This window comes from Streptomyces chlorus (assembly GCF_042655885.1).
GTDB classification, from domain to species: domain Bacteria; phylum Actinomycetota; class Actinomycetes; order Streptomycetales; family Streptomycetaceae; genus Streptomyces; species Streptomyces chlorus.
In genome coordinates, this window is record NZ_JBHSOA010000009.1 from 396,905 (window position 1) to 512,247 (window position 115,343).

98 protein-coding genes and 2 pseudogenes (2 of these 100 running past the window's edge) are annotated in these 115,343 nt (G+C 71.3%); 67 read left to right on the forward strand and 33 right to left on the reverse strand.

Translation table 11 applies throughout. The annotated features are described in order from the left end of the window. Together ACFPZI_RS06220 and ACFPZI_RS06225 are read left to right on the forward strand one after the other, a co-directional pair. Nucleotides 1–800, forward strand: partial view of a hypothetical protein gene (locus ACFPZI_RS06220; protein ID WP_381359214.1) — the 3' portion only. The gene continues 481 nt to the left of window position 1, outside the view; 800 of the gene's 1,281 nt are visible here — the last part of the coding sequence; its start codon lies beyond the left edge, outside the window; it ends in the stop codon at nt 798–800. Nucleotides 801–941: 141 nt separating this feature from the next. Beyond that, entirely contained in the window at nt 942–1,472 is a 531-nt protein-coding gene (locus ACFPZI_RS06225) for a DoxX family protein (RefSeq protein WP_381359217.1), read from the forward strand. A gap of 199 nt (nt 1,473–1,671) precedes the next feature. On the opposite strand, the gene ACFPZI_RS06230 is transcribed toward ACFPZI_RS06225, so the two are convergent. After that, the gene (locus ACFPZI_RS06230; RefSeq protein ID WP_381359220.1) at nt 1,672–1,905 is read right to left on the reverse strand and encodes a hypothetical protein; all 234 of its coding nucleotides are present in this window, start codon (nt 1,903–1,905) and stop codon (nt 1,672–1,674) included. Continuing rightward, nucleotides 1,892–3,337 (reverse strand): PspC domain-containing protein, encoded by a 1,446-nt coding sequence (locus ACFPZI_RS06235; RefSeq protein WP_381359223.1) that lies wholly within the window; start codon nt 3,335–3,337, stop codon nt 1,892–1,894. Before ACFPZI_RS06235 ends, ACFPZI_RS06230 begins: the two co-directional genes overlap by 14 nt. 179 nt (nt 3,338–3,516) lie before the next feature. Here ACFPZI_RS06235 and ACFPZI_RS06240 point away from each other — a divergent pair, with 179 nt between their 5' ends. From ACFPZI_RS06240 to ACFPZI_RS06250, 3 genes are read left to right on the forward strand one after another with little or no spacing between them, the layout of a single operon-like run. Further along, nucleotides 3,517–4,809 (forward strand): ATP-binding protein, encoded by a 1,293-nt coding sequence (locus ACFPZI_RS06240; protein WP_381359225.1) that lies wholly within the window; start codon nt 3,517–3,519, stop codon nt 4,807–4,809. A gap of 32 nt (nt 4,810–4,841) precedes the next feature. After that, on the forward strand, nt 4,842–5,558 hold the full coding sequence (locus ACFPZI_RS06245) for a LuxR C-terminal-related transcriptional regulator (protein ID WP_381359538.1): 717 nt from the start codon (nt 4,842–4,844) through the stop codon (nt 5,556–5,558). Continuing rightward, on the forward strand, nt 5,559–5,693 hold the full coding sequence (locus tag ACFPZI_RS06250; RefSeq protein WP_381359541.1) for a DUF397 domain-containing protein: 135 nt from the start codon (nt 5,559–5,561) through the stop codon (nt 5,691–5,693). Between the two features lie 65 nt (nt 5,694–5,758). Here the strand turns inward: ACFPZI_RS06250 and ACFPZI_RS06255 are convergent, their stop codons facing one another. After that, the gene (locus ACFPZI_RS06255; protein WP_381359228.1) at nt 5,759–6,808 is read right to left on the reverse strand and encodes a C40 family peptidase; all 1,050 of its coding nucleotides are present in this window, start codon (nt 6,806–6,808) and stop codon (nt 5,759–5,761) included. 385 nt (nt 6,809–7,193) lie between these two features. Between ACFPZI_RS06255 and ACFPZI_RS06260 the strand changes: the two genes are divergently transcribed. Further along, nucleotides 7,194–7,547: a hypothetical protein gene (locus tag ACFPZI_RS06260; RefSeq protein ID WP_381359230.1), complete on the forward strand. Its 354-nt coding sequence runs from the start codon at nt 7,194–7,196 to the stop codon at nt 7,545–7,547. Here the strand turns inward: ACFPZI_RS06260 and ACFPZI_RS06265 are convergent. Next, nucleotides 7,525–8,544 carry a tellurite resistance/C4-dicarboxylate transporter family protein gene (locus ACFPZI_RS06265; RefSeq protein ID WP_381359233.1) on the reverse strand — a complete coding sequence of 340 codons (1,020 nt, stop codon included), beginning with the start codon at nt 8,542–8,544 and terminating at the stop codon, nt 7,525–7,527. The genes ACFPZI_RS06260 and ACFPZI_RS06265 overlap by 23 nt on opposite strands. 182 nt (nt 8,545–8,726) lie before the next feature. Then, entirely contained in the window at nt 8,727–9,932 is a 1,206-nt protein-coding gene (locus ACFPZI_RS06270) for a C40 family peptidase (protein WP_381359236.1), read from the reverse strand. Nucleotides 9,933–10,411: 479 nt separating this feature from the next. Here ACFPZI_RS06270 and pcrA point away from each other — a divergent pair, with 479 nt between their 5' ends. Beyond that, nucleotides 10,412–12,931, forward strand: coding sequence for a DNA helicase PcrA (gene pcrA, locus ACFPZI_RS06275; RefSeq protein WP_381359238.1), 2,520 nt, complete (start codon nt 10,412–10,414; stop codon nt 12,929–12,931). 202 nt (nt 12,932–13,133) lie between these two features. On the opposite strand, the gene ACFPZI_RS06280 is transcribed toward pcrA, so the two are convergent. Continuing rightward, nucleotides 13,134–14,987 carry a peptidoglycan DD-metalloendopeptidase family protein gene (locus ACFPZI_RS06280; protein WP_381359241.1) on the reverse strand — a complete coding sequence of 618 codons (1,854 nt, stop codon included), beginning with the start codon at nt 14,985–14,987 and terminating at the stop codon, nt 13,134–13,136. 186 nt (nt 14,988–15,173) lie between these two features. Next, nucleotides 15,174–16,042: pseudogene (locus ACFPZI_RS06285) on the reverse strand (esterase/lipase family protein). A gap of 458 nt (nt 16,043–16,500) precedes the next feature. Between ACFPZI_RS06285 and ACFPZI_RS06290 the strand changes: the two are divergent. Then, the gene (locus ACFPZI_RS06290; protein WP_055592933.1) at nt 16,501–16,917 is read left to right on the forward strand and encodes a cobalamin B12-binding domain-containing protein; all 417 of its coding nucleotides are present in this window, start codon (nt 16,501–16,503) and stop codon (nt 16,915–16,917) included. A gap of 131 nt (nt 16,918–17,048) precedes the next feature. Here ACFPZI_RS06290 and ACFPZI_RS06295 read toward each other — a convergent pair whose 3' ends face one another. Together ACFPZI_RS06295 and ACFPZI_RS06300 are read right to left on the reverse strand one after the other, a co-directional pair. Further along, nucleotides 17,049–18,623 carry a DUF5691 domain-containing protein gene (locus tag ACFPZI_RS06295; RefSeq protein ID WP_381359544.1) on the reverse strand — a complete coding sequence of 525 codons (1,575 nt, stop codon included), beginning with the start codon at nt 18,621–18,623 and terminating at the stop codon, nt 17,049–17,051. Between the two features lie 259 nt (nt 18,624–18,882). Next, the gene (locus tag ACFPZI_RS06300; protein WP_381359244.1) at nt 18,883–20,241 is read right to left on the reverse strand and encodes an SWIM zinc finger family protein; all 1,359 of its coding nucleotides are present in this window, start codon (nt 20,239–20,241) and stop codon (nt 18,883–18,885) included. A 132-nt stretch (nt 20,242–20,373) separates the two neighbouring features. Here ACFPZI_RS06300 and ACFPZI_RS06305 point away from each other — a divergent pair, with 132 nt between their 5' ends. From ACFPZI_RS06305 to sucD, 5 genes are all read left to right on the forward strand, one after another. After that, nucleotides 20,374–21,519, forward strand: coding sequence for an ATP-binding protein (locus tag ACFPZI_RS06305; protein ID WP_381359247.1), 1,146 nt, complete (start codon nt 20,374–20,376; stop codon nt 21,517–21,519). Between the two features lie 79 nt (nt 21,520–21,598). Continuing rightward, a complete protein-coding gene (locus ACFPZI_RS06310) occupies nt 21,599–24,070 on the forward strand; it encodes a DUF5682 family protein (RefSeq protein WP_381359547.1) in 2,472 nt (823 codons plus the stop codon). A 151-nt stretch (nt 24,071–24,221) separates the two neighbouring features. Further along, complete coding sequence (locus ACFPZI_RS06315) at nt 24,222–25,403, forward strand: VWA domain-containing protein (RefSeq protein ID WP_381359250.1); 1,182 nt, start codon at nt 24,222–24,224, stop codon at nt 25,401–25,403. Nucleotides 25,404–26,492: 1,089 nt separating this feature from the next. Next, on the forward strand, nt 26,493–27,671 hold the full coding sequence (sucC, locus tag ACFPZI_RS06320) for an ADP-forming succinate--CoA ligase subunit beta (protein WP_381359252.1): 1,179 nt from the start codon (nt 26,493–26,495) through the stop codon (nt 27,669–27,671). A 21-nt stretch (nt 27,672–27,692) separates the two neighbouring features. Next, nucleotides 27,693–28,577 (forward strand): succinate--CoA ligase subunit alpha, encoded by an 885-nt coding sequence (sucD, locus tag ACFPZI_RS06325; protein ID WP_381359255.1) that lies wholly within the window; start codon nt 27,693–27,695, stop codon nt 28,575–28,577. A gap of 98 nt (nt 28,578–28,675) precedes the next feature. Here sucD and ACFPZI_RS06330 read toward each other — a convergent pair whose 3' ends face one another. Continuing rightward, on the reverse strand, nt 28,676–29,857 hold the full coding sequence (locus ACFPZI_RS06330; protein ID WP_381359257.1) for a helix-turn-helix domain-containing protein: 1,182 nt from the start codon (nt 29,855–29,857) through the stop codon (nt 28,676–28,678). Nucleotides 29,858–29,962: 105 nt separating this feature from the next. On the opposite strand from ACFPZI_RS06330, the gene ACFPZI_RS06335 reads away from it, so the two are divergent. After that, complete coding sequence (locus tag ACFPZI_RS06335) at nt 29,963–31,417, forward strand: cell division protein PerM (protein WP_381359259.1); 1,455 nt, start codon at nt 29,963–29,965, stop codon at nt 31,415–31,417. A gap of 260 nt (nt 31,418–31,677) precedes the next feature. Here the strand turns inward: ACFPZI_RS06335 and ACFPZI_RS06340 are convergent, their stop codons facing one another. Beyond that, the gene (locus tag ACFPZI_RS06340; RefSeq protein ID WP_381359261.1) at nt 31,678–32,490 is read right to left on the reverse strand and encodes an MFS transporter; all 813 of its coding nucleotides are present in this window, start codon (nt 32,488–32,490) and stop codon (nt 31,678–31,680) included. 410 nt (nt 32,491–32,900) lie between these two features. Here ACFPZI_RS06340 and purN point away from each other — a divergent pair, with 410 nt between their 5' ends. Continuing rightward, the gene (gene purN / locus ACFPZI_RS06345; RefSeq protein WP_381359264.1) at nt 32,901–33,539 is read left to right on the forward strand and encodes a phosphoribosylglycinamide formyltransferase; all 639 of its coding nucleotides are present in this window, start codon (nt 32,901–32,903) and stop codon (nt 33,537–33,539) included. Further along, the gene (purH, locus tag ACFPZI_RS06350; protein ID WP_381359267.1) at nt 33,536–35,122 is read left to right on the forward strand and encodes a bifunctional phosphoribosylaminoimidazolecarboxamide formyltransferase/IMP cyclohydrolase; all 1,587 of its coding nucleotides are present in this window, start codon (nt 33,536–33,538) and stop codon (nt 35,120–35,122) included. The genes purN and purH overlap by 4 nt, the downstream gene beginning before the upstream one ends. Nucleotides 35,123–35,338: 216 nt before the next feature. Here the strand turns inward: purH and ACFPZI_RS06355 are convergent. Together ACFPZI_RS06355 and ACFPZI_RS06360 are read right to left on the reverse strand one after the other, a co-directional pair. Continuing rightward, nucleotides 35,339–35,803, reverse strand: a pseudogene (locus ACFPZI_RS06355) (FHA domain-containing protein); the annotation flags it as partial. 213 nt (nt 35,804–36,016) lie between these two features. Continuing rightward, on the reverse strand, nt 36,017–36,622 hold the full coding sequence (locus tag ACFPZI_RS06360; protein WP_381359269.1) for a hypothetical protein: 606 nt from the start codon (nt 36,620–36,622) through the stop codon (nt 36,017–36,019). Between the two features lie 399 nt (nt 36,623–37,021). On the opposite strand from ACFPZI_RS06360, the gene ACFPZI_RS06365 reads away from it, so the two are divergent. The 15 genes from ACFPZI_RS06365 (at nt 37,022) to ACFPZI_RS06435 (ending at nt 56,616) form a co-directional block, all read left to right on the forward strand. Continuing rightward, nucleotides 37,022–37,876: a bifunctional methylenetetrahydrofolate dehydrogenase/methenyltetrahydrofolate cyclohydrolase gene (locus ACFPZI_RS06365; protein ID WP_381359272.1), complete on the forward strand. Its 855-nt coding sequence runs from the start codon at nt 37,022–37,024 to the stop codon at nt 37,874–37,876. Beyond that, nucleotides 37,866–38,492 carry a DUF3017 domain-containing protein gene (locus tag ACFPZI_RS06370; protein ID WP_381359273.1) on the forward strand — a complete coding sequence of 209 codons (627 nt, stop codon included), beginning with the start codon at nt 37,866–37,868 and terminating at the stop codon, nt 38,490–38,492. The genes ACFPZI_RS06365 and ACFPZI_RS06370 overlap by 11 nt, the downstream gene beginning before the upstream one ends. 475 nt (nt 38,493–38,967) lie before the next feature. Beyond that, a complete protein-coding gene (locus ACFPZI_RS06375; RefSeq protein WP_381359275.1) occupies nt 38,968–40,128 on the forward strand; it encodes a helix-turn-helix domain-containing protein in 1,161 nt (386 codons plus the stop codon). 517 nt (nt 40,129–40,645) lie between these two features. Next, on the forward strand, nt 40,646–41,635 hold the full coding sequence (locus ACFPZI_RS06380) for a malate dehydrogenase (protein ID WP_381359277.1): 990 nt from the start codon (nt 40,646–40,648) through the stop codon (nt 41,633–41,635). Between the two features lie 241 nt (nt 41,636–41,876). Continuing rightward, entirely contained in the window at nt 41,877–43,628 is a 1,752-nt protein-coding gene (locus tag ACFPZI_RS06385) for a hypothetical protein (protein WP_381359280.1), read from the forward strand. Further along, nucleotides 43,615–43,971 carry a hypothetical protein gene (locus ACFPZI_RS06390; protein ID WP_381359282.1) on the forward strand — a complete coding sequence of 119 codons (357 nt, stop codon included), beginning with the start codon at nt 43,615–43,617 and terminating at the stop codon, nt 43,969–43,971. The genes ACFPZI_RS06385 and ACFPZI_RS06390 overlap by 14 nt, the downstream gene beginning before the upstream one ends. Before the next feature lie 47 nt (nt 43,972–44,018). Then, the gene (locus tag ACFPZI_RS06395; protein ID WP_381359285.1) at nt 44,019–45,080 is read left to right on the forward strand and encodes a hypothetical protein; all 1,062 of its coding nucleotides are present in this window, start codon (nt 44,019–44,021) and stop codon (nt 45,078–45,080) included. 212 nt (nt 45,081–45,292) lie between these two features. Beyond that, complete coding sequence (locus ACFPZI_RS06400) at nt 45,293–46,813, forward strand: aldehyde dehydrogenase family protein (RefSeq protein WP_381359287.1); 1,521 nt, start codon at nt 45,293–45,295, stop codon at nt 46,811–46,813. Nucleotides 46,814–47,148: 335 nt separating this feature from the next. Next, nucleotides 47,149–48,792 (forward strand): GMC family oxidoreductase, encoded by a 1,644-nt coding sequence (locus tag ACFPZI_RS06405; RefSeq protein WP_381359290.1) that lies wholly within the window; start codon nt 47,149–47,151, stop codon nt 48,790–48,792. Then, nucleotides 48,792–49,967, forward strand: coding sequence for a quaternary amine ABC transporter ATP-binding protein (locus tag ACFPZI_RS06410; protein WP_381359293.1), 1,176 nt, complete (start codon nt 48,792–48,794; stop codon nt 49,965–49,967). The genes ACFPZI_RS06405 and ACFPZI_RS06410 overlap by 1 nt, the downstream gene beginning before the upstream one ends. Then, entirely contained in the window at nt 49,967–51,913 is a 1,947-nt protein-coding gene (locus ACFPZI_RS06415; protein ID WP_381359295.1) for an ABC transporter permease, read from the forward strand. Before ACFPZI_RS06410 ends, ACFPZI_RS06415 begins: the two co-directional genes overlap by 1 nt. Nucleotide 51,914: 1 nt before the next feature. Further along, entirely contained in the window at nt 51,915–52,871 is a 957-nt protein-coding gene (locus tag ACFPZI_RS06420; protein WP_381359297.1) for an ABC transporter substrate-binding protein, read from the forward strand. Nucleotides 52,872–53,301: 430 nt separating this feature from the next. After that, a complete protein-coding gene (locus ACFPZI_RS06425) occupies nt 53,302–53,601 on the forward strand; it encodes a hypothetical protein (RefSeq protein ID WP_381359549.1) in 300 nt (99 codons plus the stop codon). Between the two features lie 35 nt (nt 53,602–53,636). Further along, nucleotides 53,637–54,860 (forward strand): glutathionylspermidine synthase family protein, encoded by a 1,224-nt coding sequence (locus ACFPZI_RS06430; RefSeq protein WP_381359300.1) that lies wholly within the window; start codon nt 53,637–53,639, stop codon nt 54,858–54,860. A gap of 307 nt (nt 54,861–55,167) precedes the next feature. Then, nucleotides 55,168–56,616: a glycine hydroxymethyltransferase gene (locus tag ACFPZI_RS06435; RefSeq protein WP_381359302.1), complete on the forward strand. Its 1,449-nt coding sequence runs from the start codon at nt 55,168–55,170 to the stop codon at nt 56,614–56,616. A 63-nt stretch (nt 56,617–56,679) separates the two neighbouring features. Here ACFPZI_RS06435 and ACFPZI_RS06440 read toward each other — a convergent pair whose 3' ends face one another. The 3 genes from ACFPZI_RS06440 to ACFPZI_RS06450 all read right to left on the reverse strand — a co-directional run bounded on the left by ACFPZI_RS06440 (nt 56,680) and on the right by ACFPZI_RS06450 (nt 59,063). Then, complete coding sequence (locus tag ACFPZI_RS06440; RefSeq protein ID WP_381359550.1) at nt 56,680–57,393, reverse strand: hypothetical protein; 714 nt, start codon at nt 57,391–57,393, stop codon at nt 56,680–56,682. Between the two features lie 210 nt (nt 57,394–57,603). Further along, nucleotides 57,604–58,509 carry a hypothetical protein gene (locus tag ACFPZI_RS06445; protein ID WP_381359304.1) on the reverse strand — a complete coding sequence of 302 codons (906 nt, stop codon included), beginning with the start codon at nt 58,507–58,509 and terminating at the stop codon, nt 57,604–57,606. Beyond that, nucleotides 58,506–59,063: an RNA polymerase sigma factor gene (locus ACFPZI_RS06450; protein WP_381359306.1), complete on the reverse strand. Its 558-nt coding sequence runs from the start codon at nt 59,061–59,063 to the stop codon at nt 58,506–58,508. Before ACFPZI_RS06450 ends, ACFPZI_RS06445 begins: the two co-directional genes overlap by 4 nt. Before the next feature lie 131 nt (nt 59,064–59,194). On the opposite strand from ACFPZI_RS06450, the gene trpS reads away from it, so the two are divergent. Together trpS and ACFPZI_RS06460 are read left to right on the forward strand one after the other, a co-directional pair. Further along, nucleotides 59,195–60,208, forward strand: a complete 1,014-nt coding sequence (trpS, locus tag ACFPZI_RS06455; RefSeq protein WP_381359309.1) for a tryptophan--tRNA ligase — start codon at nt 59,195–59,197, stop codon at nt 60,206–60,208. A 222-nt stretch (nt 60,209–60,430) separates the two neighbouring features. Then, on the forward strand, nt 60,431–61,009 hold the full coding sequence (locus tag ACFPZI_RS06460; protein WP_381359311.1) for a 2'-5' RNA ligase family protein: 579 nt from the start codon (nt 60,431–60,433) through the stop codon (nt 61,007–61,009). 46 nt (nt 61,010–61,055) lie between these two features. On the opposite strand, the gene ACFPZI_RS06465 is transcribed toward ACFPZI_RS06460, so the two are convergent. Continuing rightward, on the reverse strand, nt 61,056–61,853 hold the full coding sequence (locus tag ACFPZI_RS06465; RefSeq protein WP_381359314.1) for a decaprenylphospho-beta-D-erythro-pentofuranosid-2-ulose 2-reductase: 798 nt from the start codon (nt 61,851–61,853) through the stop codon (nt 61,056–61,058). Nucleotides 61,854–61,978: 125 nt separating this feature from the next. On the opposite strand from ACFPZI_RS06465, the gene ACFPZI_RS06470 reads away from it, so the two are divergent. Beyond that, a complete protein-coding gene (locus tag ACFPZI_RS06470) occupies nt 61,979–62,890 on the forward strand; it encodes a YihY/virulence factor BrkB family protein (RefSeq protein WP_381359317.1) in 912 nt (303 codons plus the stop codon). Here the strand turns inward: ACFPZI_RS06470 and ACFPZI_RS06475 are convergent. Then, nucleotides 62,838–64,220: a D-alanyl-D-alanine carboxypeptidase family protein gene (locus ACFPZI_RS06475; RefSeq protein ID WP_381359320.1), complete on the reverse strand. Its 1,383-nt coding sequence runs from the start codon at nt 64,218–64,220 to the stop codon at nt 62,838–62,840. The genes ACFPZI_RS06470 and ACFPZI_RS06475 overlap by 53 nt on opposite strands. A 172-nt stretch (nt 64,221–64,392) precedes the next feature. Here ACFPZI_RS06475 and ACFPZI_RS06480 point away from each other — a divergent pair, with 172 nt between their 5' ends. Further along, entirely contained in the window at nt 64,393–64,641 is a 249-nt protein-coding gene (locus ACFPZI_RS06480) for an SCO4848 family membrane protein (RefSeq protein WP_065002176.1), read from the forward strand. Nucleotides 64,642–64,665: 24 nt separating this feature from the next. Beyond that, nucleotides 64,666–66,009, forward strand: coding sequence for a metallophosphoesterase (locus tag ACFPZI_RS06485; RefSeq protein WP_381359323.1), 1,344 nt, complete (start codon nt 64,666–64,668; stop codon nt 66,007–66,009). Between the two features lie 95 nt (nt 66,010–66,104). Here ACFPZI_RS06485 and ACFPZI_RS06490 read toward each other — a convergent pair whose 3' ends face one another. Further along, nucleotides 66,105–66,911 (reverse strand): TetR/AcrR family transcriptional regulator, encoded by an 807-nt coding sequence (locus tag ACFPZI_RS06490; protein WP_381359324.1) that lies wholly within the window; start codon nt 66,909–66,911, stop codon nt 66,105–66,107. A 322-nt stretch (nt 66,912–67,233) separates the two neighbouring features. Further along, entirely contained in the window at nt 67,234–67,644 is a 411-nt protein-coding gene (locus ACFPZI_RS06495) for a VOC family protein (RefSeq protein ID WP_381359327.1), read from the reverse strand. Nucleotides 67,645–67,810: 166 nt separating this feature from the next. Between ACFPZI_RS06495 and ACFPZI_RS06500 the strand changes: the two genes are divergently transcribed. The 3 genes from ACFPZI_RS06500 to ACFPZI_RS06510 all read left to right on the forward strand — a co-directional run bounded on the left by ACFPZI_RS06500 (nt 67,811) and on the right by ACFPZI_RS06510 (nt 69,231). Continuing rightward, nucleotides 67,811–68,326: a TM2 domain-containing protein gene (locus tag ACFPZI_RS06500; RefSeq protein WP_381359330.1), complete on the forward strand. Its 516-nt coding sequence runs from the start codon at nt 67,811–67,813 to the stop codon at nt 68,324–68,326. Beyond that, nucleotides 68,319–68,735, forward strand: coding sequence for a DUF2752 domain-containing protein (locus ACFPZI_RS06505; protein WP_381359332.1), 417 nt, complete (start codon nt 68,319–68,321; stop codon nt 68,733–68,735). Before ACFPZI_RS06500 ends, ACFPZI_RS06505 begins: the two co-directional genes overlap by 8 nt. A 229-nt stretch (nt 68,736–68,964) precedes the next feature. Next, nucleotides 68,965–69,231 (forward strand): TM2 domain-containing protein, encoded by a 267-nt coding sequence (locus ACFPZI_RS06510; protein WP_381359335.1) that lies wholly within the window; start codon nt 68,965–68,967, stop codon nt 69,229–69,231. A 136-nt stretch (nt 69,232–69,367) separates the two neighbouring features. On the opposite strand, the gene ACFPZI_RS06515 is transcribed toward ACFPZI_RS06510, so the two are convergent. From ACFPZI_RS06515 to ACFPZI_RS06535, 5 genes are all read right to left on the reverse strand, one after another. Continuing rightward, on the reverse strand, nt 69,368–70,147 hold the full coding sequence (locus ACFPZI_RS06515) for a succinate dehydrogenase iron-sulfur subunit (protein ID WP_381359337.1): 780 nt from the start codon (nt 70,145–70,147) through the stop codon (nt 69,368–69,370). Then, the gene (gene sdhA, locus ACFPZI_RS06520) at nt 70,147–71,901 is read right to left on the reverse strand and encodes a succinate dehydrogenase flavoprotein subunit (protein WP_381359339.1); all 1,755 of its coding nucleotides are present in this window, start codon (nt 71,899–71,901) and stop codon (nt 70,147–70,149) included. Before sdhA ends, ACFPZI_RS06515 begins: the two co-directional genes overlap by 1 nt. A 19-nt stretch (nt 71,902–71,920) precedes the next feature. After that, complete coding sequence (locus ACFPZI_RS06525; RefSeq protein ID WP_381359342.1) at nt 71,921–72,403, reverse strand: succinate dehydrogenase hydrophobic membrane anchor subunit; 483 nt, start codon at nt 72,401–72,403, stop codon at nt 71,921–71,923. A 5-nt stretch (nt 72,404–72,408) separates the two neighbouring features. Next, nucleotides 72,409–72,789 carry a succinate dehydrogenase, cytochrome b556 subunit gene (gene sdhC / locus ACFPZI_RS06530; protein ID WP_381359344.1) on the reverse strand — a complete coding sequence of 127 codons (381 nt, stop codon included), beginning with the start codon at nt 72,787–72,789 and terminating at the stop codon, nt 72,409–72,411. A 284-nt stretch (nt 72,790–73,073) separates the two neighbouring features. Next, complete coding sequence (locus tag ACFPZI_RS06535) at nt 73,074–73,787, reverse strand: 2-oxo-4-hydroxy-4-carboxy-5-ureidoimidazoline decarboxylase (RefSeq protein WP_381359347.1); 714 nt, start codon at nt 73,785–73,787, stop codon at nt 73,074–73,076. A 155-nt stretch (nt 73,788–73,942) separates the two neighbouring features. On the opposite strand from ACFPZI_RS06535, the gene ACFPZI_RS06540 reads away from it, so the two are divergent. The 3 genes from ACFPZI_RS06540 (at nt 73,943) to ACFPZI_RS06550 (ending at nt 76,969) form a co-directional block, all read left to right on the forward strand. Further along, on the forward strand, nt 73,943–75,544 hold the full coding sequence (locus ACFPZI_RS06540) for a beta-N-acetylhexosaminidase (protein ID WP_381359553.1): 1,602 nt from the start codon (nt 73,943–73,945) through the stop codon (nt 75,542–75,544). A gap of 149 nt (nt 75,545–75,693) precedes the next feature. Continuing rightward, a complete protein-coding gene (locus tag ACFPZI_RS06545) occupies nt 75,694–76,287 on the forward strand; it encodes a hypothetical protein (protein ID WP_381359350.1) in 594 nt (197 codons plus the stop codon). Nucleotides 76,288–76,393: 106 nt separating this feature from the next. Then, entirely contained in the window at nt 76,394–76,969 is a 576-nt protein-coding gene (locus ACFPZI_RS06550; protein WP_381359353.1) for a hypothetical protein, read from the forward strand. Nucleotides 76,970–76,994: 25 nt separating this feature from the next. On the opposite strand, the gene ACFPZI_RS06555 is transcribed toward ACFPZI_RS06550, so the two are convergent. Next, complete coding sequence (locus ACFPZI_RS06555; protein WP_381359356.1) at nt 76,995–77,489, reverse strand: DUF1877 family protein; 495 nt, start codon at nt 77,487–77,489, stop codon at nt 76,995–76,997. Between the two features lie 212 nt (nt 77,490–77,701). On the opposite strand from ACFPZI_RS06555, the gene ACFPZI_RS06560 reads away from it, so the two are divergent. From ACFPZI_RS06560 to ACFPZI_RS06580, 5 genes are all read left to right on the forward strand, one after another. Beyond that, nucleotides 77,702–78,091: a hypothetical protein gene (locus ACFPZI_RS06560; RefSeq protein ID WP_381359359.1), complete on the forward strand. Its 390-nt coding sequence runs from the start codon at nt 77,702–77,704 to the stop codon at nt 78,089–78,091. A gap of 164 nt (nt 78,092–78,255) precedes the next feature. Next, entirely contained in the window at nt 78,256–78,897 is a 642-nt protein-coding gene (locus ACFPZI_RS06565; protein ID WP_381359362.1) for an RNA polymerase sigma factor, read from the forward strand. Nucleotides 78,898–79,060: 163 nt separating this feature from the next. Then, nucleotides 79,061–79,957: a hypothetical protein gene (locus ACFPZI_RS06570; protein ID WP_381359365.1), complete on the forward strand. Its 897-nt coding sequence runs from the start codon at nt 79,061–79,063 to the stop codon at nt 79,955–79,957. 334 nt (nt 79,958–80,291) lie between these two features. After that, on the forward strand, nt 80,292–80,966 hold the full coding sequence (locus ACFPZI_RS06575; protein ID WP_381359368.1) for an RNA polymerase sigma factor: 675 nt from the start codon (nt 80,292–80,294) through the stop codon (nt 80,964–80,966). Continuing rightward, the gene (locus ACFPZI_RS06580; RefSeq protein WP_381359371.1) at nt 80,966–82,183 is read left to right on the forward strand and encodes a hypothetical protein; all 1,218 of its coding nucleotides are present in this window, start codon (nt 80,966–80,968) and stop codon (nt 82,181–82,183) included. Before ACFPZI_RS06575 ends, ACFPZI_RS06580 begins: the two co-directional genes overlap by 1 nt. Nucleotides 82,184–82,400: 217 nt before the next feature. Here ACFPZI_RS06580 and ACFPZI_RS06585 read toward each other — a convergent pair whose 3' ends face one another. Next, on the reverse strand, nt 82,401–83,438 hold the full coding sequence (locus tag ACFPZI_RS06585; RefSeq protein WP_381359374.1) for a L,D-transpeptidase family protein: 1,038 nt from the start codon (nt 83,436–83,438) through the stop codon (nt 82,401–82,403). A 361-nt stretch (nt 83,439–83,799) separates the two neighbouring features. On the opposite strand from ACFPZI_RS06585, the gene ACFPZI_RS06590 reads away from it, so the two are divergent. From ACFPZI_RS06590 to leuE, 3 genes are all read left to right on the forward strand, one after another. Continuing rightward, the gene (locus tag ACFPZI_RS06590; RefSeq protein WP_381359376.1) at nt 83,800–85,398 is read left to right on the forward strand and encodes an acyl-CoA mutase large subunit family protein; all 1,599 of its coding nucleotides are present in this window, start codon (nt 83,800–83,802) and stop codon (nt 85,396–85,398) included. A gap of 99 nt (nt 85,399–85,497) precedes the next feature. Then, entirely contained in the window at nt 85,498–86,070 is a 573-nt protein-coding gene (locus ACFPZI_RS06595; protein WP_381359556.1) for a Uma2 family endonuclease, read from the forward strand. 55 nt (nt 86,071–86,125) lie between these two features. Continuing rightward, a complete protein-coding gene (leuE, locus tag ACFPZI_RS06600) occupies nt 86,126–86,779 on the forward strand; it encodes a leucine efflux protein LeuE (protein ID WP_381359379.1) in 654 nt (217 codons plus the stop codon). Nucleotides 86,780–86,794: 15 nt separating this feature from the next. Here leuE and ACFPZI_RS06605 read toward each other — a convergent pair whose 3' ends face one another. Continuing rightward, a complete protein-coding gene (locus ACFPZI_RS06605; RefSeq protein ID WP_461111214.1) occupies nt 86,795–88,210 on the reverse strand; it encodes an FAD-dependent monooxygenase in 1,416 nt (471 codons plus the stop codon). Nucleotides 88,211–88,281: 71 nt separating this feature from the next. Here ACFPZI_RS06605 and ACFPZI_RS06610 point away from each other — a divergent pair, with 71 nt between their 5' ends. Next, a complete protein-coding gene (locus ACFPZI_RS06610; protein ID WP_381359382.1) occupies nt 88,282–88,932 on the forward strand; it encodes a TetR/AcrR family transcriptional regulator C-terminal domain-containing protein in 651 nt (216 codons plus the stop codon). 7 nt (nt 88,933–88,939) lie between these two features. Here the strand turns inward: ACFPZI_RS06610 and ACFPZI_RS06615 are convergent, their stop codons facing one another. Further along, the gene (locus ACFPZI_RS06615) at nt 88,940–90,061 is read right to left on the reverse strand and encodes an acyltransferase family protein (RefSeq protein ID WP_381359384.1); all 1,122 of its coding nucleotides are present in this window, start codon (nt 90,059–90,061) and stop codon (nt 88,940–88,942) included. Between the two features lie 240 nt (nt 90,062–90,301). On the opposite strand from ACFPZI_RS06615, the gene ACFPZI_RS06620 reads away from it, so the two are divergent. Then, a complete protein-coding gene (locus tag ACFPZI_RS06620) occupies nt 90,302–91,768 on the forward strand; it encodes a glycosyltransferase family 29 protein (RefSeq protein WP_381359386.1) in 1,467 nt (488 codons plus the stop codon). Next, complete coding sequence (locus ACFPZI_RS06625) at nt 91,765–94,098, forward strand: glycosyltransferase (protein ID WP_381359389.1); 2,334 nt, start codon at nt 91,765–91,767, stop codon at nt 94,096–94,098. Before ACFPZI_RS06620 ends, ACFPZI_RS06625 begins: the two co-directional genes overlap by 4 nt. Nucleotides 94,099–94,403: 305 nt before the next feature. Here ACFPZI_RS06625 and ACFPZI_RS06630 read toward each other — a convergent pair whose 3' ends face one another. Both ACFPZI_RS06630 and ACFPZI_RS06635 read right to left on the reverse strand, forming a co-directional pair. Next, nucleotides 94,404–95,741 (reverse strand): alpha-2,8-polysialyltransferase family protein, encoded by a 1,338-nt coding sequence (locus tag ACFPZI_RS06630; RefSeq protein ID WP_381359392.1) that lies wholly within the window; start codon nt 95,739–95,741, stop codon nt 94,404–94,406. Then, entirely contained in the window at nt 95,738–96,718 is a 981-nt protein-coding gene (locus ACFPZI_RS06635) for a glycosyltransferase family 2 protein (RefSeq protein ID WP_381359395.1), read from the reverse strand. The genes ACFPZI_RS06630 and ACFPZI_RS06635 overlap by 4 nt, the downstream gene beginning before the upstream one ends. A 198-nt stretch (nt 96,719–96,916) precedes the next feature. On the opposite strand from ACFPZI_RS06635, the gene ACFPZI_RS06640 reads away from it, so the two are divergent. The 4 genes from ACFPZI_RS06640 (at nt 96,917) to ACFPZI_RS06655 (ending at nt 101,664) form a co-directional block, all read left to right on the forward strand. Next, nucleotides 96,917–98,260, forward strand: coding sequence for a DUF6716 putative glycosyltransferase (locus tag ACFPZI_RS06640; protein ID WP_381359398.1), 1,344 nt, complete (start codon nt 96,917–96,919; stop codon nt 98,258–98,260). Nucleotides 98,261–98,322: 62 nt separating this feature from the next. Beyond that, the gene (locus ACFPZI_RS06645) at nt 98,323–99,582 is read left to right on the forward strand and encodes a cytidylyltransferase domain-containing protein (protein WP_381359401.1); all 1,260 of its coding nucleotides are present in this window, start codon (nt 98,323–98,325) and stop codon (nt 99,580–99,582) included. A 22-nt stretch (nt 99,583–99,604) separates the two neighbouring features. Continuing rightward, a complete protein-coding gene (locus tag ACFPZI_RS06650; RefSeq protein ID WP_381359561.1) occupies nt 99,605–100,543 on the forward strand; it encodes an N-acetylneuraminate synthase family protein in 939 nt (312 codons plus the stop codon). 50 nt (nt 100,544–100,593) lie between these two features. Then, the gene (locus tag ACFPZI_RS06655) at nt 100,594–101,664 is read left to right on the forward strand and encodes a hypothetical protein (protein WP_381359403.1); all 1,071 of its coding nucleotides are present in this window, start codon (nt 100,594–100,596) and stop codon (nt 101,662–101,664) included. A 95-nt stretch (nt 101,665–101,759) separates the two neighbouring features. Here ACFPZI_RS06655 and ACFPZI_RS06660 read toward each other — a convergent pair whose 3' ends face one another. Continuing rightward, entirely contained in the window at nt 101,760–103,040 is a 1,281-nt protein-coding gene (locus ACFPZI_RS06660; protein ID WP_381359406.1) for a helix-turn-helix transcriptional regulator, read from the reverse strand. 186 nt (nt 103,041–103,226) lie between these two features. On the opposite strand from ACFPZI_RS06660, the gene ACFPZI_RS06665 reads away from it, so the two are divergent. Then, nucleotides 103,227–104,312 (forward strand): S-(hydroxymethyl)mycothiol dehydrogenase, encoded by a 1,086-nt coding sequence (locus ACFPZI_RS06665; RefSeq protein ID WP_381359408.1) that lies wholly within the window; start codon nt 103,227–103,229, stop codon nt 104,310–104,312. Nucleotides 104,313–104,391: 79 nt separating this feature from the next. On the opposite strand, the gene ACFPZI_RS06670 is transcribed toward ACFPZI_RS06665, so the two are convergent. Continuing rightward, nucleotides 104,392–105,081: a class I SAM-dependent DNA methyltransferase gene (locus tag ACFPZI_RS06670; RefSeq protein ID WP_381359411.1), complete on the reverse strand. Its 690-nt coding sequence runs from the start codon at nt 105,079–105,081 to the stop codon at nt 104,392–104,394. A gap of 375 nt (nt 105,082–105,456) precedes the next feature. Between ACFPZI_RS06670 and ACFPZI_RS06675 the strand changes: the two genes are divergently transcribed. The 9 genes from ACFPZI_RS06675 to ACFPZI_RS06715 form a co-directional block, all read left to right on the forward strand. Then, a complete protein-coding gene (locus ACFPZI_RS06675) occupies nt 105,457–106,707 on the forward strand; it encodes an amidohydrolase (protein ID WP_381359564.1) in 1,251 nt (416 codons plus the stop codon). Between the two features lie 304 nt (nt 106,708–107,011). Continuing rightward, nucleotides 107,012–108,067 (forward strand): BMP family lipoprotein, encoded by a 1,056-nt coding sequence (locus ACFPZI_RS06680; RefSeq protein ID WP_381359414.1) that lies wholly within the window; start codon nt 107,012–107,014, stop codon nt 108,065–108,067. A gap of 166 nt (nt 108,068–108,233) precedes the next feature. After that, complete coding sequence (locus tag ACFPZI_RS06685; protein WP_381359417.1) at nt 108,234–108,914, forward strand: class I SAM-dependent methyltransferase; 681 nt, start codon at nt 108,234–108,236, stop codon at nt 108,912–108,914. Nucleotides 108,915–109,210: 296 nt separating this feature from the next. After that, a complete protein-coding gene (locus tag ACFPZI_RS06690) occupies nt 109,211–110,260 on the forward strand; it encodes a BMP family lipoprotein (RefSeq protein ID WP_381359420.1) in 1,050 nt (349 codons plus the stop codon). A 270-nt stretch (nt 110,261–110,530) separates the two neighbouring features. Next, nucleotides 110,531–112,141, forward strand: a complete 1,611-nt coding sequence (locus tag ACFPZI_RS06695) for an ABC transporter ATP-binding protein (protein WP_381359423.1) — start codon at nt 110,531–110,533, stop codon at nt 112,139–112,141. Next, nucleotides 112,141–113,265 carry an ABC transporter permease gene (locus ACFPZI_RS06700; protein ID WP_381359426.1) on the forward strand — a complete coding sequence of 375 codons (1,125 nt, stop codon included), beginning with the start codon at nt 112,141–112,143 and terminating at the stop codon, nt 113,263–113,265. The genes ACFPZI_RS06695 and ACFPZI_RS06700 overlap by 1 nt, the downstream gene beginning before the upstream one ends. Further along, nucleotides 113,262–114,536, forward strand: a complete 1,275-nt coding sequence (locus tag ACFPZI_RS06705; protein ID WP_381359428.1) for an ABC transporter permease — start codon at nt 113,262–113,264, stop codon at nt 114,534–114,536. Before ACFPZI_RS06700 ends, ACFPZI_RS06705 begins: the two co-directional genes overlap by 4 nt. Then, the gene (locus tag ACFPZI_RS06710; RefSeq protein ID WP_381359429.1) at nt 114,533–114,946 is read left to right on the forward strand and encodes a cytidine deaminase; all 414 of its coding nucleotides are present in this window, start codon (nt 114,533–114,535) and stop codon (nt 114,944–114,946) included. The genes ACFPZI_RS06705 and ACFPZI_RS06710 overlap by 4 nt, the downstream gene beginning before the upstream one ends. A 148-nt stretch (nt 114,947–115,094) precedes the next feature. Continuing rightward, nucleotides 115,095–115,343, forward strand: partial view of a thymidine phosphorylase gene (locus ACFPZI_RS06715; RefSeq protein ID WP_381359567.1) — the start only. The gene runs 1,029 nt beyond the window's last position; 249 of the gene's 1,278 nt are visible here — the first part of the coding sequence; the start codon lies at nt 115,095–115,097; its stop codon lies off the right edge, out of view.

The following is a 115,343-nucleotide window of genomic DNA, read 5'->3' on the forward strand; positions in this document are numbered from 1 at the left end:
ACAACCGCCTCTCCACGTCCCGCGCGGTGGCGGCCGCCTGGGTGCTCTTCCTGGCGTACGCGGTCCTGGTCCTGGTCGGACAACTGGCCGTCGCCTCCGATCACAGGGAGCGTGACGCGTTGATCGCGGGGCTGGAACTCGCCCGCGGTGCGGGTGTGGTGACCGTCCTCGCCGTGGTGTGCGGGATCGCCGTGGTGGTGCGGCGGGTGGTCGGGCTTCGGGTGCAGGGGCAGCAGCTGCAGAAGGTACGTGCGGACCGGCCCCGGGCGGCCGATCTGCTGACCGACGACGCGGGCCGGGGCGGCTTCGCCGACATCCAGTACGTCGTGATCAGCGGCGTCGCGCTGGCGTTCGCGGCGGTGCGGCTGGCGCGGCGGCCGGACCAGCTGCCGGACCTGCCCTGGGGACTCGCCGTGGTGGTGCTGGTGTCGGCGGCGACCTATCTCGCCGGGAAGTACGCGGAAGGCGGCCGGCCGGTGATCCTTTCGGTGGTGCGGGCGCGGGAGGCCGGTGACCTGGACGCGCCGATCCGGACCGGCGACGACATCGAGATCCGCGGGACCGGCTTCGTGCCGCTGGGCGCGCAGGGAGCCGATCGGCTGGCCCGGATGGTCGTCCGGGTGGGGGCCGTGCACGTCCATGTGCCGCTGGTGCCGGTGGCGGGCGGCTTCGACAACCCGACGGACGCCCTGCTGACGGTTCCGGTCCCGGCGGACGTGGAACCGGGGCGGGTTGAGGTGCAGGTCGTCACGGCAGCCGGGGTGGAGACGAACCGGTATGCGATCGACGTAACGGACTAACGGAGTAGAGGCATCCTCTCGTCGCTGTCCGGCGAACGTCCGAAAAAATCCGAGCGGTCTTGGATTGATCCGGTGTCGATTGCCGTACGTATGGTCTGTTGAGGGGGGTCTCGGTACGGCGGCGAGAGGCGGCAGACGGCAATGACTCACGGTACGCGAGCGGATACCATCAGCCCTCACCTTGATGGCGACAGAGACTGGCGGGACACTGCCACCCGGTACGCCCTCCTTCCTCTGCGGATCTTTCTGGGCGTCACCTTCATCTATGCGGGAATCGACAAACTCACCGACAGCGCGTTCATGAAGGGCGCCGGGGCCGGGTCGATCGGCGACATGATGCGGGCCGTCCGCGATTCCTCGGCCATTCCCGCCCTGGTCGACATGTCCCTGAAGAATCCGGTCGCCTTCGGCTACGCCATTGCCTTCGGTGAGTTGGCCGTCGGGATCGGAATCCTGATCGGTCTGCTCACCCGGCTGGCCGCCCTCGGCGGGGCGCTGATCTCCCTCAGCCTGTGGCTGACCGTGAGCTGGGCCGCCGAGCCCTACTACTACGGCAACGACCTCCCTTACCTCGTGGCCTGGACTCCGCTGCTGCTGGCAGGTGCTCCCCTCCTCTCCGTGGACGCCGCCCTAAGGTCGCGACGGCGCCGGCGGGCGGGGCACTACCGGTAGGACCACGCTCCTCGGACGGGCGGGTCCGCCCCTTCGCCCCCGCGGGTCCACAGCCCGCCCCGGCGGGTCCGTCTGCCCCGGTGGGGCAGGCCACCCGCATCGAGCCCGGCCCGCCTTCCCGCCCGACCCGTTGGCCAGGTCGCCTCGCCGGCCGGCCTCGCCAGGTCACCCCATCGAGTCACCCTGCCAAGTCGGGTCCTCAGGTGGGCGACTTGGTACGGGTCTCCCGAGCGTCGGAGCGTTTGTGCCGGCGTATCAGTCCCGTCACCGCGGACACCGATCCGGCCAGGCACAGGCCGCCCGTGGCGACGGGGATCACGACGAACCACGGTGTCTCCCAGGCACCGCCCGCGTCGCCTGCGTAGAGCACGGCGGCGAGGGTCAGGAAGAGGCCGGTGATCAGCCTGCCGGGCTGGAACTCATGACGTAGCACGGCTCACCTCCGCCTGTCCCGCACCGACCTGGAGGTCCAGGTCGAGCGTTCCCGTCTTCTTGACGCCCGCGGGAGGCTGCAGGGTCACCTCCTTGTGCTTGCCCGGTGCCACGTCCACGTCCTTCTGCTTGTCGCCGGGCAGCTGGATGTCGCCCACTCCTACGTCGATGCTGAGCTTCACGGTCACGCCCTCGGGCACGATCACATGGATACGGCCCACACCGACGTTTGCCCGCGTCGACACGGTCTCTCCCGCCGGCACCCGCACCTTGGACAGATCCAGGGTGCCGGTGCCGGAGCCCAAGTCGTAGACCGGGCGTATCTGGGCGACCGAGGCGGGCTCCCAGGTGGTGCGCATCCACTCGGTGCCGATGTCCTTGGGCACGGCGGAGGAGGCGGCGAGCAGCCCCGCGGTGATGACCGCCAGGAGGATCGACCCCGCTCCGGTGCGGCCCAGGAAAGCACTGACCGCCAGGCCGATTCCGAAGACGGCGAGCGCACACGCGAGACCGGTCTGCAGGCTGGTGCCGAGCGGCTGCTCCTGCCAGGTCAGGCCTGTGCCCAGGCCGGCCGCGAGCAGGGCGAGCAGGAAGATCCAGCCGCCGATCCAGCGGGGGCCGCGCGGCTTCGTCGCCCGGTGCTGGGCGTGCGAGTCGTCGCGGGCGGAGGAGTGGGGGTCGAGTCTGACGTTGATCACGGAGGCGATGTCCGGATCCCGGGAGCCCCGGGGGCCCCATAGATAGCCCGTGCCGCCGATGTGCGTACCGTCCTTGACGATGGGATCGCGCCACCACGAGGAGAAGGCGGCGGGAACCGGCGGTGCCTGGGGCTCCGGCGGGGCGTCGGCGGCGGCCTGGGCGGCGAGGGGGTCGGGGCTGGGGGTACCGCGCTGCCGCGACCAGTACCCGGCACCGGCGAGCAACAGGGAGAGCATCACGGCGAAGCTCAGCACCCCGCCGTTGTTCAGCATGGTGAGGAAGACACCGCAGCCGACCAGCGCGAAGAGTATGGCTGCCAGCGTGTGGCCGTCGACCCGGCCGGTCAGCAGTCTGCGGATCTCGTTCTCCTCCTCGCCCTCGTACGGGACGAGGAGCCAGGCGAAGCCGTAGAAGATGAGGCCGACGCCGCCGGTGGCGGAGAGCACCGCCAGCGTGATGCGGAAGATCACCGGGTCCATGTCGCACTGCCGGCCGAGCCCGGAGCACACTCCGCCGAGCATCTGGTGCCGGCGGTCGCGCCGGAAGCGGTGCGGCGGCTCGGACACGGGTGCCTCGCCGGGAGGGTGCGGAGCTCCGGCGGAGGCGGTCTCCCCGGCCGCCGTACCGCCTGCCGCGCCTGCGGCAGGCGCGCCCTCCCGCGCCCCGGCGCCCTCGGGAGGGCGCGGGCCGGAGCCGGGTCCCGGCCCCGTCGCGGCGTGCTGGTGATCTGTCATGAGTCCATGGTGACGGGCGAGCCGCCGCGGCGGCAGTCGGGACGACCCTGGTCGGACCCTGATATCGGCCCTGAGGGGTGGCCGGGGAGCGTTCGGGAGGCCGGGCTCCCGGAGATCAGGGGAGTCTCCGGGGCCGACCCTGATGCCTCGGAACCAGGGGCCGTGTGACCATCAGTGGCATGTCGGAAGCCGCAGCAGCGCCACTCACCGAGCCGCGGCCGCCGCGCAAGCTCTACCGCAGCAGTGACGGACGCTGGCTCGGTGGTGTGGCGCGGGGGCTCGCCGGACACCTCGGGCTGCCCGTGATCTGGGTACGGCTCGTCTTCGTCGGCCTGTTCATGGCCGACGGTCTGGGCGCACTGCTGTACGCCGCCTTCTGGTTCTTCGTACCGCTCGGGGTCGGCGGCGTGGACGCGCAGAAGCCGCCCACGCTGGTCGCGACCGAGAGCTCGCCGGACGGCCGGCGCAGACTCGTCACCCGCAGACCGGACAAGGGCCAGATCGTCGCCCTGCTCCTCATGGTCGTCGTGGCCATGGTTTTCGTCGGCAATGTGAACCTGTCCAACGGCGCCAGGGCCTACCTCTGGCCGACCGTGCTCGTCGGCGCGGGCGTCGCCCTGGTCTGGCGGCAGGCGGACAACGCGCGCCGGGCTCGCTGGGTCGAGGTCGGCAGCCGCCGCCGCACGGTCACCCTGCTGCGGGCCGGCGCCGGCGTACTGCTGGTGACGACCGGTGTGTCGGGCATCTTCGTCCTCCGGGGCTCCGGGGCCCACCTGGGATCGGTGCTCCAGGCGGCCCTCGCGGTCCTCGTCGGGGTCACGCTCCTCGCCGGTCCCTACCTCGTGCGCATGACCCAGGACCTCTCCGAGGAACGGCTGATGCGCATCCGTGCGCAGGAGCGCGCCGAGGTCGCCGCCCACGTCCACGACTCGGTGCTGCACACCCTCACCCTGATCCAGCGCAACGCCGACAGTCCGGGAGAGGTGCGCAGGCTCGCCCGCGCCCAGGAGCGCGACCTGCGCAACTGGCTCTACAAGCCCGAGGGCACCGGCAAGGACGAGGCCGACGAGCCCACCACCCTCGCCGACGCCGTACGGCGCAACGCCGCGGAGGTGGAGGACAAGCACGGCGTCCCCATCGAGGTCGTCGTCGTAGGCGACTGCCCGCTCGACGAGAAGATCGGCCCGCAGATGCAGGCCGCGCGCGAAGCGATGGTGAACGCGGCCAAGTACGGTGGCGAGGGGGGTGCCGTACAGGTCTACGCCGAAGTCGAGGGAAGGACGGTCTTCGTGTCCGTCCGGGACCGCGGTCCCGGCTTCGACCTCGACTCGATACCCGCCGACCGCATGGGTGTCAGAGAATCGATCATCGGCCGCATGGAGCGCAACGGCGGCACGGCGCGGCTGCGCGCGGTGCCGGACGGCGGCACGGAGGTCGAGCTGGAGATGGAGAGGGCGGAGAACACGTCATGAGCGAGCCGAACGAGCCGACCGAGTCGAACGGAATGGAGGGACCGGCTGCCCAGGCCGCCGAGTCCGCGCAGCCCACCAGCGGCGCCGGACGCCATGTGCGTGTCGTCCTCGTCGACGACCACCGCATGTTCCGCACGGGTGTCCAGGCCGAGATCGGACAGACCGAACAGACCGGCGTCGAGGTGGTCGGCGAGGCTGCGGACGTCGACCAGGCGGTCACGGTCATCACCGCGACCCGCCCCGAAGTCGTCCTCCTCGACGTGCACCTGCCCGGTGGCGGCGGCGTGGAAGTGCTCCGCCGCTGCGCCCCGTTGATGGGCAACACCGAGCAGCCGGTCCGTTTCCTCGCGCTGTCCGTCTCGGACGCGGCGGAGGACGTGATCGGCGTGATCAGGGGCGGCGCCCGCGGATACGTGACCAAGACGATCACCGGGACCGACCTGGTCGACTCGGTCTTCCGGGTCCAGGAGGGCGACGCCGTCTTCTCCCCCCGCCTGGCCGGCTTCGTCCTCGACGCCTTCGCCTCGACCGACGCCCCGCCGGTCGACGAGGACCTCGACCGCCTCACCCAGCGCGAGCGCGAGGTGCTGCGGCTGATCGCCCGGGGATACGCGTACAAGGAGATCGCCAAGCAGCTCTTCATCTCGGTGAAGACGGTCGAGTCCCATGTCTCGGCGGTGCTGCGGAAGCTCCAGCTCTCCAACCGGCACGAACTGACCCGCTGGGCGACGGCTCGCCGTCTGGTGTGACTGGTCGTCGAAGTTGCCCCCTGCTCCCGCACCCTCCACGTCCGAGACTCGAAGCTCGGCCCTCAGAGCCCTCGGTTCGCCGTTGCTGGGGGCGCCTGGACCGCGTTCATCGCGTACGCCTGTACCGGAGCTTGAGCTTCGAAAGGGGAGCCCCGAGGCCGGAGCGGGAGTGAAACACCGGTCCCGATCCCAGCCGGCCGTCAGGCCACCCGAGTGGCTCCCGCGAAGGGCATTTCGGTGATCGGGGCGATGCGGACCGTCGATCCGGAGTTCGGGGCGTGGATCATTTGGCCGTTGCCGATGTAGAGGCCGACGTGGGTGATGCCGGAGTAGAAGAAGACCAGGTCGCCGGGGCGGAGCTCGGACCGTGGGACGCGGCGGCCGGTGTTGATCTGCGTGTAGGTCGTGCGGGGCAGGGACACGCCCGCCGAGCGGTACGCGGCCTGGACGAGGCCCGAGCAGTCGAAGGCGTTCGGGCCGGTGGCGCCCCAGACATAGGGGCTGCCGAGCTTCTGGTAGGCGTAGGAGACGGCGTCGGCGGCTCGGGGGCCGGGTGCCTGGGAAGTGACCGAGTCCGGGGCGGAGCCGGGGGCGGCCGGGCCGGTGCGGTCCGTGCTGCCGTCGGTGCGTTCCGTGCGCTGTTCGGGTGTCAGCCGGGACAGCAGACGGCGTGCGGCGTCCAGCTTGCCGGTAACCGTCTTCTTGTGCCGCTTCAGCTCCGCCTGGCGGGACGTCAGTGAGCTGAGTTCGAGACGGGCGGCACCGCGCAGCTGCTCGATCTCGCGGAGTTGCGTGCGTACCCGTCCCACGGCCGCGCTCTGGCGGCTGCCCGCCCGTTCGGCGAACGCGGCACCGTCCAGGTAGCCGTCGGGGTCGTCGGAGAGGACGAGTTGCAGGGCGGGGTCGAGGCCGCCACTGCGGTACTGCGCCGCCGCGACCGACCCCAGCGTCGCCCGTGCGGAGTTGAGGCGGTCCTCCTCGCGGGCGGCCTCGTCCTGCAGGTCGTGCAGCCGCCGCCGGGCCGACTCCGCCTTCTCCTTCGCACCGTTGTACTTCTCGGTGGCGGCCTCCGCCTCCTGGAACAGCTTGTCGGCCTTGGCCTCGACCTGTCCCGGTGCCAGCTGAGGCTCGGCGTGCCCCGTCCCGTCGAATCCGGTCGCGGTGGCCGCGCCGGCGAGGGCGAGCGTGACGGCCCTGCGGGTCCTGCCGCCGCCCATCAGGAGCTGTCTGGGCTTGCGGTGTGCTGCCACGTGGACTCCACGTCCTTTCCCGACGACCGCCCGGTCCGTGTGTACGGGCGGTCGGAGGGCTCCGCCGCCGCGCCTTGCGGGCGGTGGTGTCCGGCTGCCGCCCCTGGTCCGGGCGGCGGTGGGGAGCCGGTCACCTGGAGGACGCTATTCCGGGCCCTGACGGCCTAGTGACGGGTTGATCGGAAGTGACGTGAGTGGATCGTTGGGTGACCGTAAGAGGCCGACGGGGCGAGTCAAGGCCGTCGCCTTCAGTCAGCGCGATGATCAAAGTGCCGAATGCGGGGTGGGGGAGTGGATCCGGCTGCTATGAAGCGCGTCGGGACAAGAAGCCGGAGGGCCGGGGCGGTGTCGGGCAGGGGCGGGGGCCTGGTTAGGCTCCGGTTCCATGGACGTACTCACCCATTTCTTCGTCGGACTGCACATCATCGGCATCGCGTCGCTGCTCGGCGGCTTCCTCACCCAGATGAAGGCCATGGGGCAGGGCGCCGCCCGCTTCGTCCCCGCCATGCTGCACGGCGCGGTGACGATGCTGGTCACCGGTATCGTCCTGGTCGGCCTCAACGAGGCAGACGACCAGTCCGTCAACCACCTCAAGATCGGCATCAAGCTGGCCCTGCTGATCGTGATCCTCGGCCTGGTCTACGTGAAGCGGGACGAGGAGAAGGTGGACAAGGGCCTGTTCGGCCTGGTGGGCCTGCTGACCACGGCGAACATCTTCATCGCCGTGCTCTGGACCTGACGGGTCCTCGCACGGGTCCGGACGTGATCGCGGCCCGCGCCGAGAGCACCGCACCGACGGCGACCACCAGCCAGACGGCCACCGCGACCCACAGCAGCACACGTCCCAGGCCCTCGAGCCACGGGACGCCGACGGCGGCGGACGCGCCCAGCGCCGCCGCTGCCGTCATGCCCAGGGGGAACACGGTCGACCAGCGCCGCGTGTCGTACCGCGGCCGCGGCCGGACGGCCTCACCGACCAGCAGTACGCCGTACCAGACCAGGTCGAGCACCAGCAGGCCGAAGGTCGTCACGCGCAGGACACCGAGGTCGTCGTCGTTCCACAGATACAGCCGGGCACTGTCGGCGGCGAGCAGTTCCGCCCCGGCGAGCGCCGAGATGGCGATCGCCCCGCCCGCGACCCAGTGGTCCCCGGCCCCCTCGGTCACCTGCCGCAGGTCGAAACGGAACAGGGCGAGGACGTAGAGCACCAGCCCAGACCAGAACAGCACCAGCGCCACCCGCGCGAGCCAGGCCGCCGACTCGGCCGCGGCGAGCGTCGCGGCCAGGACGGCGAGCCCCTGCGTGGCCACGCAGCACAGGAACACCGATCCGGGCATGCGCGGGCGCCAGCGTCGTACGACCAGGACGAGCAGCACCGGCCAGAGCACCGTGGCCGGCGCGAGCAGTGCCCCGGCGAGCGCGTTGTGGCCCAGCGCGGACACCCGTGTGCCGAGCATGGTCGTCGCGGCGACCGCGGTGAGCGCATCCGGAGTCTTCGCCTCCGAAACCCATCGCTCGCGTTCCCGCAGCAGCCGTAGGACGAACTCCGCCGCCAGCCCCAGCCAGGCGGCGCAGGCGAGCACGAGGAAGATCCGCGAGAGGATCTCCCACTCCGCCAGGTGCAGGGCCACCGACACGATGCCGGTCGCCATCACGGCGGCGCCGGCCGCCGGGGAACGCTGCGCCCACCAGGCACGAAAGGGGGAGGCGGAGAGGGCGGGAGGAGGGGCGGGCATGGGCCGATGCTAGAAGAGTCCGCCGCGCGGGAAAGGCTCACCGCGCGGTGACCGGAAGGGCGCCGCACATATGGCGTCAGCACATGGACTACGGCAACACACCGGGGCCGCATCACACCGCATCGCACCAGGGCCACCAGGTCGTATCGCACCAGGCCGCATCCCGCCCGGTCCGGCGTCCGTCAGGCCGGGCGGACCACGCTGTGGATCGACGACTCGCCGTCGTAGAAGATCGACTCCTCGCGGACGTAGGTGCCGGGCTTCGGCGCGTGGATCATCATGCCGTTGCCGATGTAGATGCCCACATGAGTGATGTCGTCGTAGAAGAAGACGAGGTCACCGGGCTGGGCCTGGGACACCGCAACCGTGGTGCCGGCCTCGACCTGGTCGTAGGTGGTGCGGGGGAGGGAGACCCCGGCGGCCTTCCACGAGCCCTGGGTCAGGCCCGAGCAGTCGTAGGAGCCGGGACCGGTGGCGCCCCAGACGTAGGGCTTGCCGATCTGCGCGCGGGCGAAGGCGAGGGCCTTCTCGGCCTTGGCCGCGTACGAGGAGTCCGTCGAGGCCGACGGCGTGGCCGGCGGTGTGGCCGACGTGGAGCCGGAGGAGTCGGAAGAAGTGCCGGAGGAGCCGCTCTCCTCTTCCTGCTGCTGTTGCCGTGCCTCCTCCTCGGCCTTCTGCCGCTCCGCCTGCTGCTGGGCGAGCTCGGCAGCCTTGCGGGTGGCCTCTTGCTGCTGCTTCTTCTCGGCCGCCGCGAGCCGCGCCTTCTCCTCGGTGGTCAGCTTCGACATCAGCTCACGCGCGGTGCTGAGCTTCTTCTGGACCGTGGCCTTGGCGGTCTTCAGGTCGTCCTGCGACTCGGTGAGCGTCGCGAGGCTCTCGGTGGCCTCCTTGCGCTTCTCCATCGTCTCGGACTGCTGGGTGACGTAGTCGTCGACCGCTACCTTCTGGCGGCCGGTCATCCGGTCCATCAGCTGGTTCCGGTCGAAGAAGTCCTGTGGGGAGTCCGAGAGCAGGAAGGTCGCCGTGTCGGGGACGCCGACACCGGTCCGGTACTGGGCGGCGGCGAAGGAACCCAGTTCCTCCCGCGCCTCGTTGAGCGTCTGGGTGCGCTTGGCCACGTCGTCGAGGAGGGTGTCGGCACGCTTGCGCTGCTTCGCGGTCTGCTCCTTGGCCGCGTTGTACTTCTCGGTCGCCGACTCCGCCTGGCGGTACAGGTCGCCGACCTTCTTCTCGACCTCCTCCAGGCTCGGCCGGCCGTCGTCCGAGGGCGCGGCGTCGGCCGTCTGGGAGAGGAGGGCGACGGAGGTGAGGGCCGCCGTGGCGAGAGCGGGGGGCCGTATGCCGGTCACGCGCGTACCCGGGGTGCGCGACTTGCGGTGCGACGCCAAGGGAGGCGACTCCTTCCAACGTTCCGCCGCGGGGGAACGGCAGGGGCTCCCCGGCCGTCCTGGCCCCAGGGAGATTCGGGAGGGGTGCGAGTGGGTAGGCCGGAAGGGCTGCCCTACGGCTGCTCCGGGGAGGGAGCGGGCCGATTCACCCCGGGTTCCCGGCGGGTCCCCGGCTCCGGCTGCCGCGGCGGCAGTGACGGACTCGGCGGAGGCCGCTCGCCCGGCGAGGTTCGCCGGTGGGGGTCGCGCGGCCCGCCCGAACCGTAGCCAACTCATGTGCCTCGTGTGAAGGTTGATGGGTGATATGCCCGATACATTTTCGTGACCTTCTTCGTCACGTCACCCAGGGTGAGGGTGTGGTCCTCCAGGGTGGAGATGCGTCCGGTCACCGGACGCGGGGCGGCGGCGGTCGCCGGAATACGGGGATGTTCTCGGGGTGGCCGCAGGTTGTCAGTGGGGCGCCCTAGACTCGGAGGGCGATGAGCAGCCTCTTTGACGACAGCTTCCTGGCGGACCTCCAGGCCCGGCGCGGCCCCGCGGAGGAACCCCCGCCACCACCCGAGGACGATCATGTACCGGAGCAGGTTCCGGACGATCTGTTCGGCGGGAAGTTCGACGTGCCGCCGGACCGGGACACCCACTACCGCGACGGCGCCCCGCGCCCGGTGCTGGACCCCGCGGCCCTCCTGGAAGGGCTGAACGACAACCAGCGCGCCGCCGTCGCGCACTCCGGCTCCCCGTTGCTCATCGTGGCCGGCGCCGGCTCCGGAAAGACGCGCGTGCTCACGCACCGCATCGCTTACCTGCTTGCCGCGCGAAGCGTCCACCCGGGCCAGATCCTGGCGATCACCTTCACCAACAAGGCCGCCGGCGAGATGAGGGAGCGTGTCGAGCAGCTCGTCGGCCCGCGCGCGGGCGCGATGTGGGTGATGACGTTCCACAGTGCCTGTGTGCGCATCCTGCGCCGCGAGAGCAAGAAGCTCGGCTTCACGTCGTCGTTCTCCATCTACGACGCCGCCGACTCCAAGCGCCTGATGGCCCTGGTCTGCCGCGACCTGGACCTCGACCCGAAGCACTTCCCGCCCAAGTCCTTCAGCGCCAAGATCAGCAATTTGAAGAACGAGCTGATCGACGAGGAGGACTTCGCCGCGCAGGCGGGCGACGGCTTCGAGAAGACCCTCGCCCAGGCCTACGCGCTCTACCAGTCGCGGCTGCGCGAGGCCAACGCGCTCGACTTCGACGACCTGATCATGGCCACGGTCAACCTGTTCCGGGCCTTCCCGGACGTCGCCGAGCACTACCGCCGCCGTTTCCGGCACGTCCTCGTGGACGAGTACCAGGACACCAACCACGCTCAGTACGCCCTCGTGCGCGAACTCGTCGGCACCGCCGAGCGCCCCGCGGGGCACCCCGCCGACGTACCGCCGAGCGCGGACGACCTGCCGCCCGCCGAACTGTGCGTGGTGGGCGACGCCGACCAGTCGATCTACGCCTTCCGCGGCGCGACCATCCGCAACATCCTCCAGTTCGAGGAGGACTACCCGGACGCGACGACGATCCTGCTGGAGCAGAACTACCGCTCCACGCAGACGATCCTGAGCGCCGCCAACGCCGTCATCGAGCGCAATGAGTCCCGCCGCCCCAAGAACCTGTGGACCAACGCGGGCGCCGGCGCGCAGATCACCGGATACGTCGCCGACACCGAGCACGACGAGGCCCAGTTCGTCTCCGACGAGATAGACCGTCTCACGGACGCGGGCGAGGCCAAGGCCGGCGATGTCGCCGTTTTCTACCGCACCAACGCCCAGTCCCGTGTCTTCGAAGAGATCTTCATCCGGGTCGGCCTGCCCTACAAGGTCGTCGGTGGCGTCCGCTTCTACGAACGCAAGGAGGTCCGGGACGTCCTGGCCTACCTGCGGGTGCTCGCCAACCCCGAGGACTCGGTGCCGCTGCGCCGCATCCTCAATGTTCCCAAGCGGGGCATCGGCGACCGCGCGGAGGCCATGATCGACGCCCTCTCCCAGCGGGAGAAGATCAGTTTCCCCCAGGCGCTGAAGCGCGTCGACGAGGCGTACGGCATGGCCGCGCGCTCCACGAACGCGGTCAAGCGGTTCAACACGCTGATGGAGGACCTCCGTACGATCGTCGAGTCCGGCGCGGGCCCGGCGACCGTCCTGGAGGCGATCCTGGAACGTACGGGTTACCTTGCCGAGTTGCAGGCGTCCACCGACCCGCAGGACGAGACCCGGATCGAGAACCTCCAGGAACTCGCCGCCGTTGCCCTGGAGTTCGAGCAGGAGCGCGGCGAGGGTGCAGTGACATCAGGGGCCGCCGCCCCGAGGAGCACACTGGCCGACTTCCTGGAGCAGGTCGCCCTGGTCGCCGACTCCGACCAGATCCCCGACGAGGACGAGGACGGTTCCGGCGTCATCACCCTGATGACCCTGCACACCGCCAAGGGCCTGGAGTTCCCGGTCGTCTTCCTGACCGGCATGGAGGACGGCGTCTTCCCGCACATGCGGGCCCTGGGGCAGACCAAGGAACTGGAGGAGGAGCGGCGCCTGGCGTACGTCGGCATCACGCGTGCGCGTGAACGGCTGTACCTCACCCGGTCCACGCTGCGCAGCGCCTGGGGACAGCCGTCGTACAACCCGCCTTCGCGTTTCCTGGAGGAGATCCCGGCCACTCATCTGGAGTGGAAGCGGACGGGCGCGACCGCGCCCGTGTCCTCCGGACCGGTGTCCGGGGTGGCGGCCTCGCTGTCGTCGTCCCGATCCCGCTCGTCGGCGTCGGGCGCGTCCGGTTTCGCCACGCGCCGGGCCGCCGAGAAGCCGGGGGTGTCGCTGACGGTCGGGGACCGGGTCACGCACGACCAGTTCGGGCTCGGCACCGTCGTCGCGGTGAAGGGCACGGGCGGCAACGCCGAGGCGACGATCGACTTCGGGGACACCAAGCCGAAGCGGTTGCTGCTGCGGTACGCGCCGGTCGAGAAGCTGTAACCGGGAGTCCGGCACACCCGGAGCCTTCGCTGCTGCTGAGCGGCGAGGGCTCGCGGGCGATGCACAGGGCGAGGCGGGGGAAGGGCGGGGACGGGCGTCTGCCCGGGATCGGTCCGACGGCCGGTCTGCGACGCTCGGCCAATTCTGCTTCTGAGGCAGGCCGCCCGCCGACCACGGCCGGTTCTGCGACGGCCGGAGGGTTCTACGACGGCTCGAGGCCGTGGCTGCGGAACCACGCCAGGGGGTCGATCGCCGATCCGCCGGCCGGGCGGACCTCGAAGTGGAGGTGCGGGCCGGTCGAGTTGCCCGAGTTGCCGGAGAACGCGATCGGCTGACCGGCCTTCACCGTGGTGCCGGAGGGGACCTGGTAGCTGGAGAGATGGCAGTACCAGGTCTCCGTGCCATCCATCGCCGTCACGATCATCATGTTGCCGTAGGCGCTGTTGTACTGGGTGCGGACCGTGCCGTCGGTCACGGCCATCACCGTCGCGCCGTACGAGACGGGGAAGTCGATACCGCTGTGCACGGACATCCAGTTGATACCGGACTGGCCGTAGTAGGCGCTGAGGCCGTGCTGCGCGACAGGGAGCGCGAACTTCGGACGCAGTCGTTCCTGGCGGGCCGCCTCCTCGACCGCCACCCTGCGGTCGGCCGCCTGCTGTTCCTTCAGGTCGATGCGTTCCTGGGTACGGCTGGCCCGGTCGGCGAAGTCGTCCGCCCCGGCGGAAAGGCTCTCGAGCTGGGTGTCGAGCTGGTTGTTGGCCACGGCGGGCTGTACCGGCTGCGTGTCCGCGGCGGTCGTCCTGGTCTCCTGACCGCCGCCTTCCTCCGCGAGATCGCCGACCGAGGCCGCCGCGATACCGGCGACACCCATGACGCACGCCGAGGGCACGGCCACCGTCAGCAGCGCGGAGCGCTTGGCGGGCGTACGGCGGCGGGAACGGGACCCGCCACGCGACGCCGTGCGCGGCGAGGGGACGAGGACTGGGGCCGACTCCTCCTGCTCGTCGAGGAGAGGGGCCACCGCGGGCAGCTCACCGGTGTCGCCCGAGGAGTCCTGAGCGGGCCTGTACGGATCGTCGTGGACGTTCTCGTAGGAGCCCTGCTCGTGCGACTCCTGCCCGTAGGACTCCTGCCCGTAGGACTCGTGCTCGTAGGAGTCACGGCTCGATTCACCGGATTCCTGCGCGGGAGCCTGGGGATCGAAGGTGGAGGAATCAGGAGCCTGCGGATCGAGGCCCGGGGCGGTGGAGACGGCGGACGCCTGCAGATCGGGGTGCTGTTCGAACGTGGCCGTGGCCTGCTGGTCGAAGGGCACGGCCTGGTGTTCGTAGGGGTCCGCGTAGACGCCGGGGGCCGGCGCTGCCGCGCTGCCGTCGGAGTTCCACTGCGTGGCGTCGTAGGCGCCGGTGTCGAAGGTCTGGGTGCCCCAGTACCACTGCTGGGTTGGATCGGCGGCGCTCTGGGCCTGGTCGGGCCGGAGCCACGCGCCGGAGTCCCACTGGCCGCTCGTGTCGGGTGCCGTGGCCTGCTGCGGCACCTCCGGTGCCTGCTGCTGCCCAGTGGTCCAGGCGGTCGCGTCGTAGCAGCCGGTGTCGTAGCCGACCTGCTGCTGGGTCGCGTACGCGTCGTAGTGCGCGGTGTCGTGGCCTGCGGTGGACCACGTTCCGGTGGCGTTTCCGGTGGCGTTTCCGGTGGCGTACGACCCCTGGTCGTGGCCGTTGCCGGGGAGGCCGGCGAAGAGGGGGTCGGCGGAGAAGGCCGTGGTGGCGTGGCCGCCGGTTTCCGGGCCCGCGGGGGCGAAACCGCCTGCGTCGTAGCCGCCGTACATGGTGAAGTCGCCGTACTGGGCTTCCGGGGTGCCGTACGACGCGTAGTGCGCCGACGAGGCGTCGGAAGCCGGGGCCGGGGCCATGGTCCCCGACGGGTGACGGTCGTTCACCAACTTCTCTTTCGCCTCGACAACAGGGGCTGCCAGAGCAGTGCGGCGACTGTACCCGGCGGTATGCGGGCGCGACAATCTTTCGCAGGTTTCACGCGCGCAGGAAACGGGCATTCGGTCGTGTTTTGGCGGCGGGCAGGCGCGGTCTTGGCTTTGTGTTCGAAACTTGTTCGAGATTTGTTGGGGTCCACGTACTCAAGTCGGCCGGGCGGGGCTGTCGTTGTTCGGGTGGACACGTGATGTCGCCGTGGTTGCCAAGAGTGGAGATCCGGGCGTGTCGGGCGGGGGCGAGGGGTGAGGTCAGGCCACCGTCAGGCCGTCCGCGCGTGGCCGGCGGTCGGTTCCCCGGGGTGCGCCGTGTCCAGTGCCTGCCGTATACCGGAGGCCACAGCGGGGTGCACGGGCAGGGCGAGGTGGCCGACGCCGCTCACCCGCACGTTCTGCGCGATGAGGTCCGGGTGCTCGACACGAGCCGCTTCCAGCGGGTCCATGATGTGGTCGAGGTCGCTCCAGAAGGCGACGAAGTGCGTGCGGCAGCCGTACGCAGGGCGGGCGAGCTCGTCGAGCACCGGTGAGCCGGGACGCATCTGGCGCACGATCGGGTGCGCGTTGGCCAGCGGCGCGACGCGGGTGCCGGAATGCGGGGTGCCCAGCGTGACCAGGGTCCGTACGCGGCTGTCACCGCCCAGGCGCTGCACGTAGTACCGCCCGATCAGCCCTCCGAGGCTGTGCCCGACGACATCGACCCGGCTGCTGCCGGTGCGCTCGCACACTTCCTCGATGTGCCGGCCCAACAGCTCGGCCGCGACGCGTATGTCACACGTCAGCGGAGAGTAGTTGAGCGACTCGACCCGCTGCCGGCCGTGCTGGGCGAGGCTGCGGCGCAGCAGGAGGAACACCGAGCGGTTGTCGATGAATCCGTGCAGCAGGACGACGGGGGGCCGGGCCTCCGTCGGCAGCTTCGCGGTGCCGTCCGGTGCGGGGAGCTCGGGGATCGTGTCCCGCCGCTCCTGAGCCATGCCGACGGGATAGAGGAGGGCGTGGCCCGCGAGGATCGCGAGCTCCAGGGCTGTGGCTTTCAGCAGGGCGGTGGAGAGAACCGCCGGCCGGTTCGGCGCCAGGCGCCGGCAGAGCGGCAGAAAGGGGAGCGCTGCCTCCGTGACCTTCATGGCCGACCTCCTGTCGGCACGCGGAAGGACAGCTCTGTCCCCGTGTGCCCTCATGGGGCATCGCGACGAAAGCGGTCGACGTCGCGCGCGGCAGGCGCTTGGTGCGGCCGCGGTGTACGGCGGCCTCGTCGCGAAATCCCTTATGCGCATGTTCCCACTGATGCCCGTGTGGTGCATGGGCGCGAGGTTCGGATCCCGAAGCCCCGGAACGGTGCGCAGCGAACGTGTCCCTCTGTGTGATTTCCCCCTCGGTCCGCACCGTGAAACCGCCGGTTGCGGGATGCTGGCGATAACGTTCGTTCACTTCCCCGGCCGGTTCGGGCGGGGATGCCCGTACCGCGGTGGCGCAGTCGGTCCAGTGGGCGGCGGAGTGTGCGGTACTCGTGAGGGGTACCGGACGACTGATGTGTGCGGTATGTGTCGGTACGGATGGATGTAGTCGCTTCATGGAGGCAGTGATGGGTGTGGCAGCCGGTCCGATCCGCGTGGTGGTGGCCAAACCGGGGCTCGACGGCCACGATCGCGGGGCCAAGGTGATCGCGCGCGCCCTGCGCGACGCCGGTATGGAAGTCATCTACACCGGGCTTCACCAGACCCCCGAGCAGGTCGTCGACACCGCGATCCAGGAGGACGCCGACGCGATCGGCCTGTCCATCCTCTCCGGTGCGCACAACACGCTCTTCGCGGCGGTGATCGACCTGCTCAAGGAGCGGGACGCGGCGGACATCCTGGTCTTCGGCGGCGGGATCATCCCCGAGGCGGACATCGCACCGCTGAAGGAGAAGGGCGTCGCGGCGATCTTCACCCCGGGGGCGACGACCGCGTCGATCGTGGACTGGGTCCGCGCGACCGTACGCCACCCCGCGGAGGCGTAGGACCTGTCGTCCGGATCGGGCCGGGCTCGTGGGGCCTGGCACCGCGCCTCGGCGCGTTGCTGTCGGCCCCCGGGCTCCGCCCTGTGATGGGTGCGCGGTCCGGGTTCGGCGGGTGGTGACGGGGGAGCGTGTCAGGGCTGGGCGGCCGGGTTCAGTTCCGCCAGCATCGCAGCGCGCAGGCGCAGGGTGGTGACCAGTCGCTGGAACGCCTCCGACCAGTAGCCACCGGCACCCGGTGAGGCATCCTCCGGCTCGTCCGGTACGGCCAGGAGCGCGTCGAGGTGGCTCGCCTCCAGGGGATCGAGGCAGCGCTCGGCCAGCCCCATGACCCCGCTGAAACTCCAGGGGTAACTCCCCGCGTCCCGTGCGATGTTGAGCGCGTCCACCACGGCCCGCCCGAGCGGCGGCGCCCACGGCACCGCACACACGCCGAGTAGTTGGAACGCGTCCGGCAGTCCGTGTGTCTCGATGAATCCGGCCACCCACTCAGCCCGTTCGGCGGCAGCCAGAGTGCCGAGCAGCTTGGCGCGCTCGGCCAGGGACACCGCCCCCGGGCCGCCCGCCTCCGCGGCGGAGGGCTCGCCGAGCAGTGCCTGTGCCCACTCGGCGTCCCGCTGGCGCACCGCCGCGCGGCACCAGGCCGCGTGCAGCTCGCTTTGCCAGTCGTCCCCGACCGGCAGGGCCACGATCTGCTGCGGCGTACGCCCGCCGAGCCGGCGCGACCACGTACCCAGGGGCGCTGCCTCCACCAGCTGCCCCAGCCACCACGACCGTTCACCCCGGCCCGCGGGAGCCTTGGCCACCACACCGTCCCGCTCCATGCCCGCGTCGCACTCGTGCGGCGCCTCGACCGTGAGCATGGGCGCGTCCCGCATGTGGTCCACGGCCACGCATGCCCCGGCCCGGACCGCCATACGTTGCGCGAGGGCCGAGCCGGGCAGCGCCGACAGCAACTCGGCGGCCGTCGCCCGTACATTGCGGCTGCGGTCGGCGAGCGACTGCTCCAGGAACGGCTCGTCGGCCGGGCCGAGGCGGGTGCGCAGCGAGTCGAGGAACATCAGCCGGTCCTCGGCCCGCTCCGTCGCCCAGGTCGTCGCGAGCAGTTCGCGCGCGGCGGCGGGCTCGCGGGAGCGCAGTGAGGAGAGCACGGCGACCCGCTCCGCGAAGAGACCCTCCTGCCAGAGCCGCAGGACTCTCTCCGTCTTCCCGGGCCCCGGAAGCGACGTGCCCCCGCCCGGCGCCGAGCGCAGGGCGAACCGCCAGTCCGGGTTGAGGCGGGCCAGCCACAGGCCTCGCGGCCCCGCGAGCCGCAGGGCCGCCGGCCGTAGATCCGTACGCCCCCGCGCGGCGTCGAGCAGCGCGGGCAGCGCCGGCGGGGGCGCCGCGAAACCGTGGGCGTTCGCTGCCGCGAGCCACTGGGGCAGCAGTTCCAGCAGATCCGGTGCCGCGCCCCGGCGGCCACCGCCGGAGGCGCCGGAGCGGTCGGTGAGCAGCATCGTCAGCCGGCGGGCGGCGGCGGGCGGCAGCTGGGGGCGCGGGTCCTCGGGCGCCGGCCGCGGACGCTCGGCCGCCCTGGCAGGGCGCAGCCCGGCCCGGCGCCGTACGGTCGCCACGGCCGCTGCGTCCAGCAGGGCCGCCGGGGCGTTCGCACCGGAGGCGGAGCCCGCCGGAGTGCGGCGATCCGTCCCCAGCAGTGCGGTGGTCACGAGGTCCTCCCAGACGTCCGGGAGAGACGAGCCCGACGAGGCCGCCGAGCTCGATACGTCCGAGGTGTCCGTCGAGCCCGCGGTGGGCGAGGCCGGGCCGGAGGGGGCGGTGGCGTGCGGGCCGGACGGTGCCGCGGCGGTGACGGTCCTGTTCAAGAGTTTCCTTTCCGGCGGGTGTCCGCGAGCGGCCGAGAGGTCTCGCGCACCGGGTCCGCGGCGATGCCCGGGGAACGGCCGGGGAAAGGCATGGAGAGGCGGCTCAGCACAGCGGCACCACCTCTCCGGGCCCCTCCGGCCAGGCCGACAGCGGGGTGAATCCCCGGTGACCGCACTCGCCGAAGACCTTGACCGGTGCGCCGCCCGAGAGAGCGACGAGACGCCACAGGCCGGGACGGGAACGCGCGGCCGGGGTGAGCGGCAAAGCCGTGTCCTCGTCCGCGTCCGCGAGCTGCCAGGAGTCGCCGTCCGGGACCGGTATCACCCGGCCCAGGGTCACCGGCACCGAATCCAGCCAGGGATCGTCGCGCAGCGCGTCGCCGTACCGGGCGGTGGCCAGGGTCGTCGTCGTCCCGGGTGGCCGTTCGGTTGTGGGGGCGGGCGGCGCGAACTGCTCGCCCAGTGCCGCCCGCGCCTGCCCCGCGCCCGGATAGGCGGACAGCTCCGCGTCCAGGGCCAGCCCCACGGGCAGCGCCGGTTCGGGGGCACGCCCCGCGGCGCCGTAGGAGAGGAGCAGTGAGGTGTGCCGCGACTGTGTGCCGTACAGCCAGATCCGGCGGGTCGTCAGACGCGCGTCCGCCGTGTCGTACTGGGCGAGGACCAGCCAGCGGTCGCGCACCGGCGGACCGTCCGCCGAGGCCGGCAGGCCGATGCGGGAGCGGACCGTCGCGGCCAGGGCCTCCGGCAGCCGCTCGCGACGCAGCCAGCCCTGATCGAGGAGGTGGAGCAGCGCGCACTCCTCCAGCAGCCGGGCCGGCCAGCCCGGACCCGTGCCCGGGACCGCCCCCACCTCGCGCACCCTGGTGGCCAGTCCCTGCGCCTGGGCGTCGACCATCCGGGCCGCCGTCTCCTCCCACAGGCCGTACCCGGACTGCTCCGCCCCGGCCAGCCCGCCGCGGAGCAGGTCCGCCAGCCGCTGCTCCAGCTCCGACGCACCCGCCGTGACCCGCTCGGCGCGCCGCTCCGCCCTGCGCCGGGCCGCCTCCGGATCGGCGGGCCCGGACGAGGAACCCGATGGGGAGGCCGTGGCCTTCTTCTGCTCTGCGCGCCCGCGCCTGCCCTCGATCCACTGACCGGCCCACTCCGGCACCTCCGCCTGCGGCACCGCCCCTTCGTCGCCCGCCCAGAGCAGCAGCAGACCGAGCGCGTGCTTGCACGGGAACTTACGGCTCGGGCAACTGCACTTGTACGCGGGCCCGGAGACGTCCGCGAGGTCGACCACCGTCCGGTACGGCTTGCTGCCGCTGCCCTTGCACAGCCCCCACAACGCACCCTCGCCCGAACTGCCGGCTCCGGACCACGGGCCGGCTGCGCCGAGTCTGCTTCCCGCCTTGCGCGACGCGGTGTCGGGCGCCAAGGCCAGCACCTGGTCCGCGGTCCGGCGCACCCCCTGCAAAGTCATGTCATCGAAGGTAGATCCCCCCACTGACAATCGGCCCAGCGATTGCGTTCGCCCAGGTCACAGTGATTGTCAGTGGCGTGGTGCAGGGTGGTCACCAGATCCGAACCGGCTGAGCTGGAGGGGGACTCCGCCATGACTGTCTCCGTTGAACCGACATCCGTCGACCCGCGTCGGAACGGCTCCGTGCCCGCGGCCGCGGCCGAGATCCTGCGGGCGCATGCCGAGGACGCCTTCGCCGCCGAACTCGCCGCACTGGCCGAGCAGGACGACCGTCCGCGGCCCGCCCGGTGGAAGCTGTCCCCGTGGGCCGTCGCGACCTATCTGCTCGGCGGCACGCTGGCGGACGGCACAGTGATCACACCCAAGTACGTGGGCCCGCGCCGCATCGTCGAGGTCGCCGTCACCACCCTGGCCACCGATCGCGCGCTGCTCCTGCTCGGAGTGCCCGGCACCGCGAAGACCTGGGTGTCCGAGCACCTCGCCGCCGCGGTCAGCGGCGACTCCACTCTGTTGGTCCAGGGCACCGCCGGAACCCCGGAGGAGGCCATCCGCTACGGCTGGAACTACGCCCGGCTGCTCGCCCACGGGCCCAGCCGCGACGCTCTTGTGCCCAGCCCCGTCATGCGCGCGATGGCGGACGGGATGACGGTCCGCGTCGAGGAACTGACCCGTATCCCGGCCGATGTCCAGGACACGCTCATCACGATCCTGTCGGAGAAGACACTGCCGATTCCCGAACTGGGCCAGGAGGTGCAGGCGGTCCGCGGCTTCAACCTGATCGCCACCGCCAACGACCGCGACCGCGGGGTCAACGACCTGTCCAGCGCCCTGCGCCGCCGTTTCAACACCGTGGTGCTGCCACTGCCGGAGACCCCCGAGGCGGAGGTCGGCATCGTCTCGCGCCGCGTGGACCAGATCGGCCGCTCCCTCGACCTGCCGGCCGCGCCCGACGGCATCGACGAGATCCGCCGGGTCGTCACCGTCTTCCGCGAGCTGCGCGACGGGGTCACCACTGACGGCCGGACGAAGCTGAAGTCGCCCAGCGGCACGCTGTCGACCGCCGAGGCGATCTCCGTCGTCACCAACGGGCTGGCGCTGGCAGCCCACTTCGGCGACGGCGTGCTGCGGGCCGGGGACGTCGCGGCAGGCATACACGGCGCGGTCGTCCGCGACCCGGCGGCGGACCGCGTCATCTGGCAGGAGTACATGGAGACCGTCGTCCGCGAGCGCGACGGCTGGACGGACTTCTACCGGGCCTGCCGGGAGGCCGGCGCGTGAACGGCAGGGGGAGGACACGTCGGGAGCCGGCGTGCCCGCCCGGCGAGGCTTCGAGGGGGACGGGGACGGCATGGGCGCCATGAGCGACGTGGACCGGCCCGGTGGCGGCCGGGGAGCGGGGCTGCTGCTGCTCGGTGTGCGGCACCACGGGCCGGGGTCGGCGCGGGCGGTGCGGGCCGCGTTGGAGGAGACCAGGCCGGAGGTCGTCCTGATCGAGGGCCCGTCCGAGGCGAACGATCTGATTCCGCTTGCCGCGGACGAGGACATGCGTCCGCCGGTCGCCCTGCTCGCCCATGCCGTGGACGAGCCCGGCCGCTCGGCGTTCTGGCCGCTCGCCGAGTTCTCCCCCGAGTGGGTCGCGATCCGCTGGGCGCTCGAGCACGGCGCCCCGGCCCGCTTCATCGACCTGCCGGCCACCCACAGCCTGGCCTGGGGCAGGGATGAGGAGGCGGACGAGACGGACGAGGCGGACAAGGAAGGCACGGCAGGCGAGGGGGATGAGGGGGAGCGGGCGACCGGTGCCGGGGCGGGCGGCGAGGCGCGGATCGATCCGCTCGGGGTGCTGGCCGAGGCCGCCGGGTACGACGACGCCGAGCGGTGGTGGGAGGACGTCGTCGAGCACCGGTGCGTGGGCGGGACGGGCGACGCGCTCGCACCGTTCACTGCCCTGGAGGAGGCCATGACGGCGCTGCGGGAGGGACACGGGAGCGGGGGACACGACCGGGACCCGGATTCCGCCTCGGGTTCTCCCGTGGCGCCGGGACAGGACCTTGTGCGCGAGGCGTACATGCGGCTCCAGATCCGGGCGGCGCAGCGCGAGTTCGGGGGCGGCGTGGCCGTCGTCTGCGGTGCCTGGCATGTGCCCGCGTTGCGGCGAAGGGCCACCGTCGCCGCCGACCGGGCACTGCTGAAAGGGCTGCCGAAGGTCAAGGCGGACATGACCTGGGTGCCGTGGACGAACCGCAGGCTGTCCCGCTTCAGCGGATACGGCGCGGGCATCGACTCGCCCGGCTGGTACGGGCATCTGTTCGGCGCGGTGGACCGGCCCGTCGAGCGGTGGATGACCAAGGTGGCGGGGCTGCTGCGGGCCGAGGACCGGATCGTGTCCTCCGCCCATGTCATCGAGGCGGTACGGCTGGCGGACACGCTCGCCGCGATGCGCGGCCGGCCCCTGCCCGGACTGGGCGAGACGACCGACGCGGTACGGGCGGTGATGTGCGAGGGATCCGACGTGCCGCTGGCACTGGTGCACGACCAGCTGATCGTCGGTGACGTGCTCGGGGAGGTGCCGGCGGCGGTGCCCGCGGTGCCCCTCCAGCGGAATCTCACGCGGACCCAGCGCAGGCTGCGGCTGAAGCCCGAGGCCGCGGAGCGCGAGCTGGAACTCGACCTGCGCAAGGAGACCGACGGGGAGCGCAGCAGACTGCTGCACCGACTGCGGCTGCTCGCCGTGAACTGGGGAGAGCCGACGGCCTCGTACGGGAGCACGGGTACCTTCCGGGAGACCTGGCGGCTGCACTGGGAACCGGAACTGTCCGTGCGGGTCGCCGAGGCCGGGATATGGGGGACGACCGTACGCGCCGCCGCGACCGCCAAGGCCGAGGCGGACGCCGTCGCCACACAGGGCCTGGCCGACGTCACCGGGCTCGCCGAGCGCTGCCTCCTGGCCGCACTGCCCGACGCTCTGCCGACGGTGATGCGGATACTCGCCGACCGCGCGGCCCTCGACTCGGACGTCGGCCATCTTGCCCAGGCCCTGCCGGCCCTGGTCCGCTCGCTGCGCTACGGCGATGTGCGCGGCACCGGCACCGCGGCGCTCGCGGAGGTCGCCGCCGGGCTGGCGGAGCGGATCCTGGTCGGCCTGCCACCGGCGTGTGCCGGACTGGACGCGGACGCCGCCGACGAGATGCGGCGCCATCTCGACGCGGTGCACGGGGCGGTCGGCCTCCTCGGCGACGCGCCCGCACCGGGCCACGGGGATCTGCGTGCCCGCTGGGCGTCGGTGCTGCGCACGCTGGCGACGCGGGACACCGTGCACGGGGTGATACGGGGGCGGTCCGTTCGCCTGCTGCTGGACGACGGGGAGCTGGCGCAGGACGAGGCGGCCCGGCAGATGGGGCTGATGCTGGCGTCGCCGGGTACGGCACCGGCTGACGCGGCGGCGTGGATCGAGGGCTTCGTCGGCGGAGGCTCGGGCGGCGGCCTGCTCCTCGTCCACGACGAGCGGCTCCTCGGACTGGTCGACGCGTGGCTGACGGGTGTGCCGGCGGAGGCGTTCACGGACGTACTGCCGCTGCTGCGGCGGACGTTCTCGGCGTACGAGTCCGGGGTCCGGCGCACGCTGGGTGAGCTGGTCCGGCGCGGACCGGGGGCGCCGAGCGGCTCGGCGGCCACCGGTTTCGGGGCGCCCGGGTTCGCGTCCGGCCTCGACTCCGGTCGTGCGGACGCGGTCCTGCCCGTGGTGCGGCTGCTGCTCGGCCTGGACGAGGACACCCGGGGCGGTGAAGGCGGCGGGGACGCGCGCGCCGGTCTGGTCGGGGCGGCGCGATGACCGACGTACGGCAACAAGGCGCACCGCCACAGGGCCCACGCGCACAGGGCCCACGCGCAGAGGACACACGAGCACAGGACACACGAGCACAGGACGAAGACCGCGGTACGAAGGACGACGGCACGAAGGATCACAGCACGAAGGGGGACACATGCCGACTGCGGTGACGGACGTGGAGCAGGAGCGGCTGCGGCGGTGGCGGCTGGTGCTGGGCGGGGGCGTGGCGGACGGCATCGGATGCAGTCTGGCCGGGCAGGACGCCGCCATGGACGGAGCGCTCACCGCGCTCTACGGAAAGGAGGACGGGTCGCGGAAGGGAAGCAAGCCGCAGGCAGGGCAGGAGCGTTCGGCGGGGCTGGGGGCGTCCGCGCCGTCGGTGGCGCGCTGGCTCGGGGACATTCGGACCTACTTCCCGTCCTCCGTCGTCCAGATCATGCAGCGCGACGCCATCGACCGGTTGGGGCTCGCCACCCTCCTCCTGGAACCGGAGATGCTGGAGGCGGTCGAGGCCGACGTCCACCTCGTGGGCACCCTGATGTCGCTCAACAAGGCGATGCCGGAGACGACGAAGGAGACCGCACGGGCCGTCGTCCGCAAGGTCGTCGACGAACTGGAGAAGCGGCTCGCCACCCGCGCCCGGGCCACCCTCACCGGCGCCCTCGACCGGAGCGCCCGCGTCAACCGGCCCCGTCACCACGACATCGACTGGAACCGCACCATCGCGGCCAACCTCAAGCACTACCTTCCCGAGTACCGGACGGTCGTGCCCGAGCGGCTCATCGGCTACGGGCGTGTCGCGCGGTCGGTGAAGAAGGAGGTCGTCCTCTGCGTCGACCAGTCCGGGTCGATGGCGGCCTCCGTCGTCTACGCGTCGGTGTTCGGGGCGGTCCTCGCGTCCATGCGGTCGATCGACACGCGGCTCGTCGTGTTCGACACGGCGGTCGTCGACCTCACGGACCAGCTCGACGACCCCGTCGACGTGATCTTCGGGACCCAGCTCGGCGGCGGTACGGACATCAACCGGGCGCTGGCGTACTGCCAGTCGCAGATCACCCGGCCGGCGGAGACGGTGGTCGTCCTCATCAGCGACCTTTACGAAGGGGGCATCCGCGACGAGATGCTCAAGCGGGTCGCGGCGATGAAGGCGTCCGGGGTGCAGTTCGTGACGCTGCTGGCGCTGTCCGACGAGGGGGCGCCCGCCTACGACCGGGAGCATGCGGCCGCACTTGCCGCACTGGGCGCGCCGGCGTTCGCCTGTACGCCCGACCTGTTCCCGGAGGTGATGGCCGCGGCGATCGAGAAAAGGCCGCTGCCGGTACCGGACCCGGTGTGAGGAGGCATGGGGGAACGAGGAGGGAGAAGAGGCGGCACGGCGCACCCTGCGCCGCACACCGACCCGACCCCCGACCCCCACGCCCCCCGGCGGGAACCCGGACGGCACGAGGGGGCAACCGCACCGCCGCCGACCACGGCACCCCGCGTCACAGGGATGCCCAAGTCATCACCGTGAGTCACCACCCCTGCCTCCTGCTCGGCCCCGGCACCACCACACAGGCCGATGAAACCGAGACGCGGCACCGGTACCGGGACGTCCCCGTCGTCCCCGCCCACAACGGGCGGGCCGCGCTCCCTCGGCCGGCCATGTCTGTCCGGGACCCCTCACGGTGTCGTGGGCCCGCCTGCCGGGTCGACCAGGCCCCCTCTGCGTGCGGCCATCCGAGCCCTGGACCTCCCCGCCCGGTCCGGTCACCGACGCCTGAGCCACTCGGGCCCAGTCCACCCCAGCCCTCCCCGGCCTCCCGCAGTCGGATTCCGCCCGCGCCATCCGTACGTCCTGCATGCCCTGCGCGCCGCGTACGGCATGTACGGCATGTACGCCAAGAACACCGCGACGTCCCGTACGTGCCGTCCCGCACACCTCGTGTCGCACACCCGTGCCGCACGCCGTGCGACGCGTTCCGCCCTGCGCGTACGAAATCTGACTCGCGAGTAATGAAAACTCCAGGGGGCATCCGGGCATGGACGGCCGAACACCATCGGCTTGTCCGGCCGTAAACCAGTGGAGGGGATGACCGGCCCCCATGGGGGTGGGATCGGTCATCCCGCACCCCGGAGAGTAGGAACATCCCTGCCTCTTCGGGTGCGCGGAGGGCCTCACCGGGTCAACCCCAGCCCGGTGAGGCCACTCACAGGTGGCACTCTGTGTCACCAATCCGGGCATCATGTGACAGGTATCACCGCTCAGGTGTGACCCCGGGATTTCGAGACGCCTCGCAACCGGCTATAGCCTGCGAGGTGGACATGCCGCGCGCTCGGTCACCGTGTGCGCTCCCCTTGTGACACAGCGGACGTCGTCACGTTGCCCTTCGCGGCACGCCCACGCATCAACGAACCGCGAGATCACTGATAGGGACGGAAGCGCGTGGACCTGTTCGAGTACCAGGCGAGGGACCTCTTCGCCAAGCATGATGTACCGGGGCTGGCCGGTGAAGTCATCGACACGCCTGAGGCGGCGCGCGAGATCACCGAGCGTTTCGGCGGCAAGTCCGTCGTCAAGGCGCAGGTGAAGGTCGGTGGCCGCGGCAAGGCCGGTGGCGTGAAGCTGGCAGCAACCCCGGACGAGGCCGTCGCCCGCGCGACGGACATTCTCGGCATGGACATCAAGGGCCACACGGTCCACAAGGTGATGATCGCCGAGACCGCTCCGGAGATCGTCGAGGAGTACTACGTCTCCTTCCTCCTCGACCGTGCCAACCGCACCTTCCTCTCCATCGCGTCCGTCGAGGGCGGCATGGACATCGAGGAGGTGGCAGCCACCCGTCCGGAGGCCGTCGCCAAGACGCCGATCGACGCCAACGAGGGCGTGACCCCCGAGAAGGCGCGCGAGATCGTCGAGGCCGCGAAGTTCCCGGCCGAGGTGGCCGACAAGGTCGCCAACGTCCTCGTCACGCTGTGGAAGACCTTCATCGCCGAGGACGCGCTCCTCGTCGAGGTCAACCCGCTGGCCAAGGTCATCTCCGGTGACGTCCTCGCCCTCGACGGCAAGGTGACCCTCGACGACAACGCCGAGTTCCGTCACCCCGACTTCGAGGCGCTCCACGACAAGGCCGCGGCCAACCCGCTGGAGGCCGCCGCCAAGGAGAAGAACCTCAACTACGTCAAGCTCGACGGCGAGGTCGGCATCATCGGCAACGGCGCGGGGCTCGTGATGAGCACCCTGGACGTCGTCGCCTACGCCGGTGAGGCGCACGGCGGCGTGAAGCCCGCCAACTTCCTCGACATCGGCGGTGGCGCCTCCGCCGCCGTCATGGCGAACGGCCTGGAGATCATTCTCGGCGACCCGGACGTCAAGTCCGTGTTCGTCAACGTCTTCGGTGGCATCACCGCCTGCGACGAGGTCGCCAACGGCATCGTGCAGGCGCTGCAGCTGCTCGCGGACAGGGGTGAGGAAGTCACCAAGCCGCTGGTCGTGCGTCTGGACGGCAACAACGCCGAACTGGGCCGCAGGATCCTCTCCGACGCCAACCACCCGCTCGTGCAGCGTGTGGACACCATGGACGGCGCGGCCGACAAGGCCGCCGAGCTCGCGGCTGCGAAGTAAGGGACGAGGGACTAAACAGCCATGGCTATTTTCCTCAACAAAGACTCCAAGGTCATTGTCCAGGGCATGACCGGCGCCACCGGCATGAAGCACACCAAGCTCATGCTGGCCGACGGCACGAACATCGTCGGCGGTGTGAACCCGCGCAAGGCGGGCACCTCCGTCGACATCGACGGCAACGAGATCCCGGTCTTCGGTACGGTCGCCGAGGCGATCGAGAAGACCGGTGCGAACGTATCCGTCCTCTTCGTACCGCCGGCGTTCGCGAAGTCCGCCGTCGTCGAGGCGATCGACGCCGAAATCCCGCTCGCGGTCGTCATCACCGAGGGCATCGCGGTCCACGACTCGGCCGCGTTCTACGCGTACGCCGTGTCGCAGGGCAACAAGACCCGGATCATCGGCCCGAACTGCCCCGGTCTGATCACCCCGGGCCAGTCGAACGCCGGCATCATCCCGGGCGACATCACGAAGCCGGGCCGCATCGGCCTGGTCTCGAAGTCCGGCACGCTGACGTACCAGATGATGTACGAGCTGCGGGACATCGGCTTCTCCTCGGCCGTCGGCATCGGTGGCGACCCGGTCATCGGCACGACCCACATCGACGCGCTGGCCGCGTTCGAGGCCGACCCCGACACCGACCTGATCGTGATGATCGGTGAGATCGGCGGCGACGCCGAGGAGCGGGCGGCGGCGTACATCAAGGAGAACGTGAAGAAGCCGGTCGTCGGCTACGTCGCGGGCTTCACCGCGCCCGAGGGCAAGACCATGGGCCACGCCGGCGCCATCGTCTCCGGTTCGTCCGGTACCGCCCAGGCGAAGCAGGAGGCCCTTGAGGCCGCGGGCGTCAAGGTCGGCAAGACGCCGACCGAGACGGCCAAGCTGGCGCGCGAGATTCTCGCAGGCTGATCGGCCGCAGAACAACGGATGGGCCTGTCCCCCCTGGGGAGACGGGCCCATCCGTTGTTCTGGACCCGGTTCAGGTTCCGGTTCCGGACCCGAGCCCGTCACCATGACTGCGGTGCCAGCCGCTCCGGGCCGTGCAGCAGTTCCTTGCGGAGCTTGGTGCGCAGCTTCCGCTCCTTGTCCGAGAGGGGCCGCCCCGGCGCCACGCGCGACGGCACCCCCTGGACCGTCTCGCCGGGCGGCACCGGCGGGTCGTAGTGGGTGGGAGCCGTGTGCAGGGTGAGCGCGGTGGCGCCGATCAGGGTGAGCGTGAAGGCGATGGCGGCCCGGGTCCAGAAGCGGGCCCTGCGCTCGCTGCCGTCGCGCACCTTTGGCGGTTCGGCCGACCGGAGGTGTTCGGCGGAGGCCAGTTCGGCCAGCCGTTGGTGCAGTACGAGCGGATCCGACAGTTCCGGCAGCCGGGCCGCGAGGATCTCGTGTGCGTGCAGCAGGCGACTCGCGGCCGCGGGCGTGCTCGCCTCCGTCTCCGCCGCGGTCTCCGGCAGGTCGATGCCGACACCGTCGTAGAGCACGACCGTGCGGCGGTACGGCGGCGGCAGGTGCAGCAAGGCGTCCAGCAGCGCGCGGTCGGAGGGCTGCGAGGGTGGTGGTTCCGGGCGCCAGTAGCGAGGTCGGAACCGGTGCCACGGGGCGAGCGCCCACTCGTACGCCGCCGCGCGCACCCAGCCGGCCGGGTCGCGGTCGCGGGCCACCTCGGGCCAGCGTTCCCAGGCCAGTTGGAAGGCCCGCTCGACCGATTCACGCGCCAGGTCGCGACGGCCGGACAGTAGATACGCCTGTCGTACGAGCGTGGGGGCGCAGAAGACGTACAGGGCATCGAACGTCTGAGTGGGCGTCAGGGTGGTGGGATCGGCAGCCTCCTCCTGGGCGGACCGGACGGACCGGGCGTGCGGCCGCAGGCGGCTCCGTCCGTCAGAGCGCACCGAGGGCTTGGCCGACTTGATGAGTTCGGAGGGCTCGGAGGTCTCGGTGCGGTCGGAGGGCTCCGGGGATCCCGGCTGCCCGGTGGGCTCGGGTTTCGTCGGGGTGGTGGCGGTCAGCAGCTTCGCGTACGCCTCCCCCTTCCGGCCGCGCGGTGCGGTGCGGCCGGACTCCCACGCATGCACCGTCTCGCGGCTGACGCCGACCCGCCGGGCGAGCTGAGCCTGGGACAGCGAGTGGGACTCACGCAGGCGTCGGCGTTCCTCGGGCGGGGGGAGGGGGGTGGCAGGGCTCCGTGTCACAGGACACCCCTTCGTGCGAAAAAGTGCATAGACGTATATTGAGCGACACAGCGGCGCTTCGCCTGTTACACAGGTAAAGCGCGTGTCGTTGGGAGCATGGCGGGTGTGATCCAGACGACCGCTCGCCGAACGAGACCTGCCCTCCTGCTCACCCGGATGCGCGACCGCTCGCCAGGGCTGGGCTCCGCCCTTCTCGGCGGTGCCCTCGCGGCGGGGCTCGGACTCGCCGCGTTCGCCATGCTCGTGATGCTGCTGTGGATCAGCTCGCCGTACCCGGACAGCGGTCCCGACGGTGCGCTGAACACTGCGGCGGCGCTGTGGCTGCTGGCACACGGTGCCGAACTGGTCCGCACCGACACGCTCTCCGGTGTGCCGGCCCCACTCGGCGTCCCGCCGTTGCTGCTGCTCGCGCTCCCGGTGTGGCTGCTGCACCGGGCGGCCCGCGACGCCACCGACGGGGGCGCGTCGGACTCGTCGGGCGACGCCCCGCTCGTCGAGGGCCCGACGGTCTGGGCGGGCGTCGTCCTCGGCTACCTGACCGTCGGCACGCCCGCCGCGTTCTACGCCGCGGGCGGTGAGCTGCGGCCGGCGTGGGCGTCGGTCGGGGTGTGCGTGCCGCTGGTCGCGATGGTGGCCACGGGTGGAGGGGTGTGGCGGGCGTACGGCTGCCCGCGAGGGCCGCTGGAACGGACCGTGGGCGCGCTGCTGCCGAGAGGAGTACGCCATCTGCTCCTCGGCCCGGACGGACGCCTCGGCGTCGCGGCGCGCGCGGCGGCGGCCGGGGCGGCGGTGCTCGTCGGCGGCGGGGCGCTGCTGCTGACGGTGTCACTGCTGTGGCACGGCGGCGAAACCCAGATGGCCTTCCTGCGGCTGACGGAGGGGTGGTCGGGGCAGGTCGCGGTGCTGCTGCTCGGCATCACCCTGCTGCCGAACGCGGCGGTGTGGGCGGCGTCGTACGCCCTGGGCCCCGGGTTCCTCCTCGGCGTCGGCCATGCCGTGACACCGCTCTCCACCTCACCGGCCTCGCTGCTGCCCGGGTTCCCGCTCCTTGCGGCGGTGCCGGACGCGGGGGCGGGGACGCCGGTGAACTGGGCCGCCGGGACGGTGCCGTTGGCAGCAGGGGCGGTGGCGGGGTGGTACGTCGCGAAGGGCGCCACGACGGCCGGGCACCCGGCGGAGCCCGGAGGCGAGCGGTCGGGACAGGAGCCGGACGCGGTCTGGTCACCGGGCCGGACGGCCGGTGTCGCCGGAGTGGCGGCGGCGCTGTGTGCGGCCCTGCTGGCGATGCTCGCCGCGTTGGCGGGCGGGCCGATGGGGGTCGCCGCGCTCTCCCGGTTCGGGCCGGTGTGGTGGCAGACGGGGGGCGCGACGCTGGTGTGGATCGGGCTGGTGGCCACGGTGACGGCCCTGGGGGTACGGGCCTGGCGGTGCCGCACGCCCCGGAGCGAACGGGCGGAGCGGGCACCGGCGGGCGCGGACGAGGAGATGTGGGCAGGGGTGCGGGTGGGCGCGCGGGCACGGATCCCGAGGATCGGCAGCCCGCGCCGGGGGCCACCGTAGGGTGAACACCGGCGCGACGGCCGGCGGCCGACGGCTCCGGGGTGCCGCCGACCCCTACGACTTCCTTCCGGCGGACCCCGTCCCCGGCGGACCCCGTCCCCGGCCGAGCCCCTCGGCCGAGGGGGCTCGGCCGTGACCTCCCTGAGAGTGGTCTGCCCACCACTCCCGAAACCCCGAAGCCGCCCCCTGCCCAGTAGGGCGGGAGGCGGCTTCGGGAAGCGGGGGCGGGGAGCGGCGGCTGGTCGGCCGTCATCCGGCCGTCAGTCGGCTGTCCCGAGCAGGTTCCGGAGCTCGTCCGGCAGGAGCTTGTTGCAGGACTCCTTGGACTGCTGAGTGAGGGCGTCACTCGTGCATGTGTAGTAATCCTGGTAGACCACCTGTGCCGTGAAACTGACGGCGACCAGGATGAGAGCCAGGGAGGCCGTGACCAATCCGCTCACCGCCGCCGTGGTCTGCGGGCGGCCCTTCTGTGGGCGGCCCGCCTGCTCGGGCGGTGCCGGGGAGTCGGGGTCGGAGGCCGCGCGGGGTTTGGCCCGCAGGGCGCTGACGGCCCAGTACACGGCGAGCGCACCCAGCAGCAGCGCGACGTACGGCCAGCCGAACAGGGCGAAGAAGAAGGCCCACATGCCGGACAGCAGGGAGTAACGCGCCCGGCGCTGGGCCGGATCCGTGGGATCCCAGCGTGGGCCAGGGCGTTGAGGGCCGCCGGCCCCGCCGCCGCCCTGCCCCTCCGGACCGCGCGGGCGCTCGCCGAAGCCGCCGGAGGAGCGGCCGGGCTGCCGGTCGCTCCACCGCCCGCCCCAGGAGGAGCGGCCGCCGCCGTCTCCCTGGCCGCCGCCGTCACCGCCCTCGTCGTCGGACGGGTGCCGGGGCTGCCAGGGCTGGTCGGGAGATCCCTCCGGTGGCGGCGCGAACGGATTGTTCTCCTCGGAGCCACGGCGCCTGTCGCTGCCCTCGCCCTGGGTCGTCCCGGGCGGCGAGGAGGGGCGCTCCCGCAGCAGCACGGCGCCACGCTCCCCTCCCTGCACCGACGGCTGGGGGAACGTGAGGAATCGCAGGCTGCGGTCCGGCATCAAGTGAGCGTCTTCCCCTTAATCAAGTCAATCAAGTTACGACTGTGACGACTAATGCTCGATTACTGTTTCTACTTCTACGGCTACTGCTCGACGGGCTGGACATGCGCGGCTGAGCTGGAGCGTTCCCGTCCGCTTTCCGGTCTCGGCGCCTTGTCCTGTGAACGCCTGGTGCGCAGGTGGCGTTCCCGGGTGACCGGACGTTCCCGGACGTTCCCGAACCGGCTCTTCCCAGACGCTACCTTCCGGCCACGCCCCCGTCCCGTGGGGGCCGCCCCCTGTGCCGGTATCGTTGCTGGCGGTCGGCCGCTTCGTAGACTTCCCCGTATCCGAGGGCACGAAGCATTCGTATGAATGTACAAAGTGCTGGTCTCCGACCGCACCAGCGCTCCCCGAGAAAGGGCCCCACCGTGGCCGCCAAGCCCGTGGCCGAGCGCGCCAAGCGTCTCGTCGTGCTGGTCTCCGGATCCGGCACCAACCTTCAGGCGCTCCTCGACGAGATCGGCGCCGTCGGCGCCGAGGCGTACGGAGCCGAGGTCGTGGCCGTCGGCGCCGACCGTGGGGGCATCGAGGGGCTCGCCCGCGCCGAGCGTGCCGGGCTGCCGACCTTCGTATGCCGGCTCGGGGACTTCGCCACCCGCCAGGAGTGGGACGCGGCGCTCGCCGAGGCCGTCACCGCCCATGAGCCCGACCTTGTGGTCTCCGCCGGGTTCATGAAGATCGTGGGCAAGGAGTTCCTCGCGCGCTTCGGCGGGCGGTTCGTCAACACCCACCCTGCCCTGCTGCCCAGTTTTCCCGGAGCCCACGGCGTACGGGACGCGCTCGCGTACGGCGCCAGGGTCACCGGCTGCACCGTCCACTTCGTCGACAACGGCGTCGACACCGGGCCGATCATCGCGCAGGGCGTGGTGGAGGTCCGGGACGAGGACGACGAGAGCGCGCTGCACGAGCGCATCAAGGAAGTCGAGCGAAGGCTGCTCGTCGAGGTCGTGGGGCGGCTCGCCCGCAACGGCTATCGCATTGAGGGACGAAAGGTAGTTATCCAGTGACCGCCGAGAGCAACAAGCGGGCCATCCGACGGGCGCTCGTCAGCGTCTACGACAAGACCGGCCTCGAGGACCTCGCGCGCGGCCTGCACGAGGCCGGCGTGGAGCTCGTCTCCACCGGGTCCACCGCCGGCCGCATCTCCGCCGCCGGCGTCCCCGTCACCAAGGTCGAGGAACTCACCGGCTTCCCCGAGTGCCTGGACGGCCGCGTCAAGACCCTGCACCCGAAGGTCCACGCGGGCATCCTCGCCGACCTGCGCCTCGACAGTCACCGGCAGCAGCTCGGCGAGCTGGGCGTGGAGCCGTTCGACCTGGTCGTGGTGAACCTCTACCCGTTCCGCGAGACCGTCGCCTCGGGCGCGACGCCCGACGAGTGCGTCGAGCAGATCGACATCGGCGGACCGTCGATGGTGCGCGCCGCGGCGAAGAACCACCCCTCGGTCGCCGTGGTGACCAACCCCGCCCGCTACGCCGACGTCCTGTCGGCGGTGCAGGACGGCGGCTTCGACCTCGCCACCCGCAAGCGGCTCGCCGCCGAGGCCTTCCGGCACACCGCCGCGTACGACGTGGCGGTCGCCTCCTGGTTCGCCTCCGAGTACGCCCCCGTGGACGAGTCGCGCTTCCCCGACTTCCTCGGCGCCACCTGGGACCGCGCCCACACCCTGCGCTACGGCGAGAACCCGCACCAGCCCGCCGCCCTCTACACGTCGACCGCATTCATCGGCGGCTCCGCCGCGGGCGGCGGCCTGGCCGAGGCCGAGCAGCTGCACGGCAAGGAGATGTCGTACAACAACTACACGGACACGGACGCCGCCCGCCGTGCCGCGTACGACCACAGCGAGCCGTGCGTCGCGATCATCAAGCACGCCAACCCGTGCGGCATCGCGGTCGGCGCGGACGTCGCCGAGGCGCACCGCAAGGCGCACGCCTGCGACCCGCTGTCCGCGTTCGGCGGTGTGATCGCGGTCAACCGCCCGGTGTCCAAGGAGATGGCCGAGCAGGTCGCCGAGATCTTCACCGAGGTCGTCGTCGCGCCGGACTACGAGGAGGGCGCCCTCGAGGCCCTCACCAAGAAGAAGAACATCCGCGTGCTGCGCGCCCCCGAGGCCCCCGCTGCCCCGGTCGAGGTCAAGCCGATCGACGGCGGCGCCCTCCTCCAGGTCACCGACCGTCTCCAGGCCGAGGGCGACGACCCGGCGAACTGGACCCTGGCGAGCGGCGAGGCGCTGTCCGAGGCGGAGCTGGCCGAGCTGGCCTTCGCGTGGAAGGCGTGCCGGGCCGTGAAGTCCAACGCCATCCTGCTCGCCAAGGACGGTGCCTCGGTCGGCGTCGGCATGGGCCAGGTCAACCGGGTCGACTCGGCGAAGCTCGCGGTGGAGCGGGCGGGCGCCGAACGCGCGGCCGGTTCCTTCGCCGCGTCCGACGCCTTCTTCCCCTTCCCGGACGGCCTGGAGATCCTCACCGGGGCCGGCGTCAGGGCCGTGGTCCAGCCGGGCGGTTCGGTCCGCGACGAACAGGTCGTCGAGGCAGCGAACAAGGCCGGTGTGACGATGTACTTCACGGGGACGCGGCATTTCTTCCACTGAGCGCCACGCCGTCCGGCGACACGACACCACATGTCCGTGCCCCGGGCGGCCGTCGGGCCACCCGGGGCACGGGCGGGCCGCGTCCCCCGAGGGACACGACCCGCCGCAGGAACGGCTCGGGTCAGCAGCTGTTTACCCAGCGGTGCGAGCGGACCCGGATCCCCGGCAGATTCACCGGTTCCCCGGGCGCCGCGCACGCGGGCGTCCCGGCGAAGTCCGCTCGGTGTGGTCGAGGGTGAACGCCGGGGCAGTGGCAGTGGCAGTGGCAGTGGCAGTGGCGGCGCCGGCCAGGCCGTGGCGCTCGACGCTGCGGAAGGTGTGGCGCGGTGCCCAGACATCGAAGGCGAGCAGGTCACCCGCGGCGGGCAGCACCACGCGCGAGAACTCGAACGGCACCGGCGCGTCCAGCCGCCCCGGTCCCACCTTGACGTGCTCGCCCGCGCCGTCCGGGTTCCCGACGACGTACGTCCGGCCCCGGCTGAGGTCGCTCAGCACCCGGAAGGCGCCCTGTGCGGTGAACACACCGGCCCTGCGGGAGACCCCGTCGTGGTCGATGCGGAGGTCGTTGAGCTGCGCGGCCCGGCCGAAGGCGAGGCTCTCGCCGGGAGCGAGCCGGAGTTGTGTGCTGCGGTGTCCAGCGTCCCCCGGGGTCGGCGGAGGTACGACGATCATGCTGTGCAAAGTGCGTCTCCCCGTGCCTGACGGCTACCTCGTCAGACCGGGGCGACGCCCCGGGGCCGTGTCTCCCCCGTATGGGTGAGACACGGCCCCGGGGCGTGATGGGCCGGAAGTGGCGTCCGACGCGGCCGGCACAGTCGCGGATCGGGTGCGGCGGAGGACGGGCCCTGCGGCGAAAGCCGCCCAGTTGAGGGTGGGTTCAGCGGCGGAACCGGCTCAGTACCGGGGCCGGTTGAACCACTGACTTCCGTTCCGGTTGGCACAGAACACGATGATCAGGACACCGAGCAACAGGCTGATCAACGCGAAGACGTTGGCGCCGATCAGGGTGAGTACGCTGAACAGCGTGACCACCGAGGCGTAGATGATCGCGGAGACGCGCACCCCCCCGTACCCCGTGGCCATTTTCACGCCAGTGAAGATTGCCCAGAACGCGAACGCCAAAGCGATCACACCGAACACGATCATGATGCCCGCGCTGACGTTGCCGATGGTGCTCAGGTCCTCCGACGAGATGTTCGGGTCCGAGGAGACGTTCGGGTCGGAGGAGATCTCCTCCTCGATGAAATCGGCGAGCCGGCCGCTGGCCACGATCATCAGCAAACCGCCGAGGACCTGGAACCCTCCGAGCACGAACAGCATCACCCGCGCGGCCTTCACACTGCCCGGCATGACCGTGACGGGACCCGGCCCACCGTAGGACCGCGGCGGTGAGGGATAGCCGTAGCCGGAGGACTGCTGCTGGGGATAGCCGTAGCCGGGCTGACCGGAGTGCTGCTGGGGCGGCTGCCCGTAGGGGTTGTTCGGGTCGCCGAAACTCATGGTGATTCTTCCTCCGTTGTCGCTTCAGGTGCGGGGACACGCGGGGCGCGGTTCGGAGGAAGCTCTACAGATGCGGTCCGTCCCCCCGGTACTGCCCGCGGCACTGTGCGTTCATCGTTCTCGACGGATCTGCCGGTTGTCCAGCCGCAGACAGATTGTGTTGTGCAAGTGCAACATTGCTGATCTTGGCTGGATGAGGGTGGAACATGGCCGGTGCGGGAGTGGACCGGGGCCGGCGTGTGGGATCGCGAACCTCGCGGCTGCCCGGAGCGCGCCCGCGGTACGACCCGGGTACGACCCGGGTACGACCCGGGTACGACCCGGGTACGACCCCGGTACGCGGCGCCCGGAATGCGGGCGGATTGGAACCCGGGCCCGGTCATCCGCGAGGATGGGGTCATGACCGCCCAGATTCTCGATGGCAAGGCCACCGCAGCAGCGATCAAGTCCGATCTGACCGCCCGCGTGGCGGCGCTGAAGGAGAAGGGCGTCACGCCCGGCCTCGGCACGATCCTCGTCGGGAACGACCCCGGCAGCCAGAAGTACGTCGCCGGCAAGCACCGGGACTGTGCCCAGGTCGGTATCGCCTCCATCCAGCGGGAGCTGCCCGAAACGGCCACGCAGGAGGAGATCGAGGCGGTCGTCCGTGACCTGAACGAGGATCCGTCCTGCACCGGGTACATCGTCCAGCTGCCGCTGCCCAAGGGCATCGACGAGAACCGCATCCTCGAACTCATGGACCCGGACAAGGACGCCGACGGCCTCCACCCGATGAACCTCGGCCGTCTGGTCCTGAACGAGCCGGCCCCCCTGCCCTGCACCCCCAACGGCGTCCTCACCCTGTTGCGCCGCTACGGCGTGGAGATCAAGGGCGCGGAGGTCGTGGTCGTCGGCCGCGGGGTGACCATCGGCCGCCCGATGCCGCTGCTGCTGACCCGGCGCAGCGAGAACGCCACCGTGACCCAGTGCCACACCGGCACCCGCGACCTGTCGGCGCATCTCAAGCGCGCGGACATTATCGTCGCCGCCGCCGGCTCCGCCCATCTCGTCCGCCCCGAGGACGTCAAGCCCGGCGCGGCCGTTTTGGACGTCGGCGTCTCCCGCACCGCCGAGGGCAAGATCGTGGGTGACGTGCACCCCGGCGTGGCCGAGGTGGCCGGCTGGATCTCCCCGAACCCCGGCGGTGTCGGCCCGATGACCCGGGCCCAACTGCTGGTCAACGTGGTTGAGGCGGCGGAGCGCAGTGTCGGCTGACCACAACGCCCGAAAAGCGGAGACCAAGGCCCGCGGGACCGGGATGAACCCCCGTGAGACGCAGGAGCCGGAGCAGGGGCAGGAGCAGGAACAGGGGCAGACCCGGGAGCAGGGGTCCCAGGAGCAGGAGAGGAGGCAGGAACGGAAGCCGGTCGAGGGCGTCGTCGAGGAGGCCACGGTCACCGACCCCGTCAGCGCGCCCGACGCCGCGGGGCGGCCGCGGCGCGCCACCCGCCGCTTCCCGCTGTTCACCAGGGACACCGCACGCCCGGAGGGCGGCGGCCGGGCCGCACCGGGCGATGCTCCCGCACCCGCACGGCAGTGGCCGATCCTCGCAGTGCTGCTCGTGGCCGGACTCGGCCTGCTGCTGACGGCGTTCGACCTGTTCCGGATCGGCACGCTGCTGATCGGCGTGGCGCTGCTGGCGGGCGGGGTACTGCGCTGGGCGGTGCCGGACGTCGGCATGCTCGCCGTGCGCTCCCGCTTCACGGACATCGTCACGTACGGCGGCCTGGGCCTCGCGATCGTGCTGCTGGCGCTGATGGTGCAGCCCAGACCCTGGCTGGAGATCCCGTTCCTGAAGGACACCCTGCACTTCACCGTCAACAACAGTTGACGCCGCCGCTGCCTCGTGCCGTCCGGTGAACGGCGGTCCGTCCTCACCCCCGTGAAAGGACGGGCCGCCGCCGGAAACAACCTTCCTGCACCGCGAACCGGCTGTTCAACGGCTCTCCGGACGCTGTGGCACGGAAGTGACCGTTCCGCTACGTCCCCCGGATGGCCCTGGAAACTTCCCGAAGAGCCCCCGGAGCACAGTCGGCATGATAATCATGGCGATCCCGGACAATCGTGATGTCCCACGCGTTGTACTGGTTCCGTTCGGCCGAAGGAGGCGCCGATGGGAGACTGGGGGCACGAGCGGGTGAGCGTGCGACCGCGCATGCCCGTGGCCCTGACGCTCCCGTGCGCCCCCACCCTGGGAACTGAGATCCTGACCGGCGGCATCCATGTGGGTAGCCGGAACGGGGACTCGGCAGAGGTACCACGCGCGAGGGAAATGCCAGCACGACCGGGGGGAAGGTAGGGAAGCAATGCCTCGTTGGAAGGCCTTGCCGGATGAACTCGATCCGCAGATCAGGGAGTTCACGAGCCAGCTCAGGCGGGTGGTGGACCGCAGCGGCATGAGCGTCGCGTCGGTCTCGGACCGCACGGGCTACAGCAAGACGTCCTGGGAGCGTTATCTGAACGGCCGGCTGCTCGCGCCCAAGGGCGCGATCGTGGCCCTGGCCGAGGTCACCGGGACCAATCCGGTGCACCTGACCACGATGTGGGAGCTGGCCGAGCGGGCCTGGAGCCGCTCGGAGATGCGTCATGACATGACGATGGAGGCGATCAGGATCTCGCAGGCGCGTTCCGCGCTGAGCGAGCTCGCCGGACCGTCGTCGACCGGTGCGGGCGGTCGAGGGCGCAAGGACGGGGGCGCCGCGGTCCGGCCGGGCGTCGCCGGACCGGCCGGGGTCCCACCGTCCGTGCCCCCGCAGCCCACCCCCTCGGACGTCCGTGACGCGTCGGGGGCGAACTCCTGGGGCATGGCCGGGTACGCCGGACCGTCCCCGTCGGGCCACCGGGGCGATTCGGCGTACCCGGCCGCCCAGTCCGCGGGGGACGGGCGTACGCCGGGTTCGTCGGGCGCACCGCCCCGGGGAGCGGCGGGCCGTGGCGGCTCCGGCGGTTCCGGTGGCAAGCGGCGGACGGGGACGTTCCTCGCGGGCGCCGTCGGCGTGCTGGTGGTGATCGCCGCCGCGTTCTACGTCACCGGACTCGACAGCGACAAGGAGGGCGAGGCCGCGAAGTCCCCCTCACCCACGGCCTCCGTCCCCGCGAATCTGCCCGCCGGAGTGGAGTGCAGCGGCGACAGCTGCGACGGCAAGGACGCGGAGAGCATGGGGTGCAGCGGTGACCTCGTGACCACGACGCAGAAGGCGACCGTCGGCACCACTCTGGTCGAGGTCCGCTACAGCAAGATCTGCGGTGCCGCGTGGGGCCGGATCACCCAGGCCGCTCAGGGCGACAAGGTCGAGATCACCGGCGGGAAGACGAAGCAGAGCGCCGCCATCACGGAGGTCGGCGACACGGTCGCGTACACCCCGATGGCGGCGGTCGCGAAGGCGACGGTCGCCAAGGCCTGCGTGGTGCTGGCCTCCGGCGAGGAAGGGTGCACGGAGGAGACGGAGGCGGGGGCCACGGAGTAGGGCCGCCCGGTGCGCCCGCCGACCCGGCGGGTGCGCGCGGCGGGCGCGGGACGGCCGGCCGCGACACGTCGTCGGTACGGCCTCCGGCACGCCCGCCGGTACGGCCTCCGGGGCACGCCCGAGGGACTCCCTGCGAAGTTCGTGGCGTGGGATCGGCATGGGACGGCGGATACCGGGCACGTGAACGTCACCCCCACGGGAGTCCGGCAGGATCGGTCACCCGAACGGCGGCCGCCTCCGTCCCCCTCTCCCGGACGGGCGGCCGCCTTTCCCATGGGCACGCTCGTGTATCCCCCGGTCACCCTGTGGGGCGGGCCACATGGAGCCCGGCCGTCCGCGATCGTGGATGCGCGATAGCCTGACCGCTGGATCTCTTGACGCCAAGAGATCGATCATCCAGCGGCGATCCCTCCGCACCGGTGATCGATCACCGCGACAGGCGCCGGTCACGAGCCGGACGGGATCCCGTACCCCGGGGCAGGGACGCCCCACCGCCAGCTGTCATACGGAGAACGCCATGACCCGCACTCCCGTGAACGTCACCGTCACCGGCGCGGCCGGCCAGATCGGTTACGCCCTGCTCTTCCGCATCGCCTCCGGCCAGCTGCTCGGCGCGGACGTGCCGGTCAAGCTGCGTCTGCTGGAGATCACCCCCGCGCTCAAGGCGGCCGAGGGCACGGCCATGGAGCTGGACGACTGCGCGTTCCCGCTGCTCCAGGGCATCGACATCTCGGACGACCCGAACGTGGCCTTCGACGGGGCCAACGTCGCCCTTCTCGTGGGTGCCCGCCCGCGCGCCAAGGGCATGGAGCGCGGTGACCTCCTGGAGGCCAACGGCGGCATCTTCAAGCCCCAGGGCCAGGCCATCAACGGCCACGCCGCGGACGACATCCGGGTGCTCGTGGTCGGCAACCCGGCCAACACCAACGCGCTCATCGCCCAGGCCGCCGCGCCGGACGTACCGGCCGAGCGCTTCACCGCGATGACCCGCCTGGACCACAACCGCGCCCTGACCCAGCTGGCGAAGAAGACGGGTTCGACGGTCGCCGACATCAAGCGCCTGACCATCTGGGGCAACCACTCCGCCACCCAGTACCCGGACATCTTCCACGCCACGGTCGCCGGCAAGAACGCCGCCGAGGTCGTGAACGACGAGAAGTGGCTGGCCGAGGACTTCATCCCGACCGTCGCCAAGCGCGGCGCCGCGATCATCGAGGCCCGTGGCGCCTCGTCGGCCGCCTCCGCCGCCAACGCGGCCATCGACCACGTCCACACCTGGGTCAACGGCACCGCGGACGGCGACTGGGTCTCCATGGGCATCCCGTCGGACGGCTCCTACGGCGTCCCGGAGGGCCTGATCTCCTCCTTCCCGGTCACCGTGAAGGACGGCACGTACGAGATCGTCCAGGGCCTGGAGATCAACGACTTCTCCCGCGCCCGCATCGACGCCTCCGTCAAGGAGCTCGAGGAGGAGCGCGAGGCGGTCCGCGGCCTCGGCCTCATCTGATCGTCTCGTCCGATCCGATCACCTCGTCCGACCACGGACCACGGACCACGGGCCCCGCACCGGTGCTGACCGGTGCGGGGCCCGTCCGTGTGCGGGGATCAAAGTCCTGGCCAAGGCTTGACGCATGTCACATGATCGCACTCTTGACAATCCTGTTCCCTTTGGCGTAACGCCCCCCCTATGCTGATGGCTCGTCAACTCAACTGTCACCGAAGACGCACGCAGCATCGGGGGGACCGGCATGAGCACTGCCTACGTGCCGCAGCAACCGCACCATCCGGACGGCCCCGCCCCGCCGGAGGTCCTGTCCGTCCCGTCGCATGCCAGCGAGGCGACCCGGCTGCTGTGCGGGGGCGTCTACGTGGACCCCGACTACCGCGACCGCGTCATCGACGAGCTGTATCTCCACGAACAGCGGATCGTGGCCCCGTCGCTGGGCTTCGACGCCGCCCGGGTCCTCGCACACGCGCTGCGGGCCCGCCGACAGGAACTGCTCTGGTCCGCCGGCGTCATCGGGCTCTGGACGGTGGGCATTCCGGTGACCGGCGGGCTGCTGGCCGGCCTGTTGCTGCCCAGCCTGCTGCTCGGCCTCGTGCCCTGGGTCGGGGGCGGCGCCCAGCAGCCGCTCCCGCACCGGTTGCTCGCCGCCTCCGTGCTGCGCTGGGCGGGCCGCTTCCTCCTGGCGGTGTACGCCGTACTCGTCGTCGCCATTGCCTTCGGCGCCGGCCCCGGTGGCTCCGGTTCCTCGTCCGACTCGTACGAGTCCAGCGGTTCCTACGACACGGGCGGATCCGGTGGTCTCGATGACCTGGGTCTGCCCTTCACGGGAGCGGCCGAGCCCTGGCGGGCCTGGCTGACCATCGGTGTCGTCGCCCTGATCGCGTGGTGTGCGGCGGCCCAGCGCGACGGGTTCGCCCGCGCGTTCGGTGCGGAACTGTCCCCGCAGCGCTTCCCGGACGCGGCGAACGACCCCGCGGAGAGAGGCGAGGGGAAGAGGTTCGCCCGGCTGACGCGGCGCATCCGGCGGGAGCAGCACGCGCCGCTGATCATGTACGACGAGGAGCGTCCGTTCTGCGGAGCGGGAGCCGCGCACGACACCTGGGTGCTCGCCGTGGAACTCCGGCCGGACGAGGAGCAGAGGTACCGGCAGCCGCTCGGCAACCGCGTGATCCTCGACCGGGTCCGGCCGCTGATCGAGCAGCTCCGTGAACCGTCCGAGCACGCGGGCACCCCTGTGCGCGACCGACTGCGCGGGCTGGAGATCGACGAGTGCGTGTTCCTCCCCGTCGAGGGATTGACCGACCGTGACCAGGCCTCCTACACGCCGGAGGTGTTCGAGCGGCACTTGCTGCGGGCGGTCGAGGAGGGCGGCGAGAAGCGGCGGCACTTCCTGCGGATCCGGGTCGGCGCCTGGGAGGAGGAACTGGGCGTCACGGTGTACGTGCGGGTCCACACCCAGGGCCGCATGCTCATGCTGGAGATCGCCCCGCACGTCATGCCCCCGGTGCGCCAGGAGTTCAAGCGCGCCGACCACGTCGCGCACGGGGTCCGCACCGGCCCGGTGCTGGACAAGATCGTCTCGGCGGCCACCCTGATGCCCGGTTCCGCGGGCCGTGCCCTGGTCTCCCTGTTCCGCGGCGCGGTCTTCGCCTGGCGGCTGCTCACCGGTGGACACGGGAGCGCGCTGCCCGAGGGGCCCGCCCTGTCGGTGCGCGAGCTGGCCGCGATGGACACGAAGTCCACGTTCCAGGAGATGGACGTGGCCCGCTACCTCCGGAGCATTCAGGACCGCGTCGGACACGGGGTGCGGCTGGCGCTCGCCGAAGCCGGTTACGAGACCGGAGAGTTCGTCCAGAAGATCGTGAACATCAGCAACGGCGCGGTCAGCATCAACCGGGTAGAGGGCTCCACCTTCGCCATCGGTGAGAACTCCAGCGCCACCAACGGCGGCCCCGGGCCGCAGAAGGGAGCCTCCGGGAATGACGGCACGTGATGAGCAGGGCGTCCACATCGGGGACGTCCACGGCAGTACCTTCGCCATCGGCAGCAAGGCGCACGCGGAGAGCCACCACGGCGTTCCGGCACCGCGCGACGCCGCCGACGAGGAACTGCTCACCGCGGTACGGGAACTGCGGGCCGATCTGGCCCGGCTGCGGCAGAGTGAGCAGACCGCACAGCTGGACGAGGCACTGGCGGGCACCGAGGAGGAGATCGACCGGACCGGTACGGCCGGGGAGAGCCGCCTCCGGCGGCTGCGTGATCTGCTCGAGGGCGCCGAAACCCTCACGGCGCTGCTCGCCTCGGCCGGAACCGTGGCGGGGCTGCTCGGGATGTGACGCCGGTGGCGAAAGGCCGAAGGGACGAGGGGAACAAGGGGGGAACGATGAGCGGGGCACCGCGGTACTGGAACGAGGAGACCCAGCGCTGGGAGGAGACGGGCCTGGGGGAACAAGGGGAGGCAGGGGGTGCGGCCGCGACCGCACCGACGGTGACGCCGCCCCCGACTCCCCCGCCGCCCCCGGAAGTTTCGTCCGCCGCCGCTCCCACCCTCACGGGCATCCAGTGGCCGGGCGGCGGCACCTCGCCGTCGTCCGGGCAGCCCGGGCCGGCCCCCTGGTCGTCCCCCGAGCTGTCCCACGGCCCCGCCGGGCCACCCGCCCCGCCCGTACCCCCGATACCGGCACCGGCTCGGCACGGGCTCGACCGGAGGCGGGTGTGGGCGGTGGTGGGCGGGGCCGCTGTGGTCGGGGTGGTCGTGGGACTGGTGCTGACCCAGACCCTGGGAGGCGGCAAGGGGGCGGACGGCCAGGGGGACGACAAGCCCGCCTCGGCGAGCGTGTCGCAGCCGACCGGGTCCGGGACGCCCGGGACGGAGGAGGCCCCGGCCCCGCGGCAGCCGACGTCCGCCGCCGAGGAGACCACCTCGCCCACCCCCGACCCGGACAGCACCGTCCCCGCCGGTTACGACCGGTACGCCGACTCCGAGGGCTTCACCATCGCCCGCCCCACGGGGTGGACCCGTAGCAGCGTGTCCTCCCAGTACGGCATGAACGTGGTCACCTACCGCAGTCCCGACAGCGGCATGCGGCTCCAGGTGTTCGAGGTGGCGGAGCCCTCGCCCGACGCGTCGTACGAACTGTTCCTCTCCGACGCTCTTCCGAAGGCCCCCGGATTCGAGCAGCTCTCCCTCGAAACGCTGGACGACGGCGACTTCACCGGCTCCCGGCTGGAGTACCTCGCGGACTCCTTCAGGGGGGAGCCCGACATCGGGACCTGGCACGTCGTCGACCTGCGCTTCCAGGCCGCCGACGGCAAGCTGTACGCGCTCGCCGCCTACGGGGCCGACTCCGACGGTCACGAGGACGAGCGCGAGCTGATCCGGACCGCCTTCGAACATTTCTGCCCGCCGGACACCACCTGCGGAACGGCCATGGACCTCGACTGAACCGATCCCGAGCGGTGGTTCGGGATGTTTTCCTCTGCTGTGACCGCATGTTTTGTGGTACGGCACACATCCCGCCATGAATCGCGCATGCATTCGGATTCCGGGGGAAGGAGCCACTCCGTTCCATGGGTGACGCCTGTGTGACTCGACCTGTGTCACTCGACCTGTGTCACTCATGGGCGCTGAACAGGAACGGAAGGCAGCAGGCGATCATGGCGGACAGTACAGAGCTTCAGGTGCGCACATCCATCCACACGGGAGGCGAGTGGCGGGCGGCCGTCTCGGGGGCCACGCGCGAGATCCTCGACCCCGCGGACGCCCTGCCGTTCGCCGTCGTCGCGGAGGGCGACGAGAAGGACGCCGACCTCGCGGTGGCCGCCGCCCGGCGCGCGTTCGACGAGGGCCCGTGGCCGCACACCCCGGTCGCCGAGCGGGCCGCGCTGCTGCGCCGCGTCGCCGGTCTCCTCGTCCGGGACCGGGAGGAACTAGGCCTGCTGGAGAGCCGGGACGCGGGCAAGACCGTCGAGGAGGGGCGCGTCGACATCGACTGTGTCGCCGACGCCTTCCGCTACTTCGCCGACCTGGTCGCCGGGGAGGCCCCCGGCCGGGTCGTCGACGCGGGCTCCATCGACGTCCACAGCGTTGTCGTGCACGAGCCCGTCGGCGTCTGCGCCATGATCACCCCCTGGAACTATCCGCTGCTCCAGGCCAGTTGGAAGATCGCCCCAGCCCTCGCGGCCGGCAACACCTTCGTCGTCAAGCCCAGCGAGATCACCCCGCTGACCACCGTCGCGCTCATCGCTCTGCTGGCCGAGGCGGGACTGCCCGCCGGTGTCGCCAACATCGTCACCGGCCCCGGTCACACCGTCGGCGCCCGGCTCGCCGAGCACCCCGACGTCGACCTGGTCTCCTTCACCGGCGGACTGGCCAGCGGCACCAAGGTCGCCCAGGCGGCCGCGCCGGGCGTGAAGAAGGTCGCCCTCGAACTCGGCGGCAAGAACCCCAACGTGGTCTTCGCCGACGCCTGCGCCACCGAGGAGGGCTTCGACACCGCCGTCGACCAGGCGCTCAACGCGGCCTTCATCCACAGCGGCCAGGTCTGCTCGGCGGGTGCGCGGCTCATCGTCGAGGAGTCCGTCCGCGACCGCTTCGTCACCGAACTCGCCCGCCGCGCCGAGAGGATCAGGCTCGGCCGGGGCACCGTGGACGGCGTCGAGTGCGGACCGCTGGTCTCCGGACAGCAGCGGGACAAGATCGAGGCCTACGTCGCCTCCGCGCTGAAGGAGGGCGCGGTGCTCCGCTCCGGCGGCAAGCGGCCCGAGCCGTCCGCCGAGCGGCCCGAGGCCGGCTACTTCTACGAGCCGACCGTCCTCGACCGCTGCCACCGCGAGATGCGGGTGGTGCGCGAGGAGGTGTTCGGGCCGGTCCTCACCGTCGAGACCTTCCACACCGAGGACGAGGCCGTCACCCTCGCCAACGACACCGAGTACGGGCTGGCCGGCGCCGTCTGGACCGCCGACGCGGGACGCGCCCGGCGGGTGGCCGGACGACTGCGCCACGGCACCGTGTGGATCAATGACTTCCACCCCTACCTCCCGCAGGCGGAGTGGGGCGGATTCGGCAAGAGCGGAGTGGGCCGCGAACTCGGCCCGGCGGGCCTCGCCGAGTACCGCGAGACCAAGCACATCTACCAGAACCTCGCGCCGAAGCCGGTGCGTTGGTTCGCGGGCTGAGCCGCCACCACCGAGCGACCCACAGGGCGAACGCGGCACCGTGGCGAATTCGGCCCACGCGCCTCCCAGCACCCGCAGCACATGTGGCACCCGCGTCACCCGGGGCGTGCACGGCACCCGACGTGCCCGGCGCAACCCGACGTGCCCTGCGCGGGTGCACCGGGTGCACCCGCGCAGGCTTTCCCGGTCCGCGCCCCCGGCGCCCTTCGCGTGCCACGTGCCGTACCCCTCACCCCTCATGACGGACGACGACGTACCGCCCCGAGCAGCACTTCGAACAGTACTTCGAGCAACACCCTGTCCATCTGTCCCGAGTCCCGTAGGAGCGACGGTCCATGTCAGAGCACACCCAGGAACACGCGCACGAACGCAGCCATGAACGCAGCCAGGAACAAAGACAGGAACACAGTCAGGAACACAGACAGGACGACGCTCGCGGACACGGGCGCGACGCCACCCGCGACCACACGTACGACTACGTCGTCATCGGTGGCGGCACCGCAGGGTCCGTCATCGCCTCCCGGCTGACCGAGAACCCTGACGTCACCGTCGCGGTCATCGAAGGCGGCCCCAGCGACGTCGGCCGTGACGACGTGCTGACCCTGCGCCGCTGGATGGGCCTGCTCGGCGGCGAGCTGGACTACGACTACCCCACCACCGAGCAGCCGCGCGGCAACTCGCACATCCGGCACAGCCGGGCCCGCGTGCTCGGCGGATGCTCCTCGCACAACACCCTCATCGCGTTCAAGCCGCTCCCGTCCGACTGGGACGAGTGGGAGCAGGCCGGCGCCCAGGGGTGGGGCGCGGTGCGGATGGAGGCGTACTACGCCCGGCTCAAGAACAACATCGTCCCGGTCGACGAGAAGGACCGGAACGCCATCGCCCGTGACTTCGTCGACGCCGCGCAGACCACGCTCGGCGTGCCGCGCGTCGAGGGCTTCAACAAGAAGCCGTTCGACGACGGCGTCGGCTTCTTCGACCTCGCCTACCACCCGGAGGACAACAAGCGTTCCTCGGCGTCGGTCGCGTATCTGCACCCGGTGATGGACGAACGCCCCAACCTGACGATCATGCTGGAGACCTGGGCGTACCGGCTGGAGCTGAACGGCACCCGCGCCGAGGGCGTCCATGTCCGCACCAAGGACGGCGAGGAGATCCTCGTCCGGGCCCGCGGCGAGGTCCTGCTGTGCGCCGGCGCGGTCGACTCGCCCCGGCTGCTGCTGCACTCCGGCATCGGTCCGAAGGCCGACCTGGAGGCGCTCGGCATACCCGTGGCCCACGACCTTCCCGGTGTCGGCGAGAACCTGCTCGACCACCCCGAGTCGGTGATTGTCTGGGAGACGAACGGACCCATCCCGGACAACTCCGCGATGGACTCCGACGCCGGCCTGTTCGTGCGCCGAGACCCCGAACACGCGGGCCCCGACCTGATGTTCCACTTCTACCAGATCCCGTTCACGGACAATCCGGAGCGCATCGGCTACCAGCGGCCGGAGTTCGGCGTCTCGATGACCCCGAACATCCCCAAGCCGAAGAGCCGCGGCCGGCTCTACCTGACCAGCGCCGACCCGGAGGTCAAGCCTGCGCTGGACTTCCGCTACTTCACCGACGAGGACGACTACGACGGCCGCACCCTCGTCGACGGCATCCGCATCGCCCGCGAGATCGCGAAGACCGAACCGCTGGCCCACTGGCTCAAGCGCGAGGTGGCCCCCGGCCCCGACGTCACGGGAGACGCGGAGCTGAGCGAGTACGCCCGTAAGGTCGCGCACACCGTCTACCACCCGGCGGGCACCTGCAGGATGGGCGCCGCGACCGACGAACTGGCCGTGGTCGACCCCGAGTTGCGGGTCCGCGGACTGCAGGGCATCCGGATCGCGGACGCCTCCGTCTTCCCGACCATGACCGCCGTGAACCCGATGATCGGTGTGCTGATGGTCGGCGAGCGGGCCATCGACCTGATCGGAGGCGGTGTGTGATGAGTACCGCGACCTCTGCGACTCCGCAGCCCTCCGGTGTCACCGCCGACCCGGCGGCCGGGCCGCCCGTCTTCTCCGTCGACGGACTGTGGAAGGTCTTCGGCCCGAAGGCCGACCGCGTCCCCGGCGACCCCGACCTCACCGCGCTCGACCCGGCCGGCCTGCGCACCCGCACCGGCTGCACGGTCGCAGTCCGGGACGTCGGCTTCGACGTCCGCAAGGGCGAGGTCTTCGTCGTCATGGGGCTGTCCGGCTCCGGCAAGTCCACGCTGGTGCGCTGTCTGACCCGGCTGATCGAGCCGACCGCGGGCACCATCGCCATCGACGGCGAGGACGTGCGCGCGATGGACAAGGCACGGCTGCGCGAACTGCGCCGGCACCGCGCCGCCATGGTCTTCCAGCACTTCGGCCTGCTGCCGCACCGCACGGTCCTGGACAACGTGGCCTACGGCCTCGAGATCCAGGGCATGGGCAGGGCGCAGCGGCGCGCGAAGGCCGCCGAGGTCGTCGCCAAGGTGGGCCTGGAAGGCATGGAGCAGCGCAGACCCGCCCAGCTCTCCGGCGGCCAGCGCCAGCGCGTCGGGCTCGCCCGCGCACTCGCCGTCGACCCCCAGGTGCTGCTGTTCGACGAGCCGTTCAGCGCGCTCGACCCCCTCATCCGGCGCGACATGCAGGAGGAGGTGATCCGGCTGCACCGGGAGGAGGGCCGCACGATGGTCTTCATCACCCACGACCTCAGCGAGGCCCTGAGGCTGGGCGACCGCATCGCCCTGATGCGTGACGGGCGGGTGGTCCAGCTGGGCACCCCCGAGGAGATCGTCGGCTCGCCCGCCGACGACTACGTCCGCGACTTCGTCCGGGACGTCCCGCGCGAACAGGTCCTCACCGTCCGTACGGCCATGCGCCCCGCCTCGTCGGCGGACGAGGCCGGCAGCGGACCCGCCGTCCGCCCCGACGCCACGGTGTCGGAGGCCATCGAGGCCGTCGCCCGCGCGGGCTCCCCGGCCCGGGTCCTCGACCAGGGCCGCTGCGTGGGAATCGTCGACTCCGCCGCCCTGCTGTCGGTCGTCGCGGGGATGGAGGCGCCTGCCGCCACGGAACCGTCCGCCGCACCCGAGCCCTCAACCGTGCCCGAGCCCTCCGCTGGGACGGAGCGCCCCGAGGGGGCCGTCTGATGGCGACCGTCACCGCAGTCGCCCCCCGGGCCGGCGAGCGGCCGGGTCTGCTCGGACGTGCCGCCATGCGCAAGCTTCTGCTGCTTGCCGTGGCCGCCGCGGTCCTCGTCCCGTTCGCCGCCACCCGCTGGGCGAGTGGCAGCTGGCCCGAGGCGCTGACCGTCGACGTCTCCGAACCGCTGGCCGGCGCCAGTGACTGGATCATCGACAACCGGGACTCCCACCCCCTCTTCCTCTACTTCTTCGGCCATGTCAGCAACGTCGTCGTCATCGCCGTACGAGCCGTCTACCTCGCCCTCCTCGCCGTCGGATGGGCGGGAGTGACCGCCGTCGCCGGGCTGGTCGCCTGGCGGGTCGCGGGCGTACGGCTCGCGCTCGGCACCGCTGCCGCGTTCCTCGCCTGCGGTCTGCTCGGCATGTGGGTGCCCACCATGCAGACGCTCGCCCTGATGGTGGTCGCGGTCGCCGCGTCCGTCGTCCTCGGCGCGCTGCTGGGGCTCGCAGCCGGACTCTCCGACCGCATGGACCGCGTCCTGCGCCCGGTGCTGGACACCATGCAGGTGTTCCCCGCCTTCGCCTACCTCCTGCCGGTCGTGCTGGTGTTCGGTATCGGTGTCCCCGCCGCCGTCCTGGCCACCGTGATCTACGCCGCGCCGCCCATGGCCCGGCTGACCTCGCTCGGTCTGCGCGGCGCCGACAAGGAGGTGCTGGAGGCCGTCGAGTCGCTCGGCGCCGGTGCCCGTCAGCGCCTGCTGACCGCCCGCATCCCGCTGGCACGCAAGGAACTCCTCCTCGGCCTCAACCAGACGATCATGATGGCGCTGTCCATGGCCGTCATCGCCTCGGTGATCGGCGCGGGCGGCCTCGGCGACCGGGTCTACCAGGCGCTGGCCTCGGTCGACGTCGGCGCGGCCCTCGCCGCCGGCATCCCGATCGTGCTCCTCGCCGTCGTCCTCGACCGGGTCACCGGCGCGGCCGGGGCGAACACCGACGGGCCGCCCCGGCCCCGTACGCACGGGCTGTACGTCGTGGCCGGCGCCGCGGCCGTCGCGGCCGCCGGACGTCTGGCGGACCGGCTGGAGTGGCCGGACGGGTGGGTCGTCGCGATCGCAGAACCGGTCAACCGGGCCGTCGACTGGATGACCGACCACCTCTACTCGGGTGTCCCCGTCGTCGGCGGCACCGCCGACTGGGCCGCCCGCTTCACCACCTGGGTGCTCGACCCGGTGCGGGACGGACTGCAGTGGCTGCCCTGGTGGTCGGTGCTGCTCGTCGTCGCCGCCCTGGCCTGGCTGATCGGCACCTGGCACACCGCGCTCACCGCCGTCCTCGCCATGGCCGCCATCGGGGTGCTCGGGGTGTGGGCCCCGTCCCTCGACACGCTCTCCCAGGTCCTCGCGGCCGTCGCCGTCACCCTCGTCATCGGCTTCGCGATCGGTATCGCCGCGTCCCGCAGCGACCGTGTCGAGCGGCTGCTGCGCCCGATCCTGGACGTCTTCCAGACGATGCCGCAGTTCGTGTACCTGATCCCGGTCGTCGCCCTGTTCGGCGTCGGCCGTGCCCCGGCCGTCGCCGCCGCCATCGTCTACGCGCTGCCGGCCGTCGTCCGCATCACCACCCAGGGACTGCGCCAGGTCGACCCGGCGGCGATGGAGGCGGCCCGCTCGCTCGGCGCGACCAGCGGCCAGCAGCTGCGCCAGGTCCAGCTCCCGCTGGCCCGTCGGGCGCTGCTCCTCGCCGTCAACCAGGGCGTGGTCCTGGTCCTCGCCGTCGTCATCATCGGCGGCCTGGTCGGCGGTGGCGCGCTCGGCTACGACGTCGTCTTCGGCCTCGCCCAGGGAGACCTGGCGACCGGCCTGGTCGCGGGAGCCGCGATCGTCTGCCTGGGGCTGATGCTCGACCGGGTGACCCAGCCCACCGAACGCCGCGCGAAGAAGGGAGCCTGACATGCTACGTCGTACGACATCAGCCGTGGCAGGGGTGTCCGCGCTCGTCCTGCTGACCGGCTGCGGTGCCGCCGACATGACCAAGCAGGCCTCGCCGTTCGCCAACGCCGAGGGCGCGCGGACGGTCACCCTGTCCGTGCAGTCCTGGGTGGGCGCCCAGGCCAACGTGGCCGTCGCCCAGTACCTGCTGGAGCAGGAACTCGGCTACCGCGTCGACACCGTGCAGGTCGACGAGGTGCCCGCCTGGGACGCGCTCAGCCAGGGCCGGGTCGACGCCATCCTGGAGGACTGGGGCCACCCGGATCAGGAGCAGCGGTACGTCGAGGACAAGAAGACGATCACGCCCGGCGGTGATCTCGGGGTCACCGGGCACATCGGCTGGTTCGTGCCGACGTACTTCGCGAAGAAGCACCCCGACATCACCGACTGGAAGAACCTCAACAAGTACGCCGATCAGTTCCGCACCGCGGAGAGCGGCGGCAAGGGCCAGCTGATAGACGGGTCACCGGCCTACCTCACCAACGACAAGGCGCTGGTGAAGAACCTGAAGCTGGACTTCAAGGTGGTGTTCGCCGGGTCGGAGGCCGCGCAGATCACCCAGATCCAGCAGTTCGCCAAGGAGAAGAAACCCTTCCTCAGCTACTGGTACACCCCCCAGTGGCTGTCCGCGAAGGTGCCGATGACCGAGGTGAAGCTGCCCGAGTACGAGGAGGGCTGCGACGCCGACCCGGCGAAGGTCGCCTGCGCCTACCCGCACACCCCGCTGCAGAAGTACCTCAACGCGGACTTCGCGCAGGACGGCGGCGACGCGGCGGGCTTCCTGAAGAAGTTCCAGTGGACGACCGAGGACCAGAACGAGGTCTCCCTGATGATCGCCGAGCAGCGGATGGCGCCCCAGGAAGCGGCCAGGAAATGGGTGGACGACAACGAGCCGACCTGGCGGGTGTGGCTGCCCTGACCTCCCGGTCGTTTGACCGGCCGGCTGCCCGGTCGGCCGTCGGTACAACCCGGCACGGGAGGTCGGGACGGAGTGGCCCCGTGCTCACCGAACCGGGGGGCACGGGGCCACGTCGTACGAGGCTCCCGTGTCCCGTGTCCCGACAGGCCGCCGCACCAAGCGTGCACAACGCACCAAAGGTCCCCAGGACGCGGAGGGTTGAGACCGTGGCCGAGGACCCCCGCCCACTCCGGCCGGCCGGCGCCTAGGCTGTCTGCCGCGAGCCGGGGAGCACGGCGTACCGCGGCGGCGAGGCGGCACACACGGGGGAGCGGGGAACATGGCGCAGAAGACGGCGGCCCAGACGACGGCGGGCCGGAGGGCGGTACAGGAGGCAGCGGCCCAGGAGACGGCCCCGAAGGCGATACCCGCGGCGCGGACACGGCGGCGGATGCGGTCCGGCACGGTGATGCTCGGTGGCGCGGGGCTCCTCGCGGCGGCCCTGTCCGCGTGCAGTTCGGATCCGGACCGCCGCTGCGTGGACCGGGACAGTTACGACTACCTCAACGGCTACAAGATCGTCGCCGACGAGAACTGCACGACGACCTCCGGTTCCCTCGGCAAGGGAGCCCATGCCGACTGGTACTACGACGCCGACGTCAGCGACGGCTGGGCCGACGACGGCACCTTCAGCCGGAGCCAGGCCGTCGACCGGGGCGGCTTCGGCTCGTCCTCCGGCAGCGGCGGCTGACCACCCCGTCGAGCGAAGGAGCGAAGGACCCGCCCGTGGAACGCCGCACCATCGAGCCCCGCCCCGGCTGGCAGCAGACCGTCGAGGAGCAGGGGCTCATTTATCCCCTCACCCTGCCCAAGCCGCTCGAGGCCGACCGGGCGGCGGGCCTCCCCGTCCCCGACGACGCCTGGGTCCCGTACTGGGACGAGAGCGCGTACTACGTCTTCGGCCTCGACGAAGTGGAGGCGCTGGAGGAGGTCGTTGAGGAACTGCACCGCATGTGCCTCGCGGCCGCCGACCACATCGTCACCGCCGACCGCTTCACCGACCTCGGCATCACCGATCCGAGGGTCGCCGGCGCGGTCGCCGAGGCCTGGCGCCGGCGGGCCGAACTCCCCTCCGTCTACGGCCGTTTCGACCTCCGCTATGACGGCACCGGCCCCGCGAAGCTGCTGGAGTACAACGCTGACACCCCCACCTCCCTGGTGGAGGCCGCCTCGCCCCAGTGGTTCTGGATGGAGGAACGGTTCCCCGGCGCCGACCAGTGGAACTCCCTGCACGAACGCCTCGTCGACGCCTGGCGGGGGCAGGCCGCGCTCCTCCCGCCGGGCAGCCCGCTGTACTTCGCCCACTCCTCGGCCGACGTACTCGGCGAGGACCTCATGACCGTCGCCTACCTCAAGGAGACCGCCGAACAGGCGGGCCTCGACACCGAGTGGCTCACCGTGGAGGAGATCGGCTGGGACCGGCTCTCCGGCCGCTTCGTCGACAACGGCCTCCGGTTCATCCGCAGCATCTTCAAGCTGTACCCCTGGGAGTGGCTCACCACCGACCGCTTCGCCGGCCATGTCCTCGACACCCTCGACAACGGCGGCGGTACCGGCAGCACCCTGTGGATCGAGCCCGCCTGGAAGATGCTGCTCAGCAACAAGGCCCTGCTGGCGATCCTCTGGGAGCTCTTCCCGGACCACCCCCACCTCCTCCCGGCCCACCTCGACGGCCCCCGCGACCTGGCGTCGTCCACCGGCTACGTGGCCAAGCCACTGCTCGGCCGCGAGGGCGCCGGGGTGACGATCCACCCGCCGGGCAGTGCCCCCGTGGTCCGCGACGAGCCCTGCTGCTACCAGCAGCTCGCCCCGCTGCCGGACTTCGACGGCAACCATGTCGTCCTCGGCGCCTGGACCGTCGGGGACGAGTCCGCCGGCCTCGGCATCCGCGAGTCGTCGGGCCTGATCACCGACGAGTACGCCCGCTTCCTCCCGCACGTGATCCTGTGAGCACCCCCTGATCCGACACCCTTGGAGGGCCGCAGGCCCTTCAAGGGGCGCGGGGAGCTGCGCGACCGGCCGCACCCACCCCGCAGATGGCAACCGACAGCCGCCGGGCAGACGCGCCCGCTCGCATGGCGGACGCCCCACCACGGCACTCCGCGCCGCCCGGTAGGCTGACCGGCGGGCCGTGACTGGCGTGCTGGGATGGGACCGACCATCGGGGAGCGGCCCCCGGGCCACGCTCAGGGCCCGGTACGAGTGCCGTGCGCCTGGGCCATGCCGTGAACCCGAACGCCACGTCCGGAGGTCTCTCATGCCCGCCGAGCCCCTCTCCACCGCTTCCACCGCCTTCCGCTCCGCCCTCGACGTGATCCGCGCCGTCGAGCCGCGCGTCGCCGACGCCATCGGCCAGGAGCTCACCGACCAGCGCGAGATGCTCAAGCTGATCGCCTCCGAGAACTACGCGTCCCCGGCCACCCTCCTGGCGATGGGCAACTGGTTCAGCGACAAGTACGCCGAGGGCACCGTCGGCCGCCGTTTCTACGCCGGCTGCCGCAACGTCGACACCGTCGAGTCGCTGGCCGCCGAGCACGCCAAGGAGCTGTTCGGCGCCCGCCACGCCTACGTCCAGCCGCACTCCGGCATCGACGCCAACCTCGTCGCCTTCTGGTCCGTGCTCGCCCAGCGCGTCGAGGTGCCCGCCCTGGAGAAGGCCGGCGTCCGCCAGGTCAACGACCTCTCCGACGCCGACTGGGCCGAGCTGCGCCGCGCCTTCGGGAACCAGCGCATGCTCGGCATGTCCCTGGACGCCGGCGGCCACCTCACCCACGGCTTCCGCCCGAACATCTCAGGAAAGATGTTCGACCAGCGCTCCTACGGCACCGACCCGGCCACCGGCCTCATCGACTACGAGGCCCTGCGCACCTCCGCCCGCGAGTTCAAGCCGCTGATCATCGTCGCCGGGTACTCCGCGTACCCCCGTCTGGTGAACTTCCGGATCATGCGCGAGATCGCCGACGAGGTCGGCGCCACGCTCATGGTCGACATGGCGCACTTCGCGGGTCTCGTCGCCGGCAAGGTCCTCACCGGCGACTTCGATCCGGTCCCGCACGCCCAGATCGTCACCACCACCACCCACAAGTCGCTGCGCGGCCCGCGCGGCGGCATGGTCCTGTGCGACGACTCCCTCAAGGACCAGGTCGACCGCGGCTGTCCGATGGTCCTGGGCGGCCCGCTCCCGCACGTCATGGCCGCCAAGGCGGTCGCCCTGGCGGAGGCCCGGCAGCCCGCCTTCCAGGACTACGCCCAACGCATCGTGGACAACTCCCGCGCTCTCGCCGAGGGCCTGATGCGCCGCGGCGCCACCCTGGTCACCGGCGGCAGCGACAACCACCTCAACCTGATCGACGTCACCGCCTCCTACAGCCTCACCGGCCGGCAGGCCGAGGCCGCCCTGCTCGAGTCGGGCATCGTCACCAACCGCAACGCCATCCCGGCCGACCCGAACGGCGCCTGGTACACCTCCGGCATCCGCATCGGCACCCCCGCGCTGACCACGCGCGGCCTGGGCACCGCCGAGATGGACGAGGTCGCCGCCCTCATCGACCGCGTGCTGACCACCACCGAGCCAGGCACCACCAAGTCCGGCGCCCCCTCCAAGGCGGCCCACGTCCTCGACGCGAAGGTCGCCGACGAGATCTCCCGCCGCGCCACCGACCTGGTCGCCGGTTTCCCGCTGTACCCGGAGATCGACCTCGGCTGAGGGGTTCCTTCTCGACGCGTCCCACGGCGGTCCGGCCATGTGCCGGGCCGCCGTGCGCCGTCATCAGGCATCCAGCAGCTCCTGCCTCGGTCCTGGATCCTCCCGGTCCTTCCGTCGGCGGATCAGCGGCAACCGCGTCACGTACGGACGCAGCACCAGGGCCAGTGCCGCTCCGGCCGCCAGGCCCGGTATCGCCCACCACCAGTCGGTGCCGTCGCCCGTCGCCGGCACGGCGCGGGTCTCGGAGGCTGCCGCGGCCGCACCCTGATCCGTCCCGGGGCGGGCCTGCTCCGTCCCCGACCCGGCCTGCTCCGTCTGCCACGGTGCCGGGTAGATCCCAGGGGCCGATCCCGCGCCTGTCGTCTTGCCCATCACGCCCAGCTCGAACAGGAACTTGTGCACATCCGATGGGTTTTCGGCGCGGTGCCAGAGGCCGTTCGGCGATTCAGCGAGGTGCCCCGCCGTGTGTATCCACACGTCTTGACCCACGTCCGCCAGGAAGACCCGGTCCACGCGCCACGGCGTCACATCGTGCACCATCCACGTCACATTGATCAGCCGGGCCGAGGCCGAGGCCGCCTCCGGTGGCCCTTCCCGTGTGCCCTTGCCGACGGGGCCGAGCAGTCGCTCCAGCCGGCCGTACTCCTTGTCGGAGTAGTACAGCGACGCCGTTTCCTCGCTCCCCGGCGAGACCACCAGCACGCTCGTCGGCCCCCCGGCGGAAGCCGGCGACGCTCCCCACACCATCAGGGCCAGCGCAGCCGCCAACGCACCCACCCCTGCCGTCAGTTGTCGAACACTGCCCTTCCATCCGCGCATCCGGACCCCCACTCGGCCGGTCGATTCCCCGTGCGGCCCGTCCATGAGCCGCCTGTCACTTCTGGTACACCGCCCGACCCGGTGGGGTTCCCAACGGCGGCCCCCAATCCGAGAACCCACCGGAGGACCCCACCACCCGGATTCAATGGGCTTCACGGCTTCACGGCTTCACGGCTTCCACGGTCCCACCGACTCCGCGATCTCCAGCGCCCGCGCCTTGGACGCCTCCCCCTCCAGCCGCAGGGTCACCTCACTCGCGTCCCCCTCGCCGACCACCCCGTCGCCCTCCATCCACAGCAGCGTCGGCCCGGCCGTGCGTTCCTTCCGGGTGAAACGGTGACCGTCCGCGTCCACCAGCCAGAAACTCAGAAGATGGGGCCGCGGGAACCACAGTGCCGGATCCGGCACCCCACCACCCCCGGCGCGGTCCCCGCCCAGCGACATCCACTCGGGCTGCTCGCGCACCCTCTTGGCGAACGTGACGTCCAGCCGGGCCGGAAACTCGTCCAGCCGGATCGTGTGCCCCCGCTCCCGCCAGCACAGGCTCACCAGGAACCGGCCGCGCGGCAGACCGCTCACCGTCACCGCGTCGGGAGCGCCCAGCGCCTTCGGCACCAGCGGCGCGAACCCCGCCTGCCGCTCCGCCCGCCCGAGCGACACCGACGGCCCGCAGTCCGGCACCTCGGCGCCCTCGGAGGGCACCGCCGACGGGTCGTAGCGCACCTCCACCCCGCCGAAGCCGAACCAGTCGGACACCGCCGCCCGCACCGGGGGCGTCAGCGTGAGCACCGTCAGCAGCCCGCACAGCGTGGCGGCCAGCGACCGCCACCGTGCCCGCGTCCAGCGACGCACCATCCGCAGCCGCTCCCCGGCACCTTGCGCTGAGGCCACCGGAACAGGCACCTCCTCGGCCACTATCTGCGCCAGCACCCGCTCGACCATCGACTCGGGCCCACCGGCTCCTCCCGTCCCGTCCATGGACCGGCCGAGCGCCCGCAGCTCCTCCCTCAGCCGGGCGGCCTCGGCGCGCCGGCGCCCGACGCCGCCTCCCTCACCGCCGTACGGCTCGCTCACGTCAGGTCACCCCCTTTCCGGGGCCGGAAGTCCGGCAGCAGGCGCTCCAGCTTCCGCAGGGCGCGGTTCAGACGTGATTTCACCGTGCCCCGGGGCCAGCCCAGGGCCTGAGCGGTCTCCCGCTCGTCCATCTCCAGCAGATAGCGGTAGGTGACGACCAGGCGATGCTCCTCGCTCAGCTTCTCCAAGGCGGCCGTCAGCGCGGCCCGGCGCTCCCTCTCCAGCGTCGCCACCGCCGGATCCGCCGATTCCGGTATCACCGGCTCCGCCTCCGCGAACGCCGCCTCACGACCGGCGAGGGTGTACCGGCGGGCCGCCGCGCGCACGGTGTTCCTCGTCTCATTGGCCACGATCGACAGCAGCCATGGCCGGAACGCCGTGTCGTCCCGGAACCGGCCCAGCGCGCAGTACGCCTTGACGAAGGCCTGCTGCACCACGTCCTCCGCGTCCGCACCCGCCCCGAGCGCGGTGGCTGCCCTGAGCGCGATGCCCGTATGGGCCCGCACCAGCTCCGCGTACGCCTCCGGCTCCCCGGCGCGTACGCGTGCGATCACCGCGGTCTCATCGACGATGCGGCCCCCCTCCCGCGCCCTCACCCTCTTGTTACACCGCCGGAGGCGGATCGGTTCCCACCTTTTTCCGGTCGATTCCGGACCGCCCTCGGGAACCTGAGAGAATAGGGGCCATGGCCTCTGAAAGTCCTCGCGTGCTCTCCGGAATCCAGCCCACCGCAGGCTCGTTCCACCTCGGTAACTACCTCGGCGCCGTCCGCCAGTGGGTGGCCCTGCAGGAGACGCACGACGCGTTCTACATGCTCGCCGACCTGCACGCGATCACGGTGGCCCAGGACCCGGCCGAGCTGCGGGCCAACACCCGGCTCGCCGCCGCCCAGCTGCTGGCCTCCGGGCTGGACCCGGACCGCTGCACGCTCTTCGTCCAGAGCCACGTCCCCGAGCACGCCCAGCTCGCCTGGGTCATGAACTGCCTCACCGGCTTCGGCGAGGCCTCCCGCATGACCCAGTTCAAGGACAAGTCCGCCCGGCAGGGCGCCGACCGCGCCTCCGTCGGCCTGTTCACGTACCCGGTCCTCCAGGTCGCCGACATCCTGCTCTACCAGGCGCACGAGGTGCCGGTGGGTGAGGACCAGCGCCAGCACATCGAGCTCACCCGCGACCTCGCCGACCGCTTCAACGGCCGGTTCGGCCCGACCTTCACCGTCCCGAAGCCGTACATCCTCAAGGAGACGGCGAAGATCTACGACTTCCAGGACCCGACGGTCAAGATGAGCAAGTCGGCGTCCACGCCGAAGGGCCTCATCAACCTCCTCGACGACCCGAAGGCCACCGCCAAGAAGGTGAAGAGCGCGGTCACCGACACCGACACCGTGATCCGCTACGACGTCGAGAACAAGCCGGGTGTGAGCAACCTCCTCACGGTCCACTCGACCCTCACCGGCGCGAGCGTCACCGAGCTGGAGGAGCGTTACGCCGGCAAGGGATACGGTGCGCTGAAGACGGACCTCGCCGAGATCATGGTCGGGTTCGTGACCCCGTTCAAGGAGCGCACCCAGCAGTACCTGGACGACCCCGAGACGCTCGACTCGATCCTGGCCAAGGGCGCCGAGAAGGCCCGCGCCGTCGCCGCGGAGACCCTCGCGCTGGCCTACGAGCGGGTGGGCTTCCTGCCCGCCAAGCACTGACCCGGCCCCGGCCCCGGTCACCACGGAACTGAACGCGGACCCGGTACCGATTCGTACCACCGGGTGAGCGCCGTACATCACTCCGGCTGCGCCTGCCCGGGAGCGGGCCGTGGTCGTACAGTCGATACAAGGGCGGCCGCTTCGGCGGCCACCCGCTGTGTGCCGGACCGGCACCACCACCACGACGGAAACGACGGCTACGACGGAAACGAAGGAGACGACGTGGGGACCGTAATGATCGGTGTGTCGATCGCGGTTCCGGAGCCTCACGGCAGCCGGCTTCAGCAGCTGCGCGCGGGCTTCGGTGACGCCGCTGCTCACTGTATCCCCACGCATGTCACCCTGTTGCCGCCGACGGAGGTCGACGAGGGCGACCTGGCGGCCATCGAGACGCATCTGAGCGAGGTCGCCGCGACCGGCCGCCCGTTCCTCATGCGGCTCTCCGGCACCGGCACCTTCCGGCCCCTGTCACCGGTCGTGTTCGTCCAGGTCGTGGAGGGCGTCGAGGCCTGCACCTGGCTGCAGAAGCAGGTCCGCGACGCGTCCGGTCCCGTCGCGCGTGAGCTGCAGTTCCCGTACCATCCGCACGTCACCGTGGCGCACGGCATCGAGGAGGCGGCGATGGACCGCGCCTTCGAGGAACTCGCCGACTACGAGACGCGGTGGCCCTGCACCGGATTCGCGCTCTACGAACAGGGTGCCGACGGGGTGTGGCGCAAGCTGCGGAAGTTCCCGTTCGGCTCGCTGGTGGTGCCCCCGCAGTCCGGCCACGCCGACCGCGGCTCCGTCACCGCGCACTGACTGACCTCCGGGCCTCCGGGCCTCCGGGCCTCCGGGCCGTAAGGACTCAGATCGGCAGCCGCCGGAACACCGCCCGGGGCAGGTGCCGCAGCACCGACATCACCACGCGCAGCCTGCCCGGCACCCACACCGCCTCCGCGCGGCGGCGCAGCCCCAGCTCGACCGCCGTCGCGACCGCCTCCGGGGTGGTGGCGAGCGGCGCCTCGGGCAGAGCGGCGGTCGTCCGGGTACGGACGAAGCCGGGGCGTACGACCATGACGTGCGCGCCCGTGCCGTACAGCGCGTCGCCGAGGCCCTGGGCGAAGGTGTCCAGGCCGGCCTTGCTGGAGCCGTAGATGAAGTCCGCGCGGCGGGCCCGCTCACCGGCGACGGACGACAGCACCACCAGGCAGCCGTGCCCCTGATTCTGGAGGGCGCCCGCGCACACGAGGCCCGACGAGACCGCGCCGGTGTAGTTGGTCTGCGCGACCCGGACGGCGGCCTGTGGTGACCGCTCGTCGTGGGCCTGGTCGCCGAGAGTGCCGAAGGCGAGCAGCACCATGTCGATGTCACCGTCCGTGAAGACCTTGCCGAGGACGCTCTCGTGGGAGGCGGGGTCGAGGGCGTCGAAGGCGACGGTGCGCACCTGGGCACCCAGGCCGCGCAACTGCTCCGCGGCCCGGTCCAGCGCGGGGGAGAGCCGGCCCGCCAGCCACACCGTGCGGGTGCGGCGGGCGATCAGCCGGCGCGCCGTGGCCAGCGCGATCTCGGACGTGCCGCCGAGGACGAGCAGGGAGTGGGGCAGCCGGGCCGCGGCGGGAGCGATGCGGCCCCATCCCGTGGGGGAGACGGTGTCATCAGGCATGTCGGTGACCGTATCGCCCCTATATGAGCGATTAGTTTTGAAACCTTGCAGCACTCCCCGGAACGGGTGATTAATGAGATGTCGCTCCCGACATGGGATTTCCCCTGCAGGGGCAAAGACGGTTCATGGACTGGCTGAAGAAACTTCCGGTCGTCGGCCCGTGGGCCACGCGGCTGATGCTCACGCACGCGTGGCGGTCCTACGAGCGGATGGAGCGGGTGCACTGGACCCGGCTGGCCGCCGCGATGACGTTCACCAGCTTCGTCGCGCTGTTCCCGCTGCTCACCGTCGCCGCCGCGATCGGCGCCGCCATGCTCAGCCAGGAGCAGCAGGACACCCTCCAGAAGAAGATCGCCGAGCAGGTGCCCGGCATCTCCGACCAGTTGGACATCGGGAACCTGGTGGAGAACGCCGGCACCATCGGCCTCATCGCCGGTGCCGCCCTGCTGTTCACCGGCATCGGCTGGGCCGGATCGATGCGGGAGTGCTTGCGCGCGGTGTGGGAGCGGCCCGACCCGGAGGAGAACCCCGCCCTGCGCAAGGTCAAGGACGCGGGCATCCTCGTCGGGCTCGGCGGCGCGGTCCTGGTCACTCTGGGCGCCTCCACGGTCGCCTCGACGGCGGTCGGCCGGATCAGCGACGCCATCGGGCTGGAGAAGGGCGGCTGGGGCGGGATCGTGCTGCGGATCGCGGCCTTCGCCGTCGCCGTGGGCGCCGACTTCCTGCTCCTGCTGTACGTCCTGTCGCTGCTGCCCGGCGTCGAACCCGCCCGCCGTAGTCTGATCGTGGCCGCGCTCATCGGCGCGGTCGGCTTCGAACTGTTGAAACTGCTGCTCAGCGGCTATATGCAGGGCGTGGCCGCGAAGAGCATGTACGGCGCGTTCGGTGTCCCGGTGGCCCTGCTGCTGTGGATCAACTTCACCATGAAACTGGTCGTGTTCTGCGCCGCCTGGACGGCGACGCAGAGCCAGGAGGGCACAGCGGTCACGGACGCGGACGGCGGCGCACCAGATCCGGCAGCGGCCAGCGGCGGTTGACCAGGAACGCCCCGCCCGCGAGCAGCACCAGCACTCCGCCCGTGACGGCGAGCGCGGTCCCGACGCCGCCGGCCCCGCCCCCGGCCGCGGCACCCGCCACCGGCTTGCTGCCCGCGGCGCCGAGCGCGCCCTCACCCGTGCCGCCCGCCTCGCCGGGGGAGGCGCTGGAGCCCGGCCGGGCATCGGCCTGCGCGGCGCTCCTGGGCGGCACCAGCTCACCCACCGGATCGACCTTGCCGGCTGCCTTGAACCCCCAGTCGAACAGCCTCGCGGTCTCCTTGTAGACCCCGTTGCTCTCCTTCTTCTCCGGGTTCATCACGGTGACGAGCAGGACCCTGCCGTCCTGCTCGGCGACCCCGGTGAAGGTGGCGCCCGCATGGGTGGTGTTGCCGTTCTTCACCCCCGCGATGCCCTCGTAGACGGGCACGTCGTAGTCGCCGGACAGCAGCCGGTTGGTGTTCTGGATCTCGAAGGACTCGCGGACCTTCTTGCCCTTCTTGTTCTTCTTCGTCTCACCGGGGAAGTCCGCGCGGACCGTCGAGGCGTACTCCCGGAAGTCCTTCTTCTGCAGCCCGGAACGGGCGATCAGGGTCAGGTCGTACGCGGACGACACCTGCCCCTCGGCGTCGTAGCCGTCCGGGCTCATCACGACCGTGTCGAGGGCCTGGAGCTCCTCGGCGTGCTCGTTCATCTCCTCGACGGTGTTCTCGACGCCCTCGTTCATGGCGGCCAGCACCCGCACGGCGTCGTTGCCCGAGCGGAGGAAGACACCGAGCCACAGGTCGTGGACGGTGTACGTCTCGTCCTCCTTGATCCCGACCATGCTGGAACCGGAGCCGATGCCGGCCAGGTCGGAGGACTCGACCTTGTGCTCCGTCGAGCTGGGCCACTTCGGCAGCAGTGTGTCGGCGAACAGCATCTTCAGGGTGCTCGCCGGGGCCAACTGCCAGTGCGCGTTGTGCGCGGCGAGCACCTCGCCCGACTCGGCGTCGGCGACGATCCAGGACCGGGCCGACAGGCCCTTCGGCAGCACCGGCACGCCGCTCGCGAGATTGACCTGGGTCCCCGCCTGCCCGAGCCGGGTGCCGCCCACCGTCGACATCTTCGCCGGGGGAGCGGCCTTGGAGCCCTTGGAGCCCTTCGACTCCTTCGACGGGCTCTTCGACGGGTCGGCCGTGGCCGAGGCCGAGGAGCCGGCCGAGGGCTTGGACGACGGGCTGGACGACGGGCTCGGGGCCGCGAGGGCGACGGGAGCGGTCAGCGCGGTGGACAAGAATATGGCGGAAGTGACCAGCAGTGAGCGCCGGATGGAGTTTTTGGGTGCGGGCACGGTCGGAAACGTACATGCAGTGCCTGCGGAAGTCCCCACTCCCTCCCCACCCCGCGAAAGGAACCGGACACCGGCCGGTGATACTGGACCCATGCCGTGCCCGCCCGGGGGACCACCCCCGGAGCCCCGGCCGAATCCGGGCGCCCGGCGTTGCGATGAAAGGTCAGATCTGGTGAAACTCAGCCGCCCCGTCTCCTGGTTCCTGCTCGCCTTCGGGGTGTGGAGCTGGATCATTTGGGTCACTTTCGTCAAGAATTTGGTCAAGGACGGCAGCGGGCTCGCCTTCGACGACGGTGAGCCGACGGCGTATTTCTGGGTCCATCTGCTGCTGGCCGTCGTCTCCTTCGTACTGGGGACGGTCGTCGGGGGCATCGGGTTGCGTGGTCTGCGCGCACTGAGCCGGACGTCACGGACGTCGTAACGGAAACCTGGGGAACACCGCACCGTGGTCATCGTCTTCGTACTCGTCGCCCTGCTGGTCCTGTCCGTCCTGGTGACGGGCAACTGGTACCTGTGGCGCCGGTTGTTCCGCGACACGACCCGGGCTCCGGGCGCCGTGCGCCGCGTCGGTGTGGGGGTGATCGCCGGAGGCTGGGCGGTGACCTTCACGGCGTTCTTCGCCACACGCAGCGGTGCCCCGTTCTGGCTCAAGCAGGTCCTGGCCTGGCCCGGCTACCTCTGGCTGGCCCTGTGCCTCTACCTGTTCCTCGCGGTGCTCGTGGGCGAGGCCGTCCGCCCGGTGCTGCGCCGGGTCCTGGAGCGCCGGGCGCGGCGCACGGCAACGCCACCGAGCCAGGAGCCGACGCCGATACCGGCGGCCGCGACGGCCGCCGCGGCCGCACCGGGAACGTCACAGCCGGCGGACGCGGACGCCCCCGCGCCGACCGGTGCCACGGCCCCCGCGCCCGCCGCCGACGCCCCCGATGAACTTGATGGTCCCGCCATCCCGAAGGCCCCCGCCGGTCCCTCCCGGCGGCTGTTCGTCTCCCGGGTGGTCGCCGGGGCCGCCGCCGCGGCGGCCGTCGGGACGGTCGGGTACGGCACGTACGGTACGGTGCGCGGGCCGCAGGTGAAGCGGGTCACCGTGCCGCTCGCCAAGCTGCCGCGCGCGGCGCACGGTTACCGGATCGCCGTGGTCAGCGACATCCACCTGGGGCCGATCCTCGGCCGGGGCTTCGCGCAGAAGGTCGTCGACACGATCAACTCCACCCAGCCCGACCTGATCGCGGTCGTCGGCGACCTGGTGGACGGCACGGTCAAGGAACTCGGCCCGGCCGCGGCCCCGCTCGCGCAGCTGAGGGCACGTCACGGCTCCTTCTTCGTCACCGGCAACCACGAGTACTTCTCCGGTGCCGAGGAGTGGGTCGACGAGGTGCGCCGGCTCGGCCTGAACCCGCTGGAGAACGCGCGCACGCAACTCCCGCACTTCGACCTCGCCGGGGTGAACGACCTGGCCGGTGAGCGCGACGGCCAGGGCCCCGACTACGCGCGGGCGCTCGGCGACCGGGACCGGGCCCGCGCGTGCGTGCTCCTCGCCCACCAGCCGGTGATGGTCCACGAGGCCGTCGACCACGGCGTCGACCTCCAGCTCTCCGGCCACACCCACGGCGGCCAGCTCTGGCCCGCCAGTTACCTCGCCGGCGCCGCCAACCCGACCCTCGCGGGCCTGGACCGCTACGGCGACACGCAGCTGTACGTCAGCCGTGGCGCCGGCGCCTGGGGCCCGCCCACCCGGGTCGGCGCGCCGTCGGACATCACGGTGATCGAACTGGCGTCGAAGCAGACCTGACGGCGTCCCCGCACGGCTCCCGTGCGGGGCAGGTGACGGTGCTCGGCGGCCCACTGGTCACGACGTGGAACTCGCCCCCGGTGAGGTGGACGCCGTCAACTGACCGGACCGGGGCGCCCGTCGCCGCCGGCGGGTGTCCCCTGGGCCGTCTCGTTGTTCCCGGCGGGTGTCCCCTGGGCCTTCGCCGGGTCCGGCAGCATCTTGGTCATCCCCGGCAGGAACTCCGTGAACATGTCGTGGACCTCGCGGACCAGCGGGCGCAGGACCCGGAAACGGGCCAGGGCGACGCCCCGCGCGGTGATGCGGGCGCCGCGCTCGGCGAGGCGGTAACTGCGTTCGCGGCCCTCGGTACGGTCGAAGATCCAGTACAGGACGAGACCCATCTGCGCCAGCCACATCAGCTCCGGCAGCGCCTCCCGCAGCTCCGGGGGCACCTTGGCCCTGGAACCGGCCAGCACCTCCTGGTGGACGCTGATCGCCTCCACGCGCGCGTGCTCCGACTCGGGCGAGAAGGGGCTGAGCGGGCTGTCCGGGTCGGCGGCGTTCTTGAAGAACTGCACCGCGAACTCGTGGTACGGCGTGGCGATGTCCAGCCACGCCTTCAGCACGCCCGCGAACCGGGCCTCCAGGTCGGTCTCGTGCTCCAGGGTCTCCTGGACCACCCGCTGGTGCTCGGCGGCGATCCGGTCGTAGAACCCCTGGATCAGGTGTTCCTTGCCCTCGAAGTAGTAGTACGCGTTGCCGACGGAGACCCCGGCCTCCGTGGCGATGGCCCGCATGGTCGTCCTGTCGTACCCGCGCTCCTGGAACAGCCGCATGGCCGTCTCCAGGATCAGGGCGCGGGTCTGCTCGGACTTGCTGAGTGCGGCACCGTCACCGGGACCGTCGTTCTTCACGGACACGGACAGAGTTTAGGGCCTCTCGTGTGGATCAGGCCGGGCTCGCGGGGTCCGGCACCGCGCCTCGCCGCGTTGTCGTCGGTCCCCGGGGCTCTGCCCTGGCTCCCGCCTGCGCCTTGCGAGCTCCCCCACTGCCCGAAGGGCGTGGGCGGTGCTCCCGGCACCGGACCCCGCTCCCCGATCCGGGCCGATCCGATCCGGCCCGATCCGGCCTGGTCCAAACGGAAGACCCTGGGGCCTGCCGTGGGGACATGCCGGGTTCGCGGGCCCCCTGCGGCCGTGTGGCCCGCGCCGACGAGAGGCGCGACGCCCGCGCGGACCGCCGCTACGGCCGTCGGCCCAGTTGCGGGCGCTTGGTGTAGTCGGTCAGGCCGACCACGTTCCCCCAGGGGTCGGCGAACTCGACGGTCCAGCCGGTGGCGCTCGAGAACGGCCCGTCGAGCAGACCGATCCCGGCGCTCTCCAGCGCCTCGGCGGCGAGGCGGGCGTCCGGCACCTCCAGCCACATCCGAGCGGAGGGCCAGGCCGGTGGCCGGCAGCCCAGGCCCTCCTCGTGCCGCAGCAGTATCCCGGGCGTCTCGCCGCCCACCTTCAGCAGGACGATCCCGGCCTCGTCCAGCCGGAAGCCGACCGGGAACCCGGCCCGTTCGTAGAATCCGACGGCCTCGTCGAGGTCCCCGACGGGCAGCAGCACATGGTCGAACCCGAGCAGTTCGTAGGACTCATCGTCTGACATGTCGTCACATTAGGCGGTACTGGCACAAAGCGGGCAGAGGTGGTGGCCGGGCGGCGGAGGGTCACTCGTCCGGGTGGGCGGCCGCCGTCGGGATCCGACTTCTCATTACCGCCCGAGTCCTGCAAGATGACCGACAGTTATCCGTATCTTTCAGGAGAGACCCACTGTGAGCGAGCAGCCGCAGCAGCCGTCCACGCCGCACGGCTTCGGCCCCCCGAACTCCGGCAAAGCCGACCCGTCCGGCCCCTACGGCTACCCGCAGCCCGGCCCTCAGCAACCTGCCTACGGCTACCCGCAGCCCAGCCCCCAGCAGCCTGCCGGCGGCCCCCAGGCTCCCGGCGGCTACCCGCCGCCCCCCGGTGCCTATCCGCCGCCCCCCGGCGGCTACCCGTCCCCGCCCGGGTTCCAGCAGCACCCCGGGTTCGTCCCCGACCCGAGCGCGCCCTACGGGTACGACCCCTACGGGCGTCCCTACTCCGACAAGTCGAAGATCGTCGCCGGTATCCTCCAGCTCTTCCTCGGCTCGTTCGGCATCGGCCGCTTCTACGTCGGCTCGGTCGGCATCGGCATCGCCCAGCTGCTCACCTGCGGCGGGTTCGGTTTCTGGGCGCTGATCGACGGCATCATGTACCTGGTCAGCAACGACCGCACGGACGCCCACGGGCGGGTCCTGCGTGGCTGAACAGGCCCGTTCCGTCCCGTCCCGGGGGCACTCGCGGTGGCATCCCGCGGCTGCCCCCGTCGCGGTGCTGGCGGCGGGTGCCGTGGGCGCCGCCTACTTGTGGGGCACCGACCCGCACGAGCCGGGTCACCTCCTGCCCCAGTGCCCGCTGCGGGCCGTCACCGGCCTGCTGTGCCCGGCGTGCGGCGGTACGCGCATGGTGTACGACCTGATGCACGGCCGGTTCTCCGCCGCCTGGCTGGACAACAGGGCCCTGCTGCTCGCCGCGCCGTTCGCGCTGGCACTGTGGGGGCGTTGGACGCTGGAGGGGCTGCGCGGCCGCGCCTGGGCGCCCCGGATCGCGCCCTGGGCCCAGGCGTTGATCCTCACGGCGGCGGTGGCCTGGACGGTGGTCCGCAACTTCGTGTGAAAAGTGCGGGAATCGGACCGGACTGATCACGGAACGGGAACATTCGACTCCTCGCTTACCCGTTCGAAGAAAGAGCCCCTTACGCTCCTCTCGCGCAGGGGGGACGGTTTGCGAACCGTATTTTGCGGCGCCGTAGTTGCGCGCATCCGTACGCGTGTCTTCGGTACTCCCTCCTGAGCCGTCCGGGTAAGCCGCCCGGCCCGTCCCGCCCCGTTTCAGGAGCAGCACCATGACCGTCCCCGCCGACCCCCAGGCCCCCTACGGCTACGACCCGCAGGGCCGTCCCTACTCCGACAAGTCGAAGATCGTCGCCGGTCTTCTCCAGATATTCCTGGGGACCCTGGGCATCGGTCGCTTCTACGTCGGTTCCGTGGGCATCGGCATCGCCCAGCTGCTCACCTGCGGTGGCCTCGGCCTCTGGTCGCTGATCGACGGCGTCATGTTCCTCGTGAGCAACGACCGCACCGACAAGCAGGGCCGCGTTCTTCGCGGCTGACGCGGCATCGGCCGCTCCGGCGGCCGGCACGGCCGCACGGCGCGGCGCCCGCACAGGCGCAGTCCGAGCGCGGCGGCCGACATGGCTGAGGCCCCGATCCAGCGGATCGGGGCCTCAGCCATGTGCGGGAAAGGCGTCAGAAGCGGCGCGTGATGAGCGCCCGCTTCACCTCGGCGATCGCCTTGGTGACCTCGATGCCGCGCGGGCACGCGTCCGTGCAGTTGAAGGTCGTACGGCAACGCCACACGCCGTCACGGTCGTTGAGGATCTCCAGGCGCTGCTCACCGGCCTCGTCGCGCGAGTCGAAGATGAACCGGTGCGCGTTGACGATGGCGGCCGGACCGAAGTACTGGCCGTCGTTCCAGAACACCGGGCACGAGGACGTGCAGGCGGCGCACAGGATGCACTTGGTCGTGTCGTCGAAGCGCTCGCGGTCCTCGGCGGACTGCAGCCGCTCGCGCGTCGGCTCGTTGGTCTCCTTCGTGATCAGGAAGGGCATCACGTCCCGGTACGCCTGGAAGAACGGCTCCATGTCCACGATCAGGTCCTTGAGGACCGTCAGGCCCTTTATGGCCTCGACCGTGATCGGCTTCTCGGGGTTGAGGTCCTTGATCAGCGTCTTGCACGCCAGGCGGTTCTTGCCGTTGATCCGCATGGCGTCGGAGCCGCAGATGCCGTGGGCGCAGGAACGGCGGAAGGTCAGCGTGCCGTCCTGATCCCACTTGATCTTGTGCAGCGCGTCGAGGACACGCTCCTTGGGGTCGATCTCCAGCTGGAAGTCTTCCCAGACCACCTCGTCGGAGACCTCCGGGTTGAACCGGCGGATCCGGAAGGTCGCGGTGATGTACGGGGAGTCGCCGAAGCCGGGCTCGGGCGATCCGGCCGCTTCCGCCTTGTCCATAACAGGGGTAGCCATCAGTACTTACGCTCCATCGGCTGGTAGCGGGTCTGGACGACCGGCTTGTAGTCGAGCCGGATCGACTCGGCGCCGTCGTCGCCCACCTCGCGGTACGCCATGGTGTGGCGCATGAAGTTGACGTCGTCCCGGTTCGGGTAGTCCTCGCGGTAGTGGCCGCCGCGGGACTCCTTGCGGGCGAGCGCGGACGTGGCCATGACCTCGGCCAGATCGAGCAGGTTGCCCAGCTCGATCGCCTCCAGCAGGTCGGTGTTGAACCGCTTGCCCTTGTCCTGGATGGAGACGTTCAGGTAGCGCTCGCGCAGCTCCGCGATCTTCTCGACCGCCGTCTTGATCGTCTGCTCGGTGCGGAACACCATGACGTTGGCGTCCATGGTGTCCTGCAGCTCGCGGCGGATCTCGGCCACCCGCTCGGTGCCGGTGGAGGACCGCAGCCGCTCGATCTGCTCGACGACGAAGGACTCCGGGTTCTCCGGCAGCTCGACGTAGTCGGCGGTGTGCGCGTACTCGGCGGCCGCGATGCCGGCCCGCTTGCCGAACACGTTGATGTCCAGCAGCGAGTTGGTGCCCAGCCGGTTGGCGCCGTGCACCGACACGCAGGCGACCTCGCCCGCCGCGTACAGGCCGGGGACGACGGTGGTGTTGTCCGCCAGCACCTCGCCCTGGACGTTCGTCGGGATGCCGCCCATGGCGTAGTGCGCGGTCGGCTGGATCGGGATCGGGTCCGTGTACGGCTCGATGCCCAGGTAGGTCCGCGCGAACTCCGTGATGTCGGGCAACTTGGCGTCCAGCTGCTCCGGCGGGAGGTGGGTGAGGTCCAGGAAGACGTGGTCGCCCTCGGGACCGCAGCCGCGACCCTCACGGATCTCCGTGTAGATGGACCGGGACACGACATCGCGCGAGGCGAGGTCCTTCATGACCGGCGCGTACTTCTCCATGAAGCGCTCGCCGTCCTTGTTGCGCAGGATGCCGCCCTCACCGCGGGCGCCCTCCGTCAGCAGGATGCCCATGCGCCAGATGCCGGTCGGGTGGAACTGGAAGAACTCCATGTCCTCCAGCGGCAGCCCGCGCCGGTACACGGCCGCCTGGCCGTCACCGGTCAGGGTGTGCGCGTTGGACGTCACCCGGAAGAACTTGCCGGTGCCGCCGGAGGCGTAGATCACGGACTTCGCCTGGAAGATGTGGATCTCGCCGGTGGCCAGCTCGTACGCCACCACACCGGCCGACCGCTTCACGCCGTCGACCTCGGTGATCAGCTGGTCCAGGACGTAGAACTCGTTGAAGAACTCCACGCCCTCCTTGACGCAGTTCTGGTACAGCGTCTGGAGGATCATGTGACCGGTGCGGTCGGCCGCGTAGCAGGAGCGGCGGACCGGGGCCTCGCCGTGGTTGCGGCTGTGGCCGCCGAAGCGGCGCTGGTCGATGGTGCCGTCCGGGGTGCGGTTGAACGGCAGCCCCATCTTCTCCAGGTCGAGGACGGAGTCGATGGCCTCCTTCGCCAGGATCTCGGCGGCGTCCTGGTCGACCAGGTAGTCACCGCCCTTGATCGTGTCGAAGGTGTGCCACTCCCAGTTGTCCTCCTCCACGTTGGCCAGCGCGGCGGCCATGCCGCCCTGCGCGGCACCCGTGTGGGAGCGGGTGGGGTAGAGCTTGGTCAGGACGGCGGTGCGGCTGCGCTTCGTCGACTCGATGGCCGCGCGCATGCCCGCGCCACCGGCGCCGACGATGACGGTGTCGTACTTGTGGATCTTCATGATTCTCGCAGCCCCGTGCCTAGCGGATGTTCGGGTCGAAGGTGAAGATCACCAGCGTGCCCAGCAGGATGGTGAACACCGTGGCGGTGTAGAGCAGGCCCTTGAGCCACAGCCGGGTGTTCGTGCGCTCCGCGTAGTCGTTGATGACCGTGCGCAGGCCGTTCGCGCCGTGCAGCATTGCGAGCCAGAGCATCAGCAGGTCCCAGACCTGCCAGAACGGCGAGGCCCAGCGGCCCGCCACGAAGGCGAAGCCGATCTTGGAGACGCCGCCGTCCAGCACGAGCTGGATCAGCAGGTGCCCGATGACCAGAACGACCAGGACGACGCCGGACAGGCGCATGAACAGCCAGGCGGCCATCTCGAAGTTGCCCCGGGTGGTCTTCGGGGTCTTCTTGGTCCGCTGGCGCGGAGGCTCGATGACCGGCGCCGGGTTGTCGACCGAGTAGAGCGACGCGCCTTCGACGGGGCCGATGCCCGAAGCGGTGGATTCAGTCGTGGACATTGGCCTCAGCTCCCGAACAGTTCACGAGCGGCGTGGCCGAGCACGGGGTAGAGCGCCCCGAGCATCAGCACGACCCACACGGCGACGACGGTCCAGAGCATCTGCTTCTGGTACCGGGCGCCCTGGATCCAGAAGTCGACGGCGATGACACGCAGGCCGTTGAGCGCGTGGAAGAGGACGGCGGCGACGAGGCCGTACTCCAGCAGCGCGACGATCGGCGTCTTGTACGTGGCCACGACGGTGTCGTAGGCCTCCGGGGACACTCGCACGAGGGCGGTGTCCAACACGTGGACGAACAGGAAGAAGAAGATGAGGACGCCGGTGACTCGATGAGCCACCCAGGACCACATTCCTTCCCGGCCGCGGTACAGCGTTCCAGCCGGCACGGAATTTTCCTCCGGGAGCGGGGGTTGGGGCCGCGCCGGCTTTCTCCGGGTCGGTCGGGCCCGGCCGGGTACGGTCCACCGGCCCCCAGCATCGTAGCCACGTATGGCCGCGTGGCGGACAGGGGCCCTGCCGCTGCGATCGAACTGGCACGCTTACGGGCTAGAGGGGCGGGCCGCGGGACGGGTGCCGGGACGGGTTCCGAGGTGCCGTCGAGGGGGCTTTGGGTGGCTTGGTGCGGATTGGCGTGGGCCTGGTGTCGCCTCCGGGCGGGTGCCGCGGCCCGTCAGTGGCCCGTCAGTGATCCGTCATGCGCGAGGAGGGCGGCCAGGCGGCCCCGGGCCAGGCGCCGGAGTTCCTCCGCCGCCACCAGGCGCTCCTCCTCGGGATCGTTGGCCAATCGTGACCGGATGCCTTCGAGTACGTGGTCCAGGACTTCGTCCGGCTTCAGACCGTCGACGCAAATGACGAACGGATGCCCGAAACGGCTCTGGTAGGCCGCGTTGGCCGCGTTCAGGGCCGTATGGGCCGCGGAGTAGGCGTCCGCCGGGAGACCGGGGAGGGCTTCCGCGGCCAGCGCGTCGGCGCGGTCCGCGCGGGGCAGGTCGTAGGCCGCCTCGTCCGCCGCCGCCAGGAGGGCTTCCAGGTCCGGGTACGGGCGGTGGGTCGCGACGCGCACGGCCCAGCGGGGGCTGTGCAGGCAGGCCAGCAGGGCGCGCTCGGCGTCCTGGGTGGTCGCGGTGTTGAAGCGGTCCAGTCCGGACGGGGCGCCGGGCGTGTCGGGCGCCCCGGGTGCTCCGGGAGTGCCGCGCGGCTGTTCGGGTACGGCGATCCGGTTGGGGAGGTGCGGGAGACGGTGCGCAGGCAGCGTGGGTCCTCGGGGCGTCGCGTGTGTCGGTGTGGGGGAAGGAGTGGGAATGAGTGGGAATGAGTGGGGATGAGTGGGGATGAGTGGCAGATGGTGTGAGAGTTGTGCCGACACGTTATCGAGTGAGTCCATGACATGTCCGATCGATAATCGAGATTCACCCGGACGGGAGGGTTTCGGAACAGCTCATCGACGTCCGTCACCCGGATGGGCCGTAGGTTGGGCGTGTGAGTCAGCACAGGCAGCACAGGCGTCGGCCATCCGCGCACCAGGTGAGGCAGCGGCGGATGCTGGTCGTGGCCCTCGCGGCGGGCGCGGTGGTCGCGGCGTCCGGCGTGGGCATCGGCCTCTGGGTGACATCGGACGACGACGGCGGTCCGGCCGGTTCCGCCGCCTCCCGCTCCGGGGACACGGCGGGTTCGCCGCCGGCCGGGGAGGCCGAGCCGAGCCCCACCCGTTCCTACCCCTTGTCCCAGGCGCCCCGGACCATCCCCGCCGTCCGTGACCACAGTGCCGAGCGCGGCCCCGGCTGGCGGCCCGAGCGCGGTCACCGGGTGGTCGTCGGCGATCCGGCCCTGGCGGACGAGGGCCGCCTCGTAGCCGGCGAGCTGGGCCTGGCGTACGCGGGGGAGAAGAACGACGAGCGCGCCGGGGACCTGCGCCTGGAGCTGAACAAGGGCAAGGGCGCGAACCCCGAGTCGTACACGATGACCGTGCGGGGCGGGCGGGTGACCGTCAGCGCCCCCGCCGAGGCGGGCGTCTTCTACGGCACCCGCACCCTCAAGCAGCAGATCCGCGGCGCCCAGACCGCCCCCGAGGGGGTCGTGCGCGACGAGCCCGCCAAGCAGCGGCGCGGGATGATGCTGGACGTTGCGCGCAAGCACTTCACCGCCGGCTGGATCGAGGACCGGGTCCGTGAGCTCGGTGACCTGAAGTTCAATGAACTGGGCCTGCACTTCTCCGACGACCAGAGCTTCCGTATCGCGTCCGACTCGCACCCGGAGATCGTGTCCGACCAGCACCTGACCAAGGCGCAGGTCAAGCGGATCGTCGACCTCGCCGCGAGCCGGCACATCACCGTCGTGCCCGAGATCGACTCGCCCGGACACCTCGGCGCCGTCATCGCCGCACACCCGGGTCTCCAGCTGCGCAACGCGGGCGGCGGGGCGGTGCGCGGCGCGATCGACATCTCCGATCCGGAGTCCGCCGAGATCGTCGACGACCTGCTGAACGAGTACGCGGAGCTGTTTCCCGGCTCGCAGTGGCACCTCGGCGCCGACGAGTACCAGGCGCTGGTGGTGTCCGACCCCGAGGCGTCGTTCCCGGGACTTGCCGCCGCCGCGCGGAAGAAGCACGGCTCCGGCGCCACCGTCGAGGACCTGGCCACGAGCTGGCTCAACGACCGCGCCGACACCGTCCGCGCCCACGGGCGCACGCTCCGCGCCTGGAACGACGGCTTCTTCGAGGACGGTTCGGTACGGGCCGCGAAGGACATCCAGGTCGCCTACTGGACCGGCAAGGAGATCGGCGCCCGGCAGCCGGCGGACTATCTGAGCGAGGGCCGCGAGGTCCTCAACTACAACGACGAGTTCCTCTACTACGTGCTGGGTGAGCCGAACGACTTCGTCTACCCGACGGGGGAGCGGATCTACGAGCAGTGGACGCCGCGCGTGCTGCGCGACACCACCGCCGTGCCCTCCCGGTACGACGGTCAGATCCTCGGCGGGTCCTTCGCCATCTGGTGCGACCTGTCCGGTGCGCAGAGTGAGGACCAGGTCGCGGCCGGGATCAGGATGCCGCTGCGGGCGACCGTGCAGAAGCTCTGGGACCCGGCCGAACCGGCGCTGTCCTGGGCGGAGTTCCGGAGCCTGGCGGACGAGGTGGACTGAGCCGGACCGGGTGTGGTGGTTTCGGTGGGCTTCGGTGGATTCCGGAGGAGTTTCGTGGGGTGGATCACGGCATATTCCTGCGAACCCCCGTACGACTGTGGTGGTCTTCTGGCGGGCCGAAACCGATACACCGGGGGGAATATCAGCATATGGGCTACTGGGGATATTTCGTCGTGGGCCGTGACGAGCGGCCGCTTGCCGAACGGGACGCGCTGGCCGGCGCCCGGGGTATGACCCTGCGCACGTCGGCCCCGGGCGGATGGCAGGTCTGGGAGTACCCGAGCGGCGACGGCGGCATAGGGAACATGAACGACCTCGCCAGGGAGACCGGCGCACCCGCGCTGTTCGGCTACGTGATGGACAGCGATTGCGTGGTGGTGGAGGCGGCGGCACCGGGGAGCGGGGCCTGGACGACCTGCCTGGCGCGGTCCGCGATGGCCGGCTACCTCGGCGCCCCGGCGGCGGACGACACCGGCGGGGCGGACGGCGTCGAGGGCGCGGAGGGTGTGGTGCAGGACGGGCTCACGCTGGAGGACTACTTCCTGGAGCCGCGTGACGCCGCCGACCGAGCCGTCGAGTGGGCCGCCGAGGCCGGACACACCGTGTCCGTGGAGGAACTGGTCGAGGTGCTGACCGCCGACCCCGGTCCTCCCCCACTCTCGGCTTCGCTCGAGCGGGGACACCCCCTGGCCGAAAACCTGTTCTTCAGATTGCTCGACCGGCTGGGAGTCGTCCCTCTGTGACATTCCCGGGCCGTCGCACGCAGTAAGGGAAAATGCGGCCTCCGTACCGGTGAGGTCCATGAAGGGCCTCTTCAGAGGCCTGTCAAGACCCACTGAGGAGACGTGGATGAGCCTGGTGGAACTGATCGCGCAGGCCGACGAGCGAGGGCTGGCCGCGAGTGGGGTGGCTTGTTTGGATCGCTGCGTGCCGTTGCTGGGCGGTGCCGACGAGACGCTGCGCCCCCTGTGGGGGAGCCTCGCCGAGGATGCCGCCGCCGAGGAATGGGCCGAGCGGCTGGAGCAGACCCGCGGCAAGCTCGCCGCAGCGGACGGCGCGCACGGCACTGAGGCGGCGGCGCTCGCGCACCGGATGCTCACCACCGCCCCGGCGGAGCGCTCCACCAACGCACTGCGCGGGTGGGCCCACGCCTGCTCGGTCACCGCGCTGCGGGTCCACCGCATCCTGGACGGCGGCGATCCCGCCGAGGACGTGACGGACGCGGTCGAGGCAGCCCGCGAGGGCCGTACGGAAGGTCTGCCCCTGTCACCGCTCTGCGCCGCCGAACTGCGCCGCCAGATCACCGTCCTGGAGGTTCTGGCCGGTCACGGCCCGGCCGGGCTGCGGCGCGCGCTGGAGGTCTCGACGGAGGGCCGGCGCGTCCTGGTCGCGGCCCTCTCCCGCCGGAACCGCAGGGACAAGTGACCGGGGCGGGACGGCCGCCGCCGGTTCAAAGGAGTAACCACTTCACCACCGCCTCGCGCTGCTGTGCCGTGCGCGTGTAGAACGCGGTCAGGTCGCGGTGGGCCGCCGCGAAGATGCCGCGTGCTTGCTGCTCCATGTCCGGGCCGCCGTAGCGCGGGACGATCCGGGCACGGGCCCGCCGCCACAGCGCGTCGAAGTCGGCGTTCTTCAGGAAGCCGGCGACTCGGCCGGCCTGCGCCGCGGTGAGCAACAGGAACGGCGGCCGGTCAGGACCGGGCGGGGAGACCGGCCGGCCACCGAGCACGACGTGCGCGGACGGTCCGTCCGGCGCGTGCGGCGAGGGAGCGCCCGCGTAGAGGACCTCGTGGTCGAGGTAGCCCTTGTCGAGGACCTCCTCGCGGTGCCGGCCGATGCGTTCGCGCACGGTGTCCCAGTCGTCCTCGAACAGCCGCAGCAGCCAGACGGGGCTGTTGCGCAGGGCTGGGGGCGGCACGGCGCGGAAGTGGAAGTACGTACTCATCGAAGACATGAGCGCGGCCGGGCCCCGATCCGTCACTCCGACGCCGATCGCCCCGCCGCCCGCCGGGCCGGACGCCCGCCGGAACGGCCGCTCCTGTGACCGTGCCGCGGCGGATCCGGGGCGGTTCTGCGCCGGTTGCCCGCGACCGGGCACATCCGGGTGACAAAACCGCGGGCCGGAGCGCTCTATCGGGTGTGACGACTGCGACGACTGTGACGACACAGCAGGAGACCCGGCCCTCGGCCGCGACCAAACCCGTGCGGTGGGCGGCGGACACCGTGACGGCGATGCGCGAAGGGGCGCGGCTGCGCCTCGACTACTCGGCGCGCAGTCTGTGGAGCGTCGACCGCGTCATCGAGGACATACGCCGGGAGGCGGCCCCCTACGCCGCCGTGGAGACGGTGCTGCGCGGGTTCGGCGCCTATGCCGGTGAGGTGATCGCACGTCAGACCGGCGGCGAGTGGTGGGCCTCGGGCGGCGAGCACTGGCTCCGTACTCCCGACGGCCGCCTCTGGGACCCGATCAAGGAGGCCCGCCGCTGCTACACGGCCGAGGGATCCCTGCGCCTGCTGTGCCGGGACGCGTCGAGCGGGGACCACTGAAGTGACGGGCGGCGCCCGGGCCCGGTCGAGCGGCACCCACGGGGCAACTGACGAGCTGTGACACTTTCGTGGCGCCGGACGCTGATGACCTTGGGGCCGTAGGCACGACCCGACCTGGCGCGCCGGACGGCTGCGCCACGGACCGGTACGGACGAGGACAGTTCTTGGGCAAGGGAGGGCAACCCCGCCGCGCACTGGCGCACGACGGGGAACTGGGCGCGGCCGTCACGCGGGCCCAGGACGGTGACGAGGCCGCCTTCGCCGTGGCCTACCGCCTCGTGCAGCCCGGACTTCTCGGCTACGCGCGCGGACTGGTCGGCGACGACGCGGAGGACGTGACCTCGGACGCCTGGCTGGAGATAGCCCGCGACCTCGGCCGGTTCAAGGGCGACGGGGCGGGGTTCCGAGGCTGGACGGCGACCATCGCCCGGCACCGGGCACTGGACCACCTGCGCCGGCAGCGGGTGCGGCCACGGCCCTCGGCGCTGGAACAGGACGTGCTGGACCTCCCCGGCCCGCAGAGCACGCCCGACCAGGCACTGGAGGCCATCTCCACCGAGCGGGCCCTGGAACTGGTCGCCGGGCTGCCCCGGGACCAGGCCGAGGCCGTACTGCTGCGGGTGGTCGTCGGCCTCGACGGCCCCGCCGCCGCCCGGGTCCTCGGCAAGCGGCCGGGCGCGGTACGGACGGCCGCGTACCGGGGCCTGAAACGCCTGGCCAGGCAGCTGGGCGGCGAAAGTGTGACGGATGAGGCCTCCCGGACGCTGGGTGATTCGAAGCGAACTGGTGACCGGGACGGCGCGTGACGGCGGGCGGGGCCGCCTGTGACGCGCGGCCGGTTCGGCGGTCTGAACATGCCGGATGTGCGGAACGTATGTGTCGGTCGGACGGTCACCGCCCGGCAGGGCCGGCCGAGTGGACCGGATGGATCAAACGGATTGAACGGATCGAGCAGGGACGGAAACGGACATGGGTGAACGGAGGAACGACGGCGGGACGCCCGGCCGTCGGGGTGTGCACCCTGATCACACGTCGAGGGGCCACCGCACGGCCGGCCAGGACGGCCCCGGCCCCGGTCCCGGTTCTGCCTCCGCCCCTTCCTCCGGTTCCTCCGGTCGGCACCCTGTCCGTGACGCCGTCGGCCCCTACCCCGTCGGCCTCGAGGCCCTGCTCGTCGAAGCCCTGGCCCAGGGCGCTGCCGACGCCGGGTCCGAGCAGCGGGCGGTGGCCGCGTTCCGGGAGGCACGGGACGCGGGCGCGCATCGCACCCGCACCCGGCGCCGCGACGACTGGCGGCCCGGGGAACGGCGCCTCGGCCGCTTCTCGGTGAAGGCCGCCCTCTCCATTCTGGTCGCCGGCCTCGGTCTGGGCGGGGTCGCCGTCGCGGGGATCGGCGCGACCGGAACGGCGACGGACGGTTCCCGGGAGGGCGGGGCCCGTTCATCGGCACCGGCCGTCACCTCCCTCCCGTCCGAGTACCTGTCCGAGGAGCCGTCCGCCGGCCGGTCCCCCGCCGGCGGCCCGGACGCGGGCTCCGGCCCCACCGCCGCGGAGCGCCCTTTCCGGGCCAAGGACACCGAGGCCCACTGCCGCGCGTACGAGAAGGTCGAGGGGCGCGGCAAGGCGCTCGAATCGGCCGCATGGAAGCGGCTCGTCGAGGCGGCGGGCGGCGCGGCGAATGTCGAGGCCCACTGCGCCGGGCAGGTGCGGTCGGTGACGGGCGGGGCGGAGCCCGGTGGCACCGGTGCGCCGGGGAACCGGCCCGGCGATGCGGGCAACTCCGGCAACGGCTCCGGTGGTCCGGACAACGGTGCGAGCGGTCGTCGGGGTGCGTCCGCCCGGCCGGGCGGCGAAGAGAAGCCGTAGTCCACGCCTGCCACGGCAACGGCCGGGGCCGCCACCCCCCACAGGAGAGGCCCCGGCCGTCGCGCGGCACGGACCGCGCGGCGGCCCGTAATTCCTACAGCGCCATGAGTGCGTTTTCTGTCACACCGTGCGGTCACAGGTTCGTTGAATCATGCACGGGATCGTGGACGGACATGGACGGGGAGAGGTTTGAGGTCGTAACGTGCCTTTCGCGCCAGCCGTCCGAGGGCAAACGACCACAACCACCACGGGCGGCCGAGACACAGAGGAACCATGACAGCGAGAACCCGGTCCGCGCAGGCGGTGCCGGCTCAGGCGCAGAAGGGCGCGCGCGGTGCTGGGGGACGACGCGGAGTTGACGGCTGCGGTGGGGGCGGCGCAGGACGGGGACGAGAGCGCTTTCCGGACGGTGTACCGGGCCGTGCACCCCCGGCTGCTGGGGTACGTCCGCACGCTGGTGGGCGAACTCGACGCCGAGGACGTGGCGTCCGAGGCGTGGCTGCAGATAGCCCGGGACCTGCAGCGGTTCAGCGGTGACGCGGACCGGTTCCGCGGCTGGGCCGCCCGGATCGCCCGCAACCGGGCCCTCGACCACATCCGCATGCGCGGGCGCCGCCCCGCGATCGGCGGCGACGAGACCGAACTGACCGGGCGGCCCGCCGAGTCCGACACCGCCGACCAGGCCATCGAGGCGATGGCCACCGACGGCGCCTTCGCCCTCATCTCGCGGCTGCCGCAGGACCAGGCCGAGGCCGTCGTCCTGCGGGTGGTCGTGGGCCTCGACGCGAGGACCGCCGCCGAGACGCTGGGCAAGCGGCCGGGCGCCGTACGCACGGCCGCGCACCGGGGCCTGAGACGGCTGGCTGAGATACTCGACGGCGATCCGGAAGCACATCCGGAATCTGCAGGGGCGCTCGACGCCCTCCCGCCCCAGAGAGAACCACGCCGCCCTGCGGTGACGTCCGCGAGTGTGACGCATATGCGAGCGCGGACGCAGAAGGACATGTGATGGCCGACGAGCAGTACAGGTGGCTGGACCGCGAAACGGCGGAGCGACTGCTGAGCGGAGAGTCACCCGAAGCTGTCGACCCGGCCGACCGTGATCAGGCCGAACGGCTCTCGAGCGCACTCGGCGCGCTGTCCGCCCCACCCCCGCCGGCCGGCGGGGAACTCCCTGGTGAGGCCGCCGCGCTGGCCGCTTTCCGCAAGGTCCGCGAGGTCCGCGAGGAGCGGGCGGGACGGGCCGGCGAGGCCGTGTCCGACGTGTCCGCAGTACCTGTCGCGCACCGGACCGGGGCCGCTCAGGGCAAGGGCACTGACGTCGGGCTGGTCAGGATCGGTGCCCCGTCCGCGGACCGACCCGGAGCCGAGCGGGCGTCCCGCTGGGCGCGCCCCGTGCGCTTCGGACTGGCCGCCGCGCTGACCGTGGGCATGGTCGGCGGTGCCGCGGTCCTGGCCGGTACCGGAGTGCTGCCGACACCATCCGGAGTCTCCGGCCCCGCCGCCCCGGCCACCGCCACCGGCCCATCCGAACGTCCCCTGGCGCCGCACCCGTCGAAGACGGACGCGCCGGGCGGCGCCGCACCCGGGGGTGAGCCGGGCAAGCCGTCCGGGGCCGCCGGCGGTGACACCGGGCAGCAGGACGGACCGGGCACCGGCGCCGACGAGGACGGCGGCGCGGTGGAGCGCGGCGTGAAGACCGGCGGCCTCGCGGCCGGGAACGGCCGCGGGAAGCAGATCGCCTCGGCCTGTCGCGCCTTACGCGACGGCCGCAAGCTCCCGGGCAACCGCAGGCGCCTGCTGGAGGGCGCGGCGGGCGGCTCCGCCCAGGTCGGGCCGTACTGCGAGAACGTCCTGGCCACCAACGGCACCGGAGCCGACGCGGGCACGGGCTCCGGCCCTGACTCCGGCTCCACCGCGAAGAGGGACGGCGGCAACGGCAACGGCAGCGACGAGGGCGCGGCGAACGGGAACGCCAACGGCAACAACGGCAACGGCAACGGCAACAACGGCAACGGCAACGGCAACGGGAACGCCAACGGCAACGCCAACGGCGGCAAGAACGGCAACGGCAACAACGGCAACGGCAACGGGAACGCCAACGGCGGCAAGAACGGCAACGGCAACAACGGCAACGGCAACGGGAACGGCAACGGCAACAACGGCAACGGCAACGGCAACGCCAACGGCGGCAAGAACGGCAAGGGTGCCGACGCGTCCGGCTGAACTGCGACGTTACGGGCGTGCGGCGTTTCCGCGCCCCGGTGTGACGTTTTCGGCCACCGGGGCGCAGTACTGAGTGAGCCGACTGGTCATCGGCTTTTGCATGGAGCCGGGTTACCCCCGTACCTGTGGCTCGTGCATTCGGCGCGGGCGGGACACGTTCCCCCGGTCCCGCCCGCGCCCTTCTCACCCCTCCGATGCTGCTGGGCGCCCGCGGCGCTCACCAGTGGACGACGACCTTGTCGCCGTTGCGCACCTGCTCGTACAACCGGGCGATGGCCGCCTCGTCCCGCACGTTGACGCAGCCGTGCGAGGAACCGGCGTAGCCCCGCGCGGCGAAGTCGGCCGAGAAGTGCACGGCCTGGCCGCCGCTGAAGAACATGGCGTAGGGCATCGGCGAGTCGTAGAGCGTGGACACATGGTCGCGGGACTTCCAGTAGACCTCGAAGACACCGTCGCGCGTCGGTGTGGGGTCGGAGCCGAAGCGGACGGGCAGCGTCGTCAGGGTCCGTCCGTCGATCATCCAGCGCAGGGTGCGGCTGGACTTGCTGATGCACAGCACCCGGCCCGTCCGGCAGCGCGCGTCGGGAGCGGCGGCCGGCTGGCCGCCCATCAGGTACAGCTCCCACCGGCCCGGCTCGCGTGTCATGCCGAGCAGCCGCTGCCAGGTGACGGTGTCGGTCCGCCCGGTCCGCGGCAGCCCGCGCTTGCCCTGGAACCCCTCGACGGCCTCCCGCGTGGGGCCGTCGTATGTCCCGGTGGGGCCATCGAACAGCCAGGCGATCTGCCGCAGCCGGGCCTGGAGCTCACGGATGTCACGGCCCGAGTCACCCGGTGACCACAGCACCCGCGCCGGCACGCTCTCCGCGCGGTCCCCGGCGTCGGAGCCCTCGCCCCTCCTGCCGTCGCCTCCGGACCCGGCCCCCGAATCGCTGCCGGCCCCGGACCCGGCCCCCGAGTCGGCCCCGGACCCGGAATCGCTGCCGGACCCGGACCCGGACCCGGACCCGGATTCGGAACCGGAGCCCGTGTCGGAGGGCGGCCGGTACGCCGACGGCGTCCGGCTCGGCAGTTCGATGCGCACCGGAGACCGCCCGTCGCCGTCCGCGTCGACGGGCTGCACGGTGCAGCCCACCGCACCCCCGGCCAGCGCGGCCAGCGCCACGCCCGCCGCAACGGCCCTCGTCGCCGTACCCGTACCTGTGCCCGACCGCGACCGCGACCGGGTCCGCGTCGGTGTCCGCGCCGTCGTCCCCATGGCCCCGGTCCTCACCGCTCCGGTCCCCACGCCCGTAGTACGCATGCGAGCCCCCCTCGCCTCACCGGTCCCTGCGGGCCGTCACCTGAGATGCTCCCCGACGTGACCGCTTCCGAACCAGGGAGCATGGTGGTGAGTGACAGGCGGACGGCGGCGGAGGTGAGCGCTGTGAGCGGGGTCCCACCGGCTCTGTGAGGAAGGTCCCAGCGTGCGCCCCTGCACCGGGTCCCACGCCCACGGCTACAGTCCGACGGAGAGTCGGGTCCGTACTACGGGTAGTCGGTCTGTACTGACTGGTGAGCAACTGACGGTTAACGGGCGAGCAGGCCGAGCAGCGCTGCTCAGCGGGAGGCATCACACCATGGCACGCGAGTCGGACAGTGCTCGGTCCACCGAGAGCGGACTGCCCATCGAACCGGTCTACGGACCGGAGTCCCTCGAGGGCTGGGACCCGGCCGAGCAGCTGGGCGAGCCGGGGACGTTCCCGTTCACCCGGGGCGTGTACCCGACGATGTACACCGGCCGTCCCTGGACGATGCGCCAGTACGCCGGTTTCGGCACGGCGAGCGAGTCCAACGCCCGGTACAAGCAGCTGATCGCCAACGGCACGATGGGCCTGTCGGTCGCCTTCGACCTGCCCACCCAGATGGGCCACGACTCCGACGCCCCGATCGCCTCGGGCGAGGTCGGCAAGGTGGGCGTCGCCATCGACTCGATCGACGACATGCGGGTGCTGTTCGGCGGGATCCCGCTGGACCAGGTCTCCACGTCGATGACGATCAACGCGCCCGCCTCCCTCCTACTGCTCCTGTACCAACTCGTCGCCGAGGAGCAGGGCGTCCCGGCCGACCAGCTCACCGGCACGATCCAGAACGACGTGCTGAAGGAGTACATCGCGCGCGGGACGTACATCTTCCCGCCGAAGCCGTCGCTGCGGCTGATCGCGGACATCTTCAAGTACTGCCGGGCCGAGATCCCGAAGTGGAACACGATCTCGATCTCCGGCTACCACATGGCCGAGGCGGGGGCCTCCCCGGCGCAGGAGATCGCGTTCACCCTGGCCGACGGCATCGAGTACGTCCGTACGGCGGTCGCGGCCGGCATGGACGTCGACGACTTCGCACCCCGCCTGTCGTTCTTCTTCGTCGCCCGCACCACGATCCTGGAGGAGGTCGCCAAGTTCCGCGCGGCCCGCCGGATCTGGGCCCGGGTCATGAAGGAGGAGTTCGGGGCGAAGAACCCCAAGTCCCTGATGCTGCGCTTCCACACGCAGACGGCCGGTGTCCAGCTGACCGCCCAGCAGCCCGAGGTCAACCTCGTCCGCGTCGCCGTGCAGGGCCTGGCGGCGGTGCTCGGCGGCACGCAGTCGCTGCACACCAACTCCTTCGACGAGGCCATCGCGCTGCCCACCGACAAGAGCGCCCGTCTGGCCCTGCGCACCCAGCAGGTCCTCGCCTACGAGACGGACGTGACGGCGACAGTCGACCCCTTCGCGGGCTCCTACGTCATCGAGAGGATGACCGACGAGGTGGAGGCCGCGGCGCTGGAGCTGATGGAGCGGGTCGAGGACCTCGGCGGCGCGGTCGACGCCATCGAGCACGGCTTCCAGAAGGGCGAGATCGAGCGCTCCGCCTACCGCATCGCCCAGGAGACCGACTCCGGTGAGCGGGTTGTGGTCGGCGTCAACCGCTACCAGCTCGACGCCGAGGAGCCCTACGAGCCGCTGCGCGTCGACCCGGCGATCGAGGCCCAGCAGGCCGAACGCCTGGCGAAGCTGCGCGCGGAGCGCGACCAGCAGACGGTGGACAACGCCCTGGCCGCCCTGAAGAAGGCCGCGGAGGGCGAGGACAACGTCCTGTACCCGATGAAGGACGCCCTGCGCGCGCGGGCGACGGTGGGCGAGGTGTGCAACGCGCTGCGGGAGGTGTGGGGGACGTACGTGCCCTCGGACGCCTTCTGAGCTGGGCCATTACCCCGAATGGGTGATTGGGGGTGAAAGCCGCACATCCCCGGTTACCCTCGTGGAGGGTGTTCCCGTAAGGAGGGTGCCGTGGCTGTGATGCTGCACGAGTCGTCGCTTGCCGATGCTGCTGACCATCTCTGGGAGGAGCTGCCCGGCCACCGGGTAGAGATCCTCAACGGGAGCATCGTCGTGACACCGCCGCCGGACGGTCCGCACCAGGAGTCGCTGACCTGGCTCGTCGAGGAGTTCTCACGGATCGGAGCCAGGCAGGCGGGTCTCAGATACATCGGTGGCATCGGGTTGTGGCTGCCGACGGGACCCGACGACTACGCGGTCCCCGACTTCTCCGTGGTCGATGACGACTACAGGGACGCGCTGGTGGAGAAGGACTGCTACGCGCCGCACGTCTTCCGCCTGGTGCTGGAGGTGACCTCCACCAACTGGTCCAACGACACGGCCATCAAGGTCGGGACCTACGCCCGGGCGGGCATCCCGGCTTACCTCATCGCGGATCGCCACCACGACGAGGTCCTGCTGTACACCGACCCGAAGGACGGCAAGTACCCCGACCCCCAGTACTTCAAGCGGGGCCAGTCCGTCCCCGTCCCCGAATCCGTCGGGATCACCCTCGACCTCTCCGTCGACACCCTCCTGGACGGCGACGACTGACCGAACTCCGGACAGCCGAATCGGAGTGTCGTACCCCCGTGCGACACTCCTTTTCATGTTCGGTGTCATCGATCTCCCCACCTACCTCGCGGGCCTGATCCTCATCGTGCTGCTGCCCGGCCCCAACTCCCTGTACGTCCTGTCCGTCGCCGCCCGGCGCGGGGTGCGGGTCGGCTACCGGGCGGCGGCCGGAGTCTGGTGCGGGGACGCCGTGCTGATGACGCTGTCCGCGGCGGGCGTCGCCTCGTTGCTCCAGGCGAACGCCGTGCTGTTCGGCATCGTGAAGTACGCGGGCGCCGGCTATCTGACATGGCTCGCGATCGGCATGCTGCGCGCGGCCTGGGGCATGTGGCGGACCCGGCGGGAGCAGAGCGCACCCGAGGCGGTCACGGCCGACGCGGCCCCGATGGAGCGGCCGTACCGCAGGGCGCTGGTCATCAGCCTGCTCAACCCCAAGGCGATCCTGTTCTTCGTCTCCTTCTTCGTGCAGTTCGTCGACCCGGCCTACGCCCACCCGGTGCTGTCCTTCGTCGTCCTGGGCGTCTTCGCGCAGATCGCCAGCGTGCTCTACCTGAGCGCGCTCATCTTCGGCGGCACCAAACTCGCCGCCGCCTTCCGCCGTCGCCGGGCCCTGTCGGCGGGCGCCACCTCGGCAGCGGGCGCCCTGTTCCTGGGCTTCGCGGCGAAGCTCTCGCTCGCGGGCGCATAGGGCCTCTCGTCCGGGTCAGGCCGGCGGCCGGCGAGGGCCGAACCGGGTCAGGTACTCCGGAAGTCCGGCCGCCGCCGTGTCCCCGGCCCAGCCGACGTACCCGTCGGGACGGACGAGGAACAGCCCCGTTCCGTAGGACTCGTGCGCCGGTCCGCGCACCACCCGCACGGGCACTTCGGTGCCGGGCGCCGGCACCCCCAGTGCCAGCAGGGTCCAGTGCGGTCCCCGGAACGCGTCGAAGAGGCGTACGCCGTCCACCGTGGCGTCGGGGGCGCGGTCGCCCGCCCGCAGCGGGCCGGGAGCCGTACGTGTCTCGCGCGCGAGGGACGACGCCGGGTAGCCCAGGCCCAGTTGGCGCGTGGCCGCTCCGCGCCTGGTCTCGCCCCGGTGGACGCTGGTGGACAGGCTGAGCATCTGCGCGGCGATCGGGCGCCGCTCCTCCTCGTAGGTGTCCAGCAGGGACGCGACCGCTCCGTCGCGCAGCACCGCGCCCAGCTTCCAGCCCAGGTTGTGGGCGTCCTGGACGCTGGTGTTGAGGCCCTGGCCGCCGGCCGGGGAGTGCACGTGCGCCGCGTCACCGGCGAGGAACACCCGGCCCGCGCGGAAGCGGTCGGCCAGCGCGGCCCGCGGGCGGAAGTCCGAGGCCCAGCGGACCTCGGTGACGTCGTCGGGGGCGAGGTGGGAGCGGGCGGCGACGACCCGCCGTATGCCGTCGAGGGAAAGGTCCACCTCCGTACCGTGCGCGAACCGGGTGATCAGCTGGAAGTCCTCCGTCCCGGCCAGCGGACAGATCGCGAGGATGTCGCCGCCGTCGCGGGGCGGGAAGATGTGCCAGTTGTCGCGGTCGAGGCCGGTGATCCGCACGTCTGCCACGAGCATGGGGCCCGGGTCGACCTGCTCCCCGGTCATGGTGATGCCGACCGCGCGGCGCACCGCCGAGCGGCCGCCGTCCGCGGCGACGGCGTACCGGGCGCGCACCGCGTCGCCGGAGGTGAGGCGCACCGTCACGCCCTCCTCGTCCTGGGTCAGGCCGGTGACCTTCCGGCCGAAGGCGACTTTGCCGCCGAGTTCCTCCAGCCGCTCCAGCAGGATCCGCTGCGTGCGCCACTGCGGAATCATGCAGGGCTCGGTGTACGGCGAGTCCTCGTCCGCCCCGACCGGGTCGAACATCCGGTGCTCGCCGACCCGCTCGCCGTCCTGCCAGATCATCCCGGCCGGGTAGGTTCCACCCGCCGCGCGGATCGCGTCGTACACGCCGAGGTCGTCGAAGATCTCCATGGTGCGCGGCTGGAGCCCTTTGCCGCGCGAGCCGGGGAACAGCCCGTCCGCCCGTTCCACGACCTGGGCGGGAACCCCGCGCCGGGCCAGGTCGATACCGAGGGTGAGGCCGGTGGGGCCGGCGCCCACGATCAGGACATCGGTGTCGTTCACGATCCGCTCCTTAACGTCGTTAAGTGGCCGTCGTTGCCGAGCGTGGCCTTAACGGTGTTAAGTTGTCAAGTGTGAGTACGGAACGACGCGCGCCCCTGGACCGCGAACGGGTCGCCGACACGGCGCTGAGGCTGCTGAACGAGGTGGGCCTGGACGGCCTGACGCTGCGCGCCATCGCCAGGGAACTGGACGTCAAGGCGCCCGCCCTGTACTGGCACTTCAAGGACAAGCAGGCGCTGCTCGACGAGATGGCGACCGAGATGTACCGGCGGATGACTGCCGGTGCCGCGCTCGACGCCGGTGACACCTGGCGGGAGCGATTGCTGAAAGCCAACCGGGGACTGCGCGCGGCGCTGCTCGGCTATCGCGACGGCGCGAAGGTGTTCAGCGGCTCACGCTTCACCGGTCTCGTGCACGTGGAGCAGATGGAGGACAACCTGCGCCTGCTCACGGCCGCCGGTCTCACCCTGCCCCAGGCGGCCCGCGCGCTGAACACGATGTACCTCTACACGCTCGGTTTCGTCACCGAGGAGCAGGGCGTCGAGCCGCTGCCCGGAGAGCGGCGCGAGGGCTTCGACCTCGCCGGGCGCGCCCGCCTCATGGCCGGCTTCCCGCTGGCGGCCGAGGCGGGCAGGGAGATCTTCGAGGACTACGGCCGGCACTTCGAGGAAGGGCTGGCGCTGCTGATCGCGGGGATCGCGGCGCGGTACGGCGTGGACTGAAGGACGCTCAGCGCACCCTGGACAGCACCGCCCGGATCTTCGGCGTCAGCGTCTCCTCCACGTACCGGTTCAGCAGCCAGGCCAGCAGCAGCATCGCGGCGATGGTGAGGGTGAAGGTCCCGGCCGAGCCGATGCCGAGGCCGCGGTGCAGGCCGTGGATGACCACCCAGCCCAGGTGCTCGTGGACCAGGTAGAACGGGTAGGTGAGGGCGCCCGCGACGGTCAGCCAACGCCAGTTCGCCCAGTCCAGCCGGCCCAGCGCGATGGCGGCGACCGCGGCGAACCCGAGCGTCACGATCAGGATGATGCCGAACGAGGTCCTGTTGGAGAAGGCGTCCGGGCTCGGCGTGTGCCACAGGTCCTGGACCGCGTAGTGCTGGCCGATCAGCCAGCTCACCCCGACGATGCCCCAGGCGTACATGTCCTTGCGGTCGCGGTGGACGAGGTACAGGCCGACACCGCCGACGAAGAACGGCGCGTACTGGGGCATCAGGACGAGGTCGAGCAGCGGCTCGTTCGCGCCTTCGGCGATCGCCGCCGCCAGGATCCACAGCGCGCAGAAGAGGATCACCCGCTGCCGGGTCGCCCCGGGCATCACCACGAACAGGGCGAACAGCGCGTAGAAGCGGATCTCGGCCCACAGTGTCCAGCACACCCCCAGCACCCGGTCCACGCCGAGTGGCTGCTGGAGCATCGTCAGGTTCACCAGGGCGTCGCTCGGTGAGACGGCCTCGTAGACGACCACCGGCAGGGCGAACACCGCCGTCACCAGGAGGACCGCCGCCCAGTAGGCGGGCAGCAGCCGGGAGGCGCGGGAGGCGAAGAACGACCGCAGCGGCCTGCCCCAGCCGCTCATGCAGATGACGAATCCGCTGATCACGAAGAAGATCTGGACACCGAGACAGCCGTAGGCGAAGTACTCGTGGAGAGTGGGGAACTGGACCTTCGGAGAGCTTCCCCAGGCGGTGGTGACATCGCCGCCGCGCCCGCCGTAGTGATAGGCCGCCACCATCAGCGCGGCGACCAGCCGCAGTCCGTCCAGGGCGCGCAGCCGGGGACGCCCGCGCGGCTTTCCCGGCTCCGTCGGCCGGGTCGCTTCGGGCGCCGGACGGGCGAGCGCGCTGGTCAAGGAAAACCCCTGGGTTTCATGATTCCGGCCGGATTCGGCCGAGGGTACGCCAGCACGCTAGTCCGATGGACGGAGAACAACCGAACGTCAGGCCAATGATTCTCCGGCCGGTAGAGGTGAGTTCACCTGGATGTCGTTTTGGCTTTCTAAATTCTTCCAACATCCCCCTTGCGTGGAAGAAAATGCAACCAATGCTGTCGCGAAGCGAGCGCGCAGCTGGTTCGGTAAAACAGGAGTGCCATGACGACGGTTCAGAACAGACGGGCACGTGTGCGCGGAGGGGAGCTGGACGACTGCTTGCGTGCCTGCGCGGTGCACAGCGGCAAACTCGTCGGCAGTGTGGACCGCCGCAGGACCGAACTTGCCGAGCAGCTCCGCAAGTTGCTCGTCGTGGTGACGACAGGTGACGCCCCCGCCGCCGCGCCGGCCGCGCCGAGCGGTGCCGCCGCCCGCCTCAAGCGGGTCGTCAAGGGCGCGTCGACCCCCGCCGCCGGCATCCCCAACGACGTGCTGGACGCCCTGCTCGCCGTCGCCAACAAGGCCCTGGAGTGCGGCTACGACGACGAGCTGGACCTCGCGCTGGTCATCAGCGACACCGTCATCGCCCAGCGCAAGAACTCCCGCGCCGGCTGGCGGCTGCGCGCCCGGCTGATGGAGGCCCTCGGCGACGAGACCGAGGCCGTACCCGCGTACGAGCGGTACCTGGGCCTCACCGACAGCGACGGGTTCGGCGTCTCCGCGAAGATCGCCGGACTGCGTGTCGCCGGGGAGAAGGACCAGGAGCTGCTGGCCCTGCTGCGGCGCCAGTGCCCGCGCGCCGAGCGGTTCGCCGGCGGCCCCGCCACCGACGTATGGGCCGAGGGCCTGGCCGCGCACGCCGTGGGGGACTGGTCCGAGGCCGAGCCGCGCATGGTGGGAGCGCTCCTCGCGCTGGCCGCCGAGCAGGCGCCGGTCGCCGACCGGCAGGAGCTCCTGAGCCAGTACCTGGAACTGCGCGCCGCACGTGGCGACGTCGACCTCCCCGCGCTCACCGAGGTCCTCGCCCTCTACGCCGAGCAGCGCCGCAACCGGATGCGCGGCCCCGTCGCCGATCCCACCATCGGCGGCGTGCAGTGGATCAGCCTCGGTGAGTTCCGCAACCAGGTGGCCGGCAAGTCCGTCTGCCTCATCGCCAACTCCGGTCGGGTCGGATCCAGTTCGATGGGCGCCGAGATCGACGCCTACGACCTGGTGGTCCGCTTCAACTCGTACCGCATCGACGAGAAGCACACCGGCGGGCGCACCGACATCCACGCCACCATCCACAAGCACGGCTTCAACTGGGACCAGCAGGTCACCACCCGGCTCGTGTTCGGCGGCGTCTCCGGCGACTGGAAGTACTCCCTGCGCAACCGCCTGGTGCCCGGCGCCCAGCGGTTCCTCGGCGACGAGTCGCTGCGCTGGCCCGTGCGCAACATCGGCAAGCTCGGCTCCGACGCCTGGTCGGGCATTCCGACCACCGGCTTCAACATGCTGTTCCTGCTGGACTTCCTGGACGTCAGCCCCACTCTCGACCTGATCGGCTTCGACTTCTACGAGAGCGGCGCCTACCGCGTGCCGGAAGCCATGAAGATGCCGATCACTTCCGTGCACGAGTACACCAGCGAGAAGGAATGGGTCATGCAGCGGGCCCAGCGAGTGACCGACATGAGGATATCCCTGCGATGACCATCACCCCCGGGGCCACGACCACGGCCCCCCCGGCGCCGGCACTCTCGTCGGACGCGCTCACCGGCAAGCGCCGCGTCGCCTTCGCCGCCTACGTCGACGAGAACTACCTGCCCGGCTTCCTCGCCCTGCTGCGCAGCCTCGCGCTGTCCAACCCGGGCGTGTGCGAGGACTTCGTCGTGCTCCACGACGACCTGCGCCCCGGCTCCATCGCCAGGATCCGCGCCCTGCACCCGCGGATCGTGCTGCGTCGGGTGAACACCGAGCACTACGACACGTACAAGAAGGGCGACCAGGACAACTACCTGGTCCGCAAGGCGTACTTCATCCTCGACATCTTCCGGCTGCGCGAGTACGACACCATCATCACGCTCGACACCGACATGGTCGTCCTCAGTGACCTCGGTGAGCTGCTGCGGCTGCGCGAGGGCCTGGCGGCCGTCCCGCAGTTCTTCTACGGGCAGCACAAGCTGAACTCCGGGCTGCTGGTCATCCAGCGCGAGTACCTCAGCGACGCGTTCTGCGCCAAGCTGGACGCGACCGGACGCAGCGGCGACTACGAGCTCGACAAGCACGACCAGGGCATCCTCAACGCTGTCCTGGACGGCGACTTCGTCCGCCTCGACGCCCGCTACAACTTCGTCAAGCGGCGCCTGTCCGGCGACCTGCCGGTCCCCGACGACACCGCGATCCTGCACTTCACCGGCCGCCACAAGCCCTGGCAGGGCGGCGAGGCCGGATACGGCCAGGCGGAGGACCGCTGGCGCGAGTTCGAGCTGTCCGACGCCGATTTCCAGGCCGCCTACCTGGCCCGGTCCGGCACCCTCCACCACGACCTGCTGGTGCACCTGGGCACTCCGCACGTCGCGCGCACCGGCGACGTCGAGAGCGCCCGCAAGGTGGCCGCCGCGCACATCGCGTCCGGCGACTACCAGGACGCCGTCGACATCCTGAGCAGCGTGCACCTCCCGCTCGACGAGGCCTGGCCGCACGAGGTGCTCGGGCACGCCCTGATGAGCGTCTCGCGCTCCGAGGAGGCCAAGGCCCAGCTGCTGCTCGCCGCCGCCGCCCCCAACCGGGCTGCCACCGCCTATGCCCGGCTCGCCCAGATGGCCTGGGTGCACGGCGACAACGCCGAGTCGCTGCGGCACGCCACCGCCGGCATCTCCGCCGACCCCACCCACCGCTCGAGCCGGCTGTGGGCCCAGCGCGCCGCCTCCGTACCCGAGCAGGAGCTGGGCGGCGCCGAGGACCAGCTGGCGCACGTCGCCTTCTACATGGACCGCCAGGGCAACGCCGGTGACAAGCTGCTGCCGGAGACCGTCCGCCTGGGCTTCGGCCCGGACACCACCTCCCGCCGCTGGCACTCCGTGCACGCCCACCGGCTGTTCGACGAGGCCGCCCTGGAGCGGGTCAACGCCCGGCGCGGCCTGGTCATCGGCGGCGGCGGACTGTTCATCCCGGACACCATGCCCAACGGCAACAGCGCCTGGCAGTGGAACGTGCCCGACGAGCACCTGCGCGCCATCGACGTGCCGATCATGGTGTACGCGGTCGGCTTCAACGCCTTCGACGGCCAGTCGTACCGGGCCGGGCGCTTCCGCGAGAGCCTGCGCCTGCTGGTGGAGAAGTCCTCGTTCTTCGGGCTGCGCAACCACGGCTCCATCGCCAAGGTACGGGCCATGCTCCCGGACCACCTGCACGACAAGGTCCGCTTCCAGCCCTGCCCCACCACGGTCAGCCGCCAGCTGGTGCAGGGCTGGACGGACCCGGTCGAGCGCGAGGACACCGTCCTGCTCAACGCCGCGTACGACCGGGCGGGCCTGCGCTTCGGACACGACTACGGGCACTTCCTCGCGGAGATCGCCAAGGCCGTGCGGGGCATCGGCGCGCACACCGAGGTCCGCTGCGTGGCGCACTCGCTGGACGACGAGCGGATCGCCTTCGACCTGCGCCGCGAACACGGCATCTCGCTGCCGGTGATCCCGATGTACGACTTCGACAACGACGGGATCCGGGACCTGTACGCGAAGACCCGCCTGGTCATCGGCATGCGCGGGCACGCCGGGATGATCCCGTTCGGCGTGGGCACGCCGATCATCAGCCTGATCTCGCACCCGAAGATGGCGTACTTCCTGGCCGACATCGAGCGCCCCGAGTGGGGTGTCTCCGTGCACGACCGGAACCTGGGCGCCGTGCTCACCGAGCGGGCGATCGGCATCCTGGACAGCCACGCGGCGACCGTCGCCGACGTCCACGAGCGTCAGCAGTCGCTGTGGAAGGTCACCGAGGCGAACGCCGCCGACCTGAGTGCGATCCTCGGGGAGTGAAACGGGGTGAGCCCCCGCGGCCGGTCCCAGAACGCTCCGGGACGGGCCGCGGGGGCTCACACATGCCGCGTGCCGCGTGCCTCACGCCGTGCCCGCGGACTCAGCGGCCCAGGGCCTTCCTCACCAGCCGGGACAGCCGCGAACCGCCGCCGTTCTTCGCCCGGTTCTCGTCGTTCACCTGTGCCCGAGGGGTGATCAACAGAGGGGCCGGCAGGCGCCCGTCCTCCCCGGCGCATCGGGCGCCCGCCCCATCGGAATCCTGGGTGCCCGCCCCAGCCGTTGTCCCGGGCGGGCGCCCCGTGTGCTCAGCGGCGGGTCATCGCCCGGCGCAGCCTGCGCGCCTTGCGCGCGACCTTCCGGACCGTGGCGTTGCGCGGCAGGAACCCGAGCTGGGCCGGCACCCCGCCGGGCAGCCCGAGGGACGTCAGCCGCTTCTTCTTGAAGTACCGCCAGGTGCCGTCATTCAGCCGTGCCGACAGGTACCGCTCGGCCTCGGGCCGCAGTCCCGGCAGGATCTTCGGCTGCATCGTGAACCCGACGGCCCGTACGAGGTCGCCGAGCGCGTCGGTGTCCATGCGCCCGCGCCCCTCGGCGACCGCCGCCTCGTCCGTCGGCTCCGGCAGCAGTGCGTCGACGATGGTGACCGGGACGCGGTTGCTGTTCTCGAACGGCGTCAGCCGGTCCAGCAGGGTCTCGGTGCCGACCCGGGCGACCGGCAGGCCGTACAAGGCGGACGCGGTCAGTAGGGCGGTGGAGAAGCAGCCGACGACCAGGGCCGGACGCATCCGCTGGTACAGCACCTCGGCCAGCACCGGGGTGTCCACCACCGTGAGATCGACGCCGAGCCGCTCGGCCTCCTCCTCCAGGGTGCGGGTGAAGCGCGCCGGGGCCGTGGGGTGCGGTTTGAACACCACCCGGCTGTGACCCAGCTTCACCGCGCCCTTCAGCATCCGCACATGAAGGTTCTCCTCCTCCTCGGCGGAGAGGATGTTCAGCGCGGACAGGTACTGGCCCAGCAGCAGCGCGGGCTCCGTCACGTCCGGCAGGTCGCCGCCGGTGTCGACCAGTTCGGCCAGCACCTTGGTGAACGCCGGGGTCGCCACCACCTCCGGCGCCACCCCGAACTCGGTGAGCAGCAGCGGCTCGAGCCCCGGCACCAGGTCGAGGTGGAGCAGCCGCTCCACCCGGGTACCGACCAGCGGGTCGATCTTGTTGCGGGTGGGGCCGTAACTCATCAGGCCGTCCGCGTAGACGGTGACGGGCGCGTCGGTGAAGATCTGCGTCACCCCGAGAGCCGGGTTGACCTGGATGGATTCCACGGCGAGCGCCACGTCGTCGTCGCCCAGGTTCCAGAGCAGCCGCAGATAGCGCTCCCACAGGGGCACGTCCTCCACACGCGGCGCCCAGCCGCCGGGGTGGAACGGGAAGATGGCCTCGTTCCACGACAGCACGTCGTCGAACCGGGACCGCAGCCGCTCGAACCCGGGCATCTCGTCGACGGCGGGCGTGGTCTCGGGTGTCGTCGCGTTGTTGGAGACCAGCAGGATCCGCCGGTCGGCGGGCGCGAAGCAGCCGGAGTCCAGGGCCGCGGCGAGCGTGGCCGTGCCGTACAGGGTCGACGCCATGAAGATCTGCGTGGTCACGCGGCGACCTCCGCGGCCGGCACCGGGCGGCGGCGCAGCCGGCGCAACCGGCCGGCGCGCTCGGCGTCCATCGAGCCGAGCGCGTCGTCGAGTACGTCCTGCGGCATGCGCCGCAGCGCGGCGGTGCTCATCGCCTTCAGTTGTCGCGCCACGGGTGGCTCGAACCTTTCGATGGTTCCCAGGTGGTGGGAAATGATGGCGCAGTACGTGCGTACGGCCTTCGGCAGCAGGGTCGCCGCATCGGCATCCCGCGCGGTCTCCTCGATCACCTGGTCGAACGCGCGAATGAAATCGAGCTGCCGGGCGTCACCGATCTGGGTGAGCGACGAGGAGACCCCGCGCCGGTAGAAGACCCCGAGGAGGCTGGTCACCGCGAAGGACTCCGCCTCCCGGTGCAGCTTCCAGATCCAGGGCCGGTCCTCGGCGGTGCGCAGCCCGTCGGTGAAGTGCAGCACTCCGCGCTCGACGAGCCTGCGGTGGTAGATGCCCGCCCAGGCGTAGGCGTAGTCGACGGAGGTGGTCCGGTGGGAGGGGAGGATCGCGTCGCGCGGGTTCAGCGCGACATTGCGCCGGCCGTGCGGGACGCGGTGGACGGCACGGGCCCGCGCGGTGCACTGCACGTGGTCGGTGCGGACGAAGTCGCAGTCCAGCTTCTCGATCGCGGAGACCAGCCGGGCGTAGTAGCCGGGCGCCAGCCAGTCGTCGCCGTCGAGGAAGGTCAGGTATGCGCCGCGGGCGTGGTCGATGCCGGTGTTGCGGGCGGTCGCCAGGCCACCGTTCTTCTCGTGTCGGATCAGCACCGCCCCCGGCAGCTCGCGCTCCGCGCGTGCGAGGAGGTCCGCGGTCCCGTCGGTCGAGCAGTCGTCGACGAGAATGAATTCGAAGTCGTCCCGCGCGTTGGCGCGCAGACTTCGCAGGGCATCGGGGACGTATGGGCGCACGTTGTAGAACGGCACGATGACGGAGAGCTTGAGCACGTCTTCGACGTTAGGTGGCGGCCCGTCATTCGTCTTTACCTGAACCTTGATACGGGGTGAACGGCGCGTGGCGAAGCAGTGAAGCGAACATTTTTCCGCGTGGTGGGCGGGCTGATTCCCCATTCGGCGATCTGCTGTTAACCATTTGTTGGATTCGGGTTGGGCCGCTCCTCGGAATTGCTTCCTAACGTCTTCGTTGTGCCAGCAAGTGCAACGAAGACCCTGCGAGTCGCCGTCCTCGCGGATTCCGATACCCGGTGGAAATGGGGCGCGCTCACCGCGAACCGCATCACCCCGGAGAATTCGGACATCCGCCTGGACGGTTACCTCCTGCGGGGCCGTGCGACTCCCACCGCCCGTCAACTCGACGAGGTCGGCGTCCAGGCGGACGCCCTCCACGAGGTGACCGCGGTCCAGTTCCTGCACGCCATGCGCGAGGAGTCGTACGACCTCCTCGTCCTCGCCCTGGTCGGCGGCGGGGTGCAGGCGATGCTGCACGGGCTCGGGCGCGTCTGGGAGAACGGTCCCGCCGACCGGGCGAAGCGGCCCGTCGTCGTCACCGGATACGTCGGAGTCGTCTACGAGAAGCTCGCCGACGGCCTGCTGCTGCGCCATGGAGCCGACCTCGTCCTCGCCAACTCCCGTCAGGACGCGGACCGTTTCCGCGCCGTGTACGAAGGCGTGGGCGCCGACGCCGGCTCGGTGACGGAGGTCGCGCTGCCGTTCCTCGGCGGGGCCGCCTACACCGGCGAGCACGACCCCTACACGGTCGTCTTCGCGGTCCAGCCCTCCGTACCGGAGAACCGCCGGGACCGTACCTACCTGCTGAACCGGCTGGTCGAGCACGCCCGCCGGCACCCCGAGCGCGAGGTGCTGCTCAAGCTGCGCTCCAAGCCGGGCGAGCACACCACGCACATCGAGGAACTGCCGTACCAGAAACTGGTCCAGCGGCTCGACCCGCCGGCCAACTTCCGCCTGGTGTACGGGCACATGGGCGAAGTCCTGGACCGCACCGACCTGCTGGTCACGGTGAGCTCCACGGCCGCCCTGGAGTCCCTGCACCGCCGCATCCCGACCGTGGTCCTCACCGACCTCGGCGTGCGCGAGGCGCTCGGCAACCACCACTTCATCGGCTCCGGCTGCCTCGCCTCCTGGGACCAGCTCGACGCCGGCCACCGGCCCGTGCCGGACGAGGAGTGGGTGTCCCGGCAGGGCGTCGCGGCCGGGGGTTCCGCATCCGGGGGAGGGTCGTACGACACGGCCTTCGACACCGCCCGCGCACGCATCGCCGAGCTGCTAGACCGCCCCGGCGGCCTGCCCCCGATGGCCCCGTACTACACGCCCGTCACCGTACCCGGCTACCTGCCCGGTCTGCTCGCCCGCCACCACCTCGGCCCGGACGGCACCCCGCTGCCCGGCACCCCCGCCGCCGACAAGGAGCCCGGACCGGTCCGGCAGATCGTGCGCCGCGCGGCGCGCGGCGCCTACCGCCACGGCGTCCAGCGAGTGGCCCCGGTGATCCGGCGGATGGGCGAGCTGTGAGCGCCGCCCGCACAGCCGGCCGTGACCGCATCCCTTCCCGTCCTGCTCAAGGAGCTGATCCCATGACCGAACCGCAAGCGGGCCGGAGTGGCACCCCGGTACGCCGGGTGCTCGCCGTGATCCCCGCGCGCGGCGGCTCCAAGGGAGTGCCCGCGAAGAACCTCGCGCCGGTCGGCGGCGCGCCCCTGGTGACCCGCGCCGTCCGCGAGTGCCGCGCCGCACGCCACGTCACGGACGTCGTCGTCTCCACCGACGACCAGGCCATCGCGGCCGCCGCCCGGCAGGCCGGCGCCGAGATCGTGATGCGCCCGGCCGCCATCGCGGGCGACCTCGCCACCTCGGAGGCGGCCGTCCTGCACGCCCTGGACACCCACGAGGCGCTGCACGGCGCCCGGGTGGACGTCGTCCTGCTGGTCCAGTGCACCAGCCCCTTCCTGACCCGCGAGGACATCGACGGCGTGGCCGGCGCGGTCGCCGCGCAGGGCGCCGACACGGCCGTGACCGTCGCCCCGTTCCACGGCTTCGTCTGGCGGGACGCGACCGGCGAGGAGCCGGACGCCCTTCAGGGAGAAGGTGGCAGCGGCGGCTTCGGCGTCAACCACGACAAGTCCTTCCGCCCCCGCCGCCAGGACCGCCCCCAGGACCTCCTGGAGACCGGCGCCGCCTACGCGATGGAAGCGGCCGGCTTCCGCGAGCACAAGCACCGTTTCTTCGGCCGCACCGAACTCGTGCGCACCGACCCCGCCCGCGTGCTGGAAATCGACGACCCGCACGACCTCGCCCGCGCCCGCGCCCTCGCCCCGCTCTTCGACGCGGGAAGGCCCGGCGCCCTCCCGACCGCCGACGACATCGACGCGGTCGTCCTCGACTTCGACGGCACCCAGACCGACGACAGGGTGCTGATCGACGCCACCGGACAGGAATTCGTCTCCGTGCACCGCGGCGACGGACTCGGTATCGCCGCCCTGCGCAGGAGCGGCCTCAAGATGCTCGTCCTGTCCACGGAACAGAACCCGGTCGTCGCCGCCCGCGCACGCAAGCTCAAGATCCCCGTGCTGCACGGCATCGACCGCAAGGACCTCGCCCTGAAGCAGTGGTGCGAGGAACAGGGCATCGCGCCCGAGCGCGTGCTCTACGTCGGCAACGACGTCAATGACCTCCCGTGCTTCGCCCTCGTGGGCTGGCCCGTGGCGGTCGCGAGCGCCCACGACGTCGTACGCGGCGCCGCACGCGCGGTCACCACCGTCCCCGGTGGCGACGGCGCGATCCGGGAGATCGCCAGCTGGATCCTCGGCCCCTCTCTCGATTCCCTCCCCAAGTAAGGAAACACCGGTCATGAGCACTGTGAATCCCAGCTCCCGCATCCGCCGCTTCGGTACCCGCGAGGCCGGCCCCGGCCGCCCCGTGTACGTCACCGGTGAGATCGGCATCAACCACAACGGTGACATCGAGAACGCGTTCAAGCTGATCGACGCCGCAGCCGAGGCCGGCTGCGACGCCGTCAAGTTCCAGAAGCGCACGCCCGAGATCTGCACCCCGCGCGACCAGTGGGACATCGAGCGCGACACCCCCTGGGGCCGGATGACGTACATCGACTACCGCCACCGCGTGGAGTTCGGCGAGGAGGAGTACGGCCAGATCGACGCCTACTGCAAGAAGAGGGGCATCGACTGGTTCGCCTCCCCGTGGGACACCGAGGCCGTCGCCTTCCTGGAGAAGTTCGACATCCCCGCCCACAAGGTGGCCTCCGCCTCCCTCACGGACGACGAGCTGCTGCGCTCCCTGCGCGCCACCGGCCGCACGATCATCCTCTCCACCGGCATGTCCACCCCGAAGCAGATCCGCCACGCGGTCGAGGTCCTGGGCAGCGAGAACATCCTGCTCTGCCACTCCACCTCCACCTACCCGGCGAAGGCCGAGGAACTGAACCTGCGGATGATCAACACCCTCCAGCAGGAGTTCCCGAACGTCCCGATCGGCTACTCCGGCCACGAGACCGGCCTGCAGACCACCCTGGCCGCCGTCGCCCTCGGCGCCACCTTCGTCGAGCGCCACATCACCCTGGACCGCGCCATGTGGGGCTCCGACCAGGCGGCGTCCGTCGAGCCGCAGGGCCTGACCCGCCTCGTCCGCGACATCCGCACCATCGAGGCCTCCCTCGGCGACGGCGTCAAGAAGGTCTACGAGTCCGAGCTGGGTCCGATGAAGAAGCTCCGCCGGGTCCCCGGCGTCGTCGCCGAGGCGGAGATCGCCGCGGCCGCCGGCGAGCCGCTGACCGTCTGACCCTCCCCACACATCCACCCTCCCCTGACGACGGGAACGGTCGTACGTCGATGAGCCCCCGCGCCGGGACCGCCGGCCCCCACACTCTCGCCTTCGTCGAGAGCCCGGTACAGCTGCTGAACGTGCTGGAGTGGGCGCACGCGCATGCGCCCGGCGTGGGGCTCACCCTCGTGGTGCTGTCCCCCCTCGACCCCATGACCCGCGGTCAGTTGCGCCGCATGTCCGAACTCGCCCGCGAAGAGGGCCACGAGGTCCGCTGGGAGGAAGCGCGGGGCGGAGCAGGCGCACCCTTCCAGACCATAGGCGGCCTGGCCGGCCCACTGCGCCGCGCCACCCGGGTCGTCCTCGGCGACCCCTTCTCGCGGTACGTGCAACTCATGCTGACGATCACCAGGGCCCACGACCTCGTCGTCGTCGACGACGGCACGGCGACCATGGAGTTCGTCGGCCAGCTCGCGCGCGGCGAACGCCTGGTGCGCTGGCACCGCAAGGGCGGCCGCCGCGGCCCTCGGGACCTGATCCTCGCCCCGGTCTCCGGCATCGCCCGGCGCAGGCTCACCCCGAACGGCCGGCGCCGGGTGGAGGTCTTCTCCTCGATGCCGGTCGACGACATCCCGGCCGGAGTCACCGTCAGCACCAACTCCTTCGCCTGGACCCGGCAGCGGTTCGGCCCGCCCCGGATCACCAGGACCGCCGACATGGTGGGCACCTCCCTGGTGGAGACCGGCGTGGTGGACGCCGACGCCTATGTCGAGGCCGTCCGCTCCCTCGCCAAGGCCCACGGCGCGACCCGCTACTTCGCCCACCGCCGTGAGAGCACCGAGAAACTCCACCGGCTCGCGGTCGAGACGGGCCTGGAGATCGTCCGCCCCGAACTCCCCCTGGAGCTGATCGCCCGCCGGGGCCCCATCGGCCGCACGGTCCTCAGCTTCCCGTCGACCGTCGTCCACACCCTCCCCCTGGCCCTGTCCGGTACGGAGGTCCGCATCGCGGTCTGCGACATCAACCCGGCCTGGCTCACCGAGAAAGCCTCCCCGCGGGCCCAGGGCTTCCTCTCAGGCGTCACCGGCACCGCCCGCGACGTCCACCGCCTGTCGGCGGTTTCGGTGGCGCCGGCGTGAACGGATGCCGGTAACCGCCTCCTGGAAGTGGGCGGCGGCGTCACCGCCCGCGGAGCGCAGGGCAACTCTCCGGGAGCCCGGCCGGCCGGCGCCGGTCACTGCCCCTCTCGGCCCCCGGCCACCGAACCTTGCGCGTACCCGTTCAGGGCCAGTGCCGCGGCCTCGCCCCGTGAGCTGACTTCGAGTTTCTTCAGTACCCCGGTGACGTGGAACTTGACCGTGCTCTCGGTGACTCCGAGTGCGTCCGCGATGACCTTGTTCCGCTTGCCCTGCGCGAGAAGGTGCAGAACCTCCCGTTCCCGCGCGTGGAGACTCGACAGCCTGGTCTCACCGGTTCGAACGGCCGGCGGGTCGAAAGGAAGGACGATGCCGGCCCGGCTCCCCCAACCCGCCACGGCGTCGAGGCTGACCGTGGCGCCCAGCGTGCGTGCGCGGCCCTCGAGCTGACGTGACAGCGCGCGCACGTCCACGCTCCCGGATTCCTGCTCCCGCACGTCGATCCGCAGCGACGTGCCGTCACAGGTCCAAGCGATGCGCAGGCGCGACGGACCCGGTTGCGCGGTGAAGGCCAGCACCGCGGTCCGTGTCATCGCGCGAGCGGCGTGGGCGACTTCTCCGGGCAACGGCCGCGCCGTCCTGGCCGGCGGCACGAATTCGACGCGCGCTTCGTGATGCCTGAGCAGGTGCCGAATGTCCCTGCGCAGCTTCGTGAACGCGGCCGGGGCCGGTTCCTCGCTCAGGGCCAGGTCGGACTTCTGAGCGGAGCGCAACGCCACCAGCGCGACGGAAGCGGACTCGGTCGCGGTCACGCGGGCACGGCGATCATCGAGTGCGGTGGCGCGCAGCGTGTTCAGGATGGCCACCAGCGCACTCTCATGCGCCGTCGCCATCTCAGTGATGGTGCGGGCCCGCTCACTGGAGGCCGCGCGCGACTCGGCAAGGTAGTCCGGGCTTGCCTGCGCGACCTGTTGGCTGATCGAGGTCGCGACGATCCCGAAGAGGGCCGACAGGGCGGCGGGCTGCGGGAGCCGCTTCCGGGAGGCGCGCGGCACGAGGACGAGCAGCGTGTCGACCGGGTCACGGACGGCCCAGACGGTGCGGGTGGCCCCGCCGATCGCCGCCGTGGTGCCGAGCGGCCGACCGGGCTCGGCAAGGGCCTTCAGCTGCTCGAGTTCGTCGATCGTGACCTTGTTGATCATTTCGGTCGCGCCGGCGACCTTCCGCGGCCTGCCGGTGCACTCCTTGGTGAAGATGACGAGCGCGGTGTGCGGCCACCGGTTCGACAGAAAGCGGGAGAACCGGCGTGCGATCTCGTGCAGCGGACCCTCGATGACCTCTCGCAGTGCGAGAAGGTCCGCCTCTGGCAGTGCCTTCATGTCGAGCATTCCACGCACCATAGCCGGTCCGGCCGCCCTAGCCGGAAGTCGAGGTTCTACTGGTCTGTCGCACAGGTCGCCCGACCTTGGCGCAGAGCTAACGTCGTGGAGGACATGCGCCGGTGCGCATGCGTTTTGACCGACTGACGACCGACTGACAACCGACTGACAAAGGAACCAGCTCAGATGCCACAGCAGGTCCGCGGTGTGATCGCCCGTTCCAAGGGAGCTCCGGTCGAGCTCACCGACATCGTGATTCCCGATCCGGGACCAGGTGAGGTCGTCGTCGCGGTCGCCGCGTGCGGCGTGTGCCACACCGATCTGACCTACCGTGAAGGCGGCATCAACGACGATTTCCCGTTCCTCCTCGGACACGAGGCCGCCGGCACCGTGGAGAGTGTCGGCGAAGGTGTCGATTCGGTGCAGCCCGGCGACTTCGTCGTCCTGAACTGGCGTGCCGTGTGCGGGCGGTGCCGGGCCTGCAAGCGCGGGCGTTCCCAGTACTGCTTCAACACGTTCAACGCGAGCCAGAAGATGACTCTGACCGACGGGACGGAGCTCACTCCGGCGCTCGGCATCGGCGCTTTCGCGGACAAGACCCTGGTCCACGCCGGACAGTGCACCAAGGTGGACCCGTCCGCGGACCCCGCCGTCGTGGGTCTGCTCGGCTGCGGTGTCATGGCCGGCCTGGGCGCCGCCGTTAACACCGGCGGGGTGAGCCGCGGGGACTCGGTGGCTGTCATCGGCTGCGGCGGCGTGGGCGACGCAGCCGTCGTCGGGGCGCGGCTGGCGGGCGCATCGAAGATCATCGCGGTGGACCGGGACGAGAAGAAGCTGGCGTGGGCGGCCGACTTGGGCGCCACACACACGGTCAACGCCGGCGAGGTCGACGTCATCACCGCGATCGCCGAGCTGACAGGTGGGTTCGGTGCCGATGTCGTCATCGATGCGGTCGGCCGACCCGAGACATGGAAGCAGGCGTTCTACGCGCGCGATCTCGCAGGCACCGTCGTGCTGGTGGGCGTGCCCACGCCGGACATGAAGCTGGACATGCCTCTGCTCGACTTCTTCTCCCGCGGCGGTGCGCTGAAGTCGTCCTGGTACGGCGACTGTCTGCCGGAGCGCGACTTCCCGATGCTCGTCGACCTGTACCTGCAGGGCAGGCTGCCGCTGGAGAAGTTCGTCTCCGAGCGCATCGCACTCGAAGAGGCCGAAAAGGCCTTTCACACCATGCACGCCGGCGAGGTGCTGCGTTCGGTGGTGGTCCTGTGAGCGGTCTGCGTGTCGAAGAGCCACCGTCGGCTGTTGGATCACGGGGGCTCGTGCCGCCTACGTGAAGGCCGGGCCGGCGTCAGTCCTGCGCCGTCTCCGGCCTGCGGGCCAGGAGGAGGGCGCGGGGGCGTTTCTCGTCGGCGGTCGGCTCCCGCAGGATCTGCGCGGTGAGTTCCAGGCCCGCCTTGGTCAGGTGGGTGACGACCGTGGCGGGGGAGCGCCAGTAGTAGTCCAGGGAGACGGGGTGGCCGAAACGTTCGTCCAGGTGCAGGCCGCCGTCCTCGTCGCCCGACTGGAAGGCCAGCAGGACCGGGGCGCCCGGTGTCAGGACGCGGTGGAACTCGGTGAAGACCTCGGTGAGATGGTCGTCCGGGATGTGGATGACCGAGTACAGCGCCACGATGCCGCCCAGCGTCCCGGTCGGCAGGTCCAGCGCGGTCATCGAGCCCACGTGGAACCGCAGCTCCGGATGTGCCTCGCGGGCCAGGGACACCATGCGCGGTGAGAGATCGACGCCGAAGACCGGCAGCCCGAGCCGGTGCAGCCGTGCGGTCACGTACCCGGGACCGCAGCCGAGGTCGGCCACCGGCGGCGAAGTGCTCCCGGCAGCCCGCCCAGGTGTACGGGCGAGCTCGGCGAAGGCCGTCAGCAGGGAGCGTTCCAGCGGCAGCCCGGCCAGGCCGTCGCCGAACCGGTCCGCGTAGTCGTCGGCGATGGCGTCGTACGAGGAACGGGTGGCCCGGAGGAACTCCGGCGGGTCGGCGCGCATGGCCCCGCACCCTATCGGCGCAACCGGGGGCGTCGGAGACGGTTTCACCCGTGCGCGTGGGCGGCGACCATGCACCCGTGGACAGCGGGGGACCGCGTCCGGAAGGTGAACCGGTCCGCGTGGCTCGAGCGATGCGTGGTACACCGAGGAGAGGTGAAGCGAGGTGAGGGGTGCCGGAAACGGTCGCCGCGAGCGATGTCACGGTCCGGTGGGTCGTACGGCCTCACTCGCCGCAAAAGAGCGGCGAGTTTACCCATCACGGAGCACGGCTAAGCGTGGGTCTGCCGGATTTTCGTCCACTGACGGGTTGAATTTTCTTGATCAGGGGGCGGTCGGAGGCCCCGGCGTCCTACCCTTCAAAGGGTGAACCAACTGATGTCACTGGAGTCCGAGGTCGATCTGCCCGGAGGAGCGGTGCTTCCGGGCGCCCTCCCCGAGGTCCTGCGCGCCGAGCTCGTCGCCTTCCGACGCGACCTGCACATGCACCCCGAGCTGGGCAACCAGGAGTTCCGTACGACCGCCGCGATCAAGGAGCGGCTGGAGCGGGCCGGCCTCGCCCCGCGCGTACTCTCCGGCGGGACCGGCGTCATCTGTGACATCGGGGTGACGGACAGCGGCAGCATCGCAGGAACCGAGGCGGCCCCCGGCACCGGCATACTCGCCCTGCGGGCCGACATCGACGGGCTGCCCATCCCCGACATGAAGACCGAGTGCCCGTACCGCTCCACCGTGCCCGACCGGGCGCACGCCTGCGGCCACGACGTGCACACCACCGTCGTGCTGGGCACCGGGCTCGTCCTCGCCGAACTGCACCGTCAGGGCCTGTTGTCCCGGCCGGTGCGGCTGATCTTCCAGCCCGCCGAGGAGGTGCTGCCCGGTGGGGCCGCCGACACCATCCTGGACGGCGCGCTCGACGGGGTCGGGCGAATCGTCGCCGTGCACTGCGACCCGCGGGTCGACGCGGGGAGGATCGGACTCCGCGAGGGCCCCCTCACCTCCGCCTGCGACCGTCTCGAGATCGCCCTCGACGGGCCCGGCGGCCACACCGCCCGTCCGCATCTGACCACCGACCTGGTCACCGCCGCCGCCCGGGTCGTCACCGACGTGCCCGCCCTGGTGGGCCGACGGGTCGACAGCCGCAGCGGGCTCGCCATCACCTGGGGCAGGGTCGAGTCCGGCCACGCGCCCAACGTCATCCCGCAGCACGCCGAGCTCTCCGGCACCGTGCGCTGCCTGGACCTGGAGACCTGGCGGCTGGCCCCGGACATCGTGGTCGCCGCCATTGACGAGGTGGCCAACCTGCACCGCGCCAAGTCGGAGATCAACTACGTACGCGGAGTCCCGCCGGTCGTCAACGAGGCCGGCGTCACCGAACTCCTGCGGGACGCCATGATCGCCCGGCGCGGCGCGGAGTCCGTGGAGAGCACCGAACAGAGCCTCGGCGGCGAGGACTTCTCCTGGTACCTGGAGCGCGTCCCCGGCGCCATGGCCCGCCTCGGGGTCCGTCCCCCCGGCGAGCGCACCATCCGCGACCTGCACCAGGGCGACTTCGACGTCGACGAGCACGCCATCACCGTGGGCGTCGAACTGTTCACCGCCGCCGCCTTCCTGGACGCCCTGCGCTGAGCGGGTGGGGGCCGGCCGGCCATCGGCCCCCCTCCGGCCCCCCTCTTTCCCCGCCCGTCGCTCCCCTTGCGTCCCGGGCGGGGGAAGGAGAGCGTGGTGCGCGTGGCGCCCAGCCGTGCGCCGTTCCGGTCGGCCCTTTCCGCCCCCTTCGATCCCCTACGGCCCTCTGCTTTACCGGGGTGTAACCGGCCATCGGCACGAATGGATAACGGCCCCGCTGTACCCCGTTCCCAGGAGTGTCTACGCGCGTTAATGTCGCCGAACCGAGCGCCGCTGCGGGGCTTTGGAGAATGGGGAGCGTCAGATGCGTCGGATATCCAGACTGACTCGCGTCGCGGTGGGGGTCGCGTCGCTCGCACTCGCCGCCACGGCCTGCGGCGGCACCAGCAGCGAGGGCGGGGACAGCGGAAAGAGCTCCGCGAAGGGCGACCTCGGTCTCGCCATCGCCTACGACATCGGCGGCAAGGGTGACCAGTCCTTCAACGACGCCGCGTACGCGGGGCTCCAGAAGGCGGAGAAGGAGTTCGGCTACAAGACCGCCGACATCGAGCCCACCGAGGGCGAGACCGACGCGGACAAGGAGCAGCGCCTCTCGTCGCTCGCCAAGCAGGGCTACAACCCCGTCATCGGCGTCGGCTTCGCCTACGGCCCGGCGATGACGGCCGTGGCCGAGAAGTACCCGGACACCACCTTCGGCATCGTCGACTCCGTGGTCGAGGGCAAGAACGTCGCCTCCCTCGTCTTCGCCGAGGAGCAGGCGTCCTACCTCGCCGGTGTCGCCGCCGCCAAGGCCACCAAGACGAACACGGTCGGCTTCGTGGGTGGTGTCGACATCCCGCTGATCCACAAGTTCGAGGCCGGGTTCAAGCAGGGCGTGCAGGCGACCGACCCGAAGGTCAAGGTCGTCTCCCAGTACCTGACGCAGACCGCGGAGGAGGGCGGCTTCTCCAGCCCCGACAAGGGCAAGGCCGCCGCCGAGGGCCAGATCGAGAAGAAGGCCGACGTCGTCTACCAGGCGGCCGGCCTCTCCGGGCAGGGCGTGATCGAGGCCGCCGCCAAGGCGAAGGTCTGGGCGATCGGCGTCGACTCCGACCAGTACCAGCAGGAAGCCCTCGCCGGCTACAAGGACTTCATCCTCACCTCCGCCACCAAGGAGGTCGGCGGTTCGGTGTACGCCCTGGCCAAGTCCGTCAAGGACGGCAAGGCGCTGACAGGCACCCAGGTCTTCGACCTGAAGGTGGACGGCGTCGGCCTCTCCGACAGCAACCCGAAGATGGGCGAGATCGAGGGCCTGACGGACGCCGTGGCCAAGGCCAAGGAAGGCATCATCGACGGCTCCATCACCGTCAAGGCGGAGTAGCACGACAGCGCGACAGGGGAGCAGCGCGGTACCGCGGTACCGCAGTGACGAAGCCGGGCGGGCACCTCAACGGGTGCCCGCCCGGCTTCCGCGCCCTCCGGACGCCGTTTTGCCGGACCGGCAACAGGAGTGGCGTGCCCGGGACACGCTGGGCGACGGTGGGCCGATGAACGACGACAGCGCGACAGGACCGCCCGCGTCCGCCACTGCCTTCCCCGCCGACGGATACGTCGGGGACCCCGCGGTGAGGACGGAGTGGGACAACCGGTACACCGACCGACAGCAACTGTGGAGCGGCCGGCCCAACGGCGCGCTGGTGGCCGAGGCCGCCGGGCTCACACCCGGACGGGTGCTCGACGTCGGCTGCGGCGAGGGCGCGGACGCCGTCTGGCTCGCGCGCCGCGGCTGGGACGTGACCGCACTCGAGGTCTCGGGCGTGGCACTGGAACGGGCGGCCGGGCACGCACGGGACGCCGGCCTCGCCGTTCGCTTGATTCACGCCTCACTGACGGAGGCGGCCCTCCCGCCGGCCTCCTTCGACCTGGTCTCCGCGCAGTACCCCGCCCTGCTGCGCACCCCCGACGCCGCGGCCGAGCGAGCGCTGCTCGCGGCCGTCGTGCCCGGCGGCGTGCTGCTGCTCGTACACCACGCGGGGATGGACACCCAGCAGGAGAACGAGAGCGGCTTCGACCCGGCCGACTACGTCTGGCCCTCGATGGTCGCCGCTCTGCTCGACGAGGACTGGGAGGTGGCGGTGGACGAGCAGCGGCCCCGCGTGGCACCCGACGGCGGCGCCGGCGCGCACCACACCGACGACTTGGTGCTGCGCGCGCGCCGGCTGCGTTGACCCCTTCCGGCAGCAGAACCGGCGACCCGCTCCGATGCCCGGCGTGCGCCGGTCGGTGAGCACGGTGTCGGATGTCACAGTGCTTGTCACCTCACGCCGCACATCGTCCGAATGTCACCCAGTGCCACGATCTGTTCGCGATCGGCAACGGTGTACTCGCGGTAGGGAGCGAGTAGGCCACGGCCGCATAACAAGGTGGACAGAAAGGGTTTCCAGGGAGGTCTACGCGCGTTAATCTGCGGCGAAGCCAGCGCCGTCCCCCCAACTTCCGGCGCTTGTACGAAGGAGCACCACACATGCGCCGGATTTCCCGGATTACGGTCGCAGGCGCAGCGACCGCCTCTCTGGCCCTCGCGCTCTCCGCCTGCGGCGGCACCTCGACCTCTTCCGGCTCGTCGGAGTCGAAGGGCGACAAGGGCATCGCCATCGCGTACGACGTCGGCGGCCGGGGTGACCAGTCCTTCAACGACGCCGCCTTCGCGGGCCTGAAGCAGGCGGAGAAGGAGTTCGGCTACAAGACCGCCGACGTCGAGCCCACCGACGGTGAGACCGACGCGGACAAGGAGCAGCGCCTGGTCTCGCTGGCGAAGCAGGGCTACGACCCGGTCGTCGGTGTCGGCTACGCCTACGCCACCGCCCTGAAGGGTGCCGCCGAGAAGTACCCGGACACCACCTTCGGCATCGTCGACGACTCCACGGTCGAGCTGGACAACGTGGCCGACCTGGTCTTCTCCGAGGAGGAGGCCTCCTACCTGGCCGGCGTCGCCGCAGCCAAGACCACCAAGACCGACGTCGTGGGCTTCATCGGCGGTGTGGACATTCCGCTGATCCACAAGTTCCGGGCCGGCTTCGAGCAGGGCGTCAAGGACACCGACCCGGGCGTCAAGGTCATCTCGCAGTTCCTGACGCAGACGGCGGAGGAGGGCGGCTTCTCCAGCCCCGACAAGGGCAAGGCCGCCGCCGAGGGCCAGATCGAGAAGAAGGCCGACGTCGTCTACACGGCGGCCGGTCTGTCCGGTCAGGGCGCCATCGAGGCCGCGGCCGCCAACAAGGTCTGGGCGATCGGCGTGGACTCCGACCAGTACGCGCAGGAAGCCCTGGCGAAGTACAAGGACTCGATCCTCACCTCCGCGACGAAGGACGTCGCCAAGTCGGTGTACAAGCTGGCGCAGTCGGTCCAGGACAAGGCTCCCCGCACCGGTATCCTCAGGGGCGATCTGGCGTCGGGTGAGGTCGGTCTCGCGAAGTCCAACCCCGTGTTCGCGGACAACGCGAAGCTTCAGGACGTCATCGAGACGGCCAAGAAGAAGATCATCAGCGGCGACATCAAGGTCCGGTCGAGCTGATCCCGGCAGGACCTTTCGTTCGCGTCGGGCCGGGCTCGCGAGCCCGGCCCGACGCGAACGAAAGGTCCTGGACCTGAACAGCGTGTAACCCGTGGGGTGGCGACCGGCTCGACGGGGTGCGGGGAGTAGGCTCCCCGCACCCCGTCGAGCCGGGTGTGCGACCCTGTTCGATGCCGTAGGGGCGCTACGCGCGTAGACGACCCCCGTCCCCAGGAGTGCGCCATCAACGCGTCCAGCAGCCCTCCGGCCGGAGCGGCGGTCAACGAATCGGTGACCGCCGTCGAGCTCGCCGGGATCACGAAGCGTTTTCCCGGTGTCGTGGCCAACCACGACATCCACCTCACGGTCCGCAAGGGCACCGTGCACGCCCTCGTCGGCGAGAACGGCGCCGGCAAGTCGACGCTGATGAAGATCCTCTACGGCATGCAGAAGCCGGACGAGGGCACCATCGCGATCCACGGCGAGACGGTCTCCTTCTCCTCGCCGGCCGACGCCATCGCCCGCGGCATCGGCATGGTCCACCAGCACTTCATGCTCGCCGACAACCTCACGGTCCTCGAGAACGTGGTGCTCGGCAGCGAGAAGCTGTACGGCATCGGCGCGAAGGCCCGCCGCAGGATCAAGGAGCTCTCCGAGCGCTACGGCCTCGGCGTACGCCCCGACCTGCTGGTCGAGGAACTCGGTGTCGCCGCCCGCCAGCGCGTGGAGATCCTCAAGGTCCTCTACCGCGGCGCCACCACGCTGATCCTCGACGAGCCCACCGCCGTCCTCGTCCCGCAGGAGGTCGACGCGCTCTTCGACAACCTGCGCGAGCTCAAGGCGGAGGGCCTGTCGGTCATCTTCATCTCCCACAAGCTGGGCGAGGTCCTCTCGGTCGCCGACGACATCACCGTCATCCGCCGGGGCACCACCGTCGGCACGGCCGTTCCCGCCGAGACCACCTCGCGTCAGCTCGCCGAGATGATGGTCGGCAGTGAGCTGCCCACCCCGGAGACCGCCGAGTCCACGGTCACCGACCGCGCGGTCATCACCGTCGACAGGCTGCGCCTGGCGGCCCCCGGCGGCAAGGCCCTGCTCGACGACATCAGCTTCACCATCCACGCGGGTGAGGTCCTCGGCATCGCCGGCGTGGAGGGCAACGGCCAGACCGAACTGGTCGACGCGCTCATCGGCCTGCGGGCCGCCGACTCCGGCACCATCCGGCTGGCCGACGAGGAGATCACCGGCTGGGCCACCCGCAAGCGCCGCGAAGAGGGCATCGGGTACATCCCCGAGGACCGCCACCGCCACGGCCTGCTCCTGGAAGCGCCCCTCTGGGAGAACCGTATCCTCGGCCACGTCACCGAGAAGCCCAACGCCAAGGGCTTCTGGCTGGACCCGAAGGCGGCCCAGGAGGACACCCGCCGCATCGTCCAGAAGTACGACGTACGGACCCCCGGCATCGACGTGACCGCTGCCTCCCTCTCCGGCGGCAACCAGCAGAAGCTGATCGTCGGCCGCGAGATGAGCCACCGGCCCCGCTTCCTGATCGCCTCCCACCCCACCCGCGGTGTGGACGTCGGCGCGCAGGCCGCGATCTGGGACCACATCCGGCAGGCGCGCCGCGAGGGCCTCGCCGTCCTGCTCATCTCCGCCGACCTGGACGAGCTGATCGGCCTGTCCGACACCCTCCGGGTGATCTACGACGGCAAGCTCGTCGCGGACGCCGACCCCGCCACCGTCACCCCGGAGGAGCTCGGTACCGCCATGACCGGTGCCGCCACCGGACACCTCGAACACGAAGAGACCCCCGAGACCCCGGCCGAGGCCCGAAAGGCCGGGGCGGACACTCCCGGCACCGCGGCCGACGCCCCCGAGTCTCCGGAAGACGAGGCCCGCTGATGAAGAAGTTCGACAAGGAGCGCGTGCTCCTCGCGGTGGCCGGACCGGTCATCGCGCTCGCCGTGGCCTTCGCGCTCAGCGCGATCGTGCTGCTCGCCTCGGGCAAGAACCCCGTCGAACCGTTCGCCCTGATGTTCGAACAGGCGACGTTCTCCGACATCCAGGTCCTGATCATCAACCAGGCCTCGATGTACTACATCGCGGCCCTCGCGGTGGCCATCGGCTTCCGGATGAACCTCTTCAACATCGGGGTCGACGGCCAATACCAGCTCGGCGCCATCATGGCCGCCGTCGTCGGCGCCCACATGAACCTGCCGACCGTGCTGCAGATCCCGCTGCTGCTCCTCACCGCCGTGTTCACCGGCGCCTTCTGGGCCGGCATCGCCGGAGTCCTCAAGGTCACCCGCGGGGTCAGCGAGGTCGTCGCGACGATCATGCTCAACGCGATCGCCACGTCCCTCATCGTCTACATGTGGAAGCCGGAGATCTTCGGCGTCAAGATCGGCAACAACAGCACCACCGGCGAGATGCACGAGTCCGGCTGGGTCCCCGGCATCGACATGGGCGAGGCCGGCGAGATCTACGGCCTGGTCGTCCTCGCCGCACTGCTCGGCATCGGCTACTGGATCGTCCTCAACCGCACCCGCTTCGGCTTCGACCTGCGCGCCTCCGGCGCCTCCACGACCGCCGCCGCGGCCAGCGGCGTCAACCCCAAGCGCATGGTGCTCACCGCCATGCTGATCTCCGGTGGTCTCGCCGGTCTCGCGGGCCTGCCGATCCTGCTCGGCGACTCCCACACCTACAACCTGAACTTCCCCACCGGTATCGGCTTCCTCGGCATCGGTATCGCCCTCCTGGGCCGCAACAGTCCCGTCGGCATCGCCTTCGCCGCCCTGCTGTGGGCCTGGCTCGACAAGGCCTCGCCCGAGCTGGACTTCCACGGCTACGACAAGGAGATCGCGGTCATCATGCAGGGCCTGATCGTCCTCTCGGTCGTCGTCTCCTACGAGGCTGTCCGCGAGTGGGGCCTGCGCCGTCAGCAGCGCCGGGTCGGCGCGGAACTCGCCGCGGGTCACGTCCTCGGTGCCGACAACAACACCACGAAGGAGGTGGCTGGCCGATGACCGCCCCGACCACAGCGACCGACGTCAACCAGCCCTCGCTGCAGCCTGCGGCGCCCACCGGCCGCCGCATGTCGTGGCCCGTGCTGCTGCTGGTCATCGCCGGCGCCCTGGCCTTGGTCTCGATCGTCCGCATCGTCACCGGCGCCGACGGCATCACCAACGTCAGCCAGATGTCCACCGCCCTCCAGCTCGCCGTCCCCATCGGCCTCGCCGGACTCGGCGGCCTGTGGGCCGAGCGCGCGGGCATCGTCAACATCGGCCTCGAGGGCATGCTGATCCTCGGCACCTGGTTCGGCGCCTGGGCCGGATTCCAGTGGGGCCCGTGGACCGGCGTCCTGGCCGGCATCGTCGGCGGCTGCCTCGGCGGCCTGCTGCACGCCGTCGTCACCGTCACCTTCCGCGTCAACCACATCGTCTCCGGTGTGGCCATCAACATCCTCGCCCTCGGCGCGACCCGCTACCTCGCCCCGCTGGCCTTCGAAGGCCACCAGGGCGGTTCCGCCAAGCAGTCCCCGGCGGTCGAACCGCTCGGCCACTTCACCGTGCCGGGACTGTCCGACGCGCTGCGGGACCTCAACGCCAAGGGCTGGTTCTTCGTCTCCGACATCGCGGGCCTGCTCGGCGGTCTGGTCACCAACGTCTCCTGGCTGACCCTCATCGCCATCGCGCTCATCCCCGCCACCTGGTGGATCCTCTGGCGCACCGCCTTCGGCCTGCGCCTGCGCTCCTGCGGCGAGAACCCCATCGCCGCCGAATCCCTCGGCGTCAACGTCTACAAGTACAAGTACCTCGCCGTGATCATCTCCGGCGGTCTGGCCGGCCTCGGCGGCGCCTTCCTCTCCATCGTCGCCAACCCCTTCTACCTGGAGGGCCAGGTCAGCGGACGCGGCTACATCGGCCTCGCCGCGATGATCTTCGGCAACTGGATGCCGGGCGGCCTCGCCATCGGCGCCGGACTCTTCGGCTACACCGACAGCCTCAACCTGCGCGGCGGCTCCACCAACGTGCACGCCCTGCTGCTGCTCGGCGCGCTGCTGCTGCTCGCCGGCGCGATCTGGCTGGCGATCCGCAAGAAGTACGTGAACGCGGTCATCACCCTGGTCATCGGCGCACTCGTCTTCGCCTGGTACGCCGGCACCAACGAGGTCCCCAACCAGGTCGTCGCCGCCACGCCGTACGTCATCACCCTCGTGGTCCTCGCCCTGTCCGCGCAGCGGCTGCGCATGCCGAAGGCGGACGGACTCCCGTACCGGAAGGGACAGGGCGGATGACGCCGGCCCCGGCCGCCGCGGCGGACACCGACTGGGAGGCGCTGCGCGCGGTGGCGCGGGATGCCATGTCCCACGCGTACGCCCCCTACTCGGGCTACCCGGTCGGTGTCGCCGCCCTGGTCGACGACGGGCGCACGGTCTCCGGCTGCAACGTCGAGAACGCCAGCTACGGACTCGGCCTGTGCGCCGAGTGCGGACTGGTCTCGGAGCTGCAGCGCACCGGAGGCGGCCGGCTCACGCACTTCACCTGCGTGGACGGCACGGGCGCGATCCTCGTCCCGTGCGGCCGCTGCCGCCAGCTCCTGTACGAGTTCGGCGGCCCCGGACTGCTCCTCGAAACCCCGTCGGGCATCCTGCCGCTGTCCCGGATGCTGCCCCAGGCCTTCGGCCCGGAGCACCTCGCCAAGTAACCCCGTAACACCCGGTAACCCTTAACTCGTAGGACCCCGTACCCCGTAGCTCCACCGCGGCCCCTCCGCGCGGCTCACTCCCGACCGGAGGGGCCGCGTCCCGAGGGGCCGCGCCCTTCGCACTCCGGAAGGAATGCCAGCCATGGCCATGGACGTCATTTCCGTCATCCGCACCAAGCGGGACCGCGGCGAACTCAGCGACGAGCAGATCGACTGGGTCATCGACGCGTACACCCGCGGGGAGGTCGCCGACGAGCAGATGTCGGCCCTCGCGATGGCGATCCTCCTCAACGGCATGAACCGGAGCGAGATCGCCCGCTGGACCGCCGCGATGATCGCCTCCGGCGAGCGCATGGACTTCTCCTCGCTGTCCCGCCCCACCGCCGACAAGCACTCC

Coding starts and splice junctions, on each gene's coding strand:
- ACFPZI_RS06400 (WP_381359287.1), top strand. CDS start 45,293: ATGGCGGACAGTACAGAGCTTCAGGTGCGCACATCCATCCACACGGGA.
- ACFPZI_RS06665 (WP_381359408.1), top strand. CDS start 103,227: ATGCCACAGCAGGTCCGCGGTGTGATCGCCCGTTCCAAGGGAGCTCCG.
- ACFPZI_RS06700 (WP_381359426.1), top strand. CDS start 112,141: ATGAAGAAGTTCGACAAGGAGCGCGTGCTCCTCGCGGTGGCCGGACCG.
- ACFPZI_RS06280 (WP_381359241.1), bottom strand. CDS start 14,987: ATGCCCGTTTCCTGCGCGCGTGAAACCTGCGAAAGATTGTCGCGCCCG.
- pcrA (WP_381359238.1), top strand. CDS start 10,412: ATGAGCAGCCTCTTTGACGACAGCTTCCTGGCGGACCTCCAGGCCCGG.
- ACFPZI_RS06360 (WP_381359269.1), bottom strand. CDS start 36,622: ATGAGTTTCGGCGACCCGAACAACCCCTACGGGCAGCCGCCCCAGCAG.
- ACFPZI_RS06660 (WP_381359406.1), bottom strand. CDS start 103,040: ATGAAGGCACTGCCAGAGGCGGACCTTCTCGCACTGCGAGAGGTCATC.
- ACFPZI_RS06685 (WP_381359417.1), top strand. CDS start 108,234: ATGAACGACGACAGCGCGACAGGACCGCCCGCGTCCGCCACTGCCTTC.
- ACFPZI_RS06550 (WP_381359353.1), top strand. CDS start 76,394: ATGAGCCTGGTGGAACTGATCGCGCAGGCCGACGAGCGAGGGCTGGCC.
- ACFPZI_RS06365 (WP_381359272.1), top strand. CDS start 37,022: ATGACCGCCCAGATTCTCGATGGCAAGGCCACCGCAGCAGCGATCAAG.
- ACFPZI_RS06415 (WP_381359295.1), top strand. CDS start 49,967: ATGGCGACCGTCACCGCAGTCGCCCCCCGGGCCGGCGAGCGGCCGGGT.
- ACFPZI_RS06690 (WP_381359420.1), top strand. CDS start 109,211: ATGCGCCGGATTTCCCGGATTACGGTCGCAGGCGCAGCGACCGCCTCT.
- ACFPZI_RS06625 (WP_381359389.1), top strand. CDS start 91,765: ATGACCATCACCCCCGGGGCCACGACCACGGCCCCCCCGGCGCCGGCA.
- ACFPZI_RS06435 (WP_381359302.1), top strand. CDS start 55,168: ATGCCCGCCGAGCCCCTCTCCACCGCTTCCACCGCCTTCCGCTCCGCC.
- sdhA (WP_381359339.1), bottom strand. CDS start 71,901: ATGAAGATCCACAAGTACGACACCGTCATCGTCGGCGCCGGTGGCGCG.
- ACFPZI_RS06395 (WP_381359285.1), top strand. CDS start 44,019: ATGAGCGGGGCACCGCGGTACTGGAACGAGGAGACCCAGCGCTGGGAG.
- ACFPZI_RS06675 (WP_381359564.1), top strand. CDS start 105,457: ATGTCACTGGAGTCCGAGGTCGATCTGCCCGGAGGAGCGGTGCTTCCG.
- ACFPZI_RS06570 (WP_381359365.1), top strand. CDS start 79,061: ATGGGTGAACGGAGGAACGACGGCGGGACGCCCGGCCGTCGGGGTGTG.
- trpS (WP_381359309.1), top strand. CDS start 59,195: ATGGCCTCTGAAAGTCCTCGCGTGCTCTCCGGAATCCAGCCCACCGCA.
- sucD (WP_381359255.1), top strand. CDS start 27,693: ATGGCTATTTTCCTCAACAAAGACTCCAAGGTCATTGTCCAGGGCATG.
- ACFPZI_RS06425 (WP_381359549.1), top strand. CDS start 53,302: ATGCGGTCCGGCACGGTGATGCTCGGTGGCGCGGGGCTCCTCGCGGCG.
- ACFPZI_RS06705 (WP_381359428.1), top strand. CDS start 113,262: ATGACCGCCCCGACCACAGCGACCGACGTCAACCAGCCCTCGCTGCAG.
- ACFPZI_RS06620 (WP_381359386.1), top strand. CDS start 90,302: ATGACGACGGTTCAGAACAGACGGGCACGTGTGCGCGGAGGGGAGCTG.
- ACFPZI_RS06385 (WP_381359280.1), top strand. CDS start 41,877: ATGAGCACTGCCTACGTGCCGCAGCAACCGCACCATCCGGACGGCCCC.
- ACFPZI_RS06410 (WP_381359293.1), top strand. CDS start 48,792: ATGAGTACCGCGACCTCTGCGACTCCGCAGCCCTCCGGTGTCACCGCC.
- ACFPZI_RS06510 (WP_381359335.1), top strand. CDS start 68,965: ATGACCGTCCCCGCCGACCCCCAGGCCCCCTACGGCTACGACCCGCAG.
- ACFPZI_RS06300 (WP_381359244.1), bottom strand. CDS start 20,241: ATGACTTTGCAGGGGGTGCGCCGGACCGCGGACCAGGTGCTGGCCTTG.
- ACFPZI_RS06375 (WP_381359275.1), top strand. CDS start 38,968: ATGCCTCGTTGGAAGGCCTTGCCGGATGAACTCGATCCGCAGATCAGG.
- ACFPZI_RS06405 (WP_381359290.1), top strand. CDS start 47,149: ATGTCAGAGCACACCCAGGAACACGCGCACGAACGCAGCCATGAACGC.
- ACFPZI_RS06535 (WP_381359347.1), bottom strand. CDS start 73,787: ATGGACTCACTCGATAACGTGTCGGCACAACTCTCACACCATCTGCCA.
- ACFPZI_RS06655 (WP_381359403.1), top strand. CDS start 100,594: ATGAGCCCCCGCGCCGGGACCGCCGGCCCCCACACTCTCGCCTTCGTC.
- ACFPZI_RS06310 (WP_381359547.1), top strand. CDS start 21,599: ATGAGCGACGTGGACCGGCCCGGTGGCGGCCGGGGAGCGGGGCTGCTG.
- ACFPZI_RS06245 (WP_381359538.1), top strand. CDS start 4,842: ATGGAGGGACCGGCTGCCCAGGCCGCCGAGTCCGCGCAGCCCACCAGC.
- ACFPZI_RS06580 (WP_381359371.1), top strand. CDS start 80,966: ATGGCCGACGAGCAGTACAGGTGGCTGGACCGCGAAACGGCGGAGCGA.
- ACFPZI_RS06585 (WP_381359374.1), bottom strand. CDS start 83,438: ATGGGGACGACGGCGCGGACACCGACGCGGACCCGGTCGCGGTCGCGG.
- ACFPZI_RS06420 (WP_381359297.1), top strand. CDS start 51,915: ATGCTACGTCGTACGACATCAGCCGTGGCAGGGGTGTCCGCGCTCGTC.
- ACFPZI_RS06465 (WP_381359314.1), bottom strand. CDS start 61,853: ATGCCTGATGACACCGTCTCCCCCACGGGATGGGGCCGCATCGCTCCC.
- ACFPZI_RS06590 (WP_381359376.1), top strand. CDS start 83,800: ATGGCACGCGAGTCGGACAGTGCTCGGTCCACCGAGAGCGGACTGCCC.
- ACFPZI_RS06380 (WP_381359277.1), top strand. CDS start 40,646: ATGACCCGCACTCCCGTGAACGTCACCGTCACCGGCGCGGCCGGCCAG.
- ACFPZI_RS06540 (WP_381359553.1), top strand. CDS start 73,943: ATGCTGGTCGTGGCCCTCGCGGCGGGCGCGGTGGTCGCGGCGTCCGGC.
- ACFPZI_RS06340 (WP_381359261.1), bottom strand. CDS start 32,490: ATGCCGGACCGCAGCCTGCGATTCCTCACGTTCCCCCAGCCGTCGGTG.
- ACFPZI_RS06710 (WP_381359429.1), top strand. CDS start 114,533: ATGACGCCGGCCCCGGCCGCCGCGGCGGACACCGACTGGGAGGCGCTG.
- ACFPZI_RS06515 (WP_381359337.1), bottom strand. CDS start 70,147: ATGGCTACCCCTGTTATGGACAAGGCGGAAGCGGCCGGATCGCCCGAG.
- ACFPZI_RS06235 (WP_381359223.1), bottom strand. CDS start 3,337: ATGACAGATCACCAGCACGCCGCGACGGGGCCGGGACCCGGCTCCGGC.
- ACFPZI_RS06265 (WP_381359233.1), bottom strand. CDS start 8,544: ATGCCCGCCCCTCCTCCCGCCCTCTCCGCCTCCCCCTTTCGTGCCTGG.
- ACFPZI_RS06680 (WP_381359414.1), top strand. CDS start 107,012: ATGCGTCGGATATCCAGACTGACTCGCGTCGCGGTGGGGGTCGCGTCG.
- ACFPZI_RS06555 (WP_381359356.1), bottom strand. CDS start 77,489: ATGAGTACGTACTTCCACTTCCGCGCCGTGCCGCCCCCAGCCCTGCGC.
- ACFPZI_RS06470 (WP_381359317.1), top strand. CDS start 61,979: ATGGACTGGCTGAAGAAACTTCCGGTCGTCGGCCCGTGGGCCACGCGG.
- ACFPZI_RS06290 (WP_055592933.1), top strand. CDS start 16,501: ATGGGTGTGGCAGCCGGTCCGATCCGCGTGGTGGTGGCCAAACCGGGG.
- leuE (WP_381359379.1), top strand. CDS start 86,126: ATGTTCGGTGTCATCGATCTCCCCACCTACCTCGCGGGCCTGATCCTC.
- ACFPZI_RS06260 (WP_381359230.1), top strand. CDS start 7,194: ATGGACGTACTCACCCATTTCTTCGTCGGACTGCACATCATCGGCATC.
- ACFPZI_RS06225 (WP_381359217.1), top strand. CDS start 942: ATGACTCACGGTACGCGAGCGGATACCATCAGCCCTCACCTTGATGGC.
- ACFPZI_RS06495 (WP_381359327.1), bottom strand. CDS start 67,644: ATGTCAGACGATGAGTCCTACGAACTGCTCGGGTTCGACCATGTGCTG.
- ACFPZI_RS06525 (WP_381359342.1), bottom strand. CDS start 72,403: ATGTCCACGACTGAATCCACCGCTTCGGGCATCGGCCCCGTCGAAGGC.
- ACFPZI_RS06670 (WP_381359411.1), bottom strand. CDS start 105,081: ATGCGCGCCGACCCGCCGGAGTTCCTCCGGGCCACCCGTTCCTCGTAC.
- ACFPZI_RS06305 (WP_381359247.1), top strand. CDS start 20,374: ATGACTGTCTCCGTTGAACCGACATCCGTCGACCCGCGTCGGAACGGC.
- ACFPZI_RS06240 (WP_381359225.1), top strand. CDS start 3,517: ATGTCGGAAGCCGCAGCAGCGCCACTCACCGAGCCGCGGCCGCCGCGC.
- ACFPZI_RS06595 (WP_381359556.1), top strand. CDS start 85,498: ATGCTGCACGAGTCGTCGCTTGCCGATGCTGCTGACCATCTCTGGGAG.
- ACFPZI_RS06645 (WP_381359401.1), top strand. CDS start 98,323: ATGACCGAACCGCAAGCGGGCCGGAGTGGCACCCCGGTACGCCGGGTG.
- ACFPZI_RS06315 (WP_381359250.1), top strand. CDS start 24,222: ATGCCGACTGCGGTGACGGACGTGGAGCAGGAGCGGCTGCGGCGGTGG.
- ACFPZI_RS06545 (WP_381359350.1), top strand. CDS start 75,694: ATGGGCTACTGGGGATATTTCGTCGTGGGCCGTGACGAGCGGCCGCTT.
- ACFPZI_RS06390 (WP_381359282.1), top strand. CDS start 43,615: ATGACGGCACGTGATGAGCAGGGCGTCCACATCGGGGACGTCCACGGC.